The organism is Vibrio sp. HS-50-1 (assembly GCF_024747315.1).
Taxonomy (GTDB): domain Bacteria; phylum Pseudomonadota; class Gammaproteobacteria; order Enterobacterales; family Vibrionaceae; genus Vibrio; species Vibrio diabolicus.
Genome location: NZ_JAMPZF010000024.1, coordinates 346,028 through 461,370, shown reverse-complemented (window position 1 = coordinate 461,370; position 115,343 = coordinate 346,028). Strand labels below are relative to the sequence as shown.

The following is a 115,343-nucleotide window of genomic DNA, read 5'->3' as shown; positions in this document are numbered from 1 at the left end:
GATAGAAGTATAAATAAGAGATAGATCACTAAAGTTTCACATTAATTCCGTATATTTCACGCCGTAACAATAACAAAATCACAAAGAAAGGATCCCTTATGAAGTTTTCCAAATCTCTTTTGGTAATGGCAGTGGGCGCTGCGCTAGCAGGATGCGGCTCAGACAGCGATAATTCTCCAGTAACCTGCGAGACAGCAGATTCTTGTACTAAGTTCACCGTTCTCCACACTAACGATAACCACGGTCGCTTTTGGCATAACAGCGACGGCGAATATGGCATGGCTGCGCGTCACACTTTAATCGAATCTATTCGCGCAGAAGTCGAAGCAAAAGGCGGCGAAACCATTCTGCTATCTGGCGGTGATATTAATACCGGCGTACCAGAATCAGACATGCAAGATGCGGTTCCAGACTTCGTGGGGATGAACCTACTTGGTTACGATGCAATGGCTGTCGGTAACCACGAGTTTGATAACTCACTAGATATTCTCGATATGCAAGCTGAGCTAGCTGACTTCCCTATGCTGGCTGCGAATATCTATAAGAAAGATACCAATGAGCGTTACTTCGACCCTTACAAAGTATTTACTATCAACGGCCTTAAGATCGCTGTAATTGGTCTAACCACCCAGGACACGGCGAAGCTAGTCAATCCAGACAACGTATCAAACATCCACTTCGAAGACCCTCAAGTTGAAATCAAAAAAGTACTTAAGGAAATCGAAGAAAACGAAAAAGTAGATCTAGTATTTGCAACGACGCACATGGGTCACTACCAAGATGGTAATAATGGTAGTGAAGCACCAGGGGACGTGAAGCTCGCTCGCTCTCTTGAAGAGGGACAACTAGACGCTATCATCGGTGGTCACTCACAAAACCCAGTGTGTATGGAGCCAGGTACCAATGAGTATGCTGATTTCAAACCTGGTGATGATTGCGCGCCAGACCAACAAAAAGGCACTTGGATTATGCAAGCGCATGAGTGGGGTAAATATGTGGGTCGTGCGGACTTTGAATATTACGACGGCAAGCTTCACTTAGCGAATTACGCACTGATTCCTGTAAACCTTTTGGACGACAACGATGAAGTGATCGGTGAACGCATTCAACAAGATGCGACGGTAAAAGCGTTACTACTGCCATACCAACAGCAAGGTCAAGAGTTATTAGATGAGAAGATTTCTAATACAACGGGTAAGTTAGAAGGTGATCGTAACGTAGTTCGCTCTCAACAAACTAACCTAGGTCATCTACTGGGCGAGGCATACCGTACTTACAAAACGGTAGGTGCTGACTTTGGTGTGATGAACTCTGGCGGTGTGCGTGATTCAATCCAAGATGGTGACATCACTTACCGTGACGTACTAACAGTGCAACCATTCGGTAACTTCGTGACTAAAGCGACAATGACTGGTCAAGAAGTAAAAGAGTACCTTGATGTCGTAGCAACGAAATCTGCAGGCTCTGGTGCTTACGCTCAACTAGATAACATCACTTTAGATGTAGATTGTGATGCTGGCTCAGTAACCATTACCGACATTAACAATAAAGGCTTCGATCTAGACGCAACGTACACATTCTCTGTAATCAGCTTCAGTGCTGCTGGTGGCGATAACTATCCAATCATCGATGTTCAATCTACCCAGCTAACCGATGCATACGTTTTACGTGAGTTCTTCGTAAATAACCCACAGATCTCTGCGGATAGCTACAACAAGAACTTAGAAAACATCAAGTACTTCAGTAACGGTCAAGCTGTGAAAGGTTGCCCAGCAACTAATAGCTAAAAACACCTTACACTCTGACGTGAAGAGCTTTTAGAAGTTGTTCCGTCAGAGCCTCCCTAAAAACCGAAGCGTGACGCTTCGGTTTTTTTATTTTCGTTAAAGTGCTGAAAATTATCGCCCTTCATAAAGTGTTCAAAAATTATTCATTTGTGTTGTTGACGCCCATGTGCTGGGCTTCTATGTTTGATAAGGTCTTTCGAAAATACAGATTCATCAACTAACTTTTCGCTATGAAGTTTCGTAGCTTAGTGGATGATTCTAGGAAAGATGTGAATGGCGTTACAAACACTGCTCTCAAACAATTTGTCTTTTTGACCTAAAACGAAGGTGATTCGCCGCCAAGCGTTCACCAATGAGCAGCGATCTGGACGTCAATATGTTCAAACTGCTGCCATCGAGTTCAGGAGGTCAAAAATGAAACGAGCCAGCAATAGCTACAGACTTCAAATGATCAAAGAAGTGGTTACCCGTAGAGAGCGCGAAGCTTGCACGGACCCTATGGCGAGATACATTCATCAACTGATGGATGAACGCCCTACTAGTAAATTAGATGTTGAATTCAATCATCGATTTTCAGGAAGTCACTTTGACGAACATGCTGGGGGATGGGTCAGTGACCGTTGGTCAATGAAGTAGCGCTAATTTAACGAGTTTGCCTTACACGCACCGCATAGTAAGAGCTAATACAGTCCCGGCTCATCATTGATTATTGCCGAGCCGGGATAATTCGAAATTTAAAAGAGATCTTGCTGTCGTGATAATTCTTCTTGAGACTCTTCTGCCTTTCCCTTCCCTGCCAATACCTTTCTTCTATAGCGCTGACGGCATAGCTTAATTACATGCAACTGTTGAGCAGGCGTATAAGTGAGCCAGTTAAATCGCTCTTCTCTTTTACGCATACATCCTTTGCAATACCCTTTTTCGTCCACACTACAAATACCAACGCAAGGGTTTGGGACGGTAAAAAACTCTAGTTGCTCCATGCTCTAACCGTTTTTTGCTCGCTGTGCTGTAATGATATTATAACGACTTCAATATACGCTCCCAACAGTGCTATACATCTTGCACCTTGAAGCCGTTTGAGTATATAAACTGGACTCTGTCACAGTAATACGAAACTATTACCTTATGCTGACAAAAACAGTGTTTTATTACCTATACTTACCACGTTTTCTAAAAACGGAGTCTATAAAATGAAGCTTAGCCTAAAAACGTTAGTTACAGCAATCTCTCTTCCTGTTCTTATGACTGCATGTGCTAGCAACGGTGACAATGTGAAAGAAATTACGGCTCAAGATTTACAGCACCATAATTGGGAGCTGGTTCAGATTGATGGTAAAAACATCGAATTAAAAGAACGTCAGCAAGCGCCTCGCTTAGAAATCGGAGAAAATCTGACTGCAAATGGTAACGCGGGGTGTAACAACTTCTTTGGTCAAGCTGAACTAAAAAACAATCAACTACGCATCGAAAAAATGGGAATGACCATGAAGATGTGTATGGATGACCAAATGAAAATTGAGCAAGCGATGTCTGAAACTCTTACTGAATGGAGTGATATAACGCTAACCAAAGAAGGGCTAATGCTTAAAAATGACGATCACGAACTAACGTTTCAGTTGCGTGATTGGGTAAACTAAGTCCCATTTCATATTCTAAGAGCAGCCATAAAATGGCTGCTTTTTTTATGCCTCCTAATCCATATCAAAGCAGGCAGGATGTCTGTTTCGCACGTTTCGGTTAGCAAAATCGTTTAAAACGACAAACTCTTTCCCTCTTTACGCCCTCAACGCCACGTCTACGAAGCGGGTTCAGTCTTCCAAATCAACATATCGAAGTTGCTTGAGGACAATAATTTTTAATTACTTGAAAGAATATCGTCAAACAAGCGGTCCGCTCTTGTATACCTAAAACGACACCAGAATTGTCCTTTCTTCGTTTTGCTTCACATTGAGAATAATTCTTTGAATCAATGAGTGATTCCGTTTGGGATTGGCATTGATAATAGAGAGAGATGGATTACTATCCTTGTAACAAAGCGGAGCGACTTGTTTAGACGTCAATAACGTCGGAAACGAGAATAAAAAGACATAACACGGAATAGATATGAAAAAGCTACTCAGTACCGTTGGCATTTTAGCCACCACTTTCGCGACATCTTCTTTTACCAACTCATCGGTTGCTAGTGAATGGCAAAAAATCGAACAACAAGCCGACGGACAATCCGTCTACTTTCATGCTTGGGGCGGAAGCCAAGAAATTAATCGCTACATCCAGTGGGCGAGTAGAGAGCTAAAATCGCGTTATAACGTGACGCTAAACCACGTTAAAGTCACCGATATTTCTGAGACCACCACTCGACTTATCGCAGAAAAAGCGGCAGGCAAAAACAGCGGTGGCAGTGTTGATATGGTTTGGATCAATGGCGAGAACTTCAAATCAATGAAGGATAACCAGTTGCTGTTTGGTCCTTTTGTTGAAGGTTTGCCAAGCTGGCAATACGTCGATAAATCATTGCCAATTGATGTGGATTTTTCAGAGCCGACTGAAGGTTTGGAAGCACCTTGGGGTGTGGGGCAATTGGTGTTTATCCATGATGAGCAAACCCTGCATAACCCTCCTCGATCATTTGCTGAAATGCTGAGTTACGCAAAGGCGTTTCCAAATCGCCTAACTTACCCTCGCCCACCAGAGTTTCATGGCACAAGCTTTATTAAAGCATTACTCATTGAACTGTCTAACAACGCCCCTGCTCTGCAAAAACCAGTTACCGATGACACGTTTGAACAAGTTACTCAACCGCTGTGGGCTTACCTAGATGAGTTCCATAAAGTCGCTTGGCGCGGTGGTAAACAGTTTCCAGGCGGTACAGCAGAAACCCTTCAACTACTGGATGATGGTCAGACTGACCTGGCAATTACCTTTAACCCGAACGCGGTTTTCTCTGCGCAGTCGAGCGGTAATCTTGCAGAAAGCACCAAAGCGTATGCGATGGACGCAGGTGCACTCTCAAACATTCACTTCTTAGCGATTCCTTGGAACGCAAATGCCAGTGCCGGTGCGCAAGTTGCGATAAACTTTTTATTGAGCCCTGAAGCACAATCTCGCAAAGGTAACCTTAACATCTGGGGCGATCCTTCAGTGCTAAGCAGCCAATACCTAACAGGTTCGGCTAAAAATACTCAACAATTCAAATCTATCGCTGAGCCGCATCCAAGCTGGCAATCTGCCTTAGAAAAAGAATGGTTGAAACGCTACGGAAATTAATAAGAGCCCATGTTAAGAGCGCTATATTTAGTCATTATCGCAGTTTGTATTTTGCCTACCATTCCGGGACTACTCGGAGTGGTGGTCTCTGCGCTCGGTTATGTGCCTCCTATCGGCTTGCACCACTTTTCTTTAGATGGCTTTAACGCTGTTTTTGATTGGGAGGGTGTTTGGACATCCATCGGGCTTACTTTCTACTCTGCCATTTTCAGTAGCTACTTGGCTTGCTTGATCACATTTGCGATTTTGCAAGCATCGTGGGGCAGCAAGTTTTGGCGAAAAATTGAAGTAAGCCTCTCGCCACTTCTTGCCATGCCGCACGTAGCGTTTGCGATTGGCTTTGCGTTCTTGTTTGCCCCAACTGGTATGGGCGTTAGGGTTCTCAACCAACTGTTTGGTTACGATCCCAATGCGCAAACGGTGAATGACTTAGCATTGCTGATTAAAGATCCGCATGCACTCGGTTTGATCATCATGCTTGCGATTAAAGAAGTGCCGTTTTTATTGTTGATGAGTATTCCAATTCTTCAGCAATTGAAAGTCGATAAGATTGAAAAAGTCAGTCATTCGATGGGCTACAGTTCGGCGCAAGCGTGGTGGAAATGCGTGTTCCCACAGTGGATAGCAAAACTGCGCTTTCCAATGCTGGCGGTATTGGCTTACAGCTTGTCGGTTGTCGATGTTGCATTGATTATTGGCCCTACCAACCCACCAACGTTTGCGGTTTTAGTGTGGCAGTGGTTTAACGACCCAGATTTATCGCTACTACCAAGAGCTGCCGCAGGCGCGGTAGTGTTGTTTGCGATCGCTAGCCTTTTGATTGGATTTGCACGCTTAATGGAATGGTGTGTTACCAAAGGCTTCAAACGCTGGCATTACTCTGGTCGAAACGGGTTTCGTTTACCCGGTAAAATCCTGTTTTCACTGATTGCGCTACTCGCACTTCTAATGATTCCGCTCATGGTGGTGTGGAGCTTTGCTCAACGCTGGCGCTTTCCAGATTTACTACCGAGCCGCTATAGCCTGCGTTTTTGGGAATACGAATGGCACAGTATTCTTGGTACGCTGGAGCAGAGCATGCTGATTGCCGTTATCAGCGCGACTGTCGCTCTAGCTCTTGCCTTGATCGCACATGAGTATCGCCTTCGTTATCGCTGGCAGGTGCCCGGTTACATCATCGCCATCCCAATGCTGATTCCTCAGCTATCGGTGCTATTCGGTATGCAAGTAGTGACGCTGTACTTAAACAGTAACGCGTATTTCTTTTGGGTATGCTGGGCGCATGTGTTCTTCGCGTTCCCATTTATTTACCTCTCGCTAGACGGGCCATGGCGCAGCTTCGATAACGGCTTAACTCGCGTCGCACTCAGCTTGGGTAAAACACCGATGCAAGCTTGGTTAAAAGTGAAACTGCCAATCCTCCTACCTGCAATTGCATTCGCATGGGCGGTCGGTATTAGCGTAAGTCTAGCGCAATACCTGCCGACACTGGTGCTAGGGGCTGGGCGCATTAGCACTATCACAACCGAAGCCGTTGCGCTATCCAGTGGTTTTGACCGACGTGTCACCGCGATTTACGCCATTTGGCAAGCTCTGCTGCCATTCTTGTTCTTCTCTTTTGCGATACTACTAAGCCGCTTACACGCGAAGTATCGCCGCTTGTCTATAAAAGGTTTACTACTGAATGAGTCTTTGTCTCGAAAACCTCGCCATCCGTAAAACCAATGGCGACACGCTTTTCTCAGCGTTCAACATGACCGTAGAGAAAGGTGAAATTGTTACTCTGATGGGACCAAGCGGTTGTGGTAAATCCACTTTGTTGGATGCCATTGCTGGACATCTCTCCGCCGAGTTCAGCTACTCTGGATCCATTACGCTTGATAACGAAAATTTGGATACTCTCCCTGCCCATAAACGTCAGGTCGGTATTCTGTTCCAAGACGATTTGCTCTTCCCTCACTTAACGGTGTGGGAGAATCTTGCATTCGCGCTGCCAAACTCAATCAAAGGTGAGGAGCGTAAAGCACACGCCATGCAAGCACTGAAGAACATTGCATTGACCAAACTTGCCGAATCCTTCCCAGATCAAATCTCCGGAGGACAACGTGCTCGTATCTCATTGATTCGTATGCTGCTGGCAAAGCCGAAAGTTGCGCTACTTGATGAACCCTATAGCAAGTTGGATAAAGACCTGCGTGTACAATTTCGCAACTGGGTAGTCGAGCAATTACAGCAAGCGAACATCCCTACTTTGATGGTAACGCACGATGAGGATGATATTCCTGATGGCAGCCGCTGCCTAAATTGGCCGTGGGAGACAAACCATGCTTGATAGCCTGAGTATAAAGCTCATCCGCAAACCGCTGGCACTCAGTGCGACGTACCTCGATAAATGTGGCATCACCGCAAATCAGACGACAGTATTTGGTTTTGTGCTTGGCTGTTTTGCCCTACCGGCTTTGATTGCCGAACAGTACTTGTTGGCGTTGCTGTTTATTTTGCTGAACAGAATCTGTGATGGATTAGACGGTGCACTGGCGAGAATTCAAGGCATTACCGATGCGGGTGGTTTTCTCGATATCAGCTTGGATTTTCTGTTCTATTCCCTGATTCCTTTTGGTTTTGTGTTGGCAAATCCAGAACAAAATGCCATTGCAGGGGCATTTTTGATTTTTTCCTTTGTCGGGACGGGAAGCAGCTTTTTGGCTTTTGCCATCATGGCAGGCAAACAAGGCATCGATAATCCAGTGTATAAACACAAATCTCTCTACTACATGAGCGGTTTAACCGAAGGTACTGAAACCATTGGTTGTTTGGTGCTATTTTGTTTGTTACCGCAACACTTTGCCGTCATTGCTTATATCTTTGGTGCAGCATGTTGGTTTACCACATTCACACGTATTTACTCTGGGTTTCATACGCTTAAAGGCCATTAAACCACTTAGAAGTTCACGTTGCCTTGATAGAACAGCCGCTAAGTACCTGTTTTATATAACACTAAAGCATATATTAAATTGGGGTATATACTCTTTGGATGGAGAGAGATCATTCGGAGGCTATATGAAAAAATACGTCAAGCTAGGTATGCTGCTCATCATGTCTTGTATTGTTATGCTTAGCGGCTGTACCTCACCTAACCCGTACGGAGATGCATACGGCTCTTCAGACACGCGCAAAGTTCAGCAGGTTTACTACGGAACGATTGAAAAAGTTGAACCAGTGACCATTGATGCCTCTACCCAATCCAACGCCATAGGCACAATCGCTGGTGCCGCCGTGGGTGGTATATTAGGCTCAAAAGTCGGGGGCGGCTCTGGCTCGGATATCGCAGCTATTGGTGGTGGTCTGCTGGGTGGTTATGCCGGCAGTAAAGCCGCTGAAGCAACCGCGAAACGAAATGGTGTGAATCTGACTATTCGCTTAGAGGATGGAAGAATAATCTCTGTCGTTCAAGAAGCAAACCCAAACATGATTTTTCAGCCAGGCCAAGCCGTTCAAATCAACATGTCTGGCAATGACGCAAGGGTTGTTCCGCGCTAATTTGAGCCTGCTTAACCAGCGTCATTAGTCTGCTGTTTTGGCTCAAAGAGCTTAATCCGCGCAAGCGTACGTTGCTTACTCATCGGCTTGCGCGATTCTATTTATATCAAATTTGATCGTCGTCAATGGAACATCAATCTCCCACACCTTTCGATGTTCAAATGACATCAAATTGCTAGCATGAGCCCATTCCTGATAACTTTGGGCTTGTTATGACACCGACTGTTGACCACGTACTCCTTAATATCGCGCTAAACCTCAGCTCTAATCGCTCTCACGAGCAGCAATATCAAAACCTTATTGATGGGGTCGCGCAAGTATTCCCATGTGATGCGAGCTGCCTGTTTATCTTTGATGAGGATGGTTTTTTGACTCCTGTCGCGGTAAAAGGCTTATCCAGCTCGGTCTTAGGTCGTCGCTATTTCCCCAAAGCACATCCACGCTTAGATGCCATTATTCATAGCCGTGAACCGGTGCGTTTCGATGCCGATTGTTCACTGCCTGATCCTTTTGACGGCACACTATTGACCGAAGATCAGTGCATTGATGTTCACGATTGCATGGGCTTTAGCTTGTATGTGGAAGGCCAACTTGTTGGCGCACTAACTATGGATGCCCTAACGGTAGGCGCGTTTGATGACATTGACCCTGTCGCTATCGAAACCTTTGCGGCTTTGACCGCTGCGACATTGCGTAACATTGCGCAATTAAAAGCACTCAAAGCACAAAACCAGAAGCAAAAAAGCGTCACTCAAACCCTTATCCAGCAAGCCCGTTCTCAACATGGCGAAATGGTGGGTTTGAGTCCGCAGATCAACCAGTTACAAAACAACATTGCGACCGTTGCTCAATCGGATTACGCGGTACTTATCACAGGAGAGACCGGTACTGGTAAAGAACTGGTCGCGCACTCGGTGCACGCGCAATCTCATCGTAGCGATAAGCCGATGATTTACGTCAACTGTGCGGCCCTGCCTGAAGGTCTGGCTGAGAGTGAACTGTTTGGCCATGTCAAAGGCGCATTTACAGGTGCGAATAGCCACCGTGCCGGTAAGTTTGAACTGGCAGACGGTGGAACGATTTTCCTTGATGAAGTAGGCGAACTGCCTTTGATTTTGCAAGCAAAATTGCTGCGCGTAATTCAGCAAGGCGAGCTGCAACGTGTAGGTAGCGATCAGCATTTGATGGTCAATGTGCGCATCATCGCCGCGACCAATCGACAACTAGAAAAAGAGGTCGAAGCTGGCACGTTTCGAGCAGATCTTTTCCACCGTTTGAACGTGTTCCCAATCCAAGTCCCCCCACTGCGTGCCCGTGACGGGGATATTCCCGTTTTAGCAGGATACCTGTTAGAAAAAGTACGCCAACAATTTAATGCGCCCAATCTGCACGTTCACCCTAAGGTGTTAACTCAACTGGAATCTTTGCCGTGGTACGGAAACGTGCGCGAGCTCGAACATACGTTAACTCGCGCGGCTTTGCACACTATTCAACAAGGTGCAAGCACGATCATGCTTAACCATTTCGACACCTCATTGGCTCTCGATGATGTAAAAAACACATCGCATTATCTACCTAAAGAAAGCCAACCAATGCGAGAGCTAATAGAAAGCTATCAACGTGATTTAATTGAACATGCTTTAAGCCAAACTGGTGGTGTTTGGGCAAAAGCAGCGGAGTTTTTACAAATGGATCGCGGGAACTTATATCGGATGGGTAAAAAACTTGGGATCAATAAATAACCAACCGCAAGAATCCGATGTAATTAAGACATCATTTACGTTGTCTTAATTACATCACCCGCCCTATCAAAAACAAACAAAGCCATTAAAAATCAACAAGATAATAATTGGCACGCATTCTGCTCTCTAGTAGTCAACATCACGACTATTAAAACAATCACTGGAGAACCCAATATGTTCTGTATTCAATGTGAACAGACAATTCAAACCCCTGCTGTCAAAGGTTGTTCTTTTGCACAAGGCATGTGTGGCAAAACTTCTGAAGTATCAGACCTACAAGACGTGTTGGTTTACACACTGCAAGGGGTTTCTTTTTGGGCATCAAAAGCACTTGAATTCAACATCATTAACGATGAAATCAACCAATGGGCACCCAAGGCATTTTTCTCTACATTGACAAACGTTAACTTCGACCCTGAACGCATCCTGGAGTTAACTTCTCAAGCTGCGAATTACAAAGCACTGCTCAAAGAGCAAGTAATGTCTGCTGCGACTTTGTCAAACACCAACCTTACTGACATTCCTGCCGTTGCCAACTTCGAGCTACCAAACAGCGCAGAAGCGATCTTAGCTTTTGCTCCTCAAGTCGCGGTTAACCGTGGTAAAGACCAAGTACATGAAGATGTTATTGGCCTACGCCTACTTTGCCTATACGGACTTAAAGGTGCCGCAGCGTACATGGAGCACGCACGTGTTCTTGAGCAAACCAGCAACGATATCTATGCCGAATACCATGAAATCATGGCGTGGTTGGGCACAGACCCTGAAGATCTCGGCAAACTACTTGATTGCTCAATGCGCATTGGCCTGATGAACTACAAAGTGATGGAAATGCTCGACCAAGGTGAAACAACGACCTTCGGCCATCCAGAACCAACCACGGTGAACGTCAAACCAGTAAAAGGCAAATGTATTCTTGTCTCTGGCCATGATTTGCATGACCTAGAAAAAATCCTGCAACAGACCGAAGGCAAAGGCATCAACGTTTACACTAATGGTGAAATGCTACCTGCACACGGCTACCCTGAGCTGAAGAAATACCCTCATCTCGTCGGTAACTACGGCAGCGCATGGCAAAACCAACAGAAAGAATTCGCAAACTTCCCTGGTGCAATCGTAATGACGTCAAACTGCTTGTTGAATCCAAATGTGGGTCAATACGCAGACCGTCTATTCACCCGCAGTATTGTTGGCTGGCCTGGAGTCGCTCACATCGAAGGCGATGATTTTAGCCAAGTGATTGAATGTGCTCTAGCGCAAGACGGTTTCCAACACGATGAAATCGAACACCACATCACGGTTGGTTTTGGTCGCAATGCACTGATGAACGCCGCCCCTGCGGTTATCGACCAAGTGAAGCAAGGCAACATCAAACACTTCTTCCTAGTCGGCGGTTGTGATGGCGATAAAGCAGAACGCAGCTACTACACCGATTTTACGGCTGAAGCGCCAGAAGATACGCTCATCCTGACCTTGGCGTGCGGTAAGTTCCGCTTCAACAAGAATACGTTCGGAGATATCAACGGCATCCCTCGCCTATTGGATGTGGGCCAATGTAACGATGCTTACTCTGCAATCCAGCTTGCACTTGCACTGGCGAAAGAGTTTGACTGTGACATCAATGAGCTACCACTCACGCTTGTGCTTTCTTGGTTCGAGCAAAAAGCGATCGTTATCTTGCTAACGCTATTTGCATTGGGCGTGAAAGGCATTTACACAGGCCCTACTGCACCGGCATTCCTAACGCCAAACCTAATCGCCATCATCCAAGAGAAGTTCGATATGCGCAGTATTGGCAATGTTCAGGATGATCTAAAAGCCATCCTAGCAGCTTAATAAACTTGCTTGTTCGCGCCTCCTTACGTGGAGGCGCTATCTATTTCGAACTAAAAATAGCCACAACCAAAGAGATTGTTATGTTTTTTGAATGGCAAGGTAACCAACCCGTCACACTCCGTTGCATCGACAAATACTTCGAAACACACGACACCGTCAGCATCAAATTGGCCGAGCTAACCGAATCACTTCTGTTTCAGTTTAAACCTGGCCAGTTTATTAACTTAGGCGTCGAAATTGATGGAAAAATGGAGTTTCGTGCCTATTCAATCAGCTCGATCAATGAAGACGATCACCTTCAACTCACCATCAAACGAGTATTTGGCGGTAAAGTATCGAACTACATCGTTGACTCACTGCTGCTTGGTGATACCGTTCAAGCATTACCACCAGCGGGCGAATTTAACTGCATTGACCATCCACCCGTTTTACGTGATGGCGAAACAAAAGCCTTACTTATCAGTGCAGGTTGCGGCGTCACGCCCGTATTTTCGATGGCAAAACACTGGCTGAGTGAGCAAGATGAAAACGACAACGATGTGGACATCGCATTTCTTCATATCGCACGCAGCCCAGAAGAGACGATTTACTACGATCAGCTAGAAACGTTCGACGCTGTGTATCCCAACTTCCATTTAAAGCTGTTGCTGAAAAACCGCGAAGGAACGTCACACCCACAAGGTCGTTTGAATGCCGACTGGCTTAAAGAGCTTGTTCCTGATTTCAAGCAACGCACCGTTTACCTGTGTGGTCCAAGCCAGTTTATGCAAGATGTTCACGGCTATTTGAGTGACCTTGGTTTTGACATGACGAACTTCTACCAAGAGAGTTTTACGCCAGCGACTGGCGCAGAAACATCGGTCTCCGATGAAGTTGTTCGTGTTTCTGTTCCTGACTTTGCTCAAACCATCGATGCGCAAAGAGGTCAGGTACTGGCCGATGTGCTTGAAGGCGCAGGTTTACCATTAATCGTCGCTTGTCGTAGCGGCATTTGTGGCTCGTGCAAATGCAAGGTTCGTCAAGGCAGCGTCTCTTCCACCAGCCTAGAAACATTGACGCAAGAAGAAATTGAACAAGGCTATGTGCTCGCCTGCTCATCAACCATTGAAGCAGATCTTGAACTGCAGATTGGTTAATTTTCCAAATACAAAAAAGCGCCGCGATACGTCTGTTTAGATGTTTCGCGGCGCTTTTTTTGATGTTACTTCTGTTGCAACAAACGTCTTTTAGCTAAATAACAGCACTTTCAATGCTGCTTCGCTGTCTACGTCCATAAACTCAGGTGGGTTATCCAGACGCTCACGGAATGTCAACTCTGGCGCTTCTTCTTTCATGCTTTCAATCAAGAAGTCGCTTGTCACAGATGGTGAGTTCACACATGCCATCACTTGACCACCGTCTGCCAACAAATCCGGCAACCGACGTAAAATCTTTTTGTAGTCTTTAGTAAGCGCAAAGCTGCCTTTCTGGAATGAAGGCGGATCGATAATGATCAAGTCATACTGACCAGATTTCTTAATCTTACCCCACGATTTAAAGATATCGTGCCCCATAAAGCTTACCTGGTTGATGTTATGACTATTTAGCTTGTGGTTCTCACGACCTTTAGACAACGACGCTTTCGCCATGTCGACGTTAACCACTGTATCTGCGCCACCCGCAATGGCAGCGACAGAAAAGCCACAGGTGTAAGCAAACAAGTTGAGCACGTTTTTATGCTTCGCATTTTCCCGTACCCAATCACGACCGTAGCGCATGTCCAAAAACAGACCGAAATTTTGGTTGCGGCCAATATCCAATTGGTATTTCAAACCGCTTTCTTCAACGACAGGGCGAGCGTCTAATTCACCGACAAGCACTTCTGAAGGCGCACCATCGGCATAACGGTGCTGAAGAACCATAGTGCGACCTTGCTTATCTGCCCACAGTTGTGATTGTGCCACCGCATTGAGACCGCTTTTCAGCTCAGCGAGAAATGCGTCGTCGACTTCTTTAAACAAGTTGATGATCAACTGACCTTGTAACCAGTCACAGGTAATTTGCTCTAGGCCCTCAAAACGGCGGCCACGACCATGAAACAGTCGACGAATTTCATTCGGAGCTTGCGCGAGCTCGGTTTCTAGATGCTGAAAAAACAGCGGAAGTTGTGATGCTTGCATCGAGTTCTCTTATTAGTTTTCTTTGTGACGATTATTTGATCGTAGGCCAGTTCAGTCCCCAAGGGGAAAGCCAAGTATCCAAACCCTGAGAGACGATTTCACTGTGCCATTTGTTACCAAGCATTTTGTGTTCTCGTGGGTCGCAAACAAAGCGATATTGCTCATCTCGGTATTGGAAGCAAAGTGAAAATGCATGCAGATAACCGCGATCAGCCTCATTGCCTGCATTATAAATCGGGTCGCCAACAATACCTGAGCCAACCGATTTTAATGCCACGCGGATTTGATGCGTTTTACCAGTGTGTGGCTTACATAAAAATAGGCGCTCTCCGGGCTCTGCCGCAAGAGAGAAAAACTGGGTGACGGCTGGGTTATTTTTGCTGTTGACCAGCTTCCATGATGAACGGCGCGAACGCTCCATATCACCAACGACCAAACCTTGTTTCTTTTTCGGCTTTTTAGAGCCAATCGCCAGATAGAACTTTTCCACTTGGCGGTCAGCAAAAGCTTGCGATAACGCACTGGCCGCTTTAGCGTTGCGTCCGAGGAGCAGAATACCCGATGTCATTTTATCCAAGCGATGGATAAGATAAAGCTGCTCATCACCACTCTGCTTAGCCACTTCTTGCAGCAGCATTGTGTCGCCATCGTCTTTATGAACAGAGACGTTGGGATGCTTATTGATGATCAGAAAATCGGGATGGGTGTGTAGAATATCGAACATAAAAAACTGGCTCCACCTTTGGAGCCAGCAGTATACATAAGTTATCGGACAAAGCTATCGAGGCTTGCCCCAAGGCCTGAGCTAGAGCTTTCTAGAGAAAATACCAGCAAGACCAATGATTGCGATACCCAGCAGCATGATTTCACCTTTGCCACTGTCAAAGCCCGACTTAATCCCCATGAAGGCAACAATAGCAATCGCAACAGGAATCAGGTATTTAACTAGGTTGTACCACAATCCAAATAGCGGGAAAGATACTTCGCCGTCATTAGTGATCTCTTTTTCTAGCTCAGCACGGCTTAGGCGCCATCCAGCAAAGATACAAACCAACATACCACCAACCGCTAAGAAGATTTTGTCCGTTAGCAAGTCGAAGATATCAAAGGCACTGGTACCGAACAGCGTTGGTCCCATTCCACCTAACGATAGTGACGCAAAAATACATAATGCAGCCATAACTGCACTTGCAGACAGAACAGCGTTAGAGCGCTTCATGCCTTTCTCATCGATTAGGTAAGACACGACAACTTCCAATAGTGAGACTGAAGAAGTTAATGCAGCCACCGTCAAGCCGATGAAAAATAGCAACGCGAATAGCAACCCAATCACACCGCCCATTTCAGCAAATAGTTGAGGAACGACAACGAATACAAGACCTGGGCCTGCCGCAGGTTCCATACCGAAGGCAAACATAGCTGGGAACATAGCAACGCCAGCAAGAATCGCGACACCTGTATCCATCGCAGTAACCATACCGGTTGTTTGAACTAGGTTCTCTTTCTTCTTCAGGTAAGAACCGTACGTCATCATACAACCCATACCTAAGCTAAGTGAGAAGAACGCCTGCCCTAGTGCAGCAAGAACCACGTTGCTGTCGACTTTAGAAAAGTCCGGCATGAATAAGAACTCAAGGCCAGCCATTGCACCTGGCAGCATCAAGCCTTTAACAGAAACAACGATTAGGATTAAGAACAGAAGCGGCATCAGAACCTTACCGGCTTTCTCAATACCACCCGAAATCCCTTTCATCACAATCATGACGTTAAGGAACAGGTAAACTCCCATCCACATTAAAGGTTGAATCGGATCTGAGATGAAACCGCCAAAGCTGTCGCCAATTGCTTCTGGCGCGCTGAGTAGACCACCGCCCACTTTAAAGATGTAGGCCAATGCCCAACCACCAACCACTGGGTAGAAGCCCATGATCAAAAGACCACTGAAGACTCCCATAACGCCAGTGAACGTCCAGCGTCGGTCAGTTGTTTTGAATGCACCTACGGCAGAAAGACCTGTCTTACGACCAATAGCGAACTCTGTCAGCATCACGCTAAAGCCGATAAAAATAACAAAGATAAGGTAGATAGCAACGAATGCACCGCCGCCACTCTCACCCGCTGTGTAAGGGAATTTCCATATATTGCCTAAACCGACAGCGGAACCCGCTGCTGCCATTACGAAGCCTAGTTTAGACCCCCACGTATCACGTGGTGCTGCTGTATTAGTTGTAGCCACGCTTTTTCTCCAAAATTAGTTTGTTGTGTATGCATAGAGATAGGCGTCTAAAAAGTTTATGTAAAAATTATTGTACACTTATAAAATAAGCATTCGACGCACTATGTCTAGAAAGTAAAGCAGCTCCCCTTTAAAATTGGAACCCCAAAAAAGTACATTTATCGCACAAGTGTCGAGTTACGCAGGTTAAATGCTGCTTTTTTGTTCAAAAGTTAAAGAATGGCCTTATTTTTCACATTAAAATAACAGAATCAGCTGTTATGAAATTCGTTCCTCATATAAGGTCAATCCCACGTCTAAATGGGAAATCTATTCCCCCAACCAACTTTTATGCTTAATATCCTAGAAGGGCATATTACTCTGAGCGTATATGGACAAGTTTTATCACTTTCTTACTTTAGCTGGCATCGGGCTATATTGGTTACTGGTCGCAGGTGTGACCATTCGTGTTGTTTTAAAGCGCCGTGCAGTGAGCGTGTCTTTAGCTTGGCTAATGATCATTTATATCCTTCCCGTTCTGGGTGTCGCATGTTATTTCCTCTTCGGTGAACTGAACTTAGGCAGAAAACGGGCCGAACGCGCAAAAGAGATGTTTACACCATTCGAGAAGTGGTTCAGTCAGCTTAACGACTGTAACGCGCACAACCCAGAAACAATGGGAAGGCACATCTACCGAATTGATGAACTTTGTAACAACCGCCTTGGTCTTCCTGCATTGAGCGGTAATACATTGTCGCTGCAACAGTCACCTAATGAGATTTTGCATTCCATTATTGAAGACATCGAAAACGCGCAGAGCAGTATTCGAATGGTATTCTACATTTGGCATCCAGGTGGTTTGGCTGACTCTGTCGCTTCTGCACTTATCCAAGCGGCTAAACGCGGCGTAGATGTCAAACTATTGCTCGATTCAGCAGGTAGTCCACGTTTTTTCAGAAGCCCTTGGTATAGAATGATGCAGGATGCTGGAATTGAAGTTATTCAAGCGTTAGAAGTGAAGATGTGGCGTATTTTCTTACGTCGTCTTGATCTTCGCCAACATCGCAAGATCATCGTAATTGATGATGAAATTGCTTATACAGGTTCAATGAACTTGGTTGACCCAGCTTACTTCAAACAAAACAGTGGCGTCGGACATTGGGTGGACATTATGGTTCGCATTACGGGACCAACGGTAAACGTATTGAGTGCTATCCACTGTTGGGATTGGGAAGTCGAAACTGGCGAACGTCATTTACCGAGACTACCTGAATGCAAGATCGATGAGAGTGAATTCCAACACCCTATTCAGGTTGTGCCTTCTGGCCCTGGTATGCCGGAATATCTGATCTATCAAGTATTAACATTGGCAATCAACCAAGCCAATCGCTCGGTACGAATTACAACGCCATATTTCGTGCCCAATGCAGACTTACTTGAAACGTTAAAGATGACAGCACAACGAGGCATTGATGTTGAACTCATTATTCCACATAAAAATGACTCGATGATGGTGCAATGGGCATCACGCGCTTTTTATAGTGAGCTTTTGTGTGCAGGAGTCAAAATCTATGAGTTTTATGGTGGTTTGCTGCATACGAAATCCGTCGTAATTGACGACCAATTCTGTTTAGTTGGCACCGTAAACATGGATATGCGCAGCTTGTGGCTGAACTTCGAAGTTACCCTCGCCGTTGACGACGAAGAGTTCACAAAGCAAATGTCTTGGTTACAAGATAGCTATATTAAGCAATCTCACACTGTTGTATTGGAAGAATGGGAGAAAAGAAGCCTATTTTCGCGATTCTTAGAGCGAGTGTTCTATCTCTTCAATCCACTCCTCTAATACCTCAAATACACCGACTAAAAAAACCTCCAGCGCTTCAAACATCTTGCTGGAGGTTTGTTCTACTTACGTTTTCCACCTTAGCGATACACTCTAAGCCTACAACTCAACCTTTCAGTTTTGACGCCTTCACTCGATAATCTCGGCTATTATTGCGTGATAGTTGACTTTTCCCTTGCAAACGTTATGTCGTCCATGTTTTAAATAATCAAAATCGTAATATTTAAGACAGGGAACTTTTATGTCAGAGGGCAAAAAAACCAAGCTCATTACCGCTGGCCGCGATAAAAAGTGGACAAACGGTGTTGTAAACCCACCCGTTCAACGCGCTTCAACCGTGGTATTCAACACGGTTGCAGAGAAGAACCAAGCCACCATGAACCGCACCAATAAAACATTATTTTATGGTCGCCGTGGCACCAACACGCACTTCGCTTTTCAAGATGCAATGGTTGAGATTGAAGGTGGATCAGGTTGTGCTCTCTACCCTTGTGGGACTGCAGCAATTTCAAATGCGATTCTCTCTTTCGTCGAAACTGGCGATCACATTCTGATGGTGGACACTTGTTACGAACCAACTCGTGATTTTTGTAATACCATCATGAAGAAAATGGGCATCGAAACTACCTATTATGATCCGATGATCGGCGAAGGTATTCGTGATTTGATTCAACCAAATACCAAAGTCCTTTTCCTAGAATCTCCGGGGTCAGTCACAATGGAGGTGCAGGATGTACCAACATTGGCGCGCATTGCTCACGAGCACGATATTATTGTGATGCTTGATAACACATGGGGAGCTGGCGTGAACTTCTCACCATTTGAACATGGTGTCGATATTTCCATTCAAGCCGCCACCAAATACATAGTTGGTCACTCTGATGTAATGTTAGGTACAGCCGTAGCTTCCGAAAAATACTGGCCCCAACTGCGTGAACAAAGCTACTTGATGGGTCAGTGCGTTTCTCCTGACGACGCATACCTAGGCCTTCGTGGTATTCGCACGCTGGATGTTCGCCTAAGACAACACGCAGAAAGTAGCTTGAAAGTCGCCAAGTGGCTAGCTTCTCGTCCGGAAGTTGATCATGTCCGCCACCCAGCATTGGAATCGTGCCCTGGCCATGAGTTTTTCAAACGTGACTTCACTGGTGGAAACGGCTTGTTTTCATTTGTTCTCAAAACGTCTTATCCAAAAGCAACGACGGCTCTGCTTGATGGTATGAAACACTTCAGTATGGGTTATTCTTGGGGCGGGTATGAAAGCCTCATTCTAGCTAACGAACCAAAGAGCTTTAACAGCTTGAGAACCGTAGCGCACCCACACTTTGAGGGCACTTTAGTTCGAATTCATATTGGCTTAGAAGACGTGGATGACTTGCTCGCCGATCTAGAGGCTGGTTTTGCACGCTATAACGCGTTAATTTTAGAAAAAGAAGTCTCTCTAAAATAGTAATTGAATCGCCCTGCTTCGCGGGGCGTTTTTATAACTCGCTGACTTAATTAGAATTACCTAACATTCCCACCACCTATTCGTTAATGTTAATCATTTATGTTGTTTTTCAATTGAGCAGTCACAGAATGAAATAATGTGCCACAAATAGGCTTTCCAAATTTAGAGTTTCTCTCCTACTTTTTATCATTCATAAGAGGTCATACCACAAGGAGATAGTTTTGAAACTCAAATTCATAGCGCTAATGCTTTTTACCTTAATTACCGTCCCAATAACCACCGTACACGCCGCAACGGGTTATACCCAAACCAAGTATCCGATTGTTCTGGTTCATGGATTATTTGGTTTTGATACCCTCGCAGGCGTAGATTACTTTTTCGGAATACCACATTCCTTAACGAAAGACGGTGCTAAAGTTTATGTAGCGCAGGTATCCGCGACCAACAGCAGCGAAGTTAGAGGGGAGCAACTGCTTGCTCAAGTAGAAACCTTACTTGCTGCAACAGGCGCAGAGAAAGTCAATCTCATCGGTCACAGTCACGGTGGTCCAACAACGCGCTACGTCGCCTCTGTCCGTCCTGACCTAGTCGCATCAGTTACGAGTATCGGTGGCGTTAATAAAGGGTCTAAAGTGGCAGATTTAGTTCGTGGCACCGTATCTGAGGGTTCTGGCAGCGAGCAGCTCGCGGTAAAACTGGCGCAAGGCTTAACCACTCTTATTAATCTTCTATCAGGCGGTTCTGATCTCGACCAAGACCCTTTAGCCTCACTAGCAGCATTAACCACGGAAGGATCATTAGCGTTTAACCAACACTACCCAGAGGGAGTCCCTACCAGTGAATGTGGTAATGGTGACTTGCTGGCTTCAAATGGCGTTTATTACTACTCATGGACTGGATCATCCACTTTTACAAACGTTTTCGATCCGACTGACGCTGCCATGATGGTACTTGGCTTAGCCTTTGATGGGCCGAATGATGGCTTAGTTGGTGCGTGCAGCACACATTTAGGCAAAGTCATACGTGATGATTATCAAATGAACCATTTGGATGAAATTAACGGCCTACTCGGTATTCATCATCTTTTTGAAACCGATCCAGTCACGCTTTATCGCCAACATGCAAATCGTCTCAAACTTCAAGGTTTATAAGAGGTCATCACAATGAAGAAAGTCGCTCTCATCACTTTTATCCTGCTCTCGATGTTTGGCGTGGGAGCGCTTTCTCTGTTGCAAAGCGACAAACAACAAGAGACAACCTCTAACCATTCGCAATCTCAGCAAGATATAGCCGCCGATGTCTCTTCCCCAAAAGACTTCTTCGAATATTCTCTTAGCCGACTGGGCGAAGAAGATCTCGATACGATCAAAGCGGAAGTCAATGATGACACTTTAGCAAAACAAACACTGAATATTGATGCCAAACTTTTTCAAACCTACCTTTCCTACAAGCAAGCACTCTCTGCATTAGAGCCTTTTGAGCACAACCACCTAACGCTTGAACAGTTAACCATGCTGAATGAAGCAATACTGAACTTACAGCTTCAATACTTTAACGAGGTGCAGATAACCCAATTGTTTGACGAAGAAAACCGACTTCGCCAGCTTGCATTAGAAAAACTGACGATTAAAACACAGGCATCGGATATCGAGAGTCAAACACACCTTCTCAATCAAGCGTTATCAGAACAACCAGATTACATCCGAGAAAGTGAACGCAATAACGCATTAGCAGAGCAGCTCGAGCAAGCTTCTCAGCTTGATTCACAAGATAAGTACATCGCCCGTGTTGCTCTGGTAGGAGATGCCGGAGCGCAGAGGCTGCAAAAGCTTGATGAGCAAAGAGCATCATTTGAGACTCAACTCGCCACTTACTTAAAACAGCGTCAAGATATTCTGAATAGAGATTTTCTAGGGCAAGACGAAAAACAGGCAGAAATCATTGCTTTAAGAAAACAAAGCTTCGATGCAGCTCAATGGCGTCGAATCGAAGCTTTGGAACGTATCCATGATAGCCAGAATTAACGATATAAACTGAACAAGCCAAACGTTACTTATTCTGCTTTTTAGGACATCCAACGATATGGTCATCCACCATGCCGACGGCTTGCATGAAAGCATAACAGATGGTTTCACCGACAAACTTGAAGCCTTTCTTTTTTAGGAACTTACTCATGGCTTTGGATTGCTCTGTCGAAGCTGGTACGTCACTCATATGCTGCCATTGATTGACGATTGGTTCGCCATCCACGAACTGCCACAACGCGTCTGATAAACTTCCGTATTCAGCAATTAACGCTTTTGCCGCTTTGGCATTACTGAAAACCGAGTTAACCTTTCCGCGATGTCTCACAACATCGAAGTTTTCCACGATGTATTCAGCGCGTTCTTCATTTCTTTGTTCCAACGCATCTAGGTCGTAATTCTCGAACGCTTCTCTATACCCTTCGCGCTTTTTAAGAATGGTGATCCAACTAAGCCCAGCTTGCGCACCTTCCAACGTAATAAATTCAAACAGGGTTTGGTCGTCATATACTGGCACGCCCCATTCGGAATCATGATATTCGCGCTCTAATGGGTGATTCATCGCCCACGCACACGTTTTTTGTTCTGTCATTATTCTTCCTTAAAAAGCGCCTCTAACTGATGAGCTAGAGGCGCGATACTTTTCATCGTTATATCAGTAGCACTAAGCCTGTTTCGGTACTGCCACTTTATGGAATAAACGATACAACACTGGCACGACAATCAGTGTCAGTACTGTCGCAAAGCCCAAACCAAACATAATCGTAACCGCCATTGGTTTGAAGAAAATATCTGGTAATAGTGGGATCATACCAAGGATCGTCGTGATTGCAGCCATACACACAGGACGAACACGGCTTACCGCAGCATCAACGACCGCATCATAAGCCTCTTTACCCGATTTCATTTCTATTTCAATTTGGTCCAGTAATACGATGCCATTTTTGAGCACCATTCCCGATAAGCTTAAGAAGCCGAGCAATGCCATAAAACCAAACGGCGTGTTGAGTGCCAACAAACCGGTGGTGACACCAATTAACGCCAGCGGCACGGTAAGCCAAACAATGAGTGGCTCTTTGATAGAGTTAAATAGGAATACGGTGATCAAGAACATGAACAAGTACCCCATTGGCATGGTAGTAAACAGCGACTCTTGAGCATCACCAGAAGATTCGTATTCACCACCCCACTCTAGTGAATAGCCAGGAGGCATTTGAATCGCTTCGATTTGGGGCTGTAAACGTTTTTGCAACGTCGATGCGGTTTCTTCACCTAGAATATCAGGGTCTGCCATCACAGTTAGCATACGCTTACGGTTCTTACGTACGATGATAGGATCCTCCCAACGCATGTCGTAACCCATTGTGACTTGTTGAAGTGGGATAAACTCACTCTGTGCTGGACTCCATATTTTCATGCCTTCAATGTTACGAATATCAATGCGTTCATCTTCAGGTAAACGAGCCACGATAGGCATGAGCGTCGTGCCGTCTCGGTAGAGGCCTATTGTCATTCCAGAGAATGACATGGACAAGAAGTCATCGACGTCCGATTTGGTAATGCCATAGCGACGTGCCTGACTCTCGTTAAACTGAGGTTCAAGAACTTGGGTTCGTTCACGCCAATCATGCCTAATATTTGTTGCCTGAGGATCGGCGTACATGATGTCCTTGACCTGAGCGGCTATCGTACGAAGGACGGTTGGATCTGAGCCAATAATGCGCGCTTCAATTTTTGCACCACCACCAGGGCCTAACTCAATCTGTTTGAGCTTGTAATTGATTTCTGGGTAGTTGGCTTTTAAATACTCTCGAAACTTCGCCATTAATGGTTTTAACGCTTCGTAATTTTCCATACGAGTGGTTATCTCACCATAAGCCGCATAACTTTTCTCTGGCGCGTACGTTAACATGAAGCGCTGTAAGCCTTTACCCGCGGTCGTCGTGATATGGTCGACATGCTCTTGCTTGGCTAACCAACTTTCTAGCTCTTTAAGCGTTGTGTTGGTGGCACGAATATCAGTTCCTTCCGGCATCCATACATCTAACTGAAAAATAGGCGTTGTCGACGATGGGAAAAACGCTTGCTTCACAAAAGTAAATCCATAAACACTTGCCGCTAATCCCGCAATCAGCACCACAACGGTAAACCAAGCACGGCGCATACAGAACTGGAGAAACTTTTTATAAATAACGAAAATAACCCCGTTATATGGATCATTTTCTTCCCCTTCACCTTGTTTAATCTTCTGGCCTTTAAAGAAGATGTCAGCAAAGAATGGTGTCAACGAGATAGCGGTAAACCAACTCAACATCAATGAGATCAGCAGAACCGTAAACAAAGTGCCACAGTATTCACCCGTCGAGTCTTCAGACAGTCCAATGGGCGCAAATGCAGTTACCGCAATCACAGTTGCCCCAAGTAATGGCCACTTGGTTTGGGTAACGATATCAGTCGCCGCTTGGAGTCGAGTTCGCCCTTTTTGGGTACCAATCAAAATCCCCTCCACCACGACGATTGCATTGTCCACCAGCATACCTAACGCGATAACCAAAGCACCTAATGAAATCCGCTGCAAATCTATCGCGAGATACTTCATGAAAATGAACGTACCCAACACCGTCAGCAGTAAAATTAAACCGATAAGCAGACCTGAACGTAGCCCCATAAAGAACAGAAGTACGATAATGACGATACCGACAGCTTGAGCCAAGCTGACAACAAAACCGCTAACCGATTTATCCACTTCTTTAGGCTGACTGTAAATTTCCGAGATTTCGATACCAACAGGTTGTTGGTACTTTAGCTCTGCAAGGCGATGATCAAACGCTTTTCCGACTTCAACGACATTGACGCCTTCAGCAAAAGAAACACCCACGTTTAGTGCGAGGCTGCCGTTAAAATTAATAATATTATTCGGGACTTCTACATAACCACGTTTTATTTCCGCTACATCTTTCAAGAAGATGAGCCCCTGAGCTCCCGACTCAGTAATCAACAAATCGCCTAGCTCATCCACACTCTGGAATTCGCCAGTCGGCTGAATTCTGATGTACTCGTCACCAATTCTGATCGCCCCTGCGTCAGAAACCACGTTTTGCGTCGAGAGAAGATTAAAGACCGTATCGGGGGAAAGTCCTATACTGCTCAGCTTTTTCATCGATACTTCGATGAAAACTTGCTCTTGCTGTTGCCCGGATACCGAAACTTTACTCACGCCATCAACCAGTTCGAGCTCTCGGCGTAAGTAATCGACGTAATCCAGTAGCTCTTTGTAGCTATAACCGTCGCCAGTCACCGCTAACAAAATCCCGTAAACATCACCAAAATCATCGATCACTTGAGGTTCATTCACACCCGGAGGCAACGTCCCTTTAAGGTCATTCACTTTACGGCGTAACTCATCCCAGATTTGTGGCAGATCATCAGGGCCATAATTGTTCTTCATTGTGACTGTGATTTGCGATAATCCTCGGCTAGAAATCGAATTCACTTCATCAACATAAGTAAGCTGCTGAATCGCTTTTTCGATCGGATAAGTCACTTCTTCTTCGACTTGTTGCGGCGTCGCACCAGGATAAGAGGTCACCACCATGGCATCTTTGATGGTAAAAGCAGGGTCTTCAAGACGCCCTAACCCAAAGAATGCAGCGATACCACCAATCAAAAAGATCAGTGCGACCATCCAACTGATGACACGATTTCGGATGAAGTACGCAGCAATACCGGTCACATCATCATCACTTTGAGGCACTGATTTATTAAGATCGCTCATAGACCGGCCTCCTGCGTAGCCATTTCCTGTATCACTTCCACTTTCATGCCATCCCTTAATCGAGAAACACCGGCAATCACAACTTTGTCTTTCAGCATGAGACCATCAAGGATTTGAATGGACGTTTTAGATGCTTTACCTGCTCGAACCTGTTTGCGCGATACCGTATTGTCATCATTCAGTACCCAAACAAATTTGTTTTCGCGCCCCAGCTCGTCACCGTCCGCATTAAAAATGGCTTCAATAGGAACATTAATTCCTAAATTGAGATCCAAGCCAACGTTCTTATCTTTGGAGGTCACCTCAACGGCCATCCCATCTAGGATGTATTCTTCTTCCGGCATAGGAAGCGATAATGTGACGGTAAACGTGCCTGTTGTTGGGTCTGGCTCAGTCGTAAATTCTTTCACGGTCGCGTTGTACTCGTTACCACTAGGCACGCGCACCAATGCTTTTATCGCGGTAAGTCTTTCTTCCGTTGGCGGTTGGTTCACATAGAGCCTGTCTGGAAGTTGAATCAGCACCTCTACTCGCTCCAAACTATGAATATTGACGATATGCTGTCCGACTTGGACATTTTCGAATTGCTCGATATTAACTCGAGAAATGATCCCATCCACAGGCGCCTTTAAGGCAGTAAATGATAAACGGAGTTTCGCTAACTTAAGCTCAGCCAGAGCGATTTGTCGTTGTGCTGCAATTTCATCAAACTGAGACTTAGCTAATAGACCTTTATCAACCAAAGGACGTGAACGGCGATACTGACTGTCAACAACAGAAAAACGCGCACTCGCATTATCTACATCCAACTCATAGTCAGTAGGGTCCAACGTTGCAATAACATCACCCTTCGTGACTTTATCGCCCTCTTTTACCATGATGCGGCTGACTTCTCCTGTCACTCGGAAACTCAAATGAGAGCGATCCGCTGCATTCGCAACCGCAGGGAAATATAAGTTGTCATCCACCTTATTTCCCGCTAATGAGGTAACTCTTACACGCGGTGTCTCAAGAGCTTTTTCTGGTGCCTTATCGCCACAACCAACAAGAAGAAACGTTAAAAATAATGCCGCTAGAGAGATGATTCCTTTCATATTACAACCCTCTTTCCTTAATCCAGGCTCTTACCTTAATTCCGGGTTCAATTACACTAACACCAGAGATAATGATTTGATCGCCATCGTTAAGCCCAGCTAACACTTGATTTTTGTCATTCATCTCAATAGCGGCTTTGGACACAATGCCTTGCTCATCAACACGCCAAACGTATGTTTTGCCGTTCTCTTCTAGCAGCGCGGAATTAGGAATTTTTGTTGCACCAGCATTTTTTGATAGGAGGTAAGCATTACCAGACATGCCCGGTAAAAGGCCTATTTCTGATGGTCGCTCCATAACCATAGTGACTTTGTAACTACCCGTTTTTGGATCGGCTTCTGTATCGATTTCTTGAAAGGTCAAGTCAAATGACTGCTCGGGGAAAGCGTCAAAGACCATTCTGGCAGAGACATCGCTCCCCTGCGTGTAACGGTTTAGCAGATAGTCAGGGACTTGGAATATCACCTTAAGCAGTTGGTTGGATTGGATATTCATCACGCCTTCTTTTGCGGCAACATACTCATGGTTTTCTGCTGGAATATACGAAATCGTACCATCATATGGCGCGACAAGTTTGGTATACCTTAAATTTGCCTTTGCTTGATTCCACTGAGCTTTGGCTGAGTTGTGATTCGCTTTTGCCTCATCAAAGTCTTGTTCGGACACCACTTGGTCTTTACGTAACTTTTGGTATCGCTTGTACTGCACGTCTGCGAGCGCGAAATTTGCCCGAGCTTGCTGTTCAAGCAGAGAATATTCATCAGGGTTTAATGAAGCCAATACATCGCCTTTGCTGACGACTTGACCCTCATTCACCTCAATCGTTTGAAGAAGTCCAGGAACTCGAAACGTCAGTACCGCTTTATCACCAGCTTCCGTCGTGGCAGGAAAGTGTCGTTCAAATTGGGCATTGCCAACAGATACTGTAAATAGCTTTGCGGGGCGGGATTCAGGTTCTGGAACAGGGGGAAGTTCTTTACCACACCCCGACAACACAGCCGAGATGGCGACAGGAATGAGCAATCTTCTCATTACATTCATCCATAAAAATTAAGGGATTATTTTTAAAGTAGATGAATTCTGGGCGAACTTCCAGAGTTGAAAAGATTAATAGTGCTTTAAAATTAGTAATTTGTGACAAAAAAGCAGGCTTTGCACCTGCTTCGTTTAAATCTTCTTTGGATGCGGAGTGTTTAGAGCTTACTGAACTCCCGATTCACCCTATATGTATCAGACGTAACATACGCTTCCATGTTACGGATTTTGCCATCAAGACGGTCAAAATCGCGTTCCAACACACTGAGCAATTGGTCCGGACTTTGTCCTTTCTGCCAAGGCTTACTTTTAAGTGTGTGCTCTTGTTGTGCTCGGATATTTTCAGAATACGTCACTGGTTGCTTTTCTAACATAAACGCCATCGCGACGTATGCTAACAACACCAAAAACGTACCGCCCAACAGCGCTGCAGAAATCACTACAATACGAATCAACCAAACCTCTGCACCAAAGTAGTTGGCAATTCCGGCGCAAACACCGGAGATTTTGCCATTTACTGGGTCACGATACAGCTCTCGATTAGTCATACTTGCGTCTCCATGTTGGTGACTCAGCATCCAAGATGCGCTCCAATGTATCAACTCGGGACTGCATCGCTTCCGCTTTTTCAGATAGTACCTGAAGGCGCTCTAAATCTTGGCTCGACAGTGCACTATCCGTTTTGCGTTTACTGCGATAGTGTAAGAAGAGCCATAGAGGAGCGACAAAGATCAGAAAGACAATTGCTGGTCCTGCAAATAAAAATGTCGACATAAATGGCTCCTTTGTTATTTATCTTTCGATGACATCTGTTCTTTCAGTTTTGCCAACTCTTTTTCGATTTCGTCTTGAGCTTGAAGCTCTGCAAACTCTTGCTCTAGCGATTTTGCATTACCAGTTTGTGCGTACAAATCTGCTTCTGCTTCCATTTCATCCACTTTACGCGAGTACTGCTCAAACTTCGCCATCGCTTCATTAGTACGGCTAGTGTGCAGGTGTTTTTGCACATCACGACGGTTAGAGGCGGTTTGGTTACGAATTGCTAATGCTTGCTGTTTTGCACGCGTTTCTGCAATTTTGCTTTCTAACTTACCGATCTCGCCTGTAAGCTTGTCGATCGTTTCTTCTACTAACGTCTGCTCAGTGTGAAGGCCTTTAATCACTTGCTCAAGCTTTTGCTTTTCAATTAATGCTGCACGAGCCAAATCTTCACGCTGTTTTACCAACGCTAGGCTCGCTTTTTGGCTCCATTCGCCAATTTGCTCTTCTAACGTTTCAACTTTACGAGCCAACTCTTTTTTGTCTGCAATCGCTTTAGCCGAGTTAGTACGCACTTCAACAAGTGTGTCTTCCATTTCTTGAATGATAAGACGGATCATTTTTTCAGGATCTTCCGCCTTGTCCAGCAATGCACTGATGTTTGAGTTAACGATATCTGCAAATCGAGAAAAAATACCCATAACGGAACTCCTCTTTTTTCCTATTAAAACTCGACAAGGTGGTGATTGACCTTGTGTCTCCCTGAATACATTACAAGTAGCATGCCAACTTAAAATTACATTTAAAATCAGAAACTTATGCATTTTGTTGTCGTTATGCACTATTATGCTATGATGTTTTTCACCAACTGTTGGTGAAATTCACCAACTCCATATGTAAATCATGGCTCGGCTATTAAATAAGAAGGACTTTATGAAGCAAAACCTGATTGGTGAATCACCTGCTTTTCTCGCCGTACTAGATAAAGTATCACAACTTGCGCCTATTGAGCGTCCAGTCCTCATTATCGGTGAACGAGGAACGGGTAAAGAACTCATCGCTCAGCGTTTGCATTATTTATCAAGACGTTGGGATAAGCCACTACTATCACTCAACTGTGCGACCTTAAGCGAAGGACTAATAGATTCAGAGCTATTTGGTCATGAATCCGGTTCTTTTACAGGTTCTAAGGGCAAGCATAAAGGACGTTTCGAACGCGCCGAAGGCGGCACTTTGTTTCTTGACGAATTGGCCACCGCACCACTTTTAGTTCAAGAAAAGCTGTTGCGTGTCATCGAATATGGTGAATATGAACGAGTTGGCGGTCATACCGCTCTCAATGCGGATGTTCGACTTGTTTGTGCAACCAATGCGGACTTACCAAAATTGGCGGAACAAGGCGATTTCCGTGCCGACTTACTCGATCGTTTAGCGTTTGACGTCATCATGCTGCCTCCTCTTCGTGAACGAAAAGAAGACATCCTGTCTTTAGCAGAGCACTACGCGATGAAGATGTGCCGTGAACTTCAGCTCGAATATTTTGTCGGTTTTACCTCAAAAGCACAGCATTCGCTTCTTGAATATGAATGGCCAGGTAATGTCCGTGAACTAAAAAACGTGATTGAACGTGCTATTTACCAACATGGTCTCAATGCCGATCCAATTGATGAACTGATTTTCAATCCTTTTGAAACAGTTTGGAATAACACGCTTGGTCATAATGCCGAGCAAGCCGAACTGCAGCAAGAAGAGGAAGCACCAAGCAGCGCAGTTCAATTCCCTCTAGACTATAAACAGTGGCAAGAAGAGCAAGACATCCACTTACTCAATCGCGCATTGGAAGAAGCCAAGTTTAATCAACGACAAGCAGCCGAGCTACTTGGTTTGAGCTACCACCAATTACGAGGGATGGTTAGAAAATATGGTTTAGTCGGGCAAAGCTAGCTAGGTCGAAGGTGCTTGATCGGTTAGCGAGCGAGTGACAGCGCTCTAATTTGTATGTCTTTCAAGCATAACACCTTACAGTGTATGGATTTTATGTTTGGAGCGAGTTCACAAAGGTGATAAATTAGCGAGATCATTTTCGCTTGTTAGCTCTGAAAGAGTAAGATCAAATGAAACAAGCAAGATCCAATGAACATTTCATATTATGAATGCTTTTATAAGATTATCGCTGAGCCTTATTGGAATTAGCCTACTGACCGCTTGTGGTGATGAAATTGACCACAATGACATTCGCAAAGCTGGCTTTGTGTTTTGCGGACAAGGTAAGCCAACCACGTTTAACCCTCAGCTTATTGATAGCGGTATTACCGCAGAGGCACTGAGCCCGCAGTTGTACGATACGCTGCTCACGCTCGATCCTAAATCACATCAGCCAGTAGCAAATATCGCTGAGAGTTGGTCTGTGAATGAGTCAGGAACGGAATACACGTTTAAGCTTAAACGTAATGTTCAATTCCAAACCACGTCCTGGTTCACTCCCACTCGCCCATTGAATGCAAAGGATGTGGTATTTAGCTTCAAGCGAATCATTGATGTAGACCATCCTTTTCACCAAGTAGGTGGTGGTTTTTATCCATGGTTTGCAGGGTTAGATTTTCAAAACCTGCTGCAAGACGTGACTGCGATTGACGAGCATACGGTAAGGTTTACCTTATCTCAGCCAAATTTTTCCTTCTTGGCAAATATTGCCACCAGCCATGCTGTCATATTGTCTGCGGAGTACGGACAGCAACTGGCAGCAAAAGATCATAAAGAAGAAATCGACCAACTTCCTATCGGTACCGGCCCATATCAACTAAAAGAGTACCAAGTGAACGACTTGATTCGTTTGGAACGTCACTCTAACTACTGGAAGTCACCCGCGAAAATGGAACAAGTGGTGTTCGATATCTCTCATCGAGGCACTGGTACCTTGGCGAAACTTTTAAGAAACGAGTGCGATGTGCTCTCTTCGCCTATTTCGAGCCAAATACCCGTTATTCAAGAAAATGACAATCTTGAGCTAACTGCTACGCCAGCCAACAACGTATCCTTTATTGCGATCAACACTGAAACGACGGCACTGAGTGATGCTCGCGTCCGCCAAGCACTTAACTTAGCGATTAACCGTCAGAATATTTTAGATTCGGTTTACTACGGAACTGGCTCGCAAGCTTATACATTGCTACCGCCTAATTCATGGGCCTATCAAAAGGACAGCGTAAAAATTCGTTATGACCGTAACTATGCATTAGCACTACTCCGTGATGCTGGCTATGAAGACGGTCTAGAGCTGACCATGTGGGTACCACTTGAACCACGCGCCTTTAACCCAAGTCCTCGCAAGACCGCGGAGCTAATCCAAGCGAATTTTGCCGATATTGGGGTTGAGTTAACGTTGCTAACCGATGATAGATTCGAACGTGTGGATTTAGAGAACATCAACGACATCGATTTACTTTTAACTGGCTGGATTGGCGATACCGGGGACCCTGACAACTTTTTCCGCCCGTTATTATCTTGTGAGTCTGATCGCGTTGGCCTCAACGTATCGATGTGGTGTAACGATGATTTCGATTTCTTGCTCGATTTGGCATTGGAAACCCAAGAACCGCGTTACCGTCTGAACCTATATCGCCAAGCGCAGAACATTTTAAATCAAGAATTCCCGGTAATTCCTCTGGCACATGGTGTGCAATTCCGTGTTCACGACAAATCACTGACAGGCTTCAAATCAAGCCCTTTCAATGCCCAACCGTTTGATAGAGTTGAGAGAATTCACTGATGTTTTGGTATACCGTTCGACGCTTTAACCTATTTTTCATCACTTTGATGATCCTCACGTTAGTGGGCTTTTCTCTGCTGCGCCTTGACCCTCTCTCGCACTGGGCAAACGTTGATTTTTGGTCTGGTTGGCAAACTTACTTAATCAACCTTTCTCAGCTTGATTTTGGCATAAGTAAAAACGGCAACGCGATTTATGACGAGCTCGCCGTCGTATTCCCTGCCACTTTGGAACTGTGCTTTTTTGCCTTTTTGGTGTCCCTTTTGATCGGCATTCCACTTGGAACCGTGGCTGGGATGAAGCAAGGTAAATGGCTCGACACCAGCATTTCATTCATGTCGATGTCTGGTTATTCCGCCCCAATTTTTTGGGTGGCTTTGTTACTTATCATGGTTTTTTCATTGGAATACCAACTCTTTCCCGTGGCAGGACGATATGACCTGCTTTACGAAATTGATCATGTAACCGGATTTGCCATTATCGACGCATTCATGGCGAAAGGTGAATACCGCGCTCACGCACTGCAAAGCGTCATTGAGCATATGGTGCTGCCATGTTTGGTGCTTGCTTTGGCTCCAACCACGCAGGTTGTCGGACTAATGCGTTCTTCGGTGGCGGAAGTGATGAGCCAAAACTACATTCGTGCAGCGAGAATCAAAGGTCTCTCTAACCGCGAGATCGTAACTCAACATGTCTTGCGTAATGCGATACCGCCTATCATCCCCAAAGTCGGTGTTCAGCTTTCCAGTATGATTACCTTGGCTATCATCACTGAATCTATTTTTAACTGGCCAGGTATTGGTCGTTGGTTGTTAGATGCATTGGCAAACCAAGATTATGCATCAATCCAAGCTGGCGTGATGGTACTTGCGACTTTGGTTCTCACCGCTAATATTCTCTCTGATTTGATTGGCGCGATGATTAACCCTCTAGTTCGAAAGGAATGGTATGCTAACAAATAACGTTTATCAGGAAGAACGCATTCCAACTCAGTTTGAGCGATTTTGGCGAAGTTACCGCGCCAACGGGCTAGCCATGTTTGGCCTATGGTGCTTGGTATTTATCGTCCTAATTACCATTTTTGCGCCACTGCTTGCGCCGTTTGATGCCCAAGCACAGTCAGGCGAATTGCTTGTGCCGCCATCATGGGCCCCAGCTGGAACGGTTGATTACTTTTTGGGAACCGATGACTTAGGCCGAGACATTTTGTCACGCTTGATCATGGGCTCTCAACTTACATTTGGTGCAGCCGTTGCCATCACTGCGATTGCCGCGGTCGTAGGTTGTTTGATTGGCGTATTAGCAGGTATGACGAAAGGCTTACTCTCAAGTACTCTCAATCACTTGCTCGATACTGTAATGTCGATTCCCTCGTTGTTATTAGCGATCATTTTTGTGGCATTTCTAGGTTTTGGTGGGTTCAACATTTTACTCGCGATCTGCTTGGCATTGATTCCGCGTTTTATTCGTTCTGTTTATATCGCAGTCCACACCGAAGTTGAAAAAGACTACATCATGGCAGCACGTCTTGATGGCGCGAACGATTTCTACTTGTTGTGGAGTTCAATTCTTCCCAACATATTGACGGTTATTGCTGCTGAAATCACGCTCGCGCTCTCTGCTGCGATTTTAGATATTACTGCGCTGGGTTTTCTTGGCTTAGGCGCACAAGCACCAAGTACTGAGTGGGGAGCAATATTAGGTGACTCTGTCGAGTTGATTTATATTGCACCTTGGACCGTAACCCTACCCGGCCTAACCATCATGTTTACCGTTATTACCCTAAACTTAGTAGGTGAAGGTGTACGTCAAGCGCTTAATGCGGGGATCGAATAATGCCGTTGTTAGATATTCGACATTTGACTATTGAGATTGAAACCCCTCAAGGGTTGGTCAAAGCCGTGGACCGAATGAGCCTAACTTTGAATGAAGGCGAAATTCGTGGTCTTGTAGGTGAGTCTGGTTCAGGGAAAAGCTTGGTTGCAAAAGCGATTGTTGGGGTAAGTAAAGATAACTGGCGCATTACCGCGGACCGTATGCGCCTTGGCAATATTGACTTGCTTCAGCTTACGCCAAAAGAGCGTCGGCGCGTCATTGCTCGTGATATTGCGATGATTTTCCAAGAGCCTTCAACTTGTCTTGACCCTTCAGAAGAAGTGGGACGTCAATTGATCGAGTCCATTCCATCTCGTGCGTTTGAAGGGAAATGGTGGGAGCGATTTAAATGGCGTAAAAAACAGGCCATCGCGCTTTTGCACAAAGTGGGGATTAAAGACCATAAACGCTTAATGGGTAGCTATCCTTATGAACTGACCGATGGTGAGTGTCAAAAAGTCATGATTGCCATGGCGATTGCGACCAAACCTAAATTGCTGATCGCAGATGAACCAACCAACGACTTAGACCCGATTACCCAGTCGCAAATATTGCGTTTATTGAGCCGTATGAACCAGCTCAATAACACGACCATTCTGCTTATCGGTCACGACTTAGCGACCATCACACAATGGGCGGGCCGCATTACGGTAATGTATTGTGGTCAGTCGGTAGAGTCTGCCGATACCAGTAAAATCATTGCGGCACCCAAGCACCCGTATACAGATGCCTTGCTTAAAGCGATGCCAGACTTTAATGATTGGGTACCACACAAGCAAAAACTCCAATCCCTACCGGGCTCGATTCCGCCATTGCAGCATCTTCCAATCGGTTGTCGACTCGGTCCACGTTGTCCGTATGCGCAGAAACAATGTGTTGAAATTCCACACACCAGACGAATTAAGAATCATAAATTTAACTGCCACTTTCCATTGAACACGGAGAAAAAGTCATGAGTGCGTTACTTGAAGTCGATAATTTATCGAAGCAGTTTGTTACGCGCTCCCGACTATTCAAACGTCAGGTTAATGAGGCTGTCAAACCGGTGAGCTTTACGTTAGAGCCGGGGCAGACTATCGGTTTTATTGGCCAAAACGGTTCAGGAAAATCCACTCTTGCTCGCATGCTTGCAGGCGTTGTAGAGCCAAGCTCCGGAGAGATCCGTGTGAATGGCGAACGTTTGGAGCACAAAGATTACGCGACACGCTGCAAGCTCATTCGCATGATTTTCCAAGATCCAAACACATCGCTCAACCCGCGTATCCAGATTGGCCGCATTTTGGAAGGCCCATTAAAGCGAAACACCAACATGCCGCCAGATGCACGCATGCAGCGTGTGAAGAACACCCTACTCCGCGTCGGATTGTTGCCTGAACACGCCTATTTTTATCCACAAATGCTAGCGGCAGGTCAAAAACAGCGCGTGTGTTTAGCTCGTGCGCTTATTCTTCAACCTTCCATCATTGTCGCTGACGAGGCGTTAAACGGTTTGGATATGGCAATGCGCTCACAGATCATTAACTTATTCCTCGAGTTACAAGAAGAGATGGGATTGTCATTTGTGTATGTATCTCAACACATTGGCATTGTTAAGCACATTACTGACAAAGTGATGGTGATGCATGAAGGTGAAGTGGTCGAGTTTGGCGAAACTAACCAGGTACTGACTCATCCCGAGCATCCGATTACTCAACGACTAGTCGAAAGCCACTTTTATAAAGCGCCAAGCCATCAAACAAAATAGCCTATCAAAGATGTCATCGTTCAAATGTAAAGAAGCCTGCGTTAAAGCAGGCTTCTTTATTAAATGGACACGAATCGAAAAATTAGCGGCGGCTCGCTTGTTTGCGCAGTTCGAAATCAAACTCGTCAGGAAACAATACGACCCCTTCTTCATTTTGATTTGGGAATACAACAACAGATAATTCGTCATCTTCCAGACCAGATGTCCAACGACTGTGCCACTTGTTTAGAGAGATCGCTTCTGGCTCGCAATCTTCCCAATCACCATTCGCCCATTGCAAAGCAAACTCTTCGTTTGGCCATACTGGTACACAATCATCATCTTCTGTATTTAACATGACACAGCCATGTTCATCTTTCAGAATCCAAACTTTACGATTCGCCACAATCTCTTTTACGCAGTACTTTAAACGTTGCTCTTCGTTGTAACGATTGATGGTATCCATCTGCTCTTGGGTCAGTTGCTCAGACATATTCGTCTCCTATTTCCCATAGAAAAATGCCCGCAGCTAGGCGGGCATTTAAAGTATATGCTAGAAAATTACGCTAGCTCAGTTTGAAGCCAAGGCCAACCTTGCTTCTTACGGCTTAGCGTGTTTTCCATCATTAACATGCCGTCTTTTTCGTGCTTAACAAGCTTCTCAGCCCACTCACCTTTGTATAGAAGACGAGTTTGAGCAGTCGTGATGTCTGTTAGCATTACAGCAGCAAATGCAAGATTATCTTTTTCGCAACGCGCTTCTAGATCCGCTTCTAGTGCTTCGATCATACCGTCAACTTGCTCTAGTGTTGCAAGCTCAACCTGACCTACTACTACGTCACGACCGTTGAATGGGTAACCTTTAAGGTCTTTCTCAACAAGCTCAGCCGCAGATAGACCTTCGATGTTTGTCTTAGCAATTAGAAGATCTTTAGTGAATGCGTCAACATCTTGTACGTCTGCGATTACCGCTAGCTCAGCAACGGCATCTTTGTCTTTTTGTGTACAAGTTGGAGAAGCGAAGCCTACTGTGTCAGATAGAATTGCTGACATCATTAGCTTAGCGATTTGTGGAGTAATCGCGTGACCTTCAATCTTGAACATGTTGAATAGAACAGTGTTGGTACAACCAACAGGCCAGATCCATGCTTCCATTGGGTTTACTGTCATCACGTCACCTAGGCGGTGGTGGTCAACAATACCCGCAATTTCAGCTTCTGCGATATCGTCTGGTGCTTGTGCTAGATCTGAGTAATCTACTAGCCAAACGGTCTCACCCGCAACTGATGTGCGAAGCTCAGGAACTTCAGCGCCAGCAACTTCTAGGATGTGCTGAGTTTCACGGTTGATTTCGCCTTGGCGAATTGGCATAGCTTCAACGCCACGCGCTTTTAGAAGTTCAGTTGCAACGAGTGCACTACAAATACTGTCACTGTCTGGGTTCTTATGACCTACAACTAGAATCATGTTTCTTCCTATTCAAGTCAATTTTATACGCCGCCTAATACAGTTAATTAGGGCGTGTTTGCTCACAAAGGCCGATACTTTACCTGATTTCAGAGAGTTTGACACGAAGAAAAGTTCACAATGCTATTGCGAATAAATCTCATTTACATATAATGATAATTATTCCTATTTGCATTTGAGTAAACGATGAACGCGACCCAATTTTTACACTCTGCACAACAGTTGTTTCAGCCTACTCAGTTTCGTTTAGCTTATAAGCGATTGCTGATCCCTATCGTCATGCTCATTTTGCTAGGCAATGAAAATACACGTGACGTTGCCGTACAGACGCTATCCGACTCATTCTGGGCGGTGTCATGCTATGTTGCCGCCACCTTGGCAATTTATCATTATCTTTCAAACTTTATGTCGAAAACCAATCGAATCACCGAGCTATACCACCGCTCGCGTAATCATCAGGTTTTCTTTGCTTCTTTATTGGGCGCTTTGCCTGGCTGTGGTGGCGCTATTGTTGTGACAACGCAATTTATTAGTGGTCGAGTAGGATTTGGTGCGATTGTCGCGGTACTTACTTCAACAATGGGTGACGCTGCCTTTTTACTTCTTGCCGCCAAACCAAGTGTTGGATTAGGCGTGGTTGGATTAGGCATAATCGTGGGTACTCTTTCAGGGCTGGTCGTTAATGCTTTTCATGCTGATAACTTTCTGCGCCCAGAGCCAAAAGAAGCACCTCAGACACATGCTTGTTGCCAACACCAGACAGACCGACACACGCCACTTGAACAACGTGCAATCAATCTGCAAGGCGCGTTTTGGAAATGGCTTATTGTACCTGCCAGCGTCGTTGCTGTGTTAATGTCTTTCCAAATCGATATTAATCAGCTGTTGTCTTTGCAGGCCAATACCATTGAATGGCTGGGCGCTATCTTCGCGGTGATCACGATGTCGTTGTGGGCAATGACAAAAGAGCTCGGCGATTATCAGTCAACGGTCTCTGAAGATGAAAAAATTGTGGACTCGCACCCAATTCAAAAAGCAGCTCAAGATACAAACTTCGTCAGTGCTTGGGTGATCGTGGCATTTCTGGCGTTTGAACTGACGACCTATTTTTCTGGAATCGACCTCGTAGAAACCTTTTCTCATTGGGGGATATGGATGCCATTAGCTGGCTTAGCCATTGGTATGCTACCTGGTTGCGGTCCGCAAATTTTAGTCACCAGCCTGTACATCTCTGGTGCAGCGCCACTTTCGGCGCAGCTGGCAAATGCGATTTCCAATGATGGTGACGCCCTATTCCCCGCCATTGCTATGGCACCGAAAGCCGCTTTGGTCGCGACTATTTATTCGTCCATTCCTGCGTTTATTGTTGGATACGGGTATTACTTTTTATTCGAGTTCTAACGCTCAGGACGTCAAAATAAGAAAGGAGCCACAGTAGGCCCCTTTCTTGTTTTTATAATCGAACGATTTGCTGCACGTTATGCCGTGACGATCGCTTTCGCATTTAACCCTTTATCAACGCTCACCATTAATAACTGACAAGGTTCTTGGTTTAGCTTTTCTCCTGTCCAGTAATCATACCAATCCATCGGTTGATCAGACGTCAGCGTAAATTCCATCGCCCCGTAGCTGGTATAGTTAAACAAGCAGTGAAGGTCATTCTTCGTCGTTAGTTTTAAAAACGCATGATTTAAACTCAAAGCCGTGAACTTTGCTGACTCTTGGTTACGTTGTTGACGTAGCATGAGCTTAGCCAATGTCTTCTTTGCAAATGGCGTAATCTCAGGGAGCGGATCGCCAGACAGCAGCAAACCACCACACGCCAATAACACCGTGCGATGAAATTCATACTCTTCTCTGGATGCGGCTTGATTAGCTAATGACGTGAATGTCGCGCAATCCGGATCAATTTGCCACAGTTTTCGATGCTGCCAACTACGGTAAAAGGTTTCTTTGGCTATCTGCTCGAAACGATGACTATGGCGTTCTACGTCATCAGAAACACGCATTGCATCCACAAGCCCTAAAGATGGCCACATTGGCGCGTTGCAACCTAAAAGCCACGCATCACCAGCGCCTTTAGCAATCGCTTCCATTCCTAAGCGATACGCCTCAACGCCTGTAATACCAGATTGTTTACGCACACCTTTCAAGGTGCCCCAATAGTTCGCGTCTAGCTTGAACAATTCAACGCCCCATTCTTGTCTCATGACAGAGACCACATTCGTCAGATGGTCTTGCACTTCTGGGTTTGAGGTATCGAGTATGTACCAAGGCGTGCAGCGCCAACCACCGTATGTGACATCTTCTGCTTTAAGTAAGCTTCCATCTTTGTGACGAACAAACCACTCTGGGTGTTGTTTGAAGATCTCCGACTCAGGTTGAACAATAAAGGGTGCCATCCAAATTGCCGGCTTTTTGCCTTTTGCACGGATACTATGAATGAGCTCTTTCACACCACCAGAAAACTTATCCGATGGGATTAACCAATCGCCCATAAAGGCTTGATAGCCATCATCCAGAAGTACCCACTCTAGGTCTTCGAGCTTATCTTGCATGCAATCAACGTTCTGCATGATGTTTTGCTCTGTCACGTCTGCGTAGTAGGCATACCACGAACACCAACCGACAGGCGCATCTTGTGTTACGCCTTGGCGAACAGGATGATGCTCTGCAATCATCTCTCCATAGATTTGATAAAGCTCAGACAGAGATTGGCCGCAGAGTACCGCCACGGATTCAAGTTGATTACTTTCCCAATCCGCCACTTGAGTAAACTCACCATCAATCGCGGCAGATAAAACCCAGTGTCCATCACGCAGTACAACATCAAAATAGCCCGCAAAGCGATGACATGATGTGAAGCCAAACAAGGTATAGCCAGCCGAGCCTTCCACCACTAAATAGTTGTAGTAACGTTTAGGGGCATCTTTGGGATAGATTCGATAAGAAGGGTTGTTGTCTGGACAGCGACCAATATCAACGGGATGGCTAACCGTTCCCGCTGTTTGCGCCAGCATTTGGAAGCCATCGCCAATCACGTTGGCCTCGTGCTCGTACAAAAACGACATCTCGAACAACACTTCACGGTCGGTAAACGTTTTATTGTGAAGCCCAGCAAAAGAAAAATGTAATTGATTACCCTCAACTTCAACTTGGAAGTCGTTGTTATTCACAGTGATCTCAATGTGATTTGCCAATTGAATGCTCTGAGCCATAAAGAGTCTACTCACTTAATTATTATTGTTTAGCTTGGTTCATTATCCCCTGCTTGTCCCACCCAATTCGTTATCAACGTCACGAATCCTACTGTCGTTTAGCGTCACAAATTTATTATTGAGATAACGCTCACTGAAATTTTGGTTAAAAAAAATACCAGCCCGAAGGCTGGTATTTCGATTGATGTGAATTGCATTAATTAAGCAACTTCGATTGGGCCACCGAATGAAGTCACTGGCGGTACTTTGCCAGTGAACTTCTCGAAGTCTACGATACATGTGTTCGCAGAAGTCGCCTGCGCAAGTTCAGAAGAGCCAATGTCTTGCGTTAGCGTGTTAGGGTCACCGTAAGTACAGATTGCGCCCTCTTTCTCGTTTAGAGGACCGTACCATGCACCTTCTTCGATACGAATAACGCCACGTGGGTAGCTGTCAGTAAGAACAGCACCAGCTAATAGCTGACCACGACCGTTGAATACGCGCACTAAGTCACCGTCTTTGATGCCTTTCGCTTTCGCATCCGCTGGGTTGATGTAAACAGGCTCACGACCTTGCACCGCGTAAGTTGCACGGAACTCTTCAGATTCACACATTTGAGAGTGCAGACGCTTGTCTGGGTGACAAGACTGCAACCAGAATGGGTATTTATCTGAACCAGGGCCACCGTGTGAACGCTCTGATTTTTCGAACCACATTGGGTGTTCTTGACAGTGTTCGTAGCCGTAACGGCCGATCTTACGAGACGTGATCTCGATGAAACCAGATGGCGTACCTAGTGGGTTAAGCTCAGGGTCTTTACGGAAGTCCGCATGACGAACCCAAGGTTTACCTTCACCGAAGTCTAGTACGCTCTTCTCCCAGAACTCGTTGAATTCTGGCATTTCAAACTTACCTTCGTTCGCTTTCTTACAATCGTTGTATAGGCTTTCGATCCATTCCATCTCGCTCATACCACGAGTGTATTCTTCGCGGCGACCAAAACGCTGAGTTAGTTCACTCATGATTTGGAAGTCAGGCTTAGATTGGAACAATGGATCGACGAGACGATGCATTGCAATCAGACCTTTGTTCGAGTATGAACCGTATACGTCGATGTCGTTACGTTCCCATTGCGTACACGCAGGTAGAACGATATCCGAGAAACGACATGTTGCAGTCCAAGCAAACTCGATCGTTACAACCGTTTGAAGTTTGCGGAACGCTTTCTTCATGCGGTTACGATCTTGATGGTGGTGCCATGGGTTACAACCCGAGATCACCATCATCTTGAAGTCTGGCAGTTTCACTTTACCGCCGTTGTAGTTGATCTCTTTGCCTGGCTCAAGCAGACAGTCGATCCAACGTGCAACTGGGATAGTACGGCTGTAACCGTTAAAGTCGTTGTTGTCCCACTTCGGCTTCATACCTTGGTCAAGGTTACGAGGGAAACCACCAGGGCCCGCGAAACCAGTTGAAGGTACACCGATACTTGAGTAGTGGTGACCGTAAGAGATACCACCGCCAGGTAAACCGATTTGACCAACCATTGCAGCAACCACAGCCGCTGCCCAGTATGGCTGCTCACCGTGCTCTTGACGCTGGATACACCAACCCATCAGGATCTGTGTACGACCACTTACTAGCATACGCGCGAATTCGCGAATCTTGTCCGCTTTCACGCCACAGATAGCCGCAGCCCACTCTGGTGTTTTCTCTACTTTATCTTTTGTCTTACCTTGAACGTATTGAATAAACTCTTCAAAGCCTAGACAGTAAGTATCAATGAACTTCTTATCGTACAAGTCTTCGTTGTACAGCACGTGCGCCACAGCAAGCATGAACGCTACGTCTGTTAGCGGGTTGATGTACAAGTGATCGTTCTCTAAGTAGCGCTGAGTCTTGTTCTTCACTGGATCTACAGATAGAACGTTGATCTCACCTTTCGCTACTTTTTCTTTTAGTTGTGCTAGGTACTTGAACGACTCATGCGTTTCACAGTTCCAACCTACTTGAAGGTTTTTCACTGGGTCGTTAGCCCAAAGAACGATGTTGTCAGAGTTCTCTAGGATTTCAGACCAAGACGTACCTTGTGCGTAAACTTCGGTTGAACCAAGTACGTAAGGCATGATGGTTTGACCTGCACCCGTCGAGTAGTCACCTACTTTCGTGATGAAGTTGCCGTGCATACCCACTGCACGTTGCATGTGCGCGGTACAGTTGTTGAACGAACCTGTTTGGTTCCAACCCGTTTGACCTGCGTGTAGCGCCCATGGACCGTAGTCTTTTTGAATACGTTCTAGTTCGCGGTAGAACAAATCTAGCGCTTCATCCCAAGTCACGCGGATGAAACGGTTGTTACCGCGAGTATCCGCGCTGTATTTATGTTTCTTCAACCAATCTAGACGAACCATTGGGTAACGAACACGTGAAGGGCTGTAGATAATACCCTTGATGCCGTTTAGCATTTCTGTTGGGTTTTTGTCTAGCTCTAGCGGTTTGATCTCTTGAACTTTACCCGCGTAGATGTGGGCGCGGAACGCGCCCCAGTGAGAACCAGTTACTTTCCAAGTACCTGTCGTCTCAACAGCATTGGCAGAGGCTGACGCCAATAAGCTAGGACCAATAACTGACGCTGCACTTGTGGTTGCTACACCTTTAAGAAAACTTCTTCGTGTAATAGCCATTTAAATTACTCCAATCCGACGCTTATTAGTGGTGACCTTCAGCATAATCTGAAGAGTGTTTCTGTAGATACTTCAAGATCAGGGCTTCACTGTCTGTATCTAGGTTAACGAACGCCAACATACCGTCGAACATACCTGGCCAGGTGTTCGCGTCGAAGTGCGCTTCCGCAGGTTGAGTGTGACATACAGAACAATTGGTCTTGTACGCTTCACGAGATTTTTCCCAAACAGGATTGATGTCGTTCAGCATAGACTCTTTCTTAATCCATACTTTCGCCGCGACTTTTTCCCATGGAAGACCCGTTAGCTCATCCACTTTTTTCTCACCAGTCGTCACAATGTTGCTATCTGTCGCTGCTTCTTTCATCAGAGACGCAGTCGCAATGTTCTTACCGAAGTCTTCTTGAATTACGCGACCAAAACCTTTCGCTTTACGCCAGCCATCGATTTCGATTTCAACAAACTCGCCTTTGTCTTCAAGAACTTTAACGGTCGATGCTGGGTTAAGAAGACCGGCTTCTTTAGTGCCTTGTGCATCAAAGTAAATAGGTAGGTGACGAACACTCACTAGTTGCTGACCTACAGAGTAATCTGTATTTGAAGTCATACCTTCTAGGTCACCCACGATACCGCCGATGCTGTCCATACCTGCTGGCAGGTTATGCGCGATACCTTTATGACAGTCAACACAGCTTTGATCTTTCTCTGCTGCTTGCTTCATTTGGATACGAGCGGTTGGAGACATTTGCTCGAAATCCATCGATTCATAGTTGTGACAGTTCTTACACTCTAAAGATTTGTTTGCCGAGAAACGATCCCATTCGTGTTTCGCAAGTTCGATACGACGCTCTTCGAACACACCCGGTTCATCGTAGTTGCCAAATACCTGCGCAAATACCTCTTTAGATGCCTGCATTTTACGAGCAATTTTGTCTGTCCAGTTATGAGGAACGTGACAGTCAGGGCAAGTAGCACGAACACCTGAATGGTTTTTCCAGTGAACCGTTTCTTGCAGCTCAACGTACACGTTGTCACGCATTGTGTGACAACTAATACAGAATTCTTCTGTGTTGGTTGCTTCTAGAGCGGTGTTAAAGCCACCCCAAAAGATAACACCAGCAATGAAGCCGCCCATAGTCAGCACACCTAGGCTGATATGTACAGCTGGGCGCGTCATGGTACGCCACAGTTTAATGATTAATGATTTCATTATTTGCTCTCTTAAAATCTTTTCAAAAGTGTGGTTATGAGCTCACAGGCTTACATGCCGTGCGCGCCTGGAGGTCCAAAGAAGAACACTTGCAACATCCAAACGATGAACCCGTAACCGCCGACAAAAGCCACACTCAGAATTGGGAAGAGAACAACTGCAATGAAGAGGAACGACTTCCACTCCAGGGAGCGTTTTTCACCACTCTCAATTTTATTAACATCACTCATACATTTGCCTATTTTGTATCTAGTGTTATTGAAAAGCCCGCGTAACCAAGCTTAAGTTTTTTACAATCTCTAATGGAAAATGTTAGACCATACTAATAGTAAGGTTCAATCAAATAAGAGCTCTCAGGCCTTGTAATTCAACACTTTTTTGAGCTCATCCAGAGATGTGATTGATTGATGTTATTTATTAAAAAACATGAACAGATGTGACAAAATAAGTCTTTTAACTAATTGTTAAAACAACAACATTTAATAAACATAAGTTACATTTGGATAGTAATTAACGGGTCATAAATTGGCTTAAAAACCCGTCAAAAGATAATCAATTGTAAATAAAATGATGCAAAATAATGACGAGAATAGCGCTAAAGGTTTACGTTGAGAACATCAAAAAATGCACATTGATGTTCATATAAAGGAGGGGCTTAGTTACAATTATTCGCGGATTTTCGAGGAGCGATTATGGATAGCGTGGTGGATATAAGTTGGGCCAAACTGGCATTGTTTGGTCTGATTTTGTTGGTTCCCTTCTTTATTAATGCCCGCTACAAATTAGGCATTGCGAAAGACACGATAATCAGTGTTATTCGTATGACACTTCAGCTCATATTGATTGGCGTGTATTTAGAATATCTTTTTCAATTAAACAGCTTACTTGTCAATATACTTTGGCTTGCCATCATGTTACTGATTGGTGCAAGCTCAATTGCAGGAAAAGCTCGCCTGCCTAAAAAGCCACTCATGCTTCCTCTTCTTACAGGCTTGACCTGTGGCCTAATTCCACTTCTTATAGCGATTACCGCAGGCCTAGTGCAGCCATCCCCTATTTACAACGCCCAGTACATGATCCCACTTGCGGGCATGCTATTGGGTAACAGCTTAAGTAGTAACATCATCGCACTGCAGAATTTATTTACGGCTTTTGAACAGAGACAATCAGAATATGAGGCTGCTATCTCACTTGGTGCCTCTCCTCGTTATGCATCATTCCCCTTCATTCAAGAGGCCCTTAGAAAGTCACTTGCTCCAACTTTAGCCTCTATGGCCACTACAGGGCTGGTTACCTTGCCAGGCATGATGACTGGTCAAATTCTAGGTGGCGCAAGCCCGATGGTTGCGATTAAATATCAGTTGGTGATTATGCTGGCTATTTTCGTCATGTTGAGTACCTCCGTCGCTATTACGCTGGAGATGACACTGAGCTGGGTACAAACGAAAGAAGGCCGGATAAAAATAAAAATCCAACAACCAGAACCTACCAAAACTCATAGATAGTTTAAGCGTGTGAACAAAGCCAGTGAAAGGGCTTGTATTATCAAGTCAAACGCACTTTTAACTGAATAATTCATCCATTTTTTAAACATTCATCAAGACGCTTTCTGGAGAAAAGTCAGACAGAATTCTCTCGAGTATAAGCCTCTAATTTTATGAAATTTTCTTTGCAAGTTTAGATACGCACGGCCTTTGAGACAGGTTATCCACAGAAAATGTGGATAAACACCCTAAACCCATACGCAACCAGAAACATAACAGCATAAGTGATCAATCTAATCGTCATGCTTTGATCACTTGCCTGACATATTCTAATTTTAGAGTAAAGATAGTGACCACAAACTTGGAGAGACGTACATGGATGTCTTAATGATCAAAGAAAATTACGATGAACTCCTATCCGATGCACCTCTGGACTGGCTCGTTCAAGAACCAAAGGAAGTGACTTCTCATTGGCTCCCAACCGATTTTGGCATCAATGAAGAACTGATTTAACTCACTCGATTTGTGTGAAACTTATCGACATGAATAAAAGAAAGACGAACCATTTGGCTCGCCTTTCTTTTATTCTTTTAGATTTATCGTAAATGCTTGTCTTCATCACGTAGATAAATCATCCAATACCACATACCAACGAATACACCGCCACCAATGATGTTCCCTATCGTTACAGGGATAAGGTTATTTACGATGAACCCCATCATGTTTAAGTCCGCATAGTTTGCAATTTCCGCCCCTGTCATTTGCCAAAATGCTTCCGGTGCAAAATATTTGATTCCAATCGCCATGGGTACTTGGAACATGTTCGCAATACAGTGCTCGAAACCTGCCGACACGAACATAGCTACTGGCAGAATCATGACCGCTATTTTGTCAGTTAATGTACGTCCACTAAACGTCATCCAAACAGCAATACACACCAGCACGTTACACATGATGCCAAGCGCAACAGCAGCAAAGAAACCATGGTGCAATTTGTGTTGAGAGATCGCCATCGCGTTGAGGCCAACTTGGCCGTGATCAAACATATACTGCTTGGTGACCAACATGCATGCTACCAACAAAAGAGCACCAACCATGTTGCCGAAATAAACCACAAACCAGTTTTTGATGAGCGCTTGCCACGAGATCTTTCCACTCGCTCGCGCTACCAATGTTAATACTGAGCTAGTGAAAAGCTCACCACCTGTAACGACAACAAGAATCAAACCAAGGCTGAAGGCTAGGCCACCGATTAGCCTGGTAATACCCCATGGAAGGTCGCCTGCACCGGTTGTCACCGTGGTGTAAAAGATGAACGCAATACCAATATGAAGTCCGGCAGAAATTGCCAATAAAAAAGATTTGATCGGTGCTTTAGTTGCTTTACCTACCCCCACTTCAGCCGCGCGTTCCGCAGCCTGAGGCGGTAATAGTGAGTCAAACTGATTGAAGTTCATTGTGGTGTAACATTTAGAAACAATTAAAGAGGCGCGGATAATCGCTCCATTTCCCTACTTTTTCAAGCGCTATTTGACATGTTTACTAAAAATGTTGTTATCGAGAGATCAACCGATAAAGGTCAACTATCATTCGCAATCGTAACTATCATTGATACTTAACAAGTATTCTGCCTTTCGAACAAAGATCCTGCGTTATATCAGCCTGATAGCGCCATACTTAACACTTCTTATCGTTTAATGTTGCTCAACTCTTCTTTTCAGACTAGCTTGGTAAAAAAAAGCGTAAAGGAATCATTTATGAAATATTCAGCTGAACATATCGCCGAATTGAACCTACTTCTTCAGTTCGACCTAAGTAGTGCTGCAACTGGTATTAAAGTTCATACAGACGCGTCAGAAGAAATGCAGGCAGCCGTTGCTCGTCTATACGAGAAGCAACTTTGTACACAGCCTGATGGTGGTTATTTAACAGATGAAGGTATTGAAGTTGCAGAGCATGCAGATAAGATTTTAAGAGTCCTTTCTGTGTAATTTGAACAAAAACGCCACCGAGTTCGGTGGCGTTTTTTATTGGTCCCTGCATTTTGTTCCTGCCGAAACCTGCGGTGCTAATCGTTTTTTCATTTTGCTAAATGGCTGAACCTTGTCGTACAACCAATTAAAGCCTGTGGCATAAAATAGGAAGAACACTAGGAAGCCAGCTTCCAACACCAGAGCTTGGAGAAGCGTAATTTCTAAGAACCAAGCAATGACGGGTATAGAGATAAAGATCAACCCTCCCTCGAATCCAATTGTATGCCCAAAACGCATCGCTAAACTTCGCTCAGTTCGATTGCTGCCAAACCACTTATCAAAGTACAAGTTGTAGATGTAATTCCACACGACGGTATACATGCTCAACCCAATCCCAACTAACGCGAGATCACTCGATCCCTTTCCGGTGATCAATGAAGCCGCTGGCACAATGATCGCGAGTGCGATTAACTCAAAAAGTACTGCATGAAAAATTCGTTCGTTACGAGTCATATTTCTCTGTCCAAATAGTTCTACTCAATGCTTAGAATTTTATCTATTATTCAGATAACAAAAAGTTAGATACCATCGGCAAAAGCGATATGTTTACCATCGAACAACTGCAAGCTTTCATTGCTACATCAGAAACCGGATCATTTTCAGGCGCGGCAAGAAAACTGGGGCGAGCTCAATCCGTAGTCAGCCAACACATCATAAATATGGAGGTCGACTGTGGTGTTGATCTATTTGATCGCTCTGGTCGATATCCGAAATTAACCGAGAGTGGCCTCGCGCTCATACCTTATGCACAAGCGGCAATCAGCCAACTAGACCGACTGAACAACAGAGCATCACAGCTTTTTTCAACACCAACTAATAAATTGGTTTTAGCCATTGATGAAGGGATTCCTCTGACTCGCTTGCCCGACGTGCTAAAAAATTTAGAGCAACGCTTTCCACACTTGCAAGTTGAATGCTTAACAGCTTCAAGTCCGGATATCATTGAATTGGTCAAATCGGAGCGCGCCACTACTGGGATTATTTTGAGTGACTTACAAATGCCAAGACATATCGATTTCACTAATCTTGGTAACATTGCGTTCGATGTCTATGTCTCTTCAACACACGCTCTGGCACAGCAACGCGTCACTCACATTGATCAACTCAAACAACATCGTCAACTGGTCATACGCTCCAAAAACGCAGAGCCATGTGGTCTCAATCAAGCATTCAGCCCGGATATCTGGTACGCTGATAACTACTATATTTTGTTGGAATTAGCGAATAAAGGGTTTGGTTGGTGCTTTCTTCCGGAGCATTTAGTCGCGTATTCACCGAACACACTAAAAAGAGTTGGGGATGATTTCACAAAGCTGGCTTGGCAAGTCAATGTTGACCTTATTCAACATCAGAAATGGCATTCAGATCCCCTCCATCAACAAGCCAAAGCAGAGCTGCTCAATCTATTCGAGCAGACATAAATAAGTAAGTAGGAAGACCCAAATGGCAAATACATTGATCGTAGGTGCAGGCTGGCTCGGAACTCCGCTAGCAGAAACTTTGATGAAAGACGGACACAACGTTGTCGTTACTCGTCGTAACCAAGCTCGGTTAAACGAGTTACCCGCTTCATTAACTCACTCCGCATTATTCGATTTTAATCAACTTAACGCGGCGAAACGGCTAGATGAGTTGCTTAAGCAACATCAAATTACTCACGTTATCGGTGCTTTTCCCCCTGGTTTTCGTAAAGGACGCGGACAAGAATACGCCCAACAATGGCAAATGCTCACAAACGCAGCAAAGCAAAACAACGTTGAAAAGCTCGTTATGATTAGCTCTACAACGGTGTATCCCAACCTAGCTTCTGATATGGAAGAAGCAGATGCGTCACTCTCTTTAGCAGCCGGCAGCCCTTATTTCTCTGACAATGCACGTATTATGCTGCAAGCCGAGCAGCATGTTATCGACTCTAATATTAGCTTCGTCATTATGCGTTGTAGCGGGCTAATTGGGCCAGACAGGCACCCTTCTCGCTTTGCTATGAGACTAAAACAAGTCAGTCGTAAAGCGCCTGCTAATATGCTTCATCAAGATGATGCTGTATCGGCGGTCAAATTTGCTTTAGATAATTTAAGTAACCAAGTCATTAACGTGACCACACCGCATACCGTCAGCAAGGCGGAGTTCTACCAAGCCGCTATAAATAAGAGCGAAAGTGAGATACCTCTTCCACCAGTCACAGAACAAACAGATAAGCGCATTCTCGCAGACAAACTACTCTCACTTGGCTATCAATTTCATTTCAACTCAACTTTGGACGCGCTATGAAACTCTATCGACACATAGAAACACTTTGGGATTACATGCAACTCAAACATGAGCTGAAACCCGCAGACTGTTTGTTTGTGATGTGCAGTAACGATGTGCGTGTAGCAGAGCATGCAGCAAATCTGTACCACCAAAAGTTAGCGCCTTTGATTGTATTTTCAGGGGGAGAAGGTCGTTTTACCGATGGACTGTTTGAAAAAAGCGAAGCGGAAACTTTTGCCGAAATTGCCAAGATGTCAGGCGTGCCCAGTGAAGCAATTTTGCTCGAAGCTGAATCCACCAATAGTGGAGAAAACGTTCGCTTTACTGAGCAACGATTGAAAGAAGAAGGAAAAAATTGCTCATCGTTTATTCTGGTGCAAAAACCATTTATGGAACGCAGAGCCATAGCGACATTTGAAAAACAGTGGCAGTCACCCTACTCCCAGCTCCAGGTAAGCTCTACGGCTCATCCGTTTTTTGAATATATTAATGAAGACATGCCATTAATGATGGTGCTAGAAGCACTAATGGAAGATTTCTCTCGTGTAAAAAGCTATCCAGAGAAAGGATTTCAAACCGAGCAGAACATCCCTCAGCAAGTCGAATCGTCTTACCAGATTTTGCTAGAGAGATTTGGTTTTGACTTAGTCTAAGCCCTTTCTAGCAGACAACAAAAAGCCACCGATTACGGTGGCTTTTCTGTATTAATACGGATTATTTACCGAGTGCTTCTTTGTAATGCTGACGGCACACGGAGACATATTTGTCGTTACCGCCGATCGCAACTTGATCGCCCTCTTTAATTGCCACGCCATGTTCATCGGTACGAATAACCATATTCGCTTTGCGACCGCAGTGGCAGATCGTTTTGAGCTCAACCAACTTGTCTGCCCAAGATAACAGGTACTTACTGCCTTCAAAAAGTTCGCCTAGAAAATCGGTGCGAAGGCCGTAACACAATACTGGAATATGCAGTTTATCAACAACTTCAGTAAGTTGGTAAACCTGCTCTTTCGACAAGAACTGACACTCATCAACAAGAATACAGTGACGTTTCTCAACCTCATTCAGAGCTGCGATCTCTTGATATAAATTGGTATCCTGACGAAACAAATGTGCGTCAGATTGAAGACCAATACGAGAGCTCACTTTACCGACACCAAAGCGATCATCTAGTGCAGCCGTAAAAATAACTGGCGTCATGCCGCGTTCTTGATAGTTGAAAGAGGATTGAAGAAGCGTTGTTGATTTACCCGCATTCATTGCTGAGTAATAGAAATACATCTGAGCCACAGAGCATTACCTAAAGTTAAAGTTTTAATTTATGGAAATGGAAAATAAAAGGGCTGAATTATCAGCCCTTTAAAATTGAAAATTCAATTACTTACGACGCCACGTTGTGCCTTCTGGACCATCTTCCAGAACAATGCCCATTTCGGTTAGCTTGTCACGAGCCATATCTGCATTCGCCCAATCTTTCGCAGCGCGAGAGTCGTTACGCAGCTTGATAAGAGCTTCGATTTCAGCCACTTCATCATCGTTACCTGCATCACCTTTTAGGAAGGCTTCTGGATCTTGGTGAAGAATACCGATCACATCTGCTAGTTCACGCATAAGCGCACCTAGCTCGCTCGCTTTCTCTAGGTTTTCTGTTTTCAGACGGTTAACTTCGCGCGCCATGTCGAACAGAACTGAGTACGCTTCTGGCGTATTGAAGTCATCGTTCATCGCTGCTGTAAAGCGAGATACGTACTCTTCACCACCAGCAGGAGCAGCATTTAGGTCCAAACCACGTAGAGAAGTGTATAGACGCTCAAGCGAAGCGCGTGCTTGGTTTAGGTTCTCTTCGCTGTAGTTTAACTGGCTACGGTAGTGACCAGACATAAGGAAGTAACGAACCGTTTCTGCATCGTAGTGACCAAGTACGTCACGGATAGTAAAGAAGTTGCCTAGAGACTTAGACATCTTCTCGCGATCTACCATCACCATGCCACTGTGCATCCAAGTATTTACGTACTTAGTGTCGTGTGCACAGCATGATTGCGCGATTTCGTTTTCGTGGTGTGGGAACTGAAGATCAGAGCCGCCACCGTGAATATCAAAGTGATCGCCTAGGATTGAAGAGTTCATAGCAGAACATTCAATGTGCCAGCCTGGACGACCAGGGCCCCATGGTGATTCCCACGTAGGTTCACCTGGTTTAGACATCTTCCAAAGAACGAAGTCTAGTGGGCTGCGTTTGGCTGTTTCGACATCAACGCGCGCGCCCGCTTGCAGCTGATCCAAATCTTGTTTAGACAGTTTGCCGTATTCGTCAAACTTGCGAACCTCAAACATTACATCGCCATTATCCGCAACGTAAGCAAAACCACGTTCAATCAGTTTTTGAACAAGTTCGATGATTTCTGGAATAAACTGGGTTGCACGAGGCTCAATATCTGGGCGCTTCATGTTTAATGCGTCGAAGTCTGCGTGCATTTCACCGATCAAGCGCTCGGTCAATGAGTCACAAGACTCGCCATTTTCAGCCGCACGTTTAATGATCTTATCATCGATGTCTGTGATGTTGCGTACAAACGTTAGATCGTAACCTAGGTAACGAAGGTAACGTGATACCACGTCAAAGGAGACAAAAGTGCGACCGTGACCGATGTGACAGAGATCGTAGATGGTAACTCCACAGACATACATGCCGACTTTGCCAGCTGTAATTGGTTTGAATTCCTCTTTCTGTCTTGTGAGTGTGTTATATATCTTTAACATGATCTCTATCTATGATTGTGAATGAATAAAAGAAGGTCGAGTATATCAACTCCGACTTGGTTAGGTAATAGCAATTAACCGATAAAACGATAATCGGCTAAACTTCAAGCACAAAACGAAGAATTTCCTCTTCCTGAGTTTTTAAAGCACTAGAACTTAGGCTAGAATCTCGGGCTCAACACAACACAGTAAAGGAAAGTAGCATGATCACCCTTCACACTAATTTTGGTGACATCAAGATTCAACTAAACGAAGAGAAAGCGCCAGAGACTAGCGCAAACTTCCTTCAGTACTGCCGCGATGGCTTTTACGACAACACTCTTTTCCACCGTGTTATTGACGGTTTCATGATCCAAGGTGGTGGCATGGAACCTGGTCTACGTGAAAAAGCATCACGTGCACCTATCAAGAACGAAGCAAACAACGGCCTAAGCAACAAAGTGGGTACACTTGCTATGGCGCGTACTATGGAGCCGCATTCAGCAAGCTCTCAGTTCTTTATCAACGTAAACAACAACACATTCCTAGATTTCCGTAGCGAAAGCCTAGATGGTTGGGGTTACTGTGTATTCGGTGAAGTTGTAGAAGGCATGGACATCGTAAATAAGATCAAAGGCGTTAGCACTGGTTCTTACGGCATGCACCAAGACGTACCTCTAGAGGACGTAGTAATCACCGGTACAACAATTGAAGAATAATTCGTAAGAATTATTTCTAAGAGATAAGTTAATGGGGAGGCATCGCTTCCCCTTATTTCTATGACAATATTATTTATTTCCGATCTTCACCTCACCCCATCGCGTCCGGATATTACGGAATGTTTTGTGACGTTCATGCGAACAGAAGCAACGAAAGCCGATGCACTTTATGTATTAGGCGATCTGTTCGAGTTTTGGGTTGGAGACGATGACAAAACTCCTTTTGCCAATCAAATCCGTACTGAGTTCCAGCAACTAACAAAGACTGGCGTTCCTGTTTATTTCATTCAGGGCAATCGCGACTTCCTATTGGGAAAACGCTTCTGTAAAGAGACAGGCATTACATTACTGGATGAAGTTAGCCTCATAGACCTTTATGGTACTAAAACGGTTATTCTCCACGGTGATACCCTGTGTACTGACGACATTGATTATCAAAAATTCCGTAAGACTGTTCATCAACCTTGGTTGCAGTGGCTGTTTAATCACATTCCTTGGTTTATTAAGAAGAAAATTGTCTCAAAAGTTCAATCCGATATTCGTGATGATAAAATGAGCAAGCCTTTAGACATCATGGACGTCAATCAAAATGAAGTCGAGAAAGTGATGTCTCAGAATTGCGTCAACTTAATGATTCATGGTCACACTCATCGTCCGAATACACATTTCTTTGACGTCGATGGCGTTAAAAAAACCCGGATAGTTTTAGGGGATTGGTATACGCAAGGCTCAGTTTTACAAGTAAATTCTGATGGCTTTGACCTACAAACGAGACCATTCATACAGAATTTGCGTTAAGCATGTAGAGCGTGTAGAAGATTCACGCTCAAGTCGTAGATATTTTGTAAAAAATCGCTATTATCATAATACTAAGTTAAACAGAACGAAGTACCTAATTGAAGTATTCTTACGTAGCTCGCCAACCGATTCTGGATAGAGAAAAACGAACCATAGGTTACGAACTTCTCTTTCGAGACGGCCCTAAAAATACCTTCCCTGAAGTAGAACCAGAGCTGGCTACTAGTCGACTGCTATCCGATCATTTTTTGTCGACGCATTACAACACATTAGGGAACAAACTTGGCTTTGTTAACTTTCCGCATCAAAGCTTGGTGAATCTGGTCCCAACTCTGTTTCCAAAAGAGTCTCTCGTCATTGAAGTCCTTGAAGATTGTGAACCGACAGAGGAGCTGCTAGAAGCCATCAAGCACCTGCATGAGTGCGGATACAAAATTGCTTTAGATGATTTTGTGCCGACGAAGGCTTGGAAACGTTTTCTTCCATATGTTTCCATGATCAAGTTTGACATTCGACTCGTACCGATCAAGAAAGCCGCTATTTTTATTCAGGCATTGAGCCCATTTAAAATCGACTTTCTTGCGGAAAAAGTAGAGACCTACGAAGAGTTTGAGCAAGCTTTAGAAGCCGGCTTTAACTATTTTCAAGGGTATTTTTTTAGCAAACCTGAGATGATCCAGAAAAAACGGTTGAACCCCGCGTTTCTTACAGTCATCCAGCTTTGTAAAGAGATTGCAGATAAGCCTATCGATTTCAATGAAGTGGAACGCCTGTTTTCGATTGATGTGACGCTGTCATACAAGCTGCTTACTTACGTAAATTCAGGCTATACATTAACGACCAAGATTAAGTCGTTCAGACAAGCGCTTATTTATCTGGGTGAAGAGCGACTACGACGCTTCATATCCTTAGTTGCCATTGCGTCCGTTCAAGAAGATAAACCTGACTCTCTTTACTCTTTAGCGATTCAGCGTGCAAGAATGTGTGAACTGTTACTTAGTCAAATGAACACTAGGTATGACCCTGGGCAGGCTTTTTTGACAGGCATGTTTTCTTTACTCGGATCTTTGCTTGATCAACCGCTCTCGGATGTCATTGAAGATATCCCCGTTGACGAAGATATAAAACTCGCATTAACCAGTCGAAAAGGCGTACTTGGCCACTTACTTTCAATGACGATCGCCTACGAACAAGCAGACTGGGAATTAGCTGAGCGGTATTGCACCGTTCTAAAATTAACCGAGCCTCAATTAGCAGACGCTTTTAATCAATCTACCGAGTGGGCTCAAGAACTGCTGTCTCAAACGCCCTAAATCGCTATAATGCCTCACCTCCAGCCTCGCAATTGTGAGGGTTGTTTGTTTTTACCGCTTAATTAATCGAGATTTCATTTTATGGCTTCTTCTTGTCCTTGCGGCTCTAACCGCACCTACCAACAGTGTTGTGAAATTGCCCACAATAACCATGCTGACGTTACCACTCCGGAGCAGTTAATGCGCTCTCGTTACAGTGCGCATGTGTTAGGTCTAGTAGATTACGTGGTGAACACATACCACCCAAGCTGTAATGCAGAAGAACAACGAGAAGGCATTGCCCAATCTATCGACAGCGATTGGTGCAAACTTGAAGTATTAAAAACAGAAGCTGGCAGTAATGACAATGAAGGCTTTGTCGAGTTTAGCGCTTACTTTGATGAAGACGGCAAACGCTACTGCATGGCCGAGCGTTCTCGTTTCGTGAAAGAAGATGGACTTTGGTACTACATTGACGGCACATTTCCTGAGGAAGAGCCAGAAGAAGAACCAGAACAAGATCCTCGCTTAAACCAGCCAGTGAATAGCCTAAAGCTAGGTCGTAACGATCCGTGTATCTGCGGAAGCGGTAAGAAGTTTAAGAAGTGTTGTGGGTAAAGTCATCCACGCTTAGCTTATTGAGCTCGCTTTAATGAGATTCCTGATCTCACCTAAGCTCGTCGAAATAACGTGAATATGTGCTTTCATTTGAAATAGATAACTCTACTTCAAGTACTTTTAGAAAATATACCGTCATTCTGAACAGCGAAGAACAAGCGTGATTCAGAATCTAATCACCGTAGGCTCTGCTGTCAGGTTTCCCCCGAATCAAGAACACTAAATTAAAAAAGCCCCTAGACTCGAGAGCATAGGGGCTTTCACTTATCTATAGCAAGTTTACTTATGACGCTCTTTCAACTTGTTCACTACGTCATTCATCGATAAGCCTTGGTCTTGAAGCAATACCATTAAGTGGTAAATCAAGTCTGCTGATTCACACACTAACTCCGCCTTATCGCCCGACGTCGCCGCAAGCGCGACTTCAACGCCTTCTTCGCCCACTTTTTGCGAAATACGCTTGGTGCCACGGGCATAAAGACTGGCAGTATAAGATGAATCTGGGTCGGCACTCTTGCGGGCAGCCAGTAGCTGCTCAAGTTGATGAAGCCACACCATTTGTGACTCCTCTTGAGGGTCCACATCCCAGCAAGTTGTGTTACCCAAGTGACACGTAGGACCAATGGGATTCACTTTCACCAGTAGCGTATCGTTGTCACAATCGAGCTGAATGTTCACCAATTGCAATACGTTGCCAGAGGTCTCACCTTTCGTCCAAAGACGTTGCTTGGTACGAGAGAAAAACGTCACTTGACCTGTTTCGCCCGTTTTTGCCAACGCATCTTGGTTCATGTAACCCATCATCAGCACTTGGCTTGATTGGAAATCTTGTACGATGGCAGGTACCAGACCATCCACCTTTTCCCAGTTGATTCGCTCAGCTAGCGAACTTACTTCGGCGGCTTTCACACTCATAGTCGTACCTCAATGCCTTGTTGTTTCAAATACTGCTTTAGTTCACCAATATTGATGACTTGCTTGTGGAATACCGATGCGGCAAGCGCGCCATCCACATTTGCTTTTTGGTAGGCTTCTGCGAAGTGCTCCATGGCACCTGCACCACCCGATGCAATCAATGGCACGTTACACACTTCACGCACCATATTAAGTTGTTCAATATCGTAGCCGTTACGCACGCCGTCTTGGTTCATCATGTTCAGTACGATTTCACCAGCGCCGCGTTTTTGTACTTCTTGCACCCAATCACGCGTTTCCCATTGGGTTGCTTTGGTGCGTTCTTCATCGCCAGTAAACTGGTAAACCTGATACTTACCTGTCTCTTTATCGTAGTAAGAATCGATACCAACGACGATGCATTGCACACCAAACTTATCAGCAAGGTCAGTAATCAGTTGGGGGTTCGCCAATGCAGGTGAGTTAATAGATACCTTATCTGCACCGAACTCAAGAATGCGCGCCGCGTCCTCTGCTGATTTAATGCCACCAGCTACACAGAACGGAATATCAATCACTTCTGCAACGCGAGCGACCCAACTTTTATCAACGACACGCCCATCACTTGAAGCGGTAATATCGTAGAACACAAGCTCGTCAGCGCCTTCTTCAGCATAACGCTGCGCCAGAGGAACGATGTCACCAATGATTTCGTGGTTGCGGAACTGGACGCCCTTCACCACTTGTCCATCACGAACATCAAGACATGGAATTATTCGCTTTGCCAGCATGCAAATGCCTCCTCTGCTGTGAACTTACCATCTAACAATGCACGACCAACAATCACACCAGCAACACCGCTGCCTTTTAGTGCTTCGATATCCGCTAATGAGCCAATGCCGCCTGAAGATTGGAACTGCACTTGTGGGTACTGTTTACATAAGTCGACGTAAAGCTCAACGTTTGAACCCGCTAAAGTACCGTCACGAGAAATGTCCGTACAAAGCACGTGCTGTAGACCTACCGTTAAGTAATCGTTGATAAGCGATTCGATGGTCACGCCTGAATCTTCTTGCCAACCAGAGATCGCCACTTTACGTGTGCCGTCTTGGTCGATGTTAATGTCTAGCGCGAGAACGATTTTCTCTGCGCCGTATTTTTCCATCCAACCTTTTACAAGCTCTGGTTGTTTTACTGCTGTAGAACCAACCACAACACGTTGAGCACCGGCTTCTAACAGATCAATCACGTCTTGCTCTGTACGCACTCCACCACCGATTTGGATGTTCGCTGGCGTGCTTGCGAGTAGCTTTGCAATCAAATCAAGTTGACGTGCTGTCGTGTCTTTCGCGCCAGTTAAATCCACTAAGTGTAGCCAGTTAGCACCTGCTTGGTGGTACAAATTAAACTGCTCTGCTGGATCGACTTTGTACTCGGTTACTTGACCGTAATCACCTTGATAAAGGCGAACCACCTGTCCTTCAATTAAATCAAGAGCTGGAATAATCACACTAAATCCCTTTTATAATTCTAAGAAGTTTTGAATAAGCTTCGCGCCCGCTTTTGAAGAACGCTCAGGGTGGAACTGCACACCGTAGTAGTTGCTGCTTTGTACTGCTGCTGTGAACGGGTTGCCGTACTCACATTCCGCAATCGTGTAATCCCCAACTGGCATCGCAAAGCTGTGCACAAAATAGAAGTACTCACCCTCTTCAATGCCTTTGAACAACGGATTGCCTGCTTTTGCAGAAACGGTATTCCACCCCATGTGCGGCAGTGGCAAATCGCCGGTTTGAAGCAGCTTCACTTCGCCATCGCAAAGTCCAAGACACTCAACTAACTCGTCGGCTTTCTGGCCTTTTTCTTGAGACACTTTGCCCAACAGCTGCATGCCTAAACAGATACCTAATAGCGGCTTTTCTACCTGTTTTACCAAGCTGATAAGGTCACGCTCTTCTAGGTTTTTCATCGCTTCGCTGGCGGTTCCCACTCCCGGTAGGAATAACTTATCTGCCGACAATACAACTTGTGGATCTTTTGAAATCGTTACGTCATAGCCTAGGCGTTCAATGGCAAACTTCACCGAAGAAACGTTGGCACAGCCAGTATCGATAATGACAACTTTCTGTTCTGTCACTGTTTTTCTCCTTGCTAACGTTAGCCTTAAAGTACGCCTTTACTACTCGGTAGCTCAGTGCCTTCTACTTTGATTGCTTGGCGCAGAGTACGACCAAACGCTTTAAATAGGCTCTCAATGATGTGGTGATCATTGTTGCCCGAAGAAGAAAGGTGCAGTGTACACGCTAGTGTGTCAGTTAAAGAACGGAAGAAGTGAACTACCATCTCTGTTGAAAGGTCCCCCACTTGCTCACGACTAAACTGCGCGTCGAACTTAAGGTAAGGACGACCAGATAGATCTAGTGCACATTGTGCCAAGCACTCATCCATTGGCAGGCTAAAGCCAAAGCGACCAATACCACGTTTGTCACCCAGTGCTTCTTTCAATGCTTGACCTAACGCAAGAGCGGTATCTTCGACCGTGTGGTGATCATCAATGTGTAGATCACCTTCTACTTTGCACACCATTTGGAATCCACCGTGCGTCGCAATTTGATCCAACATGTGATCGAAGAAACCAAGACCCGTTGAGATGTCATTACCGCCTTGCTCATCAAGATTAACCGCAACTTTGATGTCCGTTTCTTTCGTGGTACGAATCACTTCAGCAATACGAGCTTTCACCGTGAGGTCTTTCAGGATCTGTTTCCAGCCCATGGTTTCTGGGTTGTATTGAATACCGCGAATCGCCATGTTTTCTGCAAGTTGAAGATCGGTTTGACGATCGCCAATCACGACAGAGTTTTGGAAATCAACTTTGCCACCTTGAAGGTACTCTTTCACCATGCCTAGCTTAGGCTTACGGCAAGAGCAGTTATCTTCTTCAAAGTGAGGACAAATCAACACGTCATCGAACTTCACACCTTGAGACTCGAAGATCTCCATCATCATGTTGTGCGGTGCATCAAAATCAGCTTGTGGGTAGCTGTCAGTACCCAAACCATCTTGGTTAGTGACCATCACTAGACGGTATCCAGCATCCTGCAACGACAACAGGCTTGGGATAACAAATGGCTCTAGTTTTAGCTTATCTAAACGGTCTACTTGAAAATCAACTGGCGGCTCAACAATTAAGGTGCCATCTCGGTCGATAAATAGGATTTTTTGTTGCTTGCTCACTCGAACTTCCTTATTACTAATCTTGTTTCGTTCTCGGCATAAACCGAGAACGTTGAGAATTCTATTTATGAATAGTAGTTTCTAATGAAACCCAGTGTCTTTTCACACTCGTCGCGGTTACCAACACTGATACGCACGTAGTTCTCAATTGGCGAGTTACGCAGGATAATGCCCGTATCCCAAGCGGCTTTGAAAAGAGCATCGCCATCTGGGAATTTCACCAATAAGTAGTTACCCCACCCTTCAAAAACCTCCAGACCCGGAATCATCGACAAACCAACTTGTAAGTAAGCTCGGTTCGCGTTCAAATCGAGAACTTGGAACTTCGCTCGCGCTAGGCCTGCTTCAGAGAGCGCTTGAGTAGCAATTTCAGCAACTGGAACCGGTACTGGATATGGTGCGATCACTTTAAGAAGGACGTTAATCAGTTCTTCGTTTGCTAGCGTAAATCCACAACGAAGACCAGCAAGCGCGAAAGCTTTCGACAGAGTACGCAGAATCGCTAGATTTGGATATTCTGCCAATAAATCTACTGTTGACGCTTCTGGACAAAAATCGATGTACGCTTCGTCCATGACCACGATTGCGCGGTCTTTTGTCATCTCAAGCAGAGAGACAATATCGTCACGCTTAACTAAGTTACCCGTTGGGTTGTTTGGCGAGCATACGAAAACCAGTTTCACGTTATCTAGATTCGCTTCGATGCCTGCAAGGTCTAGTTGCCAATCTGACGTTAGCGGCACCGTTTTGCGCTCTACACCGATGGTTTCTGCACTGATGGCGTACATACCGTAAGTCGGTGGGCAGTATAAAATCGCGTCTTCACCCGGTTCACAGAAAGCACGAATCAATAACTCAATACCTTCATCTGCACCGCGAGAAGTCAGCGTTTGTTCTGGCTTCACTCCAGCATACGCGGCGTAAGCAGAAATCAGTTCTTTCGGCTGGCATTCGCTGTAACGATTAAGACGAGCAAAGTCTGTTTTGTATTCATTGTTGAATGGCGATTCGTTGGCGTTCAACCATACGTCACCTGTACCACCAATTCGGCGAGCCGAAAGATAAGGTGTTAGTTGTTGGACTTGTTTACGCGCTAGCTTTTCCATCTCTTTACTCTCTTATTCTTACTTACTTGCTAATTTTTCTACACGGATAGTAACAGCACGTTTGTGGGCGTCCAGACCTTCTGCTTCAGCCATGGTGACAACCGTTGGCGCAAGATTTTTAAGACCGTCAGCTGAAAGCTCTTGAACCGTCATTCGTTTAGAAAAATCAGCCAAACCTAAGCTTGAATATGTCCGTGTATAACCGTAAGTAGGAAGAACGTGGTTAGTGCCCGATGCGTAATCACCTGCAGATTCAGGCGACCAATCACCAAGGAAGATCGAACCTGCGTTGTCTAATAGAGGCAGAAGCTCGCGTGGGTTCTTAGTCTGAACAATTAAGTGCTCAGGGCCATAATAATTAGAAATAGAGATCGCTTGGGTGATCGATTCAGCAATAATGATTAAACTCGATGCGAGCGCTTTTTCTGCAATCTCTGAACGAGACAACTCTTTCAATTGACGACGAACGGCATCTGTCACCTGATCTGCAATAATGGCTGATGGCGTCACAAGTACAACTTGAGAGTCAGGTCCATGCTCTGCCTGACTTAGAAGGTCCGCCGCAATAAAATCTGCGTCCGCTGTTTCATCCGCAATCACAAGAACTTCCGAAGGACCCGCTGGCATATCAATCGCTGCGCCACGGAAATCATTGCTCACCTGACGCTTTGCTTCCGTCACGTAAGCGTTACCCGGGCCAAAAATCTTATCAACTTTTGATACGGTCTCTGTACCATATGCCATTGCAGCAACAGCTTGACCACCACCGACGTTGTACACTTCATCAATGCCACACAATTTTGCTACGTAAAGGATCTCGTCAGCGATTGGAGGCGGAGAGCAAAGCACAACTTTACGACAGCCAGCAATTTTCGCAGGCACGCCCAGCATCAAAACTGTCGATGGCAATGGCGCGCTACCACCAGGAATGTACAAACCCACTTTCTGAATTGGACGTGTTACCTGTTCACAAAGCACACCCGGTTGAGTTTCGACTTTAATTGGCTGTGGCTTTTGCGCTTTGTGGAATTTAGAAATATTGGCATAAGCTTGCTCTAATGCGTTTTTCATTGATTCAGACAAGCGCTCTGAAGCGGCTTTAATTTCCTGAGAAGAAACACGAATGGAATCAGGTTTAACGCGATCAAACTTTTCTGTCAGCTCGTTGAGAGCAGAGTCGCCTTCATTTCTAACTTTAGCGATAACCTCAGACACTGCTGCAGTGATATTTGCACCTTCTGCAATAGCAGGACGTTCTAAGATCGAATCTTGCTGCTCTTCACTTAAAGATTGCCAAACGACTGTTCTCATGATGTTTACTCCATCATTTTTTCAATTGGTAGCACTAGGATTGAGCTAGCACCTAACTCTTTTAGCTGTTCCATGGTTTCCCAGAACAGGTTTTCAGAACTCACTAAGTGAACAGCCATTTTCTGCTTATCTGCAGAAAGAGGAAGAACCGTAGGATCCTCAGCACCAGGAAGTAGTGCTTTGATTTGATCGAGCTTTTCAGCTGGCGCGTGAAGCATGATGTACTTAGACTCTTTCGCTTGTTGTACGCCTTGCATGCGAGTCAGTAGTTTTTCAATCAGTGCTGTTTTGTCCGCATCAAACTCACCGATACGTTGAATCAGCGTCGCTTTAGATTTAAAGATCACTTCCGCTTCTTTTAAGCCATTCGCTTCTAACGTTGCGCCAGTCGATACCAAATCAGCAATAGCGTCAGCTAGACCTGCGCGAGGTGCAACTTCTACAGAGCCAGTTAGCATACATGTGGAGAATGGAACGCCTGCTTCATCCATGTAAGCTTTTAGGAGTTGAGGGTAAGTTGTGGCAATACGCTTACCAGCTAAGTCTTGTGGACCGTTGTACTCTTCATCCTTGTCGATAGCGATAGACAAGCGACAACCGCCAAAATCCAGTCGACGAAGTTGAACAAACTCACATGGCTCACCCAAAGCTTTGCGATCAAGACGAACTTCTTCTAGTTCGTTTTCTCCGATGAAACCAAGGTCAACCACGCCATCCATGATCAAGCCAGGGATGTCATCGTCACGAACCAAAAGCAAATCAATTGGCATGTTCTCCGAGTGAACCACTAAACGCTCACCCATTACATTAAATTTTACGCCGCACTGTTTTAGCAGAGCTTGGCTCTCTTTGCTAAGGCGACCTTTTTTCTGAATTGCGATTCTTAAGCGTTGTGTTTGCATTGCTTTTTCCCTGTGCAAGATTTTGATATCTAAGTAATTTTTGAATTAATAAAACTAAAAAACCCTCGAGAGATTGGAGTCTCCCGAGGGTTTAAAATCTGCTTTTACTTTGATTTCACCTCCGGGAGTTTCCTGCCTCCCGGGTATGCGTACATCGCCCGAAAGACTAGATTGGGTGATGATGGTGATGAATGTTCATTACAAAATTACGCATACTTATTTAAGGCTCTATTGAGTTGCTTCGTTAGTAACCACACTAACCAAGGATTCTATATTTTTCAATACTGAATTTAGCATTTTCTAACTATTTTTTATAATTATTTGATTTTAAAGGATTTAAATTTAGTTTCAGTTGAGTGTCTGGGTAGAAATTAGGTTTCTATTCAACCCTATTCTTAAAGAAAAAGAAGAATAGTATGAATTTTCATCAAAACAACTATTTAGATCTCACCGCCCTTATTAATTGACATCATTCTCAATAAAGAGACATCCGCTCACGTTTGAGACGACTCATTCAAAACTATTATTTTAGTGGGGCAAAAAATAGTGATTAACCATGAAACTGCGTAACGGTAGTAACAAACAAGCTGTGGATTTCAGCGATACAACACTATACCCATTAATCGGCAATAGTGCATGTATCCAAGAACTTCGCACGGCAATCCAAAAGTACGCTCAATGTGATGCTGAAGTACTCATTCAGGGTGAAACGGGGGTGGGCAAAGGTCTCTGTGCTCGTCTTATTCATCAGTTGTCGAACAGACACTCGGCACCTTTTGTTGAAGTTAACTGCGGCGCAATTCCAAGTGGTCTTATTGCGTCCGAACTTTTCGGTCACGAAAAAGGAGCATTTACAGGAGCGATTTCAGATCGTATCGGTTTTATTCAAAAAGCGCATAAAGGTACCCTATTCCTAGATGAGATTGGTGATATGCCGCCGGATCTACAAATCCACCTTCTGCACTTTTTAGAGAGTAAGCAAATCCATAAAGTCGGCGCTGATAAATTCATTGACGTGGACTGTAGAGTCATTGCTGCGAGCCACGTAGATTTGAAAAATGAGGTTGTACAAGGTGGATTCCGTGAAGATTTATTCTATCGGCTTAATATCTTGCCATTAACTATTCCTCCACTGAGAAAGCGTGGGAAAGATATCCTTATGTTATCAGAACACTTCTTGACCGATTTGTCTCATGGTCAGGTACAAAAAATGTCGGATAAAGTGAAAGCCAAGCTCCTCAAGCATCGTTGGCCAGGTAACGTAAGAGAACTGCGAAATGTAATCCAACGAGCGATTGTCATGTGTGAAGATCACACGCTTCTCGTCGCTGACTTGGGCCTTGATAATAATGAAAGGCAATTACTCCCTTCAGTGGACCAAATTGATCTTGACTACCTACTGCAAGCTATCGAAGAAAATAAGCACAATATGAGTGCGGCTGCACGTCATCTTGGTATTTCAAGAACAACGCTTTATCGTCTAATAAAGAAATACAACTTAAATGTTTAGTTGCTGTACAGGTGTAACGTGACACTGTGTAACAGACAACTCATCATATATCATTTACTTAGCCCCTCATCATAAATCTCTTGACATTACCGCCTTTAAAATCAACAACTTAAACTAGGCATAGTCTTTGCTTAGAGCTAAGAAGAAGTCGGTTGATAGATTTTCTATCACAGCACAGAAAGGAGTGCTCAGAACACAAATAGCTCGCTTTTAAAACGAAACGATTATCCCCAAAAACGCGATTGCCCCCCTCACCTAAATCGCGTTAAAAAAAAGCTCCGCTAAATTTAGCGGAGCTTCCTCTTTATTAAAAATACTGAGCTGTACTAGACATTTTGGCACGATGCCATTTTAGACTTCGACAACCAAGAAAGTGCTCCACATACAATAATAAATGTGATTGATGCAGCAATGAATGAGAATGCAATTGACGCAGTCATCCCCAAAGTAATGAAGCCAACACAGGAAACTAGCGCCACGGACAATGCATAAGGCAACTGGGTCGATACATGATCAATATGATTACAACGTGCACCAGTCGACGACAGAATAGTGGTATCGGAGATAGGTGAACAATGGTCACCAAAAACGGCACCGGCTAAAACTGCACTTAGCATTGGGAGCATTAGCGCAAGATCGGTTGCACCAGCCATATCACCCGCGATTGGAAGCATAATGCCGAACGTACCCCAAGAAGTACCTGTTGAAAATGCCATTAGACCAGACAACAAGAATAGGATAACCGGTAGCCAATGTGGATTGATATTGCCCTGAGCCATTGTAGAAAGGTAAGAACCCGTCTTCATATCACCGATAACCGAACCGATAGTCCAGGCAAATACTAGGATTAGAATCGCGCCAAACATAGACTTAGCACCAATCCATAGTGTGCGTGCAATTTCACCCATTGGAAGACCTTGCTTCACAACAGTAAATAATGCGACAGCTAAGCCAAGCAAGCTACCGTAGATTAGTGATGTGCCTACATCTGTATTTTCAAACGCACCTAGAAGCGCAAACTCTTTGCCGTCAGCAGCCAATGCTTGGCCACCCGTGTAAAGCATAGAAGCGATAGTCGCAATAATCAGCGTCACGATAGGAAGTACCAAGTCTGACACTTTACCCTTTTCGCTTTCACGGATATCTAGCTCTTCGTTTAGATCATGCGCTTCTTGCGAGTCGTTTTCTTTGTCTTTATCAAAGCCGCGGCCTTGAGATGCAGAGATTTCATGCTCACGCATCTTACCGATATCGAGGCCAAACCACGCCACAGCAAACACCATAAGCAGTGCAAAAACTGCGTAGAAGTTCATTGGAATAAGACGAACGTACGCGCCAAGAGCCGAATACTCAGTGATCCCATGTGAGACTAAGATACCGCCGATAATCGTAATAATGTAAGCACCCCAGCTAGAAGCAGGCATGATCACACACATTGGTGCAGCAGTTGAGTCTAGAATGTATGCAAGCTTCGCGCGAGACACATAAAAACGATCGGTTACTGGACGAGAAATGGCACCAACAGCAAGACTGTTAAAGTAATCGTCGACAAAAATGAATACGCCTAAAAAGGCAGCAAGAAGTTTGGAGCCGCGTTTACTCTTCACTCGAGATTGTGCCCATTCGGCAAATGCACGAGTACCACCAGATAGCGTTAATAATGCAGTTGTCATACCTAATAAGATTAGGAAACCAACAATGCTCATGTTCCAAGTGTTAATTCCGCCATCTTCAATAAAGACAGAAGAAACTTGAGAACTCACGTAACTAACGGTATCACCGATAGACCAGCTATTAAGTAGAACCGCACCCAGCACGATACCTACACCTAAGGAAACTAATACACGTCGAGTCAGAATCGCCAAAGTCAAAGCGACAATAGGTGGCAATAATGAAACAGGAGAACTAGAAAAATCTATTAAATTCATGATCTTCAAAAACCAAAGTTTGGCTAGAGATCTACTGCAGACAAGTCACGTAGCATACGATACGTGCTCATGTTGAACTTAGCGACAGGGAAGCGAACACTCCACCCAACCCTACAGTAGCGCTCCATAGTTTAATGTGAATATATACTATGGCAGTGTTGTTCCTTTCAGATACAACCCCAGCAAGTAACTTTGATGAGTTACTTACTTCGGCAATCTTCGCCTTCCACTATTATTCATTGGCATCACCCCAATAATAGCTACTCTTCGAGACCGCGCCTCTACGGCAACAACAAACAATTAACCACTAACTGTACAAATTAACAACAAATTGTCTGCAATATTGCATCAGGTAGCAGCCATTGTACTTATGATGAGAGTCAATGCAACACATCAAACTAAATTAAACAAATAAATAATGACTGAGATAATTTATAAACCTTGTCTACTTCAAGTTAGTTTTGTGCAACTGAAATCACATCAATTTTGTTATTTATGAAACATTATTACTACCTTAAAAATATCATGGTTTATCTTGTATCAATAAATTAAGGATATATGACACTCCATCAAAGATGGACGCTTCATATTTTTAAGTAATAACTCAACTTTTTTTATAAAAACCAAGCTGGCTCTATCTCTATACAATAACGAGTGTTGATTTCAATTCTCATCTAATAAGATTTATTTCGAGTGTAATAATATTTATTGCTTTAAAAAAATAGCTAAATTTAAACAAAATCTTGATTTAGTATTTGCACATAAGGAAAAGATAAAGTTAAATATAAGGACTCTTTGTTTATTTATAGATTGGCATTATTTAATCGTAACGATAAAAAGTGCCCAACACATTAACCTTTTAATAGGAATCGTTATGTCAGAGCTGACTAAAACCCTTCTAAATATCCGTAGCCTTCGTGCATTTTCTCGTGAGCTGACTCTAGAACAATTGGAAGAAGCTCTAGATAAACTAACTACTGTCGTAGAAGAGCGTCGTGAAGCAGAAGAAGCAGAACGTGCAGCACAAGCTGAGCAAGAAGCTAAGCTAGCAGAGATCGCAGAGAAAATTGCTCAAGACGGTATTGACGTAGAAGCGCTTATTACTGCGCTATCTGGCGAAACTAAGACGAAAGGCAAAGCGAAGCGTGCACCTCGTCCAGCTAAATACAAATACACAGACTCAAACGGTAATGAGAAGACTTGGACAGGCCAAGGTCGTACACCTTCTGCAATTCAAGAGCAACTTGATGCAGGTAAATCTCTGGATGATTTCCTGATCTAAATTCGCGCTATTTTTTAAAAGGCTCCTATTGGGAGCCTTTTTTATTTGTAATGATCCAAATAAAAAAGGCGCATTTTTTAATGCGCCTTTTACTTTAGTTATAGAATGGTTAATTAAACTACTGTGTATTAACGTTCCCAGTATGCTTCTTCTAGGCTATCTTCTCGCTCAGGAAGCCCACGTGACAAACGTGGAGAATGTTGCACGAGAACTTCGTAGCTCGCACGGTTTGCGTATTTACATACTTGAGAAAAAGAAGAGTAAGTTAAATATTCGTTACTGTGCTTGCTTGAATTAGGCACATTTTCTTTATGGTATTTGTTTGCCGCCATATCATGAAGAACAGCAGATAACGCAGCATCACCTGCACCATTGGTATTCTTGATTTTTTCTGGACCACCCATATATGGCGAGATATGTGAGTAAACTTTTATTGGTGTTTCACATGTATCTTTTTTCGCCGGACGACTAAATTCATAGCGATTAAATTCAGCGATTGATCCCGGAAGTAATGGTAAGGAAGTTTCGCGCTTCGCGCTGTCTTCCGTATAACCCGCCATAAATAGGCCTACAGGCCCCGCGGTGCACAATACTAGATCTGCCCACTCCAGTGTTTTATCAGATGCAGCAAGTGGGTCTGACTCACCCGTCAGAGCTTCTGCTTCATCTTCATTCATCGCAACGACTGAAACGTTATCTCGAATGAATTCTTGCCAATATTTCGGGTCATCTTGAATAACGAACTTCGTCCCAAGAGTCAGAACAACGGGTACATCATTCTTTTTCGCGTACTCAATCGCTTTCATTGTTGCTTCAGGCATTGGGTCGCCTTCTTTACAACGTACTAAATATGACGTTAGTACAAGCGCCGATGCATTTTTAAAGATTTTTTCTGGAATGCTATCAGGATGCAGTTGGTTCATTTGCCCTTCACTGATCGCAAAAGTACGTTCACCATCTTCTGTAATAAGAGCGAAACAACGACCGATAGCGCCATCAACACCTTGTAGATAGTTCAAGTCCATGCGGCTTGATGTATTACAAAGGTAACGGTAGCCATAGCTGCCAATTTTGATATCCTGGCTCATCACTCCAAGCAGCGTAGAGCGATCATCTGCTAGCACAGAGTAGTTGTGTAGCGTGTTACCAATTGTGCCACCCGCATACTCATTGGTAATTAAGTTCTCTTCTTTAAGTTGCTGGTACAACTCTTCTGCTCTTTCGTCATCAATAACCAAAGAGTGACCTTTACTCAGACCGTACTTTTCAATCACATCCGTTGTAACTTTAGCTTCAATATCAACCAAAGTTTGGTCAATACCAATGATGTGAGTGCGCGTCATCTTCTTGCTTTCTTGTGCTTGGCTCACCAGCGGGTCACGAGCATGAACAGGAAAATAGTGCTTCGATTTGCGTTGTCCAGGAAATTTCATATTGTCAGTCTGAGTAAGGGGATGAAAAGGAGAACGGATTCTATACCGCTAATAATAAAGCGGCAATAAAAGCAATTATAGCAAACGTTTGCTAGCCACTTTTTTCTTCTAGACTCCTTATTCACCTTCCATAAAACTTAGATCTGGCAGTTGCTCAAGGTGCTCGCAGTAACGCTTTAGGTTGAACTCACCTTCATTTTTCATCACATCGAAAATTTCAATCGACATGGCACATGCCATCATTGCAACCGCTTCTTCTCTAGGTGTCCCTGTCATCATTAAGCGCATTAGCGTCTCTTTAACTTTTAATGGATTGCCGTCCTCAAGTTGGTTTTCAACAATTTCAATCAACTCGGCTTCTTGCATAAACTGGTTTTCTTCGGTCATTTGGACTTTCCTCTTGGATTTTTGCCAACTATGCCATATATACCTCTTCTATACTTGCGAAATTGCCCGTTCGAATTTCTGTTGAAGAAAAATGCAGCGAAACGAATTGTGATTTCGATCTCGGATCTGTCACCGGTCTGTGGATTCTGATAGAATCTGCATCCCGTTTATTTAAGTGGTGTTTAGTAATGTCTGATAACAGCCAAAAGAAAGTCATCGTCGGTATGTCCGGCGGCGTTGATTCATCTGTTTCTGCGTATCTTCTCAAGCAACAAGGCTACCAAGTAGAAGGCCTGTTCATGAAGAACTGGGAAGAAGATGACAACGAAGAATATTGTACAGCAGCAGAAGATCTTGCTGATGCTCAGGCAGTATGTGACAAGCTAGGCATTCATCTACACACCATCAACTTTGCTGCCGAATACTGGGATAACGTATTTGAGTACTTCCTTGCTGAATACAAAGCAGGTCGTACACCGAACCCTGACATTCTTTGTAACAAAGAAATCAAGTTCAAAGCATTCCTAGAATTCGCTGATGAAGTGCTTGATGCTGACTACATTGCAATGGGTCACTACGTACGTCGCTCTTTCCCGGATAACGGTGAGAAACCAGCGATGTTGCGTGGCCTAGATGGCAACAAAGACCAGAGCTACTTTCTATATACACTAAGCCACGAACAAATTGGCCGTAGCCTCTTCCCTGTTGGTGATTTAGAGAAACCTGAAGTACGCCGTATTGCGGAAGAGCAAGGTTTAGTAACAGCGAAGAAGAAAGACTCGACAGGTATTTGTTTCATCGGTGAGCGTAAATTTACCGACTTTCTAGGTCGTTACCTTCCTGCTCAGCCTGGTAATATCGAAACGCCAGAAGGCGAAGTGATCGGTCAACACCAAGGTTTGATGTACCACACACTAGGTCAGCGTAAAGGTCTACACATCGGTGGCCGTAAAGGCGGCGGTGGTAATGAAGAGCCGTGGTTTGTTGGTGAAAAAGACCTAGAGCGTAACGTGCTAATCGCAGTCCAAGGTAAAGACCACCCGATGCTAAAATCAGAAGGTCTACTTGCGTCACAACTTCACTGGGTAGATCGTGAGCCAATTCGCGATGTTATGAAGTGCACAGTGAAAACTCGTTACCGTCAGGAAGATATTCCTTGTACAATCATCCCGATCGATGATGAAAACATTAAAGTGATCTTTGATGAACCACAAATTGCAGTGACGCCTGGTCAATCAGCAGTGTTTTATAAAGATGACGTATGTCTAGGTGGCGGCATCATCGAGCAACGCATTAAATATTCTCAAGCTTAGGAGTCGTTACGTGGCGAATACACTTTATGACCGTACTATCGCTTTCGCTGGTATTTGCCAAGCTGTCGCTTTGGTTCAACAAGTTGCGAGAAACGGGCATTGTGATCAAGATGCTTTTGAAACATCAATCAACGCTATTTTGAACACAAACCCTGCTAACACCGTTGGCGTATTCGGTCGCGAAGCCGATCTAAAGCTCGGTCTGGAGTGTCTGGTTAAAGGGATTGATAGCACCCCATCAGGCAGTGAGATCACTCGTTACATCATTAGCTTAATGGCACTAGAACGTAAGTTAAGCGCTCGCAACGATGCCATGTCCCAGCTTGGTGACCGTATCCAAATGGCCAAACGTCAGTCAGAGCATTTTGAACTGCTCGATGATCAAATGATCAGCAATTTAGCGAGCATCTACTTGGATGTTGTTAGCCCTATTGGACCACGCATTCAAGTAACAGGCACGCCTTCTGTACTGCAACAAACGGCCAGCCAACACAAAGTCCGTGCTCTACTGCTATCTGGCATTCGTAGTGCTGTTCTGTGGCGCCAAGTAGGCGGTAAACGTCGTCATCTAATTTTTGGCCGAAAGAAAATGGTCGAACAGGCTCAAATCCTGTTAGCCAGAATGTAGAATACTCTGCTAGCTCGCGTTTATCGCGAGCTACTTTTTTTCGAATAAAACAAATCCCGCGCAAACGTTTGCGCAATATTCGTGACAATTGCCACAGTTATTGGTATAACGCTCACGAAATTTAGAAACCCAATTCAGGAGAACATCATGGAACTGTCAGCATTGACTGCTGTTTCACCAGTAGACGGCCGTTACGGAAGTAAGACGATTGCGTTACGCGAAATTTTCAGCGAGTACGGTCTACTAAAATACCGTACTATCGTAGAAATTCGTTGGCTACAGAAGCTAGCGGCTACTGCTGAAATTGCAGAAGTGCCAGCATTCAGCGCAGAAGCTAACCAATTCCTAGACGATCTTGCTGCTAACTTCTCTGAAGAAGATGCACGCCGTATTAAAGAAATCGAGCGTACAACTAACCATGACGTTAAAGCGGTTGAGTACTTCTTAAAAGAGAAAGTAGCAGACGTTCCTGAACTGCACGCTGTTAATGAGTTCTTCCACTTTGCATGTACTTCTGAAGACATCAATAACACCTCTCATGCGTTAATGCTCAAAGAAGCACGTGAGCAAGTGATTCTTCCAGAAATCCGTAACCTAATTGACGCTATCAAAGCACTCGCAGTTGAATATCGCGACATTCCTCTTCTATCTCGTACACACGGCCAGCCTGCTTCTCCATCTACAATGGGTAAAGAAATGGCAAACGTGGCGTACCGTATGGAGCGTCAATTCAAGCAAATCGAAAACGTTGAGATCCTAGCGAAAATCAACGGTGCAGTAGGTAACTATAACGCACACCTTTCTGCTTACCCAGAGCTAGATTGGCACAAGTTCTCTGAAGAATTCATTACAGAGTCTCTAGGCGTAACTTGGAACCCTTACACAACACAAATCGAGCCGCATGATTACATCGCAGAGCTTTTCGACGCTATCGCTCGTTTCAACACTATCCTGATTGACTTCGATCGTGACGTTTGGGGTTACATTGCATTAGGCCACTTCAAGCAAAAAACCATTGCTGGTGAGATCGGTTCTTCAACAATGCCGCACAAAGTTAACCCAATCGACTTTGAAAACTCTGAAGGTAACCTAGGTCTTGCGAACGCAGTGTTCGGCCACCTAGCACAAAAGCTGCCTATCTCTCGTTGGCAACGTGACCTGACTGACTCAACGGTTCTACGTAACCTTGGTGTTGGTGTTGGCTACGCAATCATCGCTTACACTTCTACGCTAAAAGGTATCAGCAAGCTAGAAGTAAACCGTGAAGCGCTTCTTGCTGAACTAGATAAAAACTGGGAAGTACTAGCAGAGCCAGTACAAACAGTTATGCGTCGTTACGGCATCGAGAAGCCATATGAGAAGCTAAAAGAGCTAACTCGTGGTAAGCGTGTAGACGGCGAAGCTATGCGCAACTTCATCGACAGTCTAGAGCTCCCTGAGCACGAGAAAGCACGTCTGAAAGAGATGACGCCAGCGAACTACATTGGTCAAGCGGTTGAGCTGACAGATAAACTGTAATCACACCTTGATGATCTGCAATTGAAAAGGTTGACGTGAAAGCGTCAACCTTTTTAGTTAGGAAGAAATAATTTCGGTTATTTGGTAGTAATGCAAGAGGATAAATCCCCCAGCTATTATGGCTGTTTTTGGAAGAACAAAGTTATTGTCCCGACCTCTATACCAAACTTTTTAATTTTGGTGAGGTTGAAAACATGCTTCTCGTCCTGACGATAAAGCCAATCATCAAAAGCGACCGTTACTGTTGAGTCATCCATTTGCAACTCAAAGTCATACCGCCACTGCAACGCATTGCTTTGCTCAGCCCCTGTTGCTACACCAATAATATCCTCTGCTTTACCTTCATAGCGTCCATCTTCTAATTTGGTAATAACCCAAATTCGCTGGTCAACTTCTCCATCATCAAACACAAAGTCTTCCACCAGCGTCAACGTGTTACCTTCCACAGTACCCACGATGTCGACTTCAAAACGACGAGTTTGTTGTTCAGTGTAATCTTGGACCATCCCCCACGCCTTTGTTTCGCCTTCAAAATAGCCGAATAAATCAAAAGTCGGTGTAGATGATTGATAATTATCGATATCTGCTGAGCATGCTGAAAGTAAAGCCGCAGCAGCCAAGGCGACTGATTTTAAAATTCGTTTAAGCACTATCTAACCTGCCCTATTAATTGTTTTCGAAGTTTCGGGAACTCTGTATTAGGTGACAACCATATAGACAAAAACGCATCGTTCATTCGCTCATCTTGAACGAAGCCGACTGTCTTAATTTGTGCAATGCCAGCTTGTCGGTAAAGAAGCTGACCAGTTTTACCATCGGTTAAGTAAGTAAGCTCATCCCCCTTTTTTATATCAGGGAACATACGGTTTAGTTCACTGATCCAACTTTTTCGATATGATTCAGCAAAACCAAGCTTTGCCCATTGCTCATCAGTTACATCAAGCAACTGCTGCTTGCTGATGTCTCTTTGATAGTTAATTTCCAATGCCAGAGGGTGTGGTGATACATCGCCATTTACAATGAACTTTCCATCGGGTGCTCTTAGTCGAGACTGATATATATCGAAGATGAACCATGTGAGTTGTGCCTCACCGACAGTTTTCCACCCCTTCCAACTCAGCTTATCTGCGTTTTCACTGTTTCCAACTGGCTGAGCTTGTAGAGCAAAGGAGCCCATAACGACTAGAGAAGCAACTACCTTAATCAGCCTCTGGGTTAAATCTCTCTTCAAGCTTTTCATATCCGTATACCTTGAGTATCAAAAGTGTCATGGCAAACCATTCAGCAAATAGAATGATCAACGTAACGCTGGTATTAAATCCATATTCAACGACTTGGAGCTTGTAACCGGCGTAGTAACTGACGGTTCCTCCAACGCCACCTACAATTGATACGTAGATTTTTGGGAAACGGTACAAAACAGGCTTGAGCTGATAGGCATACCAAGAGAACAAAATCCAAAGGCACAACAACCAAATGGGTAGCCATTGTGTTGGAAAGACAAAAACAGAAAACTGTTGATTGAGCGTATCGAGCACTACACCCGCCAAAACGATACTCGCGATGTGCTTCAAGGCAGAAGCGTCCGTCCTCCAACAATAGACAAGAGTAAGAAATGTTAAGATCAGTGTTAGCCACTGCCATTGATAGGTCCCAAGCACTGCAGAGAACCAACAGAGCTGGAACCATGTAGAGGCAATCAGCAACTTCATAACGGTTTAAGGTCGCTGGAATGTCATGTGAACGGCACTGATACTTCGAGCTAAAAAGCCACCTTCACAATAGCTCAGGTAATAGCGCCACATGCGGACAAAGCGGTCGTCATAACCGAGAGAGCGTACGTGCTCTTCAGCTTGATTAAATCTAGAGTGCCACTCGCTCAAGGTTTTCGCATAGTCCAGACCAATATCAAATAAGTCTCTCACCACCAAGTCACTGTGTTTGGTCGCAGCTTGAGTTAAAGATGTAACCGAAGGTAAAAAACCACCTGGAAAGATGTATTTCTGGATAAAGTCAACGTTGTTACTGTAGTAATCATAACGCTGGTCAGCTATGGTGATGGCTTGAATTGCCATTAAACCACCCGGCTTGAGTAATGATTGGCATTGCTTGATGTAGGAAGGCAAAAATTGTTTTCCAACCGCTTCGATCATTTCTATCGAGACTAACTTATCGTAGTGACCCGAAAGGTCTCGATAGTCTTGTTTTAATAGAGTGATCTTGTCACCCAAATTTCGCTCTCTAATTTTTTGTTCAGCGTAGGCATGCTGCTCTTCAGAAATCGTCGTTGTCGTTACATGACAACCATATTGCTCTGCCATGTAAATGGCCATAGCCCCCCACCCTGTACCTATCTCAATCACTCGATCGGATGGTTGAAGCTCAAGTTGCTGGCACAAACGATCCATCTTGTTGATTTGCGCTTGTTCCAAAGTATCGTTGTCTTGCACATATAATGCCGATGAGTACAGCATGTTGTCGTCTAAAAATGACTCGTACAAATTGTTGCCCAAGTCGTAATGCGCATGAATGTTTTTACGAGAGTTCTCTTGAGAATTGCGGTTGGTCCAATGACTGAACTTGTACAGTATTTTAGTCAGCCAACTTCCTTTCTCTTCAAGTTTATCTAGCGCGCGCATATTGAGAGCCATAAGTTTCATTAACGAGGTTAGATCTGGGCTGTCCCACCAACCATCCATATAAGCCTCACCCGCTGCAATGCTGCCACCTTGCAAGATTCGCGAGTAAAAGCCAGGATGCTTTACCTCAATCGTCGCCACAACAGGCTGACCGCTGTATTCACCGTTGGGCGCATTAAAGCGCTCGCTTCTTTCTGTCGTTTCCGTCTTAAAGCTTTCAATAACAGTTAAGCAGCCGATTTCCATTTTTTGCAGACATTGAAAAATAACTCCGCGAGCCGCCTTTTGTGTTGTCGTCAATTTGCGCGGCAATGTCATAGAACTGGTATTTAACATGCAGAATTCTCCTTGTGCTTTTTATTTTTTTTGTCTGTTTTTTTTGTGTCGGCTTCTATTTCGTCGTGTGTTGAATATTTAGGATGAGAATAAAAAGGCGCGCCTTTCACCCAAAGTTTTAATGCGTGCCAATAAATACCAACCATTACTTTTACCGTCTGTATTGGCGTAACGATCAAACACTTCAATAGGCTTTTGCTCGAAAACACTTGAGCTTTCATTATCATCGTCGCATCAAAATGCTTTTCGCTTTTGTGGCATTCAAGATGAATCCTTAACTTGTCCGTCAGTGGTTTAATCTTCCAATGATACTGTTGGTCAATTGTATTAAACGGAGAAACATGAAAGGCTTTCTCTTGTTCCCATCCAAAGTTTTCATCGTTTTGCTCAGCAGCGACTGCGTAGTAATGACGCTCGTTCCAAGGTGTATTGCTGACTTCAGCTAAGAGGTATTTCCATTCCCCTTCTTTGTTATAAACGTAGTAGAAATTCACCGGACTAAAATAAAGTCCTAAATAGCGCAAATGACAAACAGCGATGACTTTGCCGGTACAACGAACGCCTGTTAACTCTTCAATTTTGTCGTGTACGGCCACCTTTAAACAGCCCTCACCAACATAGTCACTGCGTTTAAAGCGTGCCCAATGCCACCAACGAGAGCCAAACCCCCAAACTTTTTCCTCTAGTTTTTTTAGCTCATCGACGTCAATAGCTGGCATAAACAATGAGTAGTTCAATTCATGTTTTATCGGCGTGAACCTGCGATGTCGAACGTTGCCAACAAACAACTGGCTGTTCATTTGGCTATCCATATCACGCTGCACCTTTTTCTAAGTTGACAGCAGTTTGAACGCGATATTTCTCTTCAAGCCCTTTCACTACGTCCAATGCGCTGCGAACGCCATCCTCATGGAAACCGTTGTACCAATAAGCGCCGCAGAACCAAGTATTGTTCAGCCCTTGCACCTCTTCTTTACGTTGCTGTGCAGCGATAGAATCGGTGGAAAACACTGGATGGTGATAGGTAAACGTCCGTAATACTTTGCTCGGTTCGATCTGCTCAGTGCTATTTAGCGTGACACAGAATGTGTGCTCAGATTGAACATGTTGGAGAATATTCATGTTGTAAGTGAGCGAAGGGAGATGTTGCTGTTCGTCTTCACTGCCCTCCAGTAGGTAGTTCCACGAAGCCCACGCCGCTTTACGCTTTGGAAGTAAACTCGTATCAGTGTGAAGCACCACTTCATTCGCTTGATAAGCCATATTACCCAGCACCTCTTGCTCGACTGAGCTAATGTCACCTAACATGTTCATCGCTTGATCACTGTGACAAGCAAAGATGACATCATCAAACCAGTGCATTTCACCGTTAACTTTTAAACCCACACCATTCTCACTACGGAGCACTTTTTCTACCGGACTATTGAGTCGAATTTTATCGATAAAACCTTGAGTCAAAGGTGGAATGTACTCACGAGAGCCACCTTTAATTACATACCATTGCGGTCTGTTAGTGACATCAAGCAATCCGTGATTTAAGAAAAAGCGAAGGAAAAACATCAGCGGAAATGCGCGCATGTCCGCTAGAGTCGAAGACCAAATTGCAGCGCCCATCGGCAAAATGTAGTTATCTGAAAAGAAAGTACTGAAGTTGTGCTCATCAAGAAACTCACCTAGCGTCTGAGAATGACTCGATTGTTTGCTAGCGACGCTTTTGGCAAGTTTGTTGAAACGAAGGATCTCGAAGATAAAACGATAGAACTTAGGATTTACCCAATTGCGCTTTTGAGCAAATAATGTCGACACGGTATGACCGTTATATTCCAAGCCATTGCCGTCGTTTCTTACGCTGAAGCTCATCTGGGTTGGCAATCCTTCGACACCAATCTCGTTCATCATTTTGATGAAATTAGGATAAGTGCGATCGTTGTAAACGATAAAGCCCGTATCAATCGCATATTCTTTACCATCGAGTTTTACATCCACCGTCGCGGTGTGCCCGCCAATGTAATCGTTAGCTTCAAATACGGTGACATCGTGCTCTTTATGTAGATAGTAACCACACGTAAGGCCAGAAATTCCGGTTCCCACAATCGCTATCTTCTTTCTTCCTGCTGTTTTCATTTTTATTCCTTCTTATGACACGAGTTTAGCAGTTAGGCGAGCTTGCCAACTGTATGGAAGTAACGAGATAAAACGTAAAATACTGGTAAACCTCGCGGGGAAATAGATGTGAGTCTTGTTGGCAGCCAACTGTTTTCTGATAGAGTTCGAGGCTTGCTGCGTAGAAATAATCATCGGCATTTCGAAGTCATTTTTGTCAGTTAACGGGGTTTCCACAAAGCCTGGGAACACGGTCACCACTTGAATGCCCTTCTTCTTCAAATCAACAGCTAATGTGCGAGCAAAGTAGCTCACAGCGGCCTTAGAAGCGCCGTAGGCTTCAGCCCTTGGTAACGCGACTTCTGAAGCAATAGAACCCACGATAACGATTCGATGCCCTTTATCTAAGTGTGGTTGGCAACCTTCTACGCAGTTGGCAACACCAACGACGTTTACATTCATCACACGCGCCATGAGTTTCGCGTCAACCACACCGTTGTCCATATACTCACAATCCCCTGCATTAAAAACCCAGGTACTCGGCGTGAAAGGCAAACTGGACAGCGCCTGCTGAGTTTGTTCATGGTTCGTTACGTCAAACTGCAATGTATGGATATTAGAAGAAGCAGCACCCAATTCAGCAAGAACGTCTTTGTTTCGCCCACAAGCAATAACGCTCCAATCAGAGTTCGCGTAATCTAAAGCCAGTTGCTTCCCTATTCCGGAGGTAGCGCCAGTGATTAAGATAGTATTGTTCATTGTCCTAACCTCTGCTTGATGGTTTTTACGACTGAGCCAAGTAAAGGTAAGTTTTCGTAAAGCATTTCTCCGAGATCAAAGTAATCTCGGTGATAAATAACTTGGCCTTCGCTGAACTTAAGATGCGACACACCATTAACGAGAATAGGTGCACCTTTTTGAAGTTTGGGATGCTGAAGATCCATGGTCCACGTTAGGAAGCCAGTATCTCCGACTTGTTGATGTTCGTGGATAACAAAGTCACAGCTTATGACGTTGGCATATAATGATGTGAAGTAATCTGAAAGTGCAGGCCACCCTTCTAAACGATGAGCAGCATCTTCAAAGACGACATCTTGGTGATATACGTCTTTAAGCAGATGTAAGTTCGCTTTATTCAGCTTTTGATAGATATTGCCAACAGACTGTATGTCCATGTGTTTACTCCTACATGCCCATCAAGTTGTACAAAATTATTATATGTACAAGATAGTTCATTCTTTAAAAGTTGTACAAAAATAATTTTGTATAACTTTGTTTCTGTAGGTAGATACGTGATGGATCTCGCAAGCGATCAATCGATCAAAAAAAAGGCTTGGTCAAAACCAAGCCTTTTCAGGAAATTAACGATTACTTTCGTGTGCGCTGTCAGTTTTTTACAACTAGTATTGCTGACTACGTAACGCTGCAATACGTTTATCTAGCGGAGGGTGGCTCATCAGTAGCTCAGTCAATGACTGCTTGCCATTGATACCGAATGCCATCATTGTGCCATCAAGTTGAGATTCGTGACTCATCTTCAAACGTTCCAATGCCGCGATCATTTTCTCTTTACCAACTAAGTGAGCAGCACCTGCGTCGGCATGGAATTCGCGATGACGGCTGTACCACATGGTAATAAAGCTTGCTAAGAAACCAAACACTAGCTCAAGCACCATAGATACACCGAAGTAAACCATCATGTTTGTACCTTGACCTTCTTCATCATCGTTCGATGCCACAATATTGGCGATAAAACGGGATAGGAAGATAACAAACGTGTTCACAACGCCTTGCATCAATGTCATCGTGACCATGTCACCATTTGCAATATGGCTCACTTCGTGGGCCAGTACCGCTTCTGCTTCATCACGAGTCATATTGTGTAAAAGGCCAGTGGAAACCGCGACAAGAGAGTCATCTCGCTTTGCACCCGTCGCGAATGCATTGATATCTGGTGAGTCATAAATAGCCACCGTTGGCATACCAATACCCGCTTGCTGAGCTTGACGACCCACAGTTTCGACTAACCAATGCTCAGTTTCGTTACGCGGACTTTCAATGACCATACCGCCAACCGAGCGCAGTGCCATGCCCTTTGACATCATCAACGAAATAAGTGCACCACCAAAACCAAATATGGCGGCCATAACTAGCAAACCAGAAAGACTGCCAGGTTGCATTCCAGTGGTAGCGTAAACAATATTCAGAACAACACTAAGCACTAGCACGACAGCTAGGTTAGTTGCTAGGAATAACATAATTCGCTTCATTACTTTTCTCCGAGGAAGCTTATCGTTTTTTTTAAAACGGATTGTTATAAGGAACAGGTGGTAATCGCTGTAAAAGCCAATTCCGCTAAGTTTCATGCTCCATGCGTTATAGATATAGTCTATCCGCGATAAAAACAAGGTTAAGCAATAAATTGCAACATTTGTTTTCGAGACTGAAAGATTATGTTCAAGCGATTTCTAGGCACGTGCTGATAAAAGCCATTACTTCCATTCATATTCATTCCTTTCCGTAATGAAAAGTACTTTGAATCGCACCTCATCTATCAATGGATGACCTTGATGTTAAATCTATCACCTCTTAGCAACTTAGCTAGAAATTTTTTAATTGACCAAAAACAGTACGTTAGCTCTGCTATAGACTTTGGTCTTATTGTGCGGCTACATGGACATGCTAAATTCGAATGAGATGAACAAAACAGAGCCACTCTAAGTACATTGCAAAAAGTGCATTGGGTGAGCTCAAAAACTCCATGTATTGAGGGAAAAACCATGGTAGAAACTAACGACTATCAAATGGCTATTGATTTACTACGTTGTCACCTAGGCATCTCAGAGGACGAGGCAAAGCAACAACTTGGTATTTCAACCGATCATCATATGTCTCAGCGTGTTGCAGAAACACAACAAGCATTGATGGGGCTCAGCCAAGATAAGTAATCTGACTTTTTAGGTTACACCAACAAGAAAGGGCTGCATTGCGCAGCCCTTTGGGTTTTTTGGTCTTTTATCCTAAACACCATTAGTCAGTGTTTAGCAACGGCTCTACATTAATGTACTTGCCTAGCTCTTTGCGTTTAGCACTTGGAATATATGGAATTTCCCCAAGCTTAGGTGCATCGATACGTGCTTCTAGCATCTCGATAATGTCAGCGTAGTGCTCTGTGCCTGGGTTGACGCGGTTTGCCACCCAGCCAACAAGATTCAAACCATCCGCTTTAATACTCTCCGCTGTGAGTAAAGCGTGGCTCAAACAGCCTAATTTAATGCCAACCACCAGTACAACAGGTAACTGCTCTTCTTTTACCCATGTAGATAAACAGTCCGTATCGGATACTGGCACACGCCAGCCTCCAGCACCTTCAACGAGAACAACATCGGCTTGCTGCTTATGTTGAGCCAGTTTTTGACTCAGAACATCGTAACTTATTTCGACATGTTCATGCTTCGCTGCAATGTGGGGAGAAGCAGGCAACTCTAAAGCGTATGGGTTCACATCATCATAGGCCACATCGAGTGTTGCGACGTCTTGTAAGTGTAAAGCATCAGAGTTGCGCCATCCCGCTTCAGTCTTGTCACTCCCTGCTGCCACTGGCTTATAACCAATAGTGTTTAGTCCTTTTGCTGCGATCGCTTGCAAAATGGCTTTAGACGCTACCGTCTTTCCAACATCAGTATCCGTACCAGCAATAAAAAAAGCATCAATCATAGATGTATTACTCCAAAACAAACCTGATAACTTGCAGGTAGAAGACCTTGATCGTTTTTAAACGCTTGGTACGCATGCTCAACTTTTAACAAAGTCTCGCGACTAGTTAAACCGTGTGAGCGCCCGCTTACGTGATTTGCACCTATACCTTTGAGGTCACGCATAACTGAAAATGCAGAGTCGTACCAAACTGTGATGGTGGTCAAGTCTAGTTGATGGCTGTCACATCGAGATTGCGCTAACGCAATTTTTACCTGATTGAGCGTTAGAAAGTTATTGACGTGTTGATATGCATCAATTTTTTCCCATGATGCACGCAGCTCATACAGTGATCCATCAACCAGTGTAGAGAACCACGCTTTCCCACCATTTTTTAGCACGCGGCGCACTTCTTTTAGTGGGTAACTTAAATCTGTACACCATTGCAGCGCTAAACTTGAAAACACGTAATCGAAGCTATCATCGTCAAATGGTAAGTTTTCAGCATCAGCAACTTGGTAATGCATTCGTACTGCACCACAACGCTGCTCTGCTTTATCTAACATGGCTTGAGAGATATCGCCACAGACTACTTCCGCACCACGTTGTTGAAGTAGTTGGGAGAAATAACCCGTGCCACAACCTAAATCCAATACACGTTTTCCCGTCAAGTTTTCAGGAAGTTTATCAAGCAGCTGATGCCCGACATCACGTTGAAAAGCCGCGTGTTTGTCGTACGTTTCTGCTGCTTTACCAAACGAAGAGGCAATCGCGTCTTTATCTTGATGGAAACTCTCTAACGCGAGCGTTTGCGCTAATGCGGTAGTTGCATTATCCATTACAGCGCTCCTAATGCTTGCTTCAATGCCATTGAAAGCGTTTTAACTTGTTCGTTGGTGTGATTGGCAGTGAGTGTGATTCGAAGACGAGACGTCCCTTTAGGCACCGTCGGTGGTCGAATAGCGGTAACCCAAATACCGTTTTGGCGACAAGCACCTGCTACTCGCAAAGCCAATTCAGATTCACCAATCAAAAAGGGCTTAATCGAAGTTTGAGTCTCAACAAACCCCTCAAGGTCGCTAAGACTATCTCGATACACTTCACTAAGCTCAGAGAGCTTTTCACGTCGCCAAGACTGCTCTTGAACCATCGAGACTGCATGAGTCAACGCATACGCTTGTGCTGGTGGTATCGCCGTGGAATACACATGGTGACGAGCAAACTGAGTTAAAAAGTCCCCCGTTGCGTGGTCACATAAAATAGCCGCGCCAGACATACCAAACGCTTTACCGAAAGTAACGATCAGTATCTCAGGCTTAACCGCCGCTAATTCACATGAGCCACCGCCAGATTCCCCTAGAACACCGATACCATGAGCGTCGTCTACAGCAAGCCATGCATCATGATTACTGGTGACGTCAGCGATATCAGCAAGTGGGGCACAGTCACCGTCCATGCTGAACACCCCTTCTGTAACCACAAGATTATTACCTTCAGCGCTTATTAGTGATGAAAGGTGCTCGATATCGTTATGTTTGAAGCGCTTCATTTTAGCTGGTGACAACGCCCCCGCTTCCATCAACGAGGCATGGTTCAAACGGTCTTGAATGAGTACGTCTGATTTTTCTAGCAAGGTGAATAACAAAGCTTGATTGGCACTGAATCCAGAGCCAAACAGGACTGCCCTTTCGTAACCCAGCCATTCGTTTAGCGCCGCTTCTAAATTGCTGTGCGCTGCACTAAAACCTGTGACCATTGGAGACGCGCCGCTACCGCTGCCGTATACACTCAAGCCTTGCTGCCAAGCACGAACAAGCGCTTGGTCATTGGCCAAGCCTAAATAATCATTACTTGAGAAGTTGATGTAGCGTCTGCCTTCGTATTCCAAAATCGATTGGTTGCCGGAAAACACCACATTCATCGAACGATTCAGCCCCTGCGCTTTACGATCGGCAAGGGCGGACTCGATACGAGATTTAAACGCTGGCATCGTAGAAAAGGTCGTCTTTTGTTGGACGAGCAGCCACGCGCTCTACAACGCGGTCCAGCAACTCGTTTTCTTCAATTTCATCAGGTTTTTGAGACACCTCTTGACTGTTAATGCCGAGCTTGTCGAACAGCATCATGTCTTTGTCTTCAGAAGGGTTTGGCGTGGTCAGAAGTTTGCAACCATAGAAAACGGAGTTTGCACCCGCCATAAAACACAGCGCTTGCATTTGTTCGTTCATGTTTTCACGGCCAGCGGATAAACGAACGGCTGATTGAGGCATCATGATTCGTGCAATCGCAATCAGGCGAATGAAATCGAAAGGCTCAACATCATCCACTTCTTCCAGTGGTGTCCCCTTTACCTTCACGAGCATGTTGATTGGAACGCTTTCAGGGTGTACCGGCAAGTTAGCCAATTCAACCAACAAACCTGCTCGGTCGTTAGCACTTTCACCCATGCCGATGATGCCACCGGAACAGATCTTCATGCCAGCATCACGAACATGAGACAAAGTATCTAAACGGTCTTGGTAAGTACGTGTGGTAATGATGTTGCCGTAAAATTCAGGAGAAGTATCTAGGTTGTGGTTGTAGTAATCCAGACCTGCGGTTGCCAATTGCTTTGCTTGGTCTGGCGTCAGCATACCTAATGTCATACACGTTTCTAAACCCATGCCCTTCACGCCTTTGATCATGTCGGTCAAATGCGGCATGTCACGCTCTTTCGGGTTTTTCCATGCTGCGCCCATACAGAATCGAGTAGAACCAGCATTTTTGGCTTTTTGCGCAGCATCGAGTACGCGTTCTACTTCCATCAGACGCTCTTTTTCGATGTCTGTGGTGTAACGAGCACTCTGAGGACAGTACTTACAATCTTCTGGACAAGCACCTGTCTTAATCGACAGAAGCGTGCTTACTTGAACATGGTTGGTTTGTTGATATTGACGATGTACAAGCTGCGCTTCGAATAGGAGATCCATGAATGGTTTTTCCATGAGATCGCGCACTTCAGCATGCGTCCAGTTATGACGAACTTCCACGTGTATTCCTTTAGTCACTTTTGTTGTTGTGTTGACAGTCTACTGAGTCTCGATAAACTGTCAACACAACACAAAATAACAAAGTTTACATCTGTTTATTTTTTAATCTTTATTATTATTGGAATCGCACATGGATCTCGCCTTCGACCGCCAGCATATCTGGCATCCTTATACTTCGACATTGACACCTCTGACCTGCTACCCAGTGGCATCGGCAAATGGTGTTCACATTAAATTGGAAGACGGTACTGAGCTGGTCGATGGCATGTCTTCTTGGTGGTCGACGATCCACGGCTATAACCATCCGCACTTAAATCAAGCCGCTCACCAGCAAATCGATCAGGTCTCTCACGTGATGTTTGGCGGGATTACCCACCAGCCAGCAATCAGTTTGTGTAAGAAGCTACTGTCCCTAGCACCAAGTAATCTTGAACATGTATTCCTTGCCGATTCAGGCTCCGTTGCCGTAGAAGTCAGCTTAAAAATGGCACTGCAATATTGGCATGCAAAAGGCGAACGCCGACCGAAATTTCTTACTTTGCGACACGGTTATCACGGCGACACCTTTGCGGCCATGTCGGTTACCGATCCTGACAACTCAATGCACTCTCTCTACAAAGGCTTTTTGCCTGAGCATATCTTTGCGGAGTCACCAACTTGTGGTTATTGGGATGAATGGAAGCCAGAGGACCTTACCGACTTCGAGCACAAGATTGAAACGCACCACCAAGAACTTGCTGCGGTGATCCTAGAACCTATCGTTCAAGGCGCAGGCGGCATGCGCATCTACCATCCAGAATTTCTCAAAGGCGTGCGTAGACTTTGCGACAAATACGGTTTGTTATTGATTGCAGATGAGATCGCTACTGGTTTTGGACGCACTGGCAAATTGTTTGCCTGCGAACATGCAGATATTCAACCAGACATTCTTTGTGTCGGTAAAGCACTCACCGGAGGCTACATGACCCTCTCAGCAACCCTGGCGAGCAAACACGTAGCAGACACCGTTTGTGGTGGTGATGCTGGGTGTTTTATGCACGGCCCAACCTTTATGGGTAACCCACTTGCCTGTGCTGTTGCCACTGCTAGTTTGGAATTGATTGAGCAAGGTAACTGGCAACAGCAAACCCAACAAATCGAAGCGTTGTTTTCTGAGTTACTGCCAAAACTTGAAGAACACGAGTTGGTAAAAAACACCCGTTGGTTAGGTGCCATTGGCGTAGTGGAGACGTATCGCCCTGTGAATATGGAAACCATCCAAGCCTTGTTTGTTGAACACGGAGTGTGGATTCGTCCATTTGGCAAACTGATTTATATGATGCCGCCGTTCATCAGCAAGCCAGAAGATATTGAAAAGTTAGTGAATGCGATTGATGCTGCGTTACAACGTAAAGACTGCTTCGCTTCATAGTTCAATTGAACATGAAAACGGTTTGAGTATGAGACTCAAACCGTCTCTTTATTTACGAGAAAAGCAAAGCTATCGAAGTTGACTGTCTTTACTCGCTCGTCGATGATATGTTGAATTTGTTGGCTGACGCTATCGTCGTTTGCCCACCCTACGGCCACAAGCCCTCCTCGTTACTTGAATGAGAAAATCTACTTACCGTGGTAAGGTGGATGATTACATCGCTTACAAATAACAAAATAATTAGGGTAAACTCGAAAACACTATTACGATTTGGTAATAATCACTCTGTAATCGATTATTCGGCACTCTCATGGAAAAGCAATGCAAGGTTACTCATATTCCCTTCCTCACATTCAAAATACTGCGTTTGCTCAGGCTCTCTCAAAGTAACACTGAGTATCTTCTCAGCCTCATTAAACTCCTCACTAAAGTACTCACTGACTAATATGACGCGCTCACCAATACTAAATTCCAGTGACTTCTCATCTACCAACGCTCGATGATAATGTTCAACACGATAATCTTGAGGTTTTATCCGCTGTAAAACAGAGCTTTGATTCTCAATGGACTCATCAAAGATAATCCCACCTTTGCCTTGCTCTATAAAAATACTAAAGTTCATAGTTTGGTTCACTGAGCATTCAAAGACTTTTCTGGGCGAGGTGTTAGCAACAGCAAACGTGCTCATCATCGCAACACTTAAACCCAAAGTGACCGCCAATCGTTTCATTACCATTCAGCCAACACTGTAAATAGCGCTTGTTCAGACATACGGGTTAATACATATCCGTGTGAAGATGAATACGAGCCACTGAGTATACTATTCTCTTTCTCAATAACGATATCCTCGATGCCGTCAGCGTTGTAATCACCTTTTGCGGTAACGGTAATAACCTGAAAGCCATCAGTCGAATCGTAATACTCTGCTCTGACTTCACTGATGACCTGAGTTCTTTGGATATGGTCTGCTTCATCCCACGTTGATAGTGTCTTTGCTTTCTCTGCACTTTCGTCAGAAATAACAAAAGCAAGTGCACTTGGCGCAAATTTAGGAAAGGTATCGTCTAACTTAAAGTCTGATATAAATGAGCGCTTAGAGGCAGCTAACTTTGCCATCTCACTCCATGTTTGGCACTGAGTTAAATATGCTTTAAACGCGCCGTATTCATAGGCTTTTGCCGCAGTAAAGCCCGAAGAGTATGCCGTAGCTAAGTCTTGGCAATTAGATACTAGTTTTTCTTCATCAGATGCACGTTTCAATTCAAGTTCATAGCCCCAATCGAGTGAGTTACGAAGTTGCATATTTTCTTTGGAAGGTTGCGCTATTTCGCGCGCGAAAAAGCGATCGGTTCGCTCACTATCTAAGTATTGAGGCTGAATAAGTTCACTTGCGATAACACTCTTACTAACGAGCAAAGTAAGCGCAAAAATAACAAGCAATGAAAGATGATTTACTGGCATAACGTTTAACAACAAGGGCAAATGATGCCATTAGCTTGTCACGTGAAAAACCGTTTAGAAAAATATCATTTGTCTCGTACTGCTAGATTCTGGGCGAGCTCTTCACTATTGCGTGTGCTAATTACATAACAACGTATTTTCACTCGACGCAGATAACAAAAAACCCAGCACTATGGCTGGGTTTTGGTGTTCTAGTGGCTAATGCATTAACCGATGTGCGTTGCGCCGCCCATGTACTTCTGAAGTACTGCAGGGATTGCAATGCGACCGTCTGCTTCTTGGTTGTTTTCTAGGATAGCGACCATGGTACGACCTACAGCTAGACCAGAACCGTTTAGCGTGTGTACAAGCTCAGGTTTCTTCTCGCCTTTACGACGGAAACGCGCTTGCATACGACGAGCTTGGAAGTCCCACATGTTAGAACATGAAGAGATTTCACGGTAAGTTTCTTGAGCTGGAACCCAAACTTCTAGGTCATAAGTTTTACGAGCGCCGAAGCCCATATCACCTGTACAAAGAACCACTTTACGGTAAGGAAGCTCTAGAAGTTGTAGAACTTTCTCAGCGTGACCTGTTAGCTCTTCTAGCGCATTCATTGAATCTTCTGGCTTAGTGATTTGTACTAGCTCAACTTTGTCGAACTGGTGCATACGAATCAGACCACGAGTATCACGACCGTAAGAACCTGCTTCTGAGCGGAAACATGGCGTGTGAGCTGTCATCTTAATTGGTAGATCCGCTTCGTCAGAAATCGTGTCACGAACTAGGTTCGTTACAGGTACTTCTGCAGTAGGGATTAGAGACAGTTTACGTGGCTCTTCGTCGTTCACTTTTTCTACTAGCGGCTCAGTGTGGAAAAGATCTTTACCAAACTTAGGAAGCTGACCAGTACCGAATAGGCTGTCAGAGTTTACTAGGTAAGGTACGTACATTTCTGTGTAGCCGTGCTCTTCAGTGTGAAGATCTAGCATGAACTGAGCGATTGCACGGTGTAGGCGAGCGAATTGGCCTTTCATCACGATGAAACGTGCGCCAGTGATCTTAACTGCACTTGCGAAGTCTAGACCGCCACCCATTTCACCTAGGTCAACATGGTCTTTTAGTTCGAAGTCGTAAGTCTTAGGCTCACCCCAACGAGAGATTTCGACGTTGTCGTTTTCATCTTTACCATCTGGCACTTCATCAGCAGGGATGTTTGGTACAGAAAGCGTGAATTCGTCTAGTTGAGCCATTACTTGCTCAAGTTCAACTTTCTTCGCATCAAGATCGCTACCTAGAGTACCGATTTGTTTCTTGATCTCTTCTGCGCCTTCTTTGTCGCCAGCTGCCATTTTTTGGCCGATTTGCTTGGAGATGGAGTTACGCGTGGATTGTAAATTTTCTACTTCTACTTGAATGGACTTACGTTGTTCTTCAAGTTTACGAATAGTCTCTACGTCTAGCTTAAAGCCACGACGCGCCAGTTTAGCAGCTGTTTCATCCAGCTCTGTACGAAGTAATTTAGAATCCAGCATTGTTAATCCTATGCTTTTTGTTGTGAAATCACGCGCACTTTCCAAGCGTACGCGTTAAAAAAATTTACTGAACAAATGTATCCAAAAACGCCTACTTTTCATAGCGCTTTTGTTGGCTATTTGCGTCTAATTTAGCCAAGTAATCTAACTTTTCGCCGATTTTGGTTTCTAGACCGCGATTTGTTGGCTGATAATACTTACGATCCGCCATTTCTGGTGGCAAATATTGCTCACCGGCTGCATAGGCACCCGGCTCATCGTGAGCATAACGATACTCTGCTCCATAACCCATGTCTTTCATCAAACTGGTAGGTGCATTTCGAAGGTGATGAGGCACTTCATATTCAGGTAAGTTATGAGCATCTGTGAGCGCTTGTTTCCATGCCACGTACACCGCATTACTTTTTGGCGCGCACGCTAAGTAAACGATCGCCTGTGCAATCGCACGTTCACCTTCTGCCGGACCAACACGGGTAAAACAGTCCCACGCGGAGAGTGCAACTTGCATGGCTCTAGGGTCCGCATTGCCAACATCTTCCGATGCTATCGCAAGTAATCGGCGAGCGATGTAGAGCGGATCACAACCTGCGGCGATCATACGTGCAGCCCAATATAAAGCGGCGTCTGGATTTGAACCACGAATGGATTTGTGAACCGCAGAGATTAAGTCGTACCAGATATCACCTTTGTTATCAAAGCGAGAGACCTTTTCTCCCGCCACTTCCGCAAGCAACTTAAGCGTGATTTCTTTTTCACCCTGCGCGTTGTCTTCTGCCATATCGTATAGCAGCTCAAGGTAGTTGAGAGACATGCGAGCATCACCGTTAACTAGCTCTGCTAGGCGATCTAGAACGTTGTCGGCGAAATTTGCTGGTGTATTACCCAAGCCGCGCTCTTTGTCGTTAATCGCTTGATCAAGCGCCAGCGATATTTCGCTCTGGTCAAGAGAAGTCAACTTGTAAACGCGAGCACGCGAGAGTAATGCGTTGTTTAACTCAAACGAAGGGTTCTCTGTGGTCGCACCGATAAACGTAACCGTACCGTCTTCAATATGCGGTAAAAACGCATCTTGCTGCGATTTGTTAAAGCGATGCACCTCATCCACGAATAAGATAGTGCGGCGACCTGCCATTTTGTTTTCACGCGCTTTGTCGATCGCAGCCCGGATCTCTTTAACGCCAGACGTCACCGCAGATACACGCTCAACTTCGGCGTTGGCATAGTTTGCTGCCACTTCCGCTAATGTCGTTTTACCTGTGCCAGGTGGTCCCCACAAAATCATCGAGTGAATGTGTCCGGCCTCTAGCGCTCGGCGTAGGGGTTTACCCGGACCTAAAATATGCTGCTGCCCAATATACTGTTCGATTGTTTGTGGTCTCATACGAGCAGCAAGGGGACGAAAATCTTCGTCCCCTGAGAAATCTAACGTGTAATTACTCACTACCAATTAATTCCTTTGGTCATCCACTTCCACGCCATCTGGAATTGTGAATGTAAATCTGTCTACCTTTGGTTTACCAAGCTTAACATTACTAAAAGTAAACAGCCCTTTCTGGCCATCTTGCTCAATGACGTTAAAGCCTTTCACTACGCCTTTTGTATCAATATTAATCTGGAATTGGCCTTGAGTAGAGTCAATTGCCGTTGGAATGAGCGTAAACTCATTACCTTTCTGAGAAATCTTATAGTTATCCCAATCGCTTGCTCTATTGCGAGTTAACAGCACAAATGGTGTTTGCTCGGTCGCTTGCTCTTGCCAGTAAATGCTTACTTGTTCAATGAATGGGCTGTAATACCACAACGTCTTACCGTCAGATATTAAAAGGTTTTCATCTGGGAAAGTCGTACTCCAACGGAACAAACTTGGACGAGCGATTTCAACCGTGCCCTCACCTTCCATTACCGTTTCACCTTCAGGGCTGATCACTTGTTGGGAGAAATCGGCACTGAAACCCTCGTTCATTGCGAGACGTTTATTGAGTTCATCTTTTGGAGATGCTGCATTCGCAGCTGAGAAGAAAGAAACGCTTAAAACTAGCGCTGAGAAAAGTTTCGCTGAAAATCGTTTTTTCATTCAGATACCTATCAGAGGGTCAAAGACCTAAAGTTACTCACCTCAGTTGGACTGAAGTGAGTAAAACAAGTTCATTAATCTTTTGGCGGCGCAGGAGCTAAAACTTCGCGGTTACCGTTGTGACCCGGTGCACTCACGATACCTTGCGCTTCGAGTTGCTCAACAATACGGGCGGCACGGTTGTAACCGATCTTAAATCGACGCTGTACGCCAGAAACAGAGCCTCGACGTGACTGAACTACGTGCTCAACGACTTGATCGAAGAGTGGATCCACATCTTCATCCGCTTCCATTTGCTCACCTGGCAATAAGCTTTCTGGACTTTGATCTCCGCTGATGATCTCTTCAATGTAGTTCGGTTTACCACGCGCTTTCCAGTTGTTTACAACAGCATGAACATCATCATCTGATGCAAATGCACCGTGGACACGAGTTGTATGACTTGAGCCCGGCGGTAGATACAACATATCACCCATACCAAGCAGTGATTCTGCACCACCTTGGTCTAGAATCGTACGGGAGTCTGTTTTAGTCGATACCGTAAACGCAACACGAGTTGGAATATTCGCTTTAATCAGACCCGTGATAACATCCACCGATGGACGCTGAGTCGCAAGAATTAAATGAATACCTGCCGCACGCGCCTTTTGTGCCAAGCGTGCAATCAGTTCTTCTACCTTCTTACCAACCACCATCATCAGGTCAGCAAATTCATCGACAACAACAACGATGTAAGGCAGTTTTTCTAACAATGGCGGTTCCGTATCCATACTGTCGCCTTCTTGCCAGAATGGATCATGAATTGGGTGACCTGCTTCTGCTGCCATCTTCAACTTCTCGTTAAAGCCTTTCACATTACGAACGCCCAATGCCGACATCAATTTATAACGACGTTCCATCTCACCCACACACCAACGTAGAGCGTTTGATGCGTCTTTCATATCAGTCACAACTTCAGAAAGAAGATGAGGGATACCTTCGTAAATAGAAAGCTCTAGCATTTTCGGGTCAATCATGATGAAGCGTACATCTTCTGGGCCAGCTTTATACAGCATGCTCAAAATCATCACGTTCACACCCACCGACTTACCAGAACCGGTTGTACCTGCTACTAGCACGTGAGGCATCTTCGCGAGATCAGCCACAACAGCTTCACCCGCAATGTCTTGACCTAACACAACCGTTGTTGGTGACGTTGCTTGCTCAAACTGAGGACTACTGATTACATCAGATAAATAGACCGTCTGACGACTCATGTTTGGCAGTTCCAAACCGATGTAAGGCTTGCCTGGGATTACTTCTACAACACGTACAGCCATTGCAGACAATGCACGAGCTAAGTCAGTTGAAAGACCAGAAATACGGCTTACTTTTACCCCCGGCGCCAAATCAAGCTCAAAACGAGTGATCACTGGACCAGGATAAATCCCCACCACGTCGGCTTTGATTTTGTAGTCCGCTAGCTTGCTCTCAACCAATCGAGCGACCTGCTCTAGAGCATCACGATCGATAAAGTTTTCGCGTTTTTCTGGATGGTAAAGCAACTCGAGCGTTGGAAGTGGTTCTTCTGGAACAGGCAAGCTTTCTTCTTTCTGTACCAAAAATGGGTTCTGTGTCGCTGCTACTTTGGCTTGCGCACTAGAAACCATGTCTTGGAATGCCGCTACATCTTCGTCGCCGTCTTGAACCTCTTCAACCTCCGCTTTTTGAAGTGCAGGTTCAAATGTTGTTGAAGGTGTTGCCACTTGCTGATGAGGTGCTGCTGGAGCTGGCTGTAGTTGTTGTACAGACTGTGACTCCACTTCGTCTTCATCGTCTAACACGTCAAAATCAGAGATCGTAGGTTCAATGTGTTGACTCGATTCTGTTTGCTCCGTGATGCTATCTAGCGCAGCGGAATCAATTACAGGCTCTTCATGCACAGGATGCTCAATACTTGGCTGCTGTACTTGCTCTGCTTCAAATTGTTCGTACTCCGCATAATCTGGTTCAACACTGTTCGGTTCTTCTGTAGCTGTATGTTGCTCTACATAGGAAGAGTAAGTGTCTGCAAGTGATGGGGCTACCTGTTCTTCAGTTCCCCAGTCATCTGCTTGTTGCGCTGCAGCTTCAAGCTCTTCTATCGTGACATTCAGCTGCTTGGTACGCTCCAGAAGCGGATCAACGTTATCAGTATTCACCGCATGGACAGGTTGCGTTTGGTGATCAGGTTGAGCATAAACTGGCGCAGCATTAACCGTAGCCTTGTGTTGTGGTGGCGTCGGTTCCACCATCATTTGTTCCGCTGGTTTCTCAGGTTTAGCTTGCGGCATATAAATAGGATACTCATGCGCAGGCGCCGATTCTTTCGGCTCATCGACATCGAACGCCGTTAAATGAGGAAGCGGTTCATCATCAATGTCATGGTCTACGTTATGTCTAGGCGTAGAGACTTTATCTTCCACGAACTCATCTAGCTGAGGTTCTAAAACTTCTTGCTCAGAGCCTCTTATCTTATTTGCAAGCGCCGCAATTAGCGCTAATGCACGATCACCAAGCCACTCCACAATATTAAGCCATGAGATGCCAGTAAAGAGAGTAAAACCCGCTCCCCATAAGAACAGCAGTACCAATGTCGTGCCAAGTACATTCAATGTAGGTAAAGCTAGGCTAGACAACACGTCCCCGACGACACCACCGGACGAGAAATACCAAATATCATCAAAATTAATATCGGCTAGACCACAGCTAGTCATTATAAGGACGACAAGGCCGAGTAACCTCGTACCCCATAACATGAAATCAATTGGCTCATCTTCTCCTCGTTTACGGCAAATCACCCATGCAGCCGCAGCTAGCAAGAAAGGGATGGGATAAGCGAGAGAGCCAAATGTGAAGAATAGTGTGTCCGCAAGCCAAGCGCCGAAAAGGCCACCTGCATTGTCGATCTCCCCTCCCCATGCGGTTTGGGACCAGGAAGGATCGGCCGGACTGAAGGTAAATAGTGCAACCGCAAGCAATACCGAGCTAAGAACGCCAACGATAAAGCAGCACTCTTTTAAGCGTTGGAAGCCATTTAAGCGTGAAGACTGGGGCTCTTCACTGGTTTTGATAATGGTTTCGACTTTCTTTGCGTTCTCTTTGAACATAAATCAACTTGAATATGGAAATGAAATAGGAAATTGCAAAACATTCCGAGCGGCATCAAGCCGCTCGGTAAATTGATTTAACCATATCAAAGAGAAAAACCCAATTACTCTCTGGCGAAAGCGGAAGCATATACCGCTTTCTTTGCAAGAAATTAACGAGTTTTGATCACAAGCTGGTTAGATTGTTTCACTTCTTCCATTACAACGTATGTGCGAGTGTCATTTACGCCAGGTAGGCGTAGTAACGTATCGCCCAATAGTCGGCGGTAAGCACCCATATCTGATACACGGGTTTTAAGAAGATAGTCAAAGTCACCTGATACAAGATGACACTCTTGTATGTCGTCTAGCTTTTGAACAGCTGAGTTAAACTGCTCAAATACATCCGGCGCACCACGGTTTAGTGTAATCTCAACGAATACTAATAGTGACGCATCCAGGAACTGCGGATTCAATAATGCAGTGTATCCTGTGATATAACCCTGACGCTCTAAGCGACGTACACGCTCCAAACATGGCGTTGGAGAAAGTCCCACACGTTTTGAAAGCTCAACGTTTGAAATACGACCGTCTTTCTGCAGTTCATTAAGAATGTTGCGGTCGATACGGTCTAGTTCCTTGGACGGCTTTTTATAGTTGTCTGCCATTTTTTATTCCACCTTATTACTTCCTTGCAAAAAAATATACTACAACTTTTTAATATTTGGTGCCAAATTTTACAAATCTATAACTATACTAGTTATTAATTCGACAATAACACCCTACAAACAGTTAATACAACCATTATAGAAAGAGGATACAGGATGATCATTGGCGTACCTAAGGAAATCAAGAACCACGAATATCGTGTTGGTATGATCCCAGCAAGCGTGAGAGAACTCATCTCACATGGTCACCAAGTTTTAGTTGAGACCAATGCAGGTGCCGGCATTGGTTTTTCAGACGATGATTACATCGCTGTCGGCGCATCCATTCTCCCTCATGCTGCAGACGTATTCGCGCAAGCAGACATGATTGTAAAAGTAAAAGAACCCCAAGCAGTAGAGAGAGCAATGCTCCGCGAAGGGCAAATTTTATTTACTTATTTACACCTAGCACCAGATTTTCCACAAACTGATGAGCTAATCAAGAGCAAAGCTGTCTGTATAGCCTATGAGACTGTAACAGATAATATGGGTCGTTTGCCACTGTTAGCACCAATGTCAGAAGTGGCAGGTCGGATGTCTATCCAAGCTGGTGCGCAAACATTGGAAAAATCACACGGCGGTCGTGGTCTGCTACTAGGTGGCGTACCTGGTGTTGAGCCAGCGAAAGTCGTCATCGTTGGTGGTGGTGTTGTTGGTGCAAACGCAGCTCGTATGGCTGTTGGTCTTCGCGCTGACGTAACCATTCTAGACCGCAACGTAGATACACTTCGTAAGCTTGACGAAGAATTCCAAGGTCGCGCTAAAGTGGTTTATTCTACTGAAGACGCTATCGAGAAGCATGTTCTAGAAGCTGACCTTGTTATCGGTGCAGTTCTAATTCCTGGAGCAGCAGCGCCTAAGCTGGTAACAAAAGAGCACATTGCTAAGATGAAACCTGGTGCGGCAGTGGTTGACGTGGCTATTGACCAAGGTGGCTGTTTCGAGACATCTCACGCAACAACCCACGCAGATCCAACTTACATCGTTGATGAAGTGGTTCACTACTGCGTAGCAAATATGCCTGGTGCGGTTGCACGTACTTCAACTTTCGCATTGAACAATGCAACACTCCCTTACATTGTGAAACTCGCAAACAAAGGCTACCGTGAGGCACTTCTAGAAGACAAAGGCTTCCTTGAAGGTCTAAACGTTATTCACGGAAAAGTAACATGTAAAGAAGTAGCAGAAAGCTTTGACTTGGAATACGTTGAACCAACTCAAGCTATCGCTATGTTCAATTAATGACAAAATAAAACACAATTTGTCACGTTTTGTTTACAAAAGCCCACGCATAAGTGGGCTTTTTCATATAGAGCGTTTAGCTATAAAAAATAACTAATTCTTATATGCACAAATTAAAATATTTCTAGGTGTAACTGATTTAGGGCAAAACTCTGATAATCTAACACGATAACCACGTTCTTCAAGATAAAGTGCTTTGTCCAATGCGAGCCAGATCTCCAATGGACGTTGAAAAACCAGTTGCACTAAGCTCATTCTCTCCATTTGCCAGAAGCGTTGTTCGCTTAACTTTTCAAAATGATCGAAATCGATTTCTTGAGAAAGAACGATACCTTTCTGCTCCGCCGCCCAGCGACACAAAGATTCAAAGCCTTCACTTAATTGCGACTTACGAATACTGGGGACAGGTTGATATTCTGCCATGCCTAACACTCGTCGAGTAATCAAATCGAAGCCAAGACGAAACACCATTTCCTGCTGACGATGGCGACGTACACGCTCCCCCCCTGTCACCGTTTGCTGTAACGGGATACGCAGTTCTTGCTTAGACAATGAGAGAGAAGAAACCCTCCCCGGTTTCGACATCGGCTGGTATTGTTCCGACTGAATCAAGTGATAACAACAAGGTGAGATGGTCATCGCAGCAATCCCATTCTCACTGCCGTACTGCATTAGACGAACATGGAGATCACCACACGCATGCAGTGCCACCGCGTGTTGCGTTGGCTTGAATACCGCTTTTGCTTTGCTATCGAACGCGTCACCTTGAATAAACGTCATTTTCCAATGGTGTTCATTCGCAGCTTGTTGCCCGGAATCACACAGTGCTTGTTGATATTCGAAACTGGTCACAGGCTGATCGGTTTGTGTTGCCAGGATTCGTCCTAAATAACCTTTCCCTGAACACCACTCTAACCATTCTTCGCCACAGTGTTGTTGAATTGCAGCTTCACCCATCGAGCTGATTTGCTCCAGCTTACGTCCGGGAATGCCGTTGTCTAAACCACGAGCGAGTGCCAAACCATTTAAGGTTAAAAACTCTAAACGCGTGTGATAAGCGAGTTGTTCGAGTTGAGGCACGAACGCGCTTATCGCTTTTAAGGCGAGTTCAGGTTCCGCTTTATACTCTTCGATTTGAGAGGGAGAAAGAGACACTAACCACTGGCACAACTGAGGGTGTTGCTCTTGCCAAGGTAATGAGGTGTGAATGCTACTTTTAAATGGTTCAAACCGCCATAGCGATTCGTTTTCCAATAAGCAGTCATTAATAAATTGAAATTGCGTTTTCATAGCTCCCCCTACAACGAGCGCATTGTAGAGGGAATCGAAACATCAATGAAGTGTTATCTCACCGGGAGCTCGATGTCTTTAAACATCTCTTCGATTTCTGCATTAGATTTCAACGAAATCGCCTGCTCTACCACTGGGCGAGTTAAATGAGGAGCAAAGCGTTCCATAAAATCGAACATGTATGAGCGCAGGAATGTGCCGCGACGGAAGCCAATACTTGTCGTACTAGCCCCGAATAAATGGCTCGCATCTATTGCGACTAAATCGCTGTCCTGCTCTTCATCCACAGCCATGCTAGCAATTACGCCGACACCAATACCCATGCGAACATACGTTTTAATAACGTCCGCATCAGTTGCAGTGAACACTACTCTCGGGGTTAAACCTTCACGATTAAATGCGGTATCTAACTCTGAACGGCCCGTAAAACCAAACACATAAGTGACCAATGGATAAGCGGCAAGATCGCTGATCGTTACCTTATCTTTCTTCGCTAATGGATGATCTTTAGGCACGACAATTGAACGGTTCCAGTGATAACAAGGCAGCATGATGGCATCTTGATATAAGTGAAGTGCTTCTGTCGCAATCGCAAAGTTCGCCGTACCTTTGGCAATCGCCTCAGACATTTGTGACGGCGTACCTTGATGCATGTGTAATGACACTTTTGGGTAGCGAGAAGTAAAACCTTTGATGACATCCGGCAAAGCATAACGTGCTTGCGTGTGTGTCGTAGTGATATTCAGTGTCCCCATTTCTGGGTGGGTGTGCTCCCCCGCTACAGCTTTGATACTTTCTACGCGAGCCAGAATCTCTTGGGAAATACGTACAATTTCTTCACCAGCAGGTGTCACCTGTGTTAAGTGCTTACCGCTACGTTCAAAAATCTGAATGCCTAACTCATCTTCCAGCAACCGAACCTGCTTACTGATACCTGGCTGAGAGGTATACAAGCTTTCTGCCGTCGCGGATACATTCAGATTATGGTTTACAACCTCAACAATATACTTCAGCTGCTGCAGTTTCATCGTAATCCCTTACTTGTTCATGAGATAATTTATTGGCCACTCGGACGAGCGATATAATAATTAGTTATAACGCGTTCAAATCGAAATGAACAGTAATTTCTAACTTATACCTCAATCACATACTGATAATCCTCAACATAGAAACAATATGCACAAAGTTGAGCCAATAAATGACTGAAGTTCTATGATGTGACTTCTATCAGTAGCTAAAACGTGGGAGAGACAAAATAATCAAACAAATAGGGTGCCGAGTAAGATAAGATTCATGTATTCTTTAACGCTAGCCGTAGAAAAGTAAAGCAGACGCAAAGATATGAATATTGGTTTAATAATCGCTTTGGTAGCCATCCTACTGGTGTTGATCCTAGGCTATAACATTATGTTGCAGTATAAGGTCAAGGTAGAGACTGCGAAAAGACAGGAGTCCGCACGCTATGTTGCCTTGATTGATGGCACTGAAGAGTTGATTGGTCATGCGCACCATATCCCTTTTAGCAAGGAGCTGTTGCTGTGTCTAAACAATCGTATTCTTGACGCGCTAGAAAGCATGCATGAGCTTGACCCGAAGAATAAGCAGCTTGCTCAACGTATCGAAAACATGAAGCAACAGATTGATCAACTGAAAGAGAATGGTCCCACTGGCGAGAGTACCACGTTCAAAATGCCGAGCAGTGATAAACAAGCCATCGTCATGCTTAAGTTGGTGAAACGCCTCCGCGATACTATCCGTAACGAACACAATAAAGGCCGTATCGACACCCAGACTTACGTCGCTGAAAATGCGCGTTTAGAAACGATGCAGATTCGTATCAACATCGAAAACGTCATTAAAAGAGCAAACGACTCAATCGCTCGAGGTCAACCTGGTACAGCACTTCAACTGCTACGCAAAGGTATCGATGCATTGAGTACAAAGAGCGATCCCTACTCGATTCAAGCGAAACAGAAGCTTGAAGACATGCTGGGCGACCTAGATAAAAAACGCCAAGATAAAAGTGATGCCGAAATGCAGCAGATCGCCGATAAAGAGCGCGACAATGACATGGAAGCACTCTTCGGCGAGAAGAAAAAGTGGTAACATTCACTTAAGGTCAATAAAGGCTGCAATCGCAGCCTTTTTTCTATCCGTAAGATAGCGGATATGCCCAATTAGAATGTGAAGTACTAAAACTAAAATGATGAATCTAGACGCCTATCAAGATCTTCTTGCTCCCATTAACCAATTTCTGCAATGCAGCACACCTGATGAATGGGTAGAGGAAGCAAAGAAACCAGAAAACCTTCAAACCATTTTATTAGACCACCTAATGTGTGAGCTAAAAGCTGGCCAATCTGCGATGTTTTTAATTCGTAAGTATGCCGTTGACCAATCCAGTTCACATGCTCTGCTTGACTGGTTTAAACCCTATGAAGATTTTGCTTATCGCAATGTAGGCTCACTAGAAACTTTAAAAGGTAAGAGCAATATTTCCAAAGCGATCATGGCTAAGTCAAACTCACCGTACAGCCAAGATTTGATCGATAAAATGGTGCTTTTGATTAAAGAGGAGTTACACCACTTTTATCAAGTTTTAGAGATCATGGAAAGTCGTGGAATTGAGTATAAAAATATTCCAGCAAGTCGCTATGCTAAAGGGCTCATTTCGCATATGAAGACTCATGAACCGGAAACGCTGATCGATAAGCTCATCATTGGTGCGTACATCGAAGCCCGATCTTGTGAGCGTTTTGCCAAACTAGCACCACATATGGATGACGATATCGCAAAATTCTACGTTTCTTTACTGCGCTCAGAAGCACGCCACTATCAAGATTATCTTGTATTAGCAGAGCAAATCGCGGGCAAAGACATCAGCGAACGCATAGCCTATTTTGGCCGAGTTGAGGCGGATTTAATTTCTACGCCAGATATAGATTTTAAGTTCCATAGTGGTATTCCAGCCTAGCGAGCATATTCTCCCAAGATTGAGCATGCTCTGAACTTATTTATATAGACAGAGAATAAATAAGCCGTACATTTCGTCCGGCTTATTTTTTGTAGCAATGAGGTTAGGAATAAAGCTGAAACAAAACAACTAGAGCTGGAATGAACCCATTCGAGTTTTCAAGTTGTGCGCTAGGCTACTGATCTGCTGGCAAGCCACAGCCGTTTGCGAAGCTCCCTCAGCCATCTCTGTTGAAGCACTATTAATATGCTCCACACTGCGATTCAGTTCTTCGGATACAGAATTCTGCTCGCTGCACGCCGTTGCGATTTGTGTGCTCATTTGCGCTATGTTATCGACAGAATGTTCAATTTCTTTTATCTGGCTATCAGCGTCATTGACTTGCTCAACACACTGAGAAATACCTTCCTGACAATCACGGCTTGAATGCCCTATTTTGCTGCTGCTCTCTTGTAGTTGATTAACAATTTCCACAATTTGTGAAGTGGAGTCTTGAGTGCGTTGCGCCAGAGAACGAACCTCATCTGCCACAACAGCAAAACCACGTCCTTGTTCACCGGCCCGAGCAGCTTCAATTGCGGCGTTCAGTGCTAACAAGTTTGTTTGCTCCGCAATCCCGCGGATCACATCTACGACCACATTGATATTGTTTGAGCTCGATTCAAGCTCACGTGCCAGTTCATCTGACTCTTGGATCGTATGTGATACACGCTCAATTACTGCAATAGTTTGTTGTAACGTCGCCGTTCCTTGCTTTGCCACTTCCGTTGCCGAGTAAGCGGAGGTCGCGCCAACTTCGGTATTTTGTGCCACTTCACTTACAGCAGCTTGCATTTCTGTCATCGCAGAAGCCACCGAGCTAAGTTCAATTTGTTGATTTTGCATACCAGAAGCGGTCTGAGAAGAAATAGCACTCACCTCCTCTACTGCTGCCGTTAGCTGAATCGTTGAGTCATTAATCTCAGAAACCAGCGAATGTAAGTTTGTTTGCATACCGACAAGCTCTTTGAGCAACGTTCCTAACTCGTCTTTGCTCAATTCACTTTCGTCGATTTGATTATTCAATTGACCCTTGGCGATTTTGGAAGCGAATTCCAATGCTCGATCAACAGGCCCGCAAATGACTCGAGAAAGCAACATGGCAGACATTACCATGACCAATGCGACGACAAGCGCACCAACAGCAGCGCTGTATTGTGTAAATGCCGCTTCATTTTGTACTTCTTCGCCAATCAAATTCACCAACTCATCGTTCAACGCGAGGGTATCATCCAAGCTGCTCAACGCTTTTGAGTAAGTATCGAAACTCGATAAAATCACATCATTTGCACTTTCAGCATCACCTTGGCTTAGCAGTGCGTTGTAAGTCTTCGTTTCTTTGATGTATTGATTCCAGGTTTCTTTAAAAACGTTAAAAGACTGCGTTTCACGCTGATTAAGGTCGAGCTTTTCGTATTCTGCAATACCAGCCTGCACATCAGAACGCCATTGGTCGAGGCCTTTTAACCACTCACCAATTTTGGGATGATTTGCGTTTGGCAATAAAGAGAACTCATCTTTGCGCACTTTAGTAATATCAACTTGGATACCTTTCAAAATCGCAACAGAAGGTAAGCTTTTATCTGTTAGCACTGAGATGTCTTTATTCAGTGTTAACAAACCTTGTACCAACATTACTGACACTAAACCAAACACGGCAAAAACGGTTAAATAACTAACCGATATTTTCTTTACGACACTTAAGTCTTTAATACGCATGCACTTTCTCCCTGCAGCCTTTCCAAACCTCTCACTTAAGTGAAAGCTTAACCTCTAAAACACACTGTTTTTTGCGCTCGATATCATTGAGCGCTCTTATATACATCGGCCTGAGAGATCAAATCTTGACCAGTAATTGATATTTTTATCACGTTCTATTTTAGAGATAGGCTCGCATGCTCCGTATTGTGTCTACATTTTTTTATGAGCGCTTCCCGGCGCAACTCTAAGATCTCATCGATGAGTTTTTCTTTAGCGTTGATGCCAAAGTGCTGGGCATAATTTTTGACTTTTTCAATCTCATTAGGCTGTAAGCGGTATACCTCTTTCTTTAAACGAGCTTCTGCTTCGCTTCTAATCAAACCTTGGTCTTGTAGTAATTTAATGATGGTTTCATCGATTGGATTTACTGCTCTAGCCATAGTGCTCCATCTATCAATTTAAGTTCTAGCCATGTGGCTGGATGAATGACGCCGCACAACTTATAGAGCGAAGATGACAACTTGATTGCAGTGAGTACGATTCGTTAACCATCGCTATTATTTACAACCGCTTAAGCAACCATTAACTCTCTACCCCGACTCCTCACCATTGAATAAAGTTCACATTCTGATAACAATTTTTAGTACTGGCTTCGATGTCATCCATATTTAACGTGCAAGTAATATTTATAAACAAGAATGATTGCTCTAGTTCAAATGATGGAAAAATAAGATGAAATTATCGCAGTGGGGTCTTTTATTAAGTGGCTTGGTGGCATTGCCAAGCATTGCAGATACAGATGTTTATCTAACCAATAACTCTGATCAGCCTTTAACTATTCAAGTAAAGCACGAAGGCAGTGATTTACTTGAATACGGAGAAGAGTGGCAGCAACATGTACAAGTACTTAGTCCGTGGGAAACCAAACCTGTATTGAGCTTCAATCGTTGGGAAGGCGTGAAATCAAACCAAACTTACCGTTTTGAAACTGTGGTTTCTAGCCCTAAAGGTGAAAGCATAACACTCAATCAGGTCATGGAAGGTCATTGGTATAATTCAACCATTGAATATGGCTTATCGGCGGCCGATGTCGATTTATCTCTTAAAGATGATCGTAATATTCATCGTGCCAACACTAACGCTTTTGGCATCCGAGAAACCGAACTGGCATTTAAGTCAGACAGTACCGCTCGATACGACGATGTTTATTACACCATCACACCAAGCAAAGTAAATGAATCTGTCGATAACGAAGAACAAAACCTTAAGTTGATGACATACAACATCTGGGCTCTTACGGCTATTGCATCGCACATCGGTGATCGTTACGAACTGATTCCTCAATACGTCAAAGGTTATGATGTATTAGCGCTGCAAGAAGTGTTTGCAAGCGGTCGTGAAGCATTCCTACGTGAGTTAGCTAAGGAATATCCGTACCAAACTAAAATGTTAGATAAAGAAGGCGTTAATATTCATGATGGTGGGGTGATCATTGTCAGTCGCTATCCTATCGTGAATGAAGCGCAATATGTCTTCCCCGACTGCTCTGGCACAGACTGCTTTGCCGACAAAGGCGTGAATTATGCGGAAATTATTAAAGGTGGTCAGGCTTACCATGTATTTGCTACCCATACCGCATCTTTCGATACAGACACCGCTCGCGAGTATCGTCAGCGCCAGTTCAAACAAATCCGCGCACTCGCTAAATCTCTCAACATTCCTTCAAGCGAAACTGTGGTATACAGCGGCGACTTTAACGTAAACAAAAGAAAGTTCCCTGGTGACTACCAACAAATGATCGCCAACTTAAGCGCCATCGAACCTCAGTATTCAGGTTACACGGAGTCAACCTTTGATCCCCGTATCAATAACTTCGCAGGTGAAGCGTTATCAGGCGGCGAAAACGTGGAATATCTTGACTATGTTATGGTAAGTAGTGAATACGGGGTGAAATCATTCAATGACAACCGTGTAGACGTGCCGCGCACAACCGCTGAGAGTTTATGGAAACACTACAACCTTTCTGACCATTTCCCAGTTAGCGCAACAATCAAGCCATGAAGAAAATCGCGTTGATAATCATGTCCGCCATTATGGCGGGCATAATGTTTTTAACTTTCAGTCAAGATGGGCAGCAAGAAGCAGCCGTGTCCGCTTCTGCTCCAAAGACAAAAAATAAGAACGTCCCCAGTACATCACTAAAAACAAGCAATATCGCTCCCAGTGTAGATACTTCACCACAGGCCGCAGAGCTCCCTTCTGCGACTCAAATAACGACTGAGAGACTAACTCTGCTCAAAGGGAAAGAACTCGTCGCAGAGCTTGAGTCATTTTGGCATGAGTGCATGTCGAACCGCGACTGTGAGGAACAGTTAGCCTTGCTCGAGCCTTATTTATCTTCAGCACGATTTCAGCTTTTGGCGAACTACCATCAACTCAACAGTCAATGGCAAGAAAGTGTGGGTAATTTGTTGTTTGATGAGCAACAACCACTAGCCTCACGTATTGCACAACTTAAAGCCGAGGCAAGAGGCATTTGGGGCGAGTTGGCTGATGTTATTTTCTCGGATGAGTTCGCCCTATACGATTTCAATTTAGAGGCCCAACAGCTCAACACGCAAAGTCCAGAAAGCTTTTTGCAAGCTTTCGAGCAACTCATCATAGACTGGCAAGAAAATGCAGAGGCTATCGGGCTTACAAACGACCAAGCAAAATATGAGCGTGCAGTCGCCCTGATACCCAATAGCATGAGCTTTCCAGATCGCCAAACTATCATCGCAGAGCTGGAAAGAACTTACTTAACGAAGGACGAAAGCGAAGAGATTCACGCTCGTGAGCAACAAATTGCCGAGCAAAAAGAGCAAGTCAGAGATTACCAACAAGCATTGCAACAACTTGAGTCCAGACTCAGAAAAGAGAGAGCCACCAGCCATGCTAGTTTATCAGAACCGGAATGGCACAGTTATTACCAACAAGAAATAGCGGATTTTCGCCGCGAGTTCTTTTCTTCTTAAACGTCAGCTTTCATTGATGGGAATTGAAAGTCCAAAAGGCACGTTACGAATAAACAGCCGTGCCTTTTATTCAGAACCCTGCTTTTTAATTCAGAACAAATTCAAACCAAATACATCTTTCACATCAAATAGCACTTGTTCAGTTTTCTCACGAGAACGCTGACTGCCTTGTTTTAAAATATCAATCAGCTGTGCTTTGTCATTTAGATACATGGCACGCTTTTCTCGAATAGGACGAAGCATCTCTTGTAGGCATTCTTCTAACACTTTCTTGGTCAAACCATCACCTAACCCACCTCGTCGATAATGCTCTTTTAGCTGTTCGATATAATCTTTATCAGGGTGAAAGGCATTGAGGTAGGTAAATACGATATTACCTTCGACTTGGCCAGGGTCCTCAATTTTCAGGTGATTGGGGTCGGTATACATAGATTTCACCGCCGCAGAAATATCCTTTTCAGACGCCCCTAGGTTGATTGCATTCCCCATGCTTTTAGACATCTTATTTTTGCCATCAGTACTCGGCAAACGAGGTGCATCACTAAGTAATGGACGGCATTCTCTAAGAACCTCTTTTCCACCCAGGTAGTTTATTTTTCTTACGATTTCATTGGTTTGCTCCAACATCGGCAGTTGGTCATCACCTACCGGAACCAACGTCGCGTGGAACCCCGTAATATCGGCAGCTTGAGAAATTGGATACGTTAAAAAGCCAGCAGGAATAGAGCGCTCAAAGCCTTTACTTTGAATCTCATTTTTAACCGTGGGATTACGCTCTAAACGGGCAATAGAGACAAGATTGCTGTAATACATCGTTAACTCAGCTAACGCTGGTATTTGAGATTGCAACGTGATCGTGGTTTGTGTGGGGTCGATACCAACGGCCAGATAATCCGCAACAACATTGAGAATATTGGAGGATACTTTTGATGGATTGTGGGCGTTATCCGTCAACCCTTGCATGTCTGCGACTAAGATCGTTTGCTCATGCTCCGTTTGCAATTTGACTCGTTGTTGCAATGAACCGACATAGTGCCCGAGGTGTAACGGACCTGTCGCTCGATCGCCGGTCAGGATAATTTCACGCTGTGATGTACTTTGAATGGTGTTCATATTTATCTCCAAGTATTTAATAAATCGCTACTGGAGATAAAAAGATCAAACACTCTTAGCTACCATCCAGCAGCTTAAGAATGTGAGTATTCCGTGCCGCTCTATTTAGAGCGCCACCAAAAGAAGGTTGTTGATGAAGGGCTAACGTGTATTTTCATGTTTTCAAACTAACAGTACATTAAGCTGAACTCAATCTGTTTTTGTATTGAATTAGCGTAAGTATTCAAAGAGCCTACAGAAACGATTACATTGGTAAAGACATCGCAATGACTAAAGCTGCACCAAACACCGAACCTGAGACAAATGCACAAAGTACGGTTTTGTTGTGTTTCCTTTTCATCGATGAACTCCTATCCATAACCACAATGACCAACCCTTTTATTTAATACGCATGTGGATGCATCACGATAAGTAGTAAACCAACATATCGCGCATAGAACCAGTACAGCTTTGTTAAACTGGGACCTCGTCCATAACTTGGAGTGTAAATGACTCCGGAACCTACAACAGAAGAAAATTTCATCACGTTACTGTCCTACCCTCCGGGTTTGTGGCTTAATAGGCAGCAGGAACACTTTTTTCTTTTGCTGCGGATACTTACATGGAAGCTGTTTTACATCAGTTGCAATTCTCTTTGTCGATAACCGGACCTATCTGTTTGATGTTAATACTTGGCGTGGTGTTCAAACGCATTGGACTGATCAACGATAATTTTATCGAAGTGGGCTCTAAACTAGTGTTTCAAGTTACGCTACCTGCGATGTTATTTGTCAGTATTGTGGCTTCAGAACACGATTTTTCAGCGGCAAGTGGCTTTGTCAATTTCGGCGTTATCGCTAGTGTTTCTTTTTTTATTTTCACCTACCTTTCGGTCAAGCTTCTGTTCAAAGCATCACCTGACCAAGGTGTTCTTATCCAAGGTGGGTTCCGAGCAAACACAGGTATTATTGGCATCGCTTACGTTGCCAATGCGTATGGTTCTCAAGGTGTAGCGTTAGCAGCGCTTTATGTCGCGGTCACCACGTTTCTTTATAACGTCCAAGCGGTTATTTGCTTATCTCCCAAGGGCGCAACTTCTGTCCCACAAGCCGCAAAAATGATGGGCCGAACACTGACGAGGAATCCACTGATAATCTCAATCGTCCTAGGGATGGCTTTTTATTTACTCGCTATTCCAGTACCGAACGTTGTTATTGATGCAGGGAACTACTTGTCCAAAATGACATTACCTTTAGCGCTGTTGTGTACGGGCGGCTCACTCGATTTTAGCTTGATGAGAAAAGAGAAAGGTCCATCTTGGTTTGCAAGCAGTTACAAGCTGATCGTGGCACCCGTAATGATCACTATTGGTGCTTACTTAGTAGGTTTTCGAGGAATTGAGTTAGGTATTCTTTTCTTTATGAACGCTTCCCCAGTGGCAGCAGCCAGTTATGTCATGGCACGTTCGATGGGAGGCAATGCCACATTAGCCGCAAATATCATCGCACTCACTACGGTACTTTCTACCGTCACGTGTACTTTGGGCATTCTATTTCTTAAGTTTTACGACTTAATATAATTGCTCACCAATACAGTAAAGGCGCGCTAGATAGCATTAAGATAAGCTACTGGTCGTGATTTGCAAAAGTAAGCTTTCTTACCAAACGAAAAAACTCACTCGCTTCTGATTCAGACAAACAAGCAAAAAATTCTTTCTGTAAGTTCGTCATGATTTGATGCACTTGCTTTAAAGCGTTTCCCCCCTCTTTTGTCATGCTTAGCATTTTGAGACGCTGATTCGATTTACTTTTAGAAACTTGAACAAACCCTCGCTTTTCCAAATTATCCACCATTCGCTTTGCTACACTTCGCTCAGTTCGAACCGCGTCAGCCAGCGCTTGCTGACTCATGGGTTGAAACTCTTCCAAAGCGGCCAGTGCACTTGCCATCTCGAGTGTCATTAAATTTTGCCGAGAGAGCTCAGCTTGAGCACGGTTGCGATACATTCGCTGCATCACACCGCAGACAAACATAGGGCTTTGATCCAAAACGGAAATTGGGGAGATTTTCTGATCTTTCATCGTCGTTTGTTCTTCTTTAGGCTTTCATTCGGTCGGAAGGATAAACAGATTCTGCATAAGGCAAAACGCTCCCCCCTTCAAGTTTGCGTCAAAGACGGTAACCACCAAGTGAAAACATAAAATAAAGAGCGCCGAAGCGCCCTTTTATCGTGTTTATTATCACCAGTATAACTCAGTTACAGCAACCAAGTCTTACTCGCTTTGCTGAGCTGGTTTAGGATTAGTCTCAGACAACTCTGCCTCCGATTCTTTTCTCGCACGTCGATCAAACAATCGCTCAACCACCACAAAGAAGATTGGCACAAAGAATATACCTAAGATCGTCGCACTGATCATGCCACCAAGTACACCAGTACCTACCGCATTTTGACCTGCTGAGCCCACGCCAGAGCTGATAGCAAGCGGTACTACACCTAGACCAAAGGCAAGCGATGTCATAATAATTGGGCGCAGACGAACACGAACGGCATGCAGGGTTGCTTCGATAAGGCCAGCGCCTTTCTCGTAGTAATCTTTCGCAAACTCAACAATCAAAATGGCGTTTTTAGTTGCCAAGCCGACCGTCGTTAATAAACTCACCTGGAAGAATACATCGTTGTCCATACTTCGCGTCATTACCGCGAGCACAGCACCAAGCACACCAAGAGGCACAACTAACACCACGGCGAAAGGTACTGACCAACTTTCATACAAAGCGGCGAGAACTAAGAATACGACGAGGATAGACAGCGCATATAACATTGGCGCTTGGTTTCCGGAAAGGCGCTCTTCATACGAAATACCATTCCAGTTCACCGTGAAGCCTTCTGGTAGCTTTTCTACCATTGCTTCAATTTCTGCCATAGCTTCACCAGTACTGACGCCAGGAGCTGCGCCGCCTTGGATATTCATCGCTGGCAAACCATCAAAACGCTGCAAAAGAGGTGAACCATACGTCCACTCTCCGCTCGCAAAGGCAGAGAAAGGCACCATCTCACCTTTTGAGTTACGCACGTACCACGAATCGAAGTCTTTTGGCTGCATACGGTATTCCGCATCACTTTGCATCATGACTTTTTTCACTCGACCGCGATCAATATAGTCGTTAATGTACGCTCCGCCCCATGCCGCTGACAGGATTTGGTTGACGTCATTAATGCTAACATCCAGAGCACGCAGTTTAACGTGGTCAATGTTCACTTTGTACATTGGCGCATCTGCTTGGCCGTTCGGACGAACACCGACAAGTTTCGGGTTTTGTGCAGCCATGCCAAGCAGTTGACCTTGCGCAGCGACTAATGCGTCGTGACCTTTGTTCAACGAATCTTGAAGATAGAAATCAAAGCCTGTCGAGTTACCCAATTCTTGAATCGCAGGAGGTGCAAATGCAAACACCAGTGCTTCTTTGATGGTTGAGAAGTACCCCATCGCTCGACCAGTAATGGAAGCTGCATCAGCACCCGGCGCTTCACGCTCTGACCAATCTTTCAGACCAATAAAGGCCATCCCCATGTTTTGGCCTTGGCCTGCAAAACTAAAGCCCGCAACGGAGAAGACGGATTTCACGTTGTCTTTCTCATCCACAAGGTAAAAGTCGCGCATTTTCTCAAGTGTTTTTTCCGTCTGCTCTTGCGTTGAGTTAGGCGGCAAAATGGCCATTGAGAATACCGTGCCTTGGTCTTCATCCGGCAAGAATGACGTCGGAAGGTTCATAAACAGCCAGCCCGCACCTGCACTCATTGCCAAGAATACAACCAACATTCGACCTGTGCGCTTGAGGAGTTTAGCAACGCCGGTTTCATAGCCAGCTGTCATCGCATCAAACTTGCGGTTAAACCAGCCAAAGAAGCCTTTCTTTTCTAGAAGCTCAGCATCGCCTTTTTTCAGTAATGTTGCACATAATGCTGGAGTCAGAATTATCGCTACCAAAACTGAAAGTGTCATCGCCGCCACAATCGTTATCGAGAACTGACGGTAAATAACCCCTGTAGAACCAGACATAAACGCCATAGGGACGAATACCGCAGAAAGCGTCAGACCCACACCAATCAGGGCACCAGTAATCTGCCCCATCGATTTTTTGGTCGCTTCTTTTGGCTCTAACCCATCCTCATGCATCACACGCTCGACGTTTTCCACCACAACGATGGCATCGTCCACTAGCAAACCGATAGCCAGAACCATCGCGAACATGGTTAACGTGTTTACGCTAAATCCAGTCGCGTACAAAATAGCGAAGGTGCCGAGCAGTACGACAGGCACTGCGATCGTTGGAATGATCGTCGCACGGAAGTTCTGCAAGAACAGGTACATGATTAAGAACACAAGAAGAATGGCTTCTAATAGCGTTTTAACCACTTCTTGAATCGAGGCTTTGACGAATGGCGTTGTTTCAAATGGGTAAGCAATCTGCAACCCTTCTGGGAACGTTGCACTCAGTTGGTCTAAGCGCTCTTTTACTGCATTGGCGGTCTCAAGCGCGTTTGCGCCAGTACCTAATGAAATACCTAACCCCGATGCTGGGAAGCCATTATATTGGCCTCGAATATCGTAACTTTCTGCACCACGTTCAACGCGAGCTACATCTTTCAAATAAACATTCGAACCACTGGCGTCAGACTTAAGAATGATGTCTTGGAACTCTTCTACACTGCTCAAACGACTTGCAGACGAAATCGTTGCATTCAACAGCTGACCTTCCTGCGCAGGTGCTGCACCAAGTTGACCTGAAGAAACTTGCGCGTTCTGTTCACTGATAGCATTTGCTACATCGATTGCGGTCAAGTTGAACTGCGTAAGCTTAAATGGGTCCAGCCAGACTCGCATCGCATACTGCGCACCAAACGCCTGCACTTGTCCTACGCCAGTTACACGACTTATCGGGTCTTGAATATTCGTTACAACAAAGTCGCCGATATCGTTTTCTGTAAAGTCTGGATCTTCAGAATAAACTGCGACAACCATGAGAAATGCCGTATTGGATTTATTTACGACAATACCTTGGTTTTGTACCTCCATCGGTAATGAAGTCAATGCCAATTGCAGTTTGTTCTGCACCTGTACTTGCGCGATATCAGGGTCAGCTTCGCTATCAAACGTCAGGGTAATTGTCGCATTACCAAATGCATCACTGCTCGATGATAGGTAGCGAAGGTAATCTAATCCCGTCATGTTTTGCTCGATAACTTGCGTTACCGAGTCTTCAACGGTTTTTGCTGATGCACCTGGATAGCGAGCACTGATGGTGATCGTCGTCGGTGAAATCGTTGGGTATTGCGAGACGGGTAAATTGAATAATGACATTACCCCCGCCAACATCGTTAGAATCGCGAGAACCCAAGCAAATACCGGACGATCGATAAAAAATCGTGCCATGATTACTCCTGTTCACCGTTTTGGATAGTTACCGAACTGCCTGGCCCTACCTTTTGTAAACCGGCGGTAATGACTTTATCACCCGCGTTCAAACCATCAATAATGCGCCATTGGCTATTGATCGCTTCGGCAGTCTTCACTGGTTTCGCTTCCACTTTGTTCTCGCCATTAACCGTCATCACTGTCGCTTTACCTGTCGCATCACGAGAAACGGTATTTTGTGGTATCAGAATCGCGTCAGGGTCAACACCAGTAATAACCGTCGCACGAACAAACATTCCTGGTAGTAACAAACCGTCAGGGTTTGGGAATTCAGCACGAAGCGTCACGCTACCCGTACTTTCGTTCACATTGACCTCGGTAAATTTCATCGTGCCTTTATGTTCGTACGTGCTGCCATCTTCAAGCATCAATGTAACTTGCGCAGAGTCATCTTCTTGCATATGACCTTGGGAAAGAGCCGCTTTTAAACGCAGCAGTTGCGCGGATGATTGCACAATATCAACGTTGATAGGATCAAGCTGCTGAATGGTCGCTAATTTGGCTGCTTGGTTAGCCGTAACCAACGCACCCGCCGTCACACTCGATTTACCGATCACACCGCTAATCGGAGCTTTCACTTGCGTGTAATCTAAATTGATTTTTGCCGTATTGATCTTCGCTTTTGCGACTAGGACCTGTGCTTGCGCTTCCTTGTATGCTGCTTCTGCTTCATCCAAATCTTGTTGGCTGATGGACTTTTTGGTGATCAAGGTTCTGTAACGCTTCACTGTGGCATGGGTCGATTCTGCCGCTGCTTGAGCTCGGATTAATTCCGCTTCAGCGCTCAGCAAATCCGCTTGAAATGATGAATCATCAATTTGATATAGGGACTGTCCTTGTTCAACAAGGCCCCCTTCAACAAAATTTCGCTCTGAAATAATGCCTGTAACTTGCGGACGAACTTCCGCTTCTTTGAATGCACGGCTACGACCTGGCAACTCGACAGTTAACGCTTGGCGAGTTGGTTCCACCGTTAACACTTCAACTTCGGTTGCGGGCGCAGGAGCACTACCTTGGCTCGATCCTTCTTCGCTAGGTTGACATCCAACCACAAAAAGGCTCGACGCAATCAGCAGAGATAGCGTGGTTTTACGTCTCATGAATTTTTCTCTCTTTTACCTACAAGCCTTCAAGATTCCTTGCTAAAAACTTCTAGAATGACTTAATGATGACTAACGGATGTATATCCAGAACAAATTAATTAGGATGATAATTACCCAGTGTTGTACATACAACAAAATTTACAGTTCTATACGCTTACGAAAAACGTTTATGGTAAAGGTGTAATGAAGTTCTCAAATTTGAAGATTTTGGGTTGGAAATCACACTTTCCTGTGAGCAATTGCAATGGTTAAAAAGCAGCAAAAGTGATGATAAAAGCATCATCACGCTGTACAGAGTTTGTCACCGCTGTCTAGGATTATTTGCACCTCTGGTATACAAAGTTAAGTAAAAGAGGAATGTAAATATAGTCGAGCCTTCACAAGTCAGGTTCGACCCTTATCTAAAAAATAACCCGCTAAGAAGCGGGTTATTTCGTCAGTGAGACTGCAGTTCTCAAGCTTATACTTTGAACTGACTAACCTGATGATCTAAGCGCTGGGTTTGCTCTGATAACATGGCTAAAGATGCTTGCGCTTGGTTGACGATTTCCACAATAGATGTACTGCTATCTGCAATGCCTTGTACGTTGCTATTTACTTCGTCACTTACCGTACTTTGCTGGCTTGCAGCCGTTGCAATGTGTGTGTTCATCTCGTTCATACGTGAAATCGCGTTTAAGATTTCAGAAAGGGATTGACTCGCTCTCCCTGCCGATTGAATTGTTTCATCACTGCTATTTTGGCTACCACGCATCACTTCTACGGCTTGTCCCGCACCAGATTGTAGCTTTTCAATCATGGTTTGGATTTCACCCGTGCTCTGTTGTGTGCGACTGGCTAACGAGCGGACCTCATCTGCGACAACAGCAAAGCCTCGCCCTTGTTCTCCTGCACGAGCCGCTTCAATCGCTGCGTTAAGCGCCAATAAGTTCGTTTGCTCTGCGATACCACGAATGACATCCAATACAGAAGCAATGTTACTCACATCATGATCCAATGTGTTAATGACGTGGCTTGCACTTTCGATTTCACTTGCGAGGCTACGAATTGAGCTAACGGTTTGATCCAAAATAATATTGGTATTGGTAAGTTCATCATTCGCTGTTTGGCTCGCAACCGCAGCTTCGTTAGCGCTATCGCTGACATTTCTGCTGGTGACTTGCATTTCATGCACTGCCGCCGCTACCGCCTCGCTGTCTTTTTGCTGTGAAACGGTCGAGTTCGCGATGGTCGTGGTCAACGAGCTAAGATTTTCCATCTCATTACGCAAGGTATTCGAACTTTCAATTACTTGAGAAACTGTCGCTTGGATTTTAGACACAAACTGATTAAACGCGTTCGCTAAATTGCCAATTTCGTCTTGTGTTTTCACATCGATTCGCTGGCTTAAATCACCTTCACCAGAAGCAATTTCTGTCATCGCATTTTTGATATCGTTGATAGGCTTCACGACGGTTTGCAACAACAAAAATGCCATCGCAATAGCGGCCA

General features: G+C 44.6%; 107 protein-coding genes, 1 riboswitch and 1 other annotated feature (1 of these 109 cut by a window edge). Of the genes, 45 read left to right on the top strand and 62 right to left on the bottom strand.

Translation table 11 applies throughout. The features are described 5' to 3' along the window. Positions 1-98 precede the first annotated feature (98 nt). Both ushA and NDJ01_RS11755 read left to right on the top strand, forming a co-directional pair. A complete protein-coding gene (gene ushA, locus NDJ01_RS11760) occupies positions 99-1,787 on the top strand; it encodes a bifunctional UDP-sugar hydrolase/5'-nucleotidase UshA (protein ID WP_085343118.1) in 1,689 nt (562 codons plus the stop codon). 414 nt (positions 1,788-2,201) lie between these two features. Further along, positions 2,202-2,423 carry a hypothetical protein gene (locus NDJ01_RS11755; RefSeq protein WP_005393249.1) on the top strand — a complete coding sequence of 74 codons (222 nt, stop codon included), beginning with the start codon at positions 2,202-2,204 and terminating at the stop codon, positions 2,421-2,423. Positions 2,424-2,521: 98 nt separating this feature from the next. Here the strand turns inward: NDJ01_RS11755 and NDJ01_RS11750 are convergent, their stop codons facing one another. Further along, positions 2,522-2,770 (bottom strand): DUF1289 domain-containing protein, encoded by a 249-nt coding sequence (locus tag NDJ01_RS11750; RefSeq protein ID WP_258586735.1) that lies wholly within the window; start codon positions 2,768-2,770, stop codon positions 2,522-2,524. A gap of 210 nt (positions 2,771-2,980) precedes the next feature. Between NDJ01_RS11750 and NDJ01_RS11745 the strand changes: the two genes are divergently transcribed. From NDJ01_RS11745 to NDJ01_RS11705, 9 genes are all read left to right on the top strand, one after another. After that, positions 2,981-3,427 (top strand): META domain-containing protein, encoded by a 447-nt coding sequence (locus tag NDJ01_RS11745; protein WP_005393252.1) that lies wholly within the window; start codon positions 2,981-2,983, stop codon positions 3,425-3,427. A gap of 466 nt (positions 3,428-3,893) precedes the next feature. Further along, the gene (locus tag NDJ01_RS11740) at positions 3,894-5,054 is read left to right on the top strand and encodes an ABC transporter substrate-binding protein (protein WP_256964794.1); all 1,161 of its coding nucleotides are present in this window, start codon (positions 3,894-3,896) and stop codon (positions 5,052-5,054) included. Between the two features lie 9 nt (positions 5,055-5,063). Then, positions 5,064-6,773, top strand: coding sequence for an ABC transporter permease (locus NDJ01_RS11735; protein WP_258586734.1), 1,710 nt, complete (start codon positions 5,064-5,066; stop codon positions 6,771-6,773). After that, positions 6,739-7,386: an ATP-binding cassette domain-containing protein gene (locus NDJ01_RS11730; RefSeq protein WP_258586733.1), complete on the top strand. Its 648-nt coding sequence runs from the start codon at positions 6,739-6,741 to the stop codon at positions 7,384-7,386. The genes NDJ01_RS11735 and NDJ01_RS11730 overlap by 35 nt, the downstream gene beginning before the upstream one ends. After that, positions 7,379-7,990 (top strand): CDP-alcohol phosphatidyltransferase family protein, encoded by a 612-nt coding sequence (locus NDJ01_RS11725; RefSeq protein ID WP_145474230.1) that lies wholly within the window; start codon positions 7,379-7,381, stop codon positions 7,988-7,990. Before NDJ01_RS11730 ends, NDJ01_RS11725 begins: the two co-directional genes overlap by 8 nt. Before the next feature lie 124 nt (positions 7,991-8,114). Next, the gene (locus tag NDJ01_RS11720) at positions 8,115-8,594 is read left to right on the top strand and encodes a glycine zipper 2TM domain-containing protein (RefSeq protein ID WP_053807231.1); all 480 of its coding nucleotides are present in this window, start codon (positions 8,115-8,117) and stop codon (positions 8,592-8,594) included. 212 nt (positions 8,595-8,806) lie between these two features. Continuing rightward, positions 8,807-10,336 (top strand): nitric oxide reductase transcriptional regulator NorR, encoded by a 1,530-nt coding sequence (norR, locus tag NDJ01_RS11715; protein WP_258586732.1) that lies wholly within the window; start codon positions 8,807-8,809, stop codon positions 10,334-10,336. 174 nt (positions 10,337-10,510) lie between these two features. Further along, positions 10,511-12,172: a hydroxylamine reductase gene (gene hcp, locus NDJ01_RS11710; RefSeq protein WP_258586731.1), complete on the top strand. Its 1,662-nt coding sequence runs from the start codon at positions 10,511-10,513 to the stop codon at positions 12,170-12,172. A gap of 80 nt (positions 12,173-12,252) precedes the next feature. Continuing rightward, a complete protein-coding gene (locus NDJ01_RS11705; RefSeq protein ID WP_258586730.1) occupies positions 12,253-13,308 on the top strand; it encodes a hybrid-cluster NAD(P)-dependent oxidoreductase in 1,056 nt (351 codons plus the stop codon). Between the two features lie 90 nt (positions 13,309-13,398). Here the strand turns inward: NDJ01_RS11705 and NDJ01_RS11700 are convergent, their stop codons facing one another. From NDJ01_RS11700 to NDJ01_RS11690, 3 genes are all read right to left on the bottom strand, one after another. After that, positions 13,399-14,331 carry a class I SAM-dependent methyltransferase gene (locus tag NDJ01_RS11700; RefSeq protein WP_258586729.1) on the bottom strand — a complete coding sequence of 311 codons (933 nt, stop codon included), beginning with the start codon at positions 14,329-14,331 and terminating at the stop codon, positions 13,399-13,401. 31 nt (positions 14,332-14,362) lie between these two features. Then, a complete protein-coding gene (locus tag NDJ01_RS11695; protein ID WP_226421794.1) occupies positions 14,363-15,055 on the bottom strand; it encodes a TIGR01621 family pseudouridine synthase in 693 nt (230 codons plus the stop codon). Positions 15,056-15,136: 81 nt separating this feature from the next. Continuing rightward, positions 15,137-16,507, bottom strand: coding sequence for a sodium-dependent transporter (locus NDJ01_RS11690; RefSeq protein ID WP_258586874.1), 1,371 nt, complete (start codon positions 16,505-16,507; stop codon positions 15,137-15,139). Positions 16,508-16,937: 430 nt separating this feature from the next. Between NDJ01_RS11690 and cls the strand changes: the two genes are divergently transcribed. The 4 genes from cls (at position 16,938) to NDJ01_RS11670 (ending at position 21,866) form a co-directional block, all read left to right on the top strand. Then, positions 16,938-18,392 carry a cardiolipin synthase gene (gene cls, locus NDJ01_RS11685; protein ID WP_005393277.1) on the top strand — a complete coding sequence of 485 codons (1,455 nt, stop codon included), beginning with the start codon at positions 16,938-16,940 and terminating at the stop codon, positions 18,390-18,392. 241 nt (positions 18,393-18,633) lie between these two features. After that, entirely contained in the window at positions 18,634-19,842 is a 1,209-nt protein-coding gene (locus NDJ01_RS11680) for a cystathionine beta-lyase (protein ID WP_243327161.1), read from the top strand. Between the two features lie 245 nt (positions 19,843-20,087). Continuing rightward, positions 20,088-20,993: a triacylglycerol lipase gene (locus NDJ01_RS11675; protein ID WP_031780337.1), complete on the top strand. Its 906-nt coding sequence runs from the start codon at positions 20,088-20,090 to the stop codon at positions 20,991-20,993. Positions 20,994-21,005: 12 nt separating this feature from the next. Further along, positions 21,006-21,866 (top strand): lipase secretion chaperone, encoded by an 861-nt coding sequence (locus NDJ01_RS11670; RefSeq protein ID WP_258586728.1) that lies wholly within the window; start codon positions 21,006-21,008, stop codon positions 21,864-21,866. Positions 21,867-21,891: 25 nt separating this feature from the next. On the opposite strand, the gene NDJ01_RS11665 is transcribed toward NDJ01_RS11670, so the two are convergent. From NDJ01_RS11665 to pspA, 7 genes are all read right to left on the bottom strand, one after another. Further along, entirely contained in the window at positions 21,892-22,458 is a 567-nt protein-coding gene (locus NDJ01_RS11665) for a DNA-3-methyladenine glycosylase I (protein ID WP_124008719.1), read from the bottom strand. A 72-nt stretch (positions 22,459-22,530) separates the two neighbouring features. Then, positions 22,531-25,641: an efflux RND transporter permease subunit VmeI gene (gene vmeI / locus NDJ01_RS11660; RefSeq protein WP_048626231.1), complete on the bottom strand. Its 3,111-nt coding sequence runs from the start codon at positions 25,639-25,641 to the stop codon at positions 22,531-22,533. Continuing rightward, positions 25,638-26,735, bottom strand: coding sequence for an efflux RND transporter periplasmic adaptor subunit (locus tag NDJ01_RS11655; protein ID WP_258586727.1), 1,098 nt, complete (start codon positions 26,733-26,735; stop codon positions 25,638-25,640). The genes vmeI and NDJ01_RS11655 overlap by 4 nt, the downstream gene beginning before the upstream one ends. A 1-nt stretch (position 26,736) precedes the next feature. Continuing rightward, the gene (locus tag NDJ01_RS11650; RefSeq protein WP_005393290.1) at positions 26,737-27,768 is read right to left on the bottom strand and encodes an efflux RND transporter periplasmic adaptor subunit; all 1,032 of its coding nucleotides are present in this window, start codon (positions 27,766-27,768) and stop codon (positions 26,737-26,739) included. Between the two features lie 161 nt (positions 27,769-27,929). After that, a complete protein-coding gene (pspC, locus tag NDJ01_RS11645) occupies positions 27,930-28,319 on the bottom strand; it encodes an envelope stress response membrane protein PspC (RefSeq protein WP_012841944.1) in 390 nt (129 codons plus the stop codon). Further along, positions 28,312-28,545 (bottom strand): envelope stress response membrane protein PspB, encoded by a 234-nt coding sequence (pspB, locus tag NDJ01_RS11640; protein WP_046874790.1) that lies wholly within the window; start codon positions 28,543-28,545, stop codon positions 28,312-28,314. The genes pspC and pspB overlap by 8 nt, the downstream gene beginning before the upstream one ends. 14 nt (positions 28,546-28,559) lie before the next feature. Next, positions 28,560-29,231, bottom strand: coding sequence for a phage shock protein PspA (gene pspA, locus NDJ01_RS11635; RefSeq protein WP_005393294.1), 672 nt, complete (start codon positions 29,229-29,231; stop codon positions 28,560-28,562). 232 nt (positions 29,232-29,463) lie between these two features. On the opposite strand from pspA, the gene pspF reads away from it, so the two are divergent. From pspF to NDJ01_RS11605, 6 genes are all read left to right on the top strand, one after another. Further along, positions 29,464-30,474, top strand: coding sequence for a phage shock protein operon transcriptional activator (gene pspF, locus NDJ01_RS11630; RefSeq protein ID WP_048626229.1), 1,011 nt, complete (start codon positions 29,464-29,466; stop codon positions 30,472-30,474). Positions 30,475-30,679: 205 nt separating this feature from the next. Next, positions 30,680-32,299 (top strand): ABC transporter substrate-binding protein SapA, encoded by a 1,620-nt coding sequence (gene sapA, locus NDJ01_RS11625; protein WP_005393298.1) that lies wholly within the window; start codon positions 30,680-30,682, stop codon positions 32,297-32,299. Continuing rightward, on the top strand, positions 32,299-33,261 hold the full coding sequence (locus tag NDJ01_RS11620; RefSeq protein WP_046874787.1) for an ABC transporter permease subunit: 963 nt from the start codon (positions 32,299-32,301) through the stop codon (positions 33,259-33,261). The genes sapA and NDJ01_RS11620 overlap by 1 nt, the downstream gene beginning before the upstream one ends. Continuing rightward, positions 33,248-34,135 carry an ABC transporter permease subunit gene (locus NDJ01_RS11615; protein WP_005378123.1) on the top strand — a complete coding sequence of 296 codons (888 nt, stop codon included), beginning with the start codon at positions 33,248-33,250 and terminating at the stop codon, positions 34,133-34,135. The genes NDJ01_RS11620 and NDJ01_RS11615 overlap by 14 nt, the downstream gene beginning before the upstream one ends. Next, a complete protein-coding gene (locus NDJ01_RS11610) occupies positions 34,135-35,130 on the top strand; it encodes an oligopeptide/dipeptide ABC transporter ATP-binding protein (protein WP_005378126.1) in 996 nt (331 codons plus the stop codon). The genes NDJ01_RS11615 and NDJ01_RS11610 overlap by 1 nt, the downstream gene beginning before the upstream one ends. Next, entirely contained in the window at positions 35,127-35,918 is a 792-nt protein-coding gene (locus tag NDJ01_RS11605) for an ATP-binding cassette domain-containing protein (RefSeq protein WP_005393308.1), read from the top strand. The genes NDJ01_RS11610 and NDJ01_RS11605 overlap by 4 nt, the downstream gene beginning before the upstream one ends. 82 nt (positions 35,919-36,000) lie before the next feature. Here the strand turns inward: NDJ01_RS11605 and NDJ01_RS11600 are convergent, their stop codons facing one another. Both NDJ01_RS11600 and NDJ01_RS11595 read right to left on the bottom strand, forming a co-directional pair. Continuing rightward, the gene (locus NDJ01_RS11600) at positions 36,001-36,390 is read right to left on the bottom strand and encodes a DUF2750 domain-containing protein (RefSeq protein WP_012841946.1); all 390 of its coding nucleotides are present in this window, start codon (positions 36,388-36,390) and stop codon (positions 36,001-36,003) included. 68 nt (positions 36,391-36,458) lie between these two features. Further along, positions 36,459-37,364, bottom strand: a complete 906-nt coding sequence (locus tag NDJ01_RS11595; protein ID WP_005393312.1) for a manganese-dependent inorganic pyrophosphatase — start codon at positions 37,362-37,364, stop codon at positions 36,459-36,461. A 186-nt stretch (positions 37,365-37,550) separates the two neighbouring features. Between NDJ01_RS11595 and NDJ01_RS11590 the strand changes: the two genes are divergently transcribed. Further along, positions 37,551-38,765, top strand: coding sequence for a putative manganese transporter (locus NDJ01_RS11590; RefSeq protein ID WP_258586726.1), 1,215 nt, complete (start codon positions 37,551-37,553; stop codon positions 38,763-38,765). A 77-nt stretch (positions 38,766-38,842) separates the two neighbouring features. Here the strand turns inward: NDJ01_RS11590 and NDJ01_RS11585 are convergent, their stop codons facing one another. The 4 genes from NDJ01_RS11585 to torE all read right to left on the bottom strand — a co-directional run bounded on the left by NDJ01_RS11585 (position 38,843) and on the right by torE (position 44,685). Then, on the bottom strand, positions 38,843-40,582 hold the full coding sequence (locus NDJ01_RS11585; RefSeq protein WP_258586725.1) for a glycoside hydrolase family 36 protein: 1,740 nt from the start codon (positions 40,580-40,582) through the stop codon (positions 38,843-38,845). Between the two features lie 200 nt (positions 40,583-40,782). Next, on the bottom strand, positions 40,783-43,245 hold the full coding sequence (gene torA, locus NDJ01_RS11580) for a trimethylamine-N-oxide reductase TorA (RefSeq protein ID WP_041156583.1): 2,463 nt from the start codon (positions 43,243-43,245) through the stop codon (positions 40,783-40,785). A gap of 25 nt (positions 43,246-43,270) precedes the next feature. Further along, complete coding sequence (gene torC, locus NDJ01_RS11575) at positions 43,271-44,455, bottom strand: pentaheme c-type cytochrome TorC (RefSeq protein WP_006742852.1); 1,185 nt, start codon at positions 44,453-44,455, stop codon at positions 43,271-43,273. A gap of 50 nt (positions 44,456-44,505) precedes the next feature. After that, complete coding sequence (gene torE, locus NDJ01_RS11570) at positions 44,506-44,685, bottom strand: trimethylamine N-oxide reductase system protein TorE (RefSeq protein ID WP_005378141.1); 180 nt, start codon at positions 44,683-44,685, stop codon at positions 44,506-44,508. Between the two features lie 462 nt (positions 44,686-45,147). On the opposite strand from torE, the gene NDJ01_RS11565 reads away from it, so the two are divergent. After that, positions 45,148-45,960, top strand: a complete 813-nt coding sequence (locus tag NDJ01_RS11565; protein ID WP_048626226.1) for an ABC transporter permease — start codon at positions 45,148-45,150, stop codon at positions 45,958-45,960. A gap of 366 nt (positions 45,961-46,326) precedes the next feature. Then, complete coding sequence (locus NDJ01_RS11560) at positions 46,327-46,452, top strand: hypothetical protein (RefSeq protein WP_254903806.1); 126 nt, start codon at positions 46,327-46,329, stop codon at positions 46,450-46,452. Positions 46,453-46,535: 83 nt separating this feature from the next. Here NDJ01_RS11560 and focA read toward each other — a convergent pair whose 3' ends face one another. Next, positions 46,536-47,396: a formate transporter FocA gene (gene focA, locus NDJ01_RS11555; protein WP_104971510.1), complete on the bottom strand. Its 861-nt coding sequence runs from the start codon at positions 47,394-47,396 to the stop codon at positions 46,536-46,538. A 300-nt stretch (positions 47,397-47,696) separates the two neighbouring features. Here focA and NDJ01_RS11550 point away from each other — a divergent pair, with 300 nt between their 5' ends. Continuing rightward, positions 47,697-47,930 (top strand): TIGR02647 family protein, encoded by a 234-nt coding sequence (locus NDJ01_RS11550; protein ID WP_005378148.1) that lies wholly within the window; start codon positions 47,697-47,699, stop codon positions 47,928-47,930. Positions 47,931-47,966: 36 nt separating this feature from the next. Here NDJ01_RS11550 and NDJ01_RS11545 read toward each other — a convergent pair whose 3' ends face one another. Then, positions 47,967-48,425: a PACE efflux transporter gene (locus tag NDJ01_RS11545; protein ID WP_005390910.1), complete on the bottom strand. Its 459-nt coding sequence runs from the start codon at positions 48,423-48,425 to the stop codon at positions 47,967-47,969. Between the two features lie 89 nt (positions 48,426-48,514). Here NDJ01_RS11545 and NDJ01_RS11540 point away from each other — a divergent pair, with 89 nt between their 5' ends. From NDJ01_RS11540 to NDJ01_RS11530, 3 genes are read left to right on the top strand one after another with little or no spacing between them, the layout of a single operon-like run. Continuing rightward, positions 48,515-49,393, top strand: coding sequence for a LysR family transcriptional regulator (locus NDJ01_RS11540; protein ID WP_005390908.1), 879 nt, complete (start codon positions 48,515-48,517; stop codon positions 49,391-49,393). 22 nt (positions 49,394-49,415) lie between these two features. Then, entirely contained in the window at positions 49,416-50,243 is an 828-nt protein-coding gene (locus NDJ01_RS11535) for an NAD-dependent epimerase/dehydratase family protein (RefSeq protein WP_258586724.1), read from the top strand. After that, on the top strand, positions 50,240-50,878 hold the full coding sequence (locus NDJ01_RS11530; protein ID WP_053807219.1) for a YdcF family protein: 639 nt from the start codon (positions 50,240-50,242) through the stop codon (positions 50,876-50,878). Before NDJ01_RS11535 ends, NDJ01_RS11530 begins: the two co-directional genes overlap by 4 nt. Before the next feature lie 61 nt (positions 50,879-50,939). On the opposite strand, the gene NDJ01_RS11525 is transcribed toward NDJ01_RS11530, so the two are convergent. Further along, positions 50,940-51,518 (bottom strand): thymidine kinase, encoded by a 579-nt coding sequence (locus NDJ01_RS11525; RefSeq protein ID WP_005378154.1) that lies wholly within the window; start codon positions 51,516-51,518, stop codon positions 50,940-50,942. Between the two features lie 87 nt (positions 51,519-51,605). Next, positions 51,606-52,988 carry a cysteine--tRNA ligase gene (gene cysS / locus NDJ01_RS11520; protein WP_005390902.1) on the bottom strand — a complete coding sequence of 461 codons (1,383 nt, stop codon included), beginning with the start codon at positions 52,986-52,988 and terminating at the stop codon, positions 51,606-51,608. 203 nt (positions 52,989-53,191) lie between these two features. Here cysS and NDJ01_RS11515 point away from each other — a divergent pair, with 203 nt between their 5' ends. The 4 genes from NDJ01_RS11515 (at position 53,192) to NDJ01_RS11500 (ending at position 56,394) form a co-directional block, all read left to right on the top strand. Continuing rightward, positions 53,192-53,686: a peptidylprolyl isomerase gene (locus NDJ01_RS11515; protein WP_005390900.1), complete on the top strand. Its 495-nt coding sequence runs from the start codon at positions 53,192-53,194 to the stop codon at positions 53,684-53,686. Positions 53,687-53,746: 60 nt separating this feature from the next. Then, positions 53,747-54,484, top strand: a complete 738-nt coding sequence (gene lpxH / locus NDJ01_RS11510; protein WP_145532267.1) for a UDP-2,3-diacylglucosamine diphosphatase — start codon at positions 53,747-53,749, stop codon at positions 54,482-54,484. Between the two features lie 98 nt (positions 54,485-54,582). Beyond that, entirely contained in the window at positions 54,583-55,797 is a 1,215-nt protein-coding gene (locus NDJ01_RS11505) for an EAL and HDOD domain-containing protein (RefSeq protein WP_005378158.1), read from the top strand. Between the two features lie 81 nt (positions 55,798-55,878). Further along, positions 55,879-56,394: a YchJ family protein gene (locus tag NDJ01_RS11500; protein ID WP_258586723.1), complete on the top strand. Its 516-nt coding sequence runs from the start codon at positions 55,879-55,881 to the stop codon at positions 56,392-56,394. Positions 56,395-56,673: 279 nt separating this feature from the next. Here NDJ01_RS11500 and hisIE read toward each other — a convergent pair whose 3' ends face one another. The 8 genes from hisIE to hisG form a co-directional block, all read right to left on the bottom strand. Further along, a complete protein-coding gene (gene hisIE, locus NDJ01_RS11495; RefSeq protein WP_038882807.1) occupies positions 56,674-57,309 on the bottom strand; it encodes a bifunctional phosphoribosyl-AMP cyclohydrolase/phosphoribosyl-ATP diphosphatase HisIE in 636 nt (211 codons plus the stop codon). Then, positions 57,306-58,079 (bottom strand): imidazole glycerol phosphate synthase subunit HisF, encoded by a 774-nt coding sequence (gene hisF, locus NDJ01_RS11490; protein ID WP_004749837.1) that lies wholly within the window; start codon positions 58,077-58,079, stop codon positions 57,306-57,308. Before hisF ends, hisIE begins: the two co-directional genes overlap by 4 nt. Beyond that, positions 58,061-58,798 (bottom strand): 1-(5-phosphoribosyl)-5-[(5-phosphoribosylamino)methylideneamino]imidazole-4-carboxamide isomerase, encoded by a 738-nt coding sequence (gene hisA, locus NDJ01_RS11485; protein ID WP_258586722.1) that lies wholly within the window; start codon positions 58,796-58,798, stop codon positions 58,061-58,063. The genes hisF and hisA overlap by 19 nt, the downstream gene beginning before the upstream one ends. 12 nt (positions 58,799-58,810) lie before the next feature. Continuing rightward, positions 58,811-59,425 carry an imidazole glycerol phosphate synthase subunit HisH gene (gene hisH, locus NDJ01_RS11480; protein WP_258586721.1) on the bottom strand — a complete coding sequence of 205 codons (615 nt, stop codon included), beginning with the start codon at positions 59,423-59,425 and terminating at the stop codon, positions 58,811-58,813. A gap of 26 nt (positions 59,426-59,451) precedes the next feature. Beyond that, on the bottom strand, positions 59,452-60,525 hold the full coding sequence (hisB, locus tag NDJ01_RS11475) for a bifunctional histidinol-phosphatase/imidazoleglycerol-phosphate dehydratase HisB (RefSeq protein ID WP_258586720.1): 1,074 nt from the start codon (positions 60,523-60,525) through the stop codon (positions 59,452-59,454). Positions 60,526-60,590: 65 nt separating this feature from the next. Next, entirely contained in the window at positions 60,591-61,631 is a 1,041-nt protein-coding gene (hisC, locus tag NDJ01_RS11470) for a histidinol-phosphate transaminase (protein ID WP_258586719.1), read from the bottom strand. A gap of 18 nt (positions 61,632-61,649) precedes the next feature. Then, positions 61,650-62,942: a histidinol dehydrogenase gene (gene hisD, locus NDJ01_RS11465; RefSeq protein ID WP_258586718.1), complete on the bottom strand. Its 1,293-nt coding sequence runs from the start codon at positions 62,940-62,942 to the stop codon at positions 61,650-61,652. A 5-nt stretch (positions 62,943-62,947) separates the two neighbouring features. Further along, the gene (gene hisG, locus NDJ01_RS11460) at positions 62,948-63,844 is read right to left on the bottom strand and encodes an ATP phosphoribosyltransferase (protein ID WP_005390869.1); all 897 of its coding nucleotides are present in this window, start codon (positions 63,842-63,844) and stop codon (positions 62,948-62,950) included. A gap of 53 nt (positions 63,845-63,897) precedes the next feature. Beyond that, positions 63,898-64,035, bottom strand: a sequence feature (His leader region). Positions 64,036-64,400: 365 nt separating this feature from the next. Between hisG and NDJ01_RS11455 the strand changes: the two genes are divergently transcribed. Further along, positions 64,401-65,354 (top strand): sigma-54-dependent Fis family transcriptional regulator, encoded by a 954-nt coding sequence (locus tag NDJ01_RS11455; protein WP_005390867.1) that lies wholly within the window; start codon positions 64,401-64,403, stop codon positions 65,352-65,354. Between the two features lie 326 nt (positions 65,355-65,680). On the opposite strand, the gene tet(35) is transcribed toward NDJ01_RS11455, so the two are convergent. Further along, entirely contained in the window at positions 65,681-67,282 is a 1,602-nt protein-coding gene (tet(35), locus tag NDJ01_RS11450) for a tetracycline efflux Na+/H+ antiporter family transporter Tet(35) (RefSeq protein WP_005390865.1), read from the bottom strand. Positions 67,283-67,391: 109 nt separating this feature from the next. Continuing rightward, a riboswitch (Lysine riboswitch) is annotated at positions 67,392-67,574 on the bottom strand. 582 nt (positions 67,575-68,156) lie between these two features. Between tet(35) and NDJ01_RS11445 the strand changes: the two genes are divergently transcribed. Further along, on the top strand, positions 68,157-68,564 hold the full coding sequence (locus tag NDJ01_RS11445; RefSeq protein ID WP_005390863.1) for an H-NS family nucleoid-associated regulatory protein: 408 nt from the start codon (positions 68,157-68,159) through the stop codon (positions 68,562-68,564). Between the two features lie 128 nt (positions 68,565-68,692). Here the strand turns inward: NDJ01_RS11445 and NDJ01_RS11440 are convergent, their stop codons facing one another. Continuing rightward, entirely contained in the window at positions 68,693-69,997 is a 1,305-nt protein-coding gene (locus NDJ01_RS11440) for an inosine/guanosine kinase (protein ID WP_005390861.1), read from the bottom strand. A 117-nt stretch (positions 69,998-70,114) separates the two neighbouring features. After that, positions 70,115-70,384 carry a hypothetical protein gene (locus NDJ01_RS11435; protein WP_005390859.1) on the bottom strand — a complete coding sequence of 90 codons (270 nt, stop codon included), beginning with the start codon at positions 70,382-70,384 and terminating at the stop codon, positions 70,115-70,117. 188 nt (positions 70,385-70,572) lie between these two features. Here NDJ01_RS11435 and mnmA point away from each other — a divergent pair, with 188 nt between their 5' ends. The 3 genes from mnmA to purB all read left to right on the top strand — a co-directional run bounded on the left by mnmA (position 70,573) and on the right by purB (position 73,843). After that, on the top strand, positions 70,573-71,697 hold the full coding sequence (gene mnmA, locus NDJ01_RS11430) for a tRNA 2-thiouridine(34) synthase MnmA (RefSeq protein ID WP_005390857.1): 1,125 nt from the start codon (positions 70,573-70,575) through the stop codon (positions 71,695-71,697). A gap of 10 nt (positions 71,698-71,707) precedes the next feature. After that, positions 71,708-72,325, top strand: coding sequence for a high frequency lysogenization protein HflD (hflD, locus tag NDJ01_RS11425; protein ID WP_046874772.1), 618 nt, complete (start codon positions 71,708-71,710; stop codon positions 72,323-72,325). Between the two features lie 147 nt (positions 72,326-72,472). After that, on the top strand, positions 72,473-73,843 hold the full coding sequence (gene purB, locus NDJ01_RS11420; protein ID WP_258586717.1) for an adenylosuccinate lyase: 1,371 nt from the start codon (positions 72,473-72,475) through the stop codon (positions 73,841-73,843). Between the two features lie 116 nt (positions 73,844-73,959). Here the strand turns inward: purB and NDJ01_RS11415 are convergent, their stop codons facing one another. The 9 genes from NDJ01_RS11415 to htpX form a co-directional block, all read right to left on the bottom strand. Next, entirely contained in the window at positions 73,960-74,493 is a 534-nt protein-coding gene (locus NDJ01_RS11415; RefSeq protein WP_405054849.1) for a DUF3833 domain-containing protein, read from the bottom strand. Further along, positions 74,493-75,083 carry a chalcone isomerase family protein gene (locus NDJ01_RS11410; protein WP_258460541.1) on the bottom strand — a complete coding sequence of 197 codons (591 nt, stop codon included), beginning with the start codon at positions 75,081-75,083 and terminating at the stop codon, positions 74,493-74,495. Before NDJ01_RS11410 ends, NDJ01_RS11415 begins: the two co-directional genes overlap by 1 nt. Then, complete coding sequence (locus tag NDJ01_RS11405) at positions 75,043-75,555, bottom strand: DUF2878 domain-containing protein (RefSeq protein WP_139060888.1); 513 nt, start codon at positions 75,553-75,555, stop codon at positions 75,043-75,045. The genes NDJ01_RS11410 and NDJ01_RS11405 overlap by 41 nt, the downstream gene beginning before the upstream one ends. Positions 75,556-75,561: 6 nt before the next feature. After that, complete coding sequence (locus NDJ01_RS11400) at positions 75,562-76,818, bottom strand: cyclopropane-fatty-acyl-phospholipid synthase family protein (RefSeq protein WP_104969268.1); 1,257 nt, start codon at positions 76,816-76,818, stop codon at positions 75,562-75,564. Beyond that, positions 76,812-77,630 (bottom strand): DUF1365 domain-containing protein, encoded by an 819-nt coding sequence (locus NDJ01_RS11395; protein WP_258586716.1) that lies wholly within the window; start codon positions 77,628-77,630, stop codon positions 76,812-76,814. The genes NDJ01_RS11400 and NDJ01_RS11395 overlap by 7 nt, the downstream gene beginning before the upstream one ends. Position 77,631: 1 nt before the next feature. After that, positions 77,632-78,942 (bottom strand): NAD(P)/FAD-dependent oxidoreductase, encoded by a 1,311-nt coding sequence (locus NDJ01_RS11390; RefSeq protein WP_258586715.1) that lies wholly within the window; start codon positions 78,940-78,942, stop codon positions 77,632-77,634. A 12-nt stretch (positions 78,943-78,954) separates the two neighbouring features. Next, the gene (locus NDJ01_RS11385) at positions 78,955-79,680 is read right to left on the bottom strand and encodes an SDR family oxidoreductase (RefSeq protein WP_046874765.1); all 726 of its coding nucleotides are present in this window, start codon (positions 79,678-79,680) and stop codon (positions 78,955-78,957) included. Further along, positions 79,677-80,096, bottom strand: coding sequence for a nuclear transport factor 2 family protein (locus NDJ01_RS11380; RefSeq protein WP_005390833.1), 420 nt, complete (start codon positions 80,094-80,096; stop codon positions 79,677-79,679). Before NDJ01_RS11380 ends, NDJ01_RS11385 begins: the two co-directional genes overlap by 4 nt. 225 nt (positions 80,097-80,321) lie before the next feature. Next, positions 80,322-81,191, bottom strand: coding sequence for a protease HtpX (htpX, locus tag NDJ01_RS11375; protein WP_005390832.1), 870 nt, complete (start codon positions 81,189-81,191; stop codon positions 80,322-80,324). A 474-nt stretch (positions 81,192-81,665) separates the two neighbouring features. Here htpX and NDJ01_RS11370 point away from each other — a divergent pair, with 474 nt between their 5' ends. Further along, positions 81,666-81,869, top strand: coding sequence for a hypothetical protein (locus NDJ01_RS11370; protein ID WP_054575128.1), 204 nt, complete (start codon positions 81,666-81,668; stop codon positions 81,867-81,869). A gap of 82 nt (positions 81,870-81,951) precedes the next feature. Here the strand turns inward: NDJ01_RS11370 and bioD are convergent, their stop codons facing one another. The 4 genes from bioD to bioB are packed head-to-tail and all read right to left on the bottom strand — an operon-like array spanning position 81,952 to position 85,646. Beyond that, a complete protein-coding gene (gene bioD, locus NDJ01_RS11365; RefSeq protein ID WP_005388086.1) occupies positions 81,952-82,638 on the bottom strand; it encodes a dethiobiotin synthase in 687 nt (228 codons plus the stop codon). Then, a complete protein-coding gene (gene bioC / locus NDJ01_RS11360) occupies positions 82,635-83,456 on the bottom strand; it encodes a malonyl-ACP O-methyltransferase BioC (RefSeq protein ID WP_005388087.1) in 822 nt (273 codons plus the stop codon). Before bioC ends, bioD begins: the two co-directional genes overlap by 4 nt. Further along, positions 83,456-84,607, bottom strand: coding sequence for an 8-amino-7-oxononanoate synthase (gene bioF, locus NDJ01_RS11355; RefSeq protein ID WP_258586714.1), 1,152 nt, complete (start codon positions 84,605-84,607; stop codon positions 83,456-83,458). The genes bioC and bioF overlap by 1 nt, the downstream gene beginning before the upstream one ends. Continuing rightward, complete coding sequence (gene bioB, locus NDJ01_RS11350; protein WP_012841957.1) at positions 84,594-85,646, bottom strand: biotin synthase BioB; 1,053 nt, start codon at positions 85,644-85,646, stop codon at positions 84,594-84,596. The genes bioF and bioB overlap by 14 nt, the downstream gene beginning before the upstream one ends. A gap of 130 nt (positions 85,647-85,776) precedes the next feature. On the opposite strand from bioB, the gene bioA reads away from it, so the two are divergent. Next, positions 85,777-87,057 (top strand): adenosylmethionine--8-amino-7-oxononanoate transaminase, encoded by a 1,281-nt coding sequence (bioA, locus tag NDJ01_RS11345; protein WP_182016335.1) that lies wholly within the window; start codon positions 85,777-85,779, stop codon positions 87,055-87,057. Between the two features lie 35 nt (positions 87,058-87,092). On the opposite strand, the gene NDJ01_RS11340 is transcribed toward bioA, so the two are convergent. From NDJ01_RS11340 to lrp, 8 genes are all read right to left on the bottom strand, one after another. Further along, positions 87,093-87,215, bottom strand: coding sequence for a hypothetical protein (locus NDJ01_RS11340; protein ID WP_256875561.1), 123 nt, complete (start codon positions 87,213-87,215; stop codon positions 87,093-87,095). Positions 87,216-87,352: 137 nt separating this feature from the next. Next, positions 87,353-87,793 (bottom strand): hypothetical protein, encoded by a 441-nt coding sequence (locus NDJ01_RS11335; RefSeq protein WP_258586713.1) that lies wholly within the window; start codon positions 87,791-87,793, stop codon positions 87,353-87,355. Then, positions 87,787-88,518 carry an ATPase gene (locus NDJ01_RS11330; RefSeq protein WP_258586712.1) on the bottom strand — a complete coding sequence of 244 codons (732 nt, stop codon included), beginning with the start codon at positions 88,516-88,518 and terminating at the stop codon, positions 87,787-87,789. Before NDJ01_RS11330 ends, NDJ01_RS11335 begins: the two co-directional genes overlap by 7 nt. A gap of 206 nt (positions 88,519-88,724) precedes the next feature. Next, positions 88,725-90,032, bottom strand: a complete 1,308-nt coding sequence (serS, locus tag NDJ01_RS11325; RefSeq protein ID WP_048626210.1) for a serine--tRNA ligase — start codon at positions 90,030-90,032, stop codon at positions 88,725-88,727. Between the two features lie 91 nt (positions 90,033-90,123). Then, the gene (locus tag NDJ01_RS11320; protein ID WP_212756466.1) at positions 90,124-91,479 is read right to left on the bottom strand and encodes a replication-associated recombination protein A; all 1,356 of its coding nucleotides are present in this window, start codon (positions 91,477-91,479) and stop codon (positions 90,124-90,126) included. Continuing rightward, on the bottom strand, positions 91,480-92,106 hold the full coding sequence (gene lolA, locus NDJ01_RS11315) for an outer membrane lipoprotein chaperone LolA (protein ID WP_139060898.1): 627 nt from the start codon (positions 92,104-92,106) through the stop codon (positions 91,480-91,482). A gap of 74 nt (positions 92,107-92,180) precedes the next feature. Then, positions 92,181-95,234 (bottom strand): DNA translocase FtsK 4TM domain-containing protein, encoded by a 3,054-nt coding sequence (locus NDJ01_RS11310; RefSeq protein ID WP_258586711.1) that lies wholly within the window; start codon positions 95,232-95,234, stop codon positions 92,181-92,183. A 152-nt stretch (positions 95,235-95,386) separates the two neighbouring features. After that, a complete protein-coding gene (lrp, locus tag NDJ01_RS11305) occupies positions 95,387-95,881 on the bottom strand; it encodes a leucine-responsive transcriptional regulator Lrp (RefSeq protein ID WP_005378234.1) in 495 nt (164 codons plus the stop codon). 156 nt (positions 95,882-96,037) lie between these two features. Between lrp and ald the strand changes: the two genes are divergently transcribed. Continuing rightward, complete coding sequence (gene ald / locus NDJ01_RS11300) at positions 96,038-97,162, top strand: alanine dehydrogenase (RefSeq protein ID WP_005378241.1); 1,125 nt, start codon at positions 96,038-96,040, stop codon at positions 97,160-97,162. Between the two features lie 93 nt (positions 97,163-97,255). Here the strand turns inward: ald and NDJ01_RS11295 are convergent, their stop codons facing one another. Further along, complete coding sequence (locus NDJ01_RS11295) at positions 97,256-98,452, bottom strand: SAM-dependent methyltransferase (RefSeq protein ID WP_258586710.1); 1,197 nt, start codon at positions 98,450-98,452, stop codon at positions 97,256-97,258. Positions 98,453-98,505: 53 nt separating this feature from the next. Then, positions 98,506-99,480 (bottom strand): HTH-type transcriptional regulator CysB, encoded by a 975-nt coding sequence (cysB, locus tag NDJ01_RS11290; RefSeq protein ID WP_006742885.1) that lies wholly within the window; start codon positions 99,478-99,480, stop codon positions 98,506-98,508. A 313-nt stretch (positions 99,481-99,793) separates the two neighbouring features. Here cysB and NDJ01_RS11285 point away from each other — a divergent pair, with 313 nt between their 5' ends. Both NDJ01_RS11285 and NDJ01_RS11280 read left to right on the top strand, forming a co-directional pair. Next, positions 99,794-100,558, top strand: a complete 765-nt coding sequence (locus NDJ01_RS11285; RefSeq protein WP_005390808.1) for a hypothetical protein — start codon at positions 99,794-99,796, stop codon at positions 100,556-100,558. 97 nt (positions 100,559-100,655) lie between these two features. Further along, complete coding sequence (locus tag NDJ01_RS11280; protein ID WP_258586709.1) at positions 100,656-101,426, top strand: tRNA isopentenyl-2-thiomethyl-A-37 hydroxylase MiaE; 771 nt, start codon at positions 100,656-100,658, stop codon at positions 101,424-101,426. Between the two features lie 129 nt (positions 101,427-101,555). Here NDJ01_RS11280 and NDJ01_RS11275 read toward each other — a convergent pair whose 3' ends face one another. After that, positions 101,556-103,184 (bottom strand): methyl-accepting chemotaxis protein, encoded by a 1,629-nt coding sequence (locus tag NDJ01_RS11275; protein WP_005390805.1) that lies wholly within the window; start codon positions 103,182-103,184, stop codon positions 101,556-101,558. 155 nt (positions 103,185-103,339) lie between these two features. Then, positions 103,340-103,606 (bottom strand): hypothetical protein, encoded by a 267-nt coding sequence (locus NDJ01_RS11270; RefSeq protein ID WP_012841963.1) that lies wholly within the window; start codon positions 103,604-103,606, stop codon positions 103,340-103,342. A 292-nt stretch (positions 103,607-103,898) separates the two neighbouring features. On the opposite strand from NDJ01_RS11270, the gene NDJ01_RS11265 reads away from it, so the two are divergent. Together NDJ01_RS11265 and NDJ01_RS11260 are read left to right on the top strand one after the other, a co-directional pair. Next, complete coding sequence (locus tag NDJ01_RS11265) at positions 103,899-105,227, top strand: sphingomyelin phosphodiesterase (protein ID WP_258586708.1); 1,329 nt, start codon at positions 103,899-103,901, stop codon at positions 105,225-105,227. Continuing rightward, complete coding sequence (locus tag NDJ01_RS11260; protein ID WP_258586707.1) at positions 105,224-106,180, top strand: ATP-dependent dsDNA exonuclease; 957 nt, start codon at positions 105,224-105,226, stop codon at positions 106,178-106,180. The genes NDJ01_RS11265 and NDJ01_RS11260 overlap by 4 nt, the downstream gene beginning before the upstream one ends. 90 nt (positions 106,181-106,270) lie before the next feature. On the opposite strand, the gene trpS is transcribed toward NDJ01_RS11260, so the two are convergent. Then, positions 106,271-107,293 carry a tryptophan--tRNA ligase gene (gene trpS, locus NDJ01_RS11255; protein WP_258586706.1) on the bottom strand — a complete coding sequence of 341 codons (1,023 nt, stop codon included), beginning with the start codon at positions 107,291-107,293 and terminating at the stop codon, positions 106,271-106,273. Positions 107,294-107,894: 601 nt separating this feature from the next. On the opposite strand from trpS, the gene NDJ01_RS11250 reads away from it, so the two are divergent. After that, the gene (locus NDJ01_RS11250) at positions 107,895-108,851 is read left to right on the top strand and encodes an AEC family transporter (RefSeq protein ID WP_258430633.1); all 957 of its coding nucleotides are present in this window, start codon (positions 107,895-107,897) and stop codon (positions 108,849-108,851) included. Positions 108,852-108,897: 46 nt separating this feature from the next. On the opposite strand, the gene NDJ01_RS11245 is transcribed toward NDJ01_RS11250, so the two are convergent. From NDJ01_RS11245 to NDJ01_RS11230, 4 genes are all read right to left on the bottom strand, one after another. Continuing rightward, entirely contained in the window at positions 108,898-109,353 is a 456-nt protein-coding gene (locus NDJ01_RS11245) for a MarR family winged helix-turn-helix transcriptional regulator (RefSeq protein ID WP_182018992.1), read from the bottom strand. A 192-nt stretch (positions 109,354-109,545) separates the two neighbouring features. After that, complete coding sequence (locus NDJ01_RS11240; protein ID WP_046874752.1) at positions 109,546-112,707, bottom strand: efflux RND transporter permease subunit; 3,162 nt, start codon at positions 112,705-112,707, stop codon at positions 109,546-109,548. Between the two features lie 2 nt (positions 112,708-112,709). Beyond that, positions 112,710-113,849 carry an efflux RND transporter periplasmic adaptor subunit gene (locus tag NDJ01_RS11235; protein WP_047008568.1) on the bottom strand — a complete coding sequence of 380 codons (1,140 nt, stop codon included), beginning with the start codon at positions 113,847-113,849 and terminating at the stop codon, positions 112,710-112,712. Between the two features lie 463 nt (positions 113,850-114,312). Continuing rightward, positions 114,313-115,343: the 3' portion of a methyl-accepting chemotaxis protein gene (locus NDJ01_RS11230; RefSeq protein ID WP_047008567.1), read on the bottom strand. 607 nt of this gene lie beyond the right edge of the window; the window shows 1,031 of its 1,638 coding nt (coding positions 608-1,638); the start codon falls outside the window, past its right edge — the gene reads right to left on this strand; its stop codon occupies positions 114,313-114,315.

What these genes read in the sequence shown, in the direction of transcription:
- ushA (WP_085343118.1), top strand. Translation starts at nt 99, where the DNA reads ATGAAGTTTTCCAAATCTCTTTTGGTAATGGCAGTGGGCGCTGCGCTA.
- NDJ01_RS11755 (WP_005393249.1), top strand. Translation starts at nt 2,202, where the DNA reads ATGAAACGAGCCAGCAATAGCTACAGACTTCAAATGATCAAAGAAGTG.
- NDJ01_RS11750 (WP_258586735.1), bottom strand. Translation starts at nt 2,770, where the DNA reads ATGGAGCAACTAGAGTTTTTTACCGTCCCAAACCCTTGCGTTGGTATT.
- NDJ01_RS11745 (WP_005393252.1), top strand. Translation starts at nt 2,981, where the DNA reads ATGAAGCTTAGCCTAAAAACGTTAGTTACAGCAATCTCTCTTCCTGTT.
- NDJ01_RS11740 (WP_256964794.1), top strand. Translation starts at nt 3,894, where the DNA reads ATGAAAAAGCTACTCAGTACCGTTGGCATTTTAGCCACCACTTTCGCG.
- NDJ01_RS11735 (WP_258586734.1), top strand. Translation starts at nt 5,064, where the DNA reads ATGTTAAGAGCGCTATATTTAGTCATTATCGCAGTTTGTATTTTGCCT.
- NDJ01_RS11730 (WP_258586733.1), top strand. Translation starts at nt 6,739, where the DNA reads ATGAGTCTTTGTCTCGAAAACCTCGCCATCCGTAAAACCAATGGCGAC.
- NDJ01_RS11725 (WP_145474230.1), top strand. Translation starts at nt 7,379, where the DNA reads ATGCTTGATAGCCTGAGTATAAAGCTCATCCGCAAACCGCTGGCACTC.
- NDJ01_RS11720 (WP_053807231.1), top strand. Translation starts at nt 8,115, where the DNA reads ATGAAAAAATACGTCAAGCTAGGTATGCTGCTCATCATGTCTTGTATT.
- norR (WP_258586732.1), top strand. Translation starts at nt 8,807, where the DNA reads ATGACACCGACTGTTGACCACGTACTCCTTAATATCGCGCTAAACCTC.
- hcp (WP_258586731.1), top strand. Translation starts at nt 10,511, where the DNA reads ATGTTCTGTATTCAATGTGAACAGACAATTCAAACCCCTGCTGTCAAA.
- NDJ01_RS11705 (WP_258586730.1), top strand. Translation starts at nt 12,253, where the DNA reads ATGTTTTTTGAATGGCAAGGTAACCAACCCGTCACACTCCGTTGCATC.
- NDJ01_RS11700 (WP_258586729.1), bottom strand. Translation starts at nt 14,331, where the DNA reads ATGCAAGCATCACAACTTCCGCTGTTTTTTCAGCATCTAGAAACCGAG.
- NDJ01_RS11695 (WP_226421794.1), bottom strand. Translation starts at nt 15,055, where the DNA reads ATGTTCGATATTCTACACACCCATCCCGATTTTCTGATCATCAATAAG.
- NDJ01_RS11690 (WP_258586874.1), bottom strand. Translation starts at nt 16,507, where the DNA reads ATGGCAGCAGCGGGTTCCGCTGTCGGTTTAGGCAATATATGGAAATTC.
- cls (WP_005393277.1), top strand. Translation starts at nt 16,938, where the DNA reads ATGGACAAGTTTTATCACTTTCTTACTTTAGCTGGCATCGGGCTATAT.
- NDJ01_RS11680 (WP_243327161.1), top strand. Translation starts at nt 18,634, where the DNA reads ATGTCAGAGGGCAAAAAAACCAAGCTCATTACCGCTGGCCGCGATAAA.
- NDJ01_RS11675 (WP_031780337.1), top strand. Translation starts at nt 20,088, where the DNA reads ATGCTTTTTACCTTAATTACCGTCCCAATAACCACCGTACACGCCGCA.
- NDJ01_RS11670 (WP_258586728.1), top strand. Translation starts at nt 21,006, where the DNA reads ATGAAGAAAGTCGCTCTCATCACTTTTATCCTGCTCTCGATGTTTGGC.
- NDJ01_RS11665 (WP_124008719.1), bottom strand. Translation starts at nt 22,458, where the DNA reads ATGACAGAACAAAAAACGTGTGCGTGGGCGATGAATCACCCATTAGAG.
- vmeI (WP_048626231.1), bottom strand. Translation starts at nt 25,641, where the DNA reads ATGAGCGATCTTAATAAATCAGTGCCTCAAAGTGATGATGATGTGACC.
- NDJ01_RS11655 (WP_258586727.1), bottom strand. Translation starts at nt 26,735, where the DNA reads ATGAAAGGAATCATCTCTCTAGCGGCATTATTTTTAACGTTTCTTCTT.
- NDJ01_RS11650 (WP_005393290.1), bottom strand. Translation starts at nt 27,768, where the DNA reads ATGAGAAGATTGCTCATTCCTGTCGCCATCTCGGCTGTGTTGTCGGGG.
- pspC (WP_012841944.1), bottom strand. Translation starts at nt 28,319, where the DNA reads ATGACTAATCGAGAGCTGTATCGTGACCCAGTAAATGGCAAAATCTCC.
- pspB (WP_046874790.1), bottom strand. Translation starts at nt 28,545, where the DNA reads ATGTCGACATTTTTATTTGCAGGACCAGCAATTGTCTTTCTGATCTTT.
- pspA (WP_005393294.1), bottom strand. Translation starts at nt 29,231, where the DNA reads ATGGGTATTTTTTCTCGATTTGCAGATATCGTTAACTCAAACATCAGT.
- pspF (WP_048626229.1), top strand. Translation starts at nt 29,464, where the DNA reads ATGAAGCAAAACCTGATTGGTGAATCACCTGCTTTTCTCGCCGTACTA.
- sapA (WP_005393298.1), top strand. Translation starts at nt 30,680, where the DNA reads ATGAATGCTTTTATAAGATTATCGCTGAGCCTTATTGGAATTAGCCTA.
- NDJ01_RS11620 (WP_046874787.1), top strand. Translation starts at nt 32,299, where the DNA reads ATGTTTTGGTATACCGTTCGACGCTTTAACCTATTTTTCATCACTTTG.
- NDJ01_RS11615 (WP_005378123.1), top strand. Translation starts at nt 33,248, where the DNA reads ATGCTAACAAATAACGTTTATCAGGAAGAACGCATTCCAACTCAGTTT.
- NDJ01_RS11610 (WP_005378126.1), top strand. Translation starts at nt 34,135, where the DNA reads ATGCCGTTGTTAGATATTCGACATTTGACTATTGAGATTGAAACCCCT.
- NDJ01_RS11605 (WP_005393308.1), top strand. Translation starts at nt 35,127, where the DNA reads ATGAGTGCGTTACTTGAAGTCGATAATTTATCGAAGCAGTTTGTTACG.
- NDJ01_RS11600 (WP_012841946.1), bottom strand. Translation starts at nt 36,390, where the DNA reads ATGTCTGAGCAACTGACCCAAGAGCAGATGGATACCATCAATCGTTAC.
- NDJ01_RS11595 (WP_005393312.1), bottom strand. Translation starts at nt 37,364, where the DNA reads ATGATTCTAGTTGTAGGTCATAAGAACCCAGACAGTGACAGTATTTGT.
- NDJ01_RS11590 (WP_258586726.1), top strand. Translation starts at nt 37,551, where the DNA reads ATGAACGCGACCCAATTTTTACACTCTGCACAACAGTTGTTTCAGCCT.
- NDJ01_RS11585 (WP_258586725.1), bottom strand. Translation starts at nt 40,582, where the DNA reads ATGGCTCAGAGCATTCAATTGGCAAATCACATTGAGATCACTGTGAAT.
- torA (WP_041156583.1), bottom strand. Translation starts at nt 43,245, where the DNA reads ATGGCTATTACACGAAGAAGTTTTCTTAAAGGTGTAGCAACCACAAGT.
- torC (WP_006742852.1), bottom strand. Translation starts at nt 44,455, where the DNA reads ATGAAATCATTAATCATTAAACTGTGGCGTACCATGACGCGCCCAGCT.
- torE (WP_005378141.1), bottom strand. Translation starts at nt 44,685, where the DNA reads ATGAGTGATGTTAATAAAATTGAGAGTGGTGAAAAACGCTCCCTGGAG.
- NDJ01_RS11565 (WP_048626226.1), top strand. Translation starts at nt 45,148, where the DNA reads ATGGATAGCGTGGTGGATATAAGTTGGGCCAAACTGGCATTGTTTGGT.
- NDJ01_RS11560 (WP_254903806.1), top strand. Translation starts at nt 46,327, where the DNA reads ATGATCAAAGAAAATTACGATGAACTCCTATCCGATGCACCTCTGGAC.
- focA (WP_104971510.1), bottom strand. Translation starts at nt 47,396, where the DNA reads ATGAACTTCAATCAGTTTGACTCACTATTACCGCCTCAGGCTGCGGAA.
- NDJ01_RS11550 (WP_005378148.1), top strand. Translation starts at nt 47,697, where the DNA reads ATGAAATATTCAGCTGAACATATCGCCGAATTGAACCTACTTCTTCAG.
- NDJ01_RS11545 (WP_005390910.1), bottom strand. Translation starts at nt 48,425, where the DNA reads ATGACTCGTAACGAACGAATTTTTCATGCAGTACTTTTTGAGTTAATC.
- NDJ01_RS11540 (WP_005390908.1), top strand. Translation starts at nt 48,515, where the DNA reads ATGTTTACCATCGAACAACTGCAAGCTTTCATTGCTACATCAGAAACC.
- NDJ01_RS11535 (WP_258586724.1), top strand. Translation starts at nt 49,416, where the DNA reads ATGGCAAATACATTGATCGTAGGTGCAGGCTGGCTCGGAACTCCGCTA.
- NDJ01_RS11530 (WP_053807219.1), top strand. Translation starts at nt 50,240, where the DNA reads ATGAAACTCTATCGACACATAGAAACACTTTGGGATTACATGCAACTC.
- cysS (WP_005390902.1), bottom strand. Translation starts at nt 52,988, where the DNA reads ATGTTAAAGATATATAACACACTCACAAGACAGAAAGAGGAATTCAAA.
- NDJ01_RS11515 (WP_005390900.1), top strand. Translation starts at nt 53,192, where the DNA reads ATGATCACCCTTCACACTAATTTTGGTGACATCAAGATTCAACTAAAC.
- lpxH (WP_145532267.1), top strand. Translation starts at nt 53,747, where the DNA reads ATGACAATATTATTTATTTCCGATCTTCACCTCACCCCATCGCGTCCG.
- NDJ01_RS11500 (WP_258586723.1), top strand. Translation starts at nt 55,879, where the DNA reads ATGGCTTCTTCTTGTCCTTGCGGCTCTAACCGCACCTACCAACAGTGT.
- hisIE (WP_038882807.1), bottom strand. Translation starts at nt 57,309, where the DNA reads ATGAGTGTGAAAGCCGCCGAAGTAAGTTCGCTAGCTGAGCGAATCAAC.
- hisF (WP_004749837.1), bottom strand. Translation starts at nt 58,079, where the DNA reads ATGCTGGCAAAGCGAATAATTCCATGTCTTGATGTTCGTGATGGACAA.
- hisC (WP_258586719.1), bottom strand. Translation starts at nt 61,631, where the DNA reads ATGGAAAAGCTAGCGCGTAAACAAGTCCAACAACTAACACCTTATCTT.
- hisD (WP_258586718.1), bottom strand. Translation starts at nt 62,942, where the DNA reads ATGAGAACAGTCGTTTGGCAATCTTTAAGTGAAGAGCAGCAAGATTCG.
- hisG (WP_005390869.1), bottom strand. Translation starts at nt 63,844, where the DNA reads ATGCAAACACAACGCTTAAGAATCGCAATTCAGAAAAAAGGTCGCCTT.
- NDJ01_RS11455 (WP_005390867.1), top strand. Translation starts at nt 64,401, where the DNA reads ATGAAACTGCGTAACGGTAGTAACAAACAAGCTGTGGATTTCAGCGAT.
- NDJ01_RS11445 (WP_005390863.1), top strand. Translation starts at nt 68,157, where the DNA reads ATGTCAGAGCTGACTAAAACCCTTCTAAATATCCGTAGCCTTCGTGCA.
- NDJ01_RS11440 (WP_005390861.1), bottom strand. Translation starts at nt 69,997, where the DNA reads ATGAAATTTCCTGGACAACGCAAATCGAAGCACTATTTTCCTGTTCAT.
- NDJ01_RS11435 (WP_005390859.1), bottom strand. Translation starts at nt 70,384, where the DNA reads ATGACCGAAGAAAACCAGTTTATGCAAGAAGCCGAGTTGATTGAAATT.
- mnmA (WP_005390857.1), top strand. Translation starts at nt 70,573, where the DNA reads ATGTCTGATAACAGCCAAAAGAAAGTCATCGTCGGTATGTCCGGCGGC.
- purB (WP_258586717.1), top strand. Translation starts at nt 72,473, where the DNA reads ATGGAACTGTCAGCATTGACTGCTGTTTCACCAGTAGACGGCCGTTAC.
- NDJ01_RS11410 (WP_258460541.1), bottom strand. Translation starts at nt 75,083, where the DNA reads ATGAAAAGCTTGAAGAGAGATTTAACCCAGAGGCTGATTAAGGTAGTT.
- NDJ01_RS11405 (WP_139060888.1), bottom strand. Translation starts at nt 75,555, where the DNA reads ATGAAGTTGCTGATTGCCTCTACATGGTTCCAGCTCTGTTGGTTCTCT.
- NDJ01_RS11400 (WP_104969268.1), bottom strand. Translation starts at nt 76,818, where the DNA reads ATGTTAAATACCAGTTCTATGACATTGCCGCGCAAATTGACGACAACA.
- NDJ01_RS11395 (WP_258586716.1), bottom strand. Translation starts at nt 77,630, where the DNA reads ATGGATAGCCAAATGAACAGCCAGTTGTTTGTTGGCAACGTTCGACAT.
- NDJ01_RS11390 (WP_258586715.1), bottom strand. Translation starts at nt 78,942, where the DNA reads ATGAAAACAGCAGGAAGAAAGAAGATAGCGATTGTGGGAACCGGAATT.
- NDJ01_RS11385 (WP_046874765.1), bottom strand. Translation starts at nt 79,680, where the DNA reads ATGAACAATACTATCTTAATCACTGGCGCTACCTCCGGAATAGGGAAG.
- NDJ01_RS11380 (WP_005390833.1), bottom strand. Translation starts at nt 80,096, where the DNA reads ATGGACATACAGTCTGTTGGCAATATCTATCAAAAGCTGAATAAAGCG.
- htpX (WP_005390832.1), bottom strand. Translation starts at nt 81,191, where the DNA reads ATGAAGCGAATTATGTTATTCCTAGCAACTAACCTAGCTGTCGTGCTA.
- bioD (WP_005388086.1), bottom strand. Translation starts at nt 82,638, where the DNA reads ATGATTGATGCTTTTTTTATTGCTGGTACGGATACTGATGTTGGAAAG.
- bioC (WP_005388087.1), bottom strand. Translation starts at nt 83,456, where the DNA reads ATGGATAATGCAACTACCGCATTAGCGCAAACGCTCGCGTTAGAGAGT.
- bioF (WP_258586714.1), bottom strand. Translation starts at nt 84,607, where the DNA reads ATGCCAGCGTTTAAATCTCGTATCGAGTCCGCCCTTGCCGATCGTAAA.
- bioA (WP_182016335.1), top strand. Translation starts at nt 85,777, where the DNA reads ATGGATCTCGCCTTCGACCGCCAGCATATCTGGCATCCTTATACTTCG.
- NDJ01_RS11335 (WP_258586713.1), bottom strand. Translation starts at nt 87,793, where the DNA reads ATGGTAATGAAACGATTGGCGGTCACTTTGGGTTTAAGTGTTGCGATG.
- NDJ01_RS11330 (WP_258586712.1), bottom strand. Translation starts at nt 88,518, where the DNA reads ATGCCAGTAAATCATCTTTCATTGCTTGTTATTTTTGCGCTTACTTTG.
- serS (WP_048626210.1), bottom strand. Translation starts at nt 90,032, where the DNA reads ATGCTGGATTCTAAATTACTTCGTACAGAGCTGGATGAAACAGCTGCT.
- lolA (WP_139060898.1), bottom strand. Translation starts at nt 92,106, where the DNA reads ATGAAAAAACGATTTTCAGCGAAACTTTTCTCAGCGCTAGTTTTAAGC.
- NDJ01_RS11310 (WP_258586711.1), bottom strand. Translation starts at nt 95,234, where the DNA reads ATGTTCAAAGAGAACGCAAAGAAAGTCGAAACCATTATCAAAACCAGT.
- lrp (WP_005378234.1), bottom strand. Translation starts at nt 95,881, where the DNA reads ATGGCAGACAACTATAAAAAGCCGTCCAAGGAACTAGACCGTATCGAC.
- ald (WP_005378241.1), top strand. Translation starts at nt 96,038, where the DNA reads ATGATCATTGGCGTACCTAAGGAAATCAAGAACCACGAATATCGTGTT.
- NDJ01_RS11295 (WP_258586710.1), bottom strand. Translation starts at nt 98,452, where the DNA reads ATGAAAACGCAATTTCAATTTATTAATGACTGCTTATTGGAAAACGAA.
- cysB (WP_006742885.1), bottom strand. Translation starts at nt 99,480, where the DNA reads ATGAAACTGCAGCAGCTGAAGTATATTGTTGAGGTTGTAAACCATAAT.
- NDJ01_RS11285 (WP_005390808.1), top strand. Translation starts at nt 99,794, where the DNA reads ATGAATATTGGTTTAATAATCGCTTTGGTAGCCATCCTACTGGTGTTG.
- NDJ01_RS11280 (WP_258586709.1), top strand. Translation starts at nt 100,656, where the DNA reads ATGATGAATCTAGACGCCTATCAAGATCTTCTTGCTCCCATTAACCAA.
- NDJ01_RS11275 (WP_005390805.1), bottom strand. Translation starts at nt 103,184, where the DNA reads ATGCGTATTAAAGACTTAAGTGTCGTAAAGAAAATATCGGTTAGTTAT.
- NDJ01_RS11270 (WP_012841963.1), bottom strand. Translation starts at nt 103,606, where the DNA reads ATGGCTAGAGCAGTAAATCCAATCGATGAAACCATCATTAAATTACTA.
- NDJ01_RS11265 (WP_258586708.1), top strand. Translation starts at nt 103,899, where the DNA reads ATGAAATTATCGCAGTGGGGTCTTTTATTAAGTGGCTTGGTGGCATTG.
- NDJ01_RS11260 (WP_258586707.1), top strand. Translation starts at nt 105,224, where the DNA reads ATGAAGAAAATCGCGTTGATAATCATGTCCGCCATTATGGCGGGCATA.
- trpS (WP_258586706.1), bottom strand. Translation starts at nt 107,293, where the DNA reads ATGAACACCATTCAAAGTACATCACAGCGTGAAATTATCCTGACCGGC.
- NDJ01_RS11250 (WP_258430633.1), top strand. Translation starts at nt 107,895, where the DNA reads ATGGAAGCTGTTTTACATCAGTTGCAATTCTCTTTGTCGATAACCGGA.
- NDJ01_RS11245 (WP_182018992.1), bottom strand. Translation starts at nt 109,353, where the DNA reads ATGAAAGATCAGAAAATCTCCCCAATTTCCGTTTTGGATCAAAGCCCT.
- NDJ01_RS11240 (WP_046874752.1), bottom strand. Translation starts at nt 112,707, where the DNA reads ATGGCACGATTTTTTATCGATCGTCCGGTATTTGCTTGGGTTCTCGCG.
- NDJ01_RS11235 (WP_047008568.1), bottom strand. Translation starts at nt 113,849, where the DNA reads ATGAGACGTAAAACCACGCTATCTCTGCTGATTGCGTCGAGCCTTTTT.